Origin of the sequence: Caldinitratiruptor microaerophilus, from assembly GCF_025999835.1 — a bacterium.
Lineage (GTDB): Bacteria > Bacillota > Sulfobacillia > Symbiobacteriales > ZC4RG38 > Caldinitratiruptor > Caldinitratiruptor microaerophilus.
Window position 1 is genome coordinate 2,979,033 of sequence record NZ_AP025628.1, and the last position, 115,343, is coordinate 3,094,375.

Genomic DNA, 115,343 nt, shown 5'->3' on the forward strand with positions numbered 1-115,343 from the left:
CTCGTGCGGGCCGGGCAGCAGGTCGAGCAGGGGCAGCCCATCCTCAAGGTCGGGTCGACGGGGTTTTCCACCGGCCCGCACCTGCACTTCGAGATCATCGTGGGCGGCCGGCAGGTGGACCCGCGCAAGTACCTGCCCTGACCAGGTCGGAGACGGAACGGCAGGAAAAACCCGGCAGAACGTCGAACTTGTAGGCGAAAGCTCCACCGGGGAGGCGTTGGCGCGCATGAACGCCGGATCGGCCCGGGCGCTCGCGCTGGCGGTCGTCCTCCTCCTGGCGTGGGCGCTTGTCGCGCCCTTCGTAGCTGGCAAGTCTTACGCATCCGATCTGAACTTCCTCCTGGCAGCCGTGTCGGCAACCGCCACGCTGGCAGGCATCGGCTTCGCCCTGTACGGCTGGTTCACCGCGCGGGAGCTGCCGAGGCTCGTCGACGAGAAACTCGACGAGCGAGCCCGCCGGATCGAGGAGGCGCTGAGCAGCAAGCTGTACAGGCAGCAGGAAGCCCTGCAGAAGCTCATCGCCGCCTACGGGGTCCGAGACGTGGATCAACGAATCGCCCTCGTGAAACAGGCGCTGGACGTGGACCCGACGGTCTACAACGGTTGGGTGACACTGGGTCACGCCTTCCTGGAGAAGGGCGACCCCGCCGCTGCCGAGGAGTGCTTCCGAAGGGACCTCCAGTTCCATCCGTCAAACTACCAGGCGATGTGTGACCTCGCCGCGCTGCACGCCGGCCAGTCCGAGTGGCTCGCGGCCCTGAGCTGGCTGAAGGAGGCGATCCGGGTCAATCCGGGGACGTGGGAGCAAATCGAGAGGGATCCGCGCCTGGAACCCCTGAGAACACACCGGCGAGAAGACTACGACCGCGTGATCGCCGAGGCCCTCCGAACGGCGGGCGCCGGCAAACACTGAGGCCCCGGGTGAGCGCCCGGGGCCTTCTCGCGGTCACGGCTGGGTCTCGTCCAGGCGGTACAGGTCGTACCGGTTCATGATGTCGATGAGCTTCTGCGCGTAGCGGGAGTCGGTGGCGTATCCGGAACGGCGCAGCGCCCAGGCGCCCAGGATCGGGTCGGCCGCGACCGCCCGGAAGGGGGCGTAGCGATCGCGTTCCATGAGGAAGCGCCAGTGGTCGTCCCAGCTCTCCTCCAGGGTGTTGTAGGCACGGAAGCGGTCGTCGACCCGGTACGCCACCCCGTTGTATTCCTCCCAGGTGTTGCTCACCACCGAGCCGGCCGGACCCTCGCCCTTGATGCCGAAGAGGTTGTACGAAAACCGCCCCGTGTACTTGTCGACGGGGACGTACTGCCCGTAGCCCGTCTCCAGGGCGGCCTGGGCCACCTGCAGGGCGGCGGACATCCCGGTCCGCTCGCGGACCCGGAGCGCCCACTCGCTGACCATGTCGAGGAACCGGTCCCTGGGCGCGGCGGGCCGGGGCCCGTACAGGGTGCCGGTGTAGACCCGGACGGGGATCGCCTCGCTCGCCAGGGTCCCGCCCTGCGGGGTGGTGGCGACGGCTTCCAGGAGCCACTCTCCGTCCTGGCCGGGGGCGGGGCTCCAGCGGTAGGTGGCCGCCAGGTCCGTCCCGCGGGCCAGGTTGACCGCCCCCCCTCCCTGCGGGCGGCGGAGGCGGAACTCCACGGCGGTGACGGCGACGTTCGCTTCGGCCCGCAGCTCCACCGTCCCGGCGAGGACCTGCCGCGGGCCCACCCCCAGGAGCCGCAGGGTGGGCGCGACCTGCACGGTGACGGCCACCGGCCCGGCCTCCCGGGCCTGCCCCTGCGCGTCCCAGACGGTCAGGTGGATGGTCTGGGCGCCATTCCGCTCAGGGGGCGGGAACCACCGGACACTGGTGTTGCCGCCGGTGGCCTCCCCGAGGACGGTGCCGTCGCCCAGACGGAACTGCGCCCGGGTCACCCCGAAGTTGGCCCGGGCCCGCAGGGTCACCGGTCCGGCGATGGTCTGGCCGGCCTTCACCCCGTCGATGCCCACCCAGGGCTCCATCCGGACCTCGATCGGGATCCCCTGCGAGGGGTAGGCCTTTCCCGTGCGGTCGTAGGCGACGGCGCGCAGGAGCCAGCGGCCGTTGCTCCACACGCCCGGCCACCAGGTGAACGGCGCGTAGGGATCGGCCTCGGCGATCAGGGAGGCGCTGCCCGAGCCCGGGTCGACGAGCTCCCACCGCACGTGCGTGGCCACGAAGCCGAGGTCGGCCGTCAGGGTGACGCTGCCGCCCGTCCCCCGCAGCACCCGCCCCGGCTCGACGCCGCGCACGACCACGGTCGGGTCGGGCGCCACCTCGACCGGCAGCACCTGGCCGGCGACCAGGCGACCGCCGGCGTCGTAGGCTGCGGCCGCCAGGAGGCGCCGCCCGGCGTAGGCGGGGTCGGGCCGCCACGTGTAGGTCGCGTCGAGGTCCGTCCCGCCGGCCAGGAGCGGCCCTCGTCCCGTCTCGGGGTCGAGGAGGAAGAAGCGGAGGGCCGCGGCCGGCACGCCGACCCGGGCCTTCAGGGAGGTCACGCCGGTGATGCGCTGGCCGGGCTGCACGGTGAGGACGGTGAGGGCCGGGGGCGCCGGCGCTGGAGCTTCCGGCCCCGTGCGGATGACGACGGTGCGGCGGCTCCCGTCCCAGTCGACGCTCGCCCCCAGCGCAGTGGCCACGAAGCGGGTGGGCACGAACGTCCGGTCGCCGATGATCCGGGCGGGCACGTCCATGAGGTCGGCGCGGTCACAGGACGGGCTCAGGCAGGCCAGCTTGTTGCCGACCCGGAAACGCACGTACCGGCCGGGTGCCCCGCTCGAGTCCGGTACCATGCCGGACACGGTCCGCGTCGCCCCGTCCCACTCCACCGACGCGCCCAGCGCCTCGAAGATCGCCCGGAACGGGACCAGGGTGCGGCCCTCGACGATCACGGGGGCAGGGTCGAGGGGCAGCTCCCGGCCGTCGACCTCGACCCGGATGGGACCGGCGCCGGAGGCCGGCGACGGGGGGGCGAGGGGTACCCCCGACCCGGCCGGGGCAGACGGCGGTGCCTGGGCGAGGGGTGCCGGCCCCTGTGCGGGCCCGGCCGGCGCCTCAGCCGGGGCGGCGACCGCCACCGGCGGACCGGCGGCGGCGACGGGTGAGGAGGCCGGGAGGAGGACGGTCGAGAGAAAGGCGGTGACGAGAAAGGCGGTCCGGCGACGGGATGCGGCCAACGGGCAGGTCTCCCTCCGGTCGCGTGATCGTGACCTACTTCAATAGACGCAAGGCGATCAGGCGGGGTTTCGGCGCGCCCGGGGGAGCGGGCGGGCCACCGCCCGGACGGGCGCGCCGTCGCCGCCGGCGACCCGCAGGGGAAGCAGCCACGCCTCGACGTCGAGGCCGGCGAGCGGCGCCAGGTCCCGGAGGTTCTCGGCGATCCGCACGCCCCGGGCTGCCGGCGCATGCGGTTGACAGCCTCCGCGTCTTCCGCCCGCACCGGGCGGATGGTGAGTTCGGCCATGGCCAGCCCCCCTGTAGCCGGGACGAAACGGGCCGGGGCGTCGTCACCCGCCCCGGCCTTCAGACTTCGCCCCGGCGGCCTCCCCTTCCTCGCTTGGCCCGGATGGCGGTGGAGACCCGTGTCGCTCCGCGCGGGTCAGCCTCCCCTGGCCCCCGACGCCCCGCGGTTCCTGGGACAATGTGGCACTGGCCACGCGCGGGTGCAGGACTTGTCCGGCAGGTGTCGTACGCGTTCAGTGGCCACCCTCGCACGGAGTCGCCCGGTGACCATCCCGGGCGGCCCTCGGCCGGCCTGTGGCCCGCCTGCAACGAAATGGGGGTCAACTCGTGAAACGCAACCGCATGCGCCTGGTGGGGCCCGCGCTGGCCCTGCTGCTGGCCCTGACGGTCCCGGCCTGTAGCAGCAAGCCGGCCGCTCCGCCTCAGCCACCCGCCACGGCGACCCCGCCCGCCGCCGAGCGCGCCGAGGACCAGCCCAGGGACGGCGGCACCCTGACGTTCGCGTCCCTCGGCGACATCGTGACGCTGAATCCCCTGTTCGCCCAGGACACGGCCTCCGGTGACCTCCAGCAGCTCCTGCTCGCCAGGCTCTACGACCTGAGCCCCGAGGGCAAGCTGGCGGTCACGGAGAACTCGCTCGCCGCCGAGCTTCCCCGGGTCGAGGACGGCGGCCTGAGGTACACCATCAAGCTCAAGGAGACCCCGAGGTGGAGCGACGGGAAACCGGTCACGGCGGACGACGTCGTCTTCACCTTCCAGATGATGGCCAACCCCGAGGTGGGCTCGCCGCTCCTCCCGTACGTTGACAAGGTCAAGGAGATCAAGGCCGTCGATCCCCACACCGTCGAGATCACGATGAAGGAAATCTACGCGCCCTTCGAGCTCACCGCCCTGAACGTGCCGGTCGCGCCCAGGCACGTCCTGGAAGGCGTTGCGCCCAGGGAACTGCAGAACCACCCGTACGGGAAAGATCTGACCCGAACGGTCACCAACGGCCCGTACCGCTGGGCGGAGTGGCAGCAGAACCAGTACCACGTCCTCACCCGGGATCCGAACTTCTGGGGGAAGAAGCCGCACATCGAGAAGGTCGTCTACAAGGTCTACGCCGACGCGCAGACCATGGTCCAGGGGCTTCTCAGCGGGGATGTGGACATGGCCACCGGGATCCCCGTGTCGCTTTTGGGCGCGGTCAAGGCGAAAGAAGGCCTGACGGTCATCGAGCAGCCGGGGCCGTACTACGACTACCTGGGCTTCAACTTCAACGGCGAGAACTTCCCCGGGGGCAAGAGCCCCTTCGCGGGCGTCAAGACCCGGCAGGCGATCGCCTACGCCATCAACCGGAAGGGCATGGTGGACAGCATCCTCCAGGGCCACGGCTCCATCATCAACGGCCCGTTCCTGTCCAGCAGCTGGGCGTACACGCCCGGGTCGGACGTCGACTACCCCTACGATCCGGAAAAGGCGAAGCAGCTCCTGGCCGAAGACGGCTGGAAGCCCGGCCCCGACGGCATTCTCCGGAAGGACGGCCAGCGGTTCGCCTTCACCCTCCAGTACAACGCCGGCAACACCCGCCGCGAGCAGATCGCCGCGGTCGTCCAGCAGAACCTCAAGGACGTGGGGATCGAAGTCAAGATCGAGCCGGTCGAGTGGTCGGCCTGGGTGGAGAAGAACATCAGCCCCGGCAAGTTCCAGGCTGTCCTCCTCGGCTGGCAGCTCACCCCGGACCCGGACGCCGAGCCCATCTTCAGCTCCCGGTACTTCCCGCCCTCCGGCCAGAACATCGGCTGGTACAGGAACGAGAGGGCGGACCGCCTCTGGGTCGAGGGGTACCGGACCACGGACCCGGCGAAGCGGAAGCAGGTCTACGCCGATCTCGCCCGGGAACTCTCCACCGACCTGCCCTACGTCTTCCTCATGCAGCGCAACGAGATCCTGGGCGTCAGCCAGCGGGTGCGCTGGAAGAAGGAGCACGCCCCCGTGCTGTCCCTGCCCTACGGCTACTTCCTGCGCTTCGTCGAGTACTGGGTCACCGACTAGGGCCGCTCCGCCGCCATGCGAACCGTCCGGGGAAGGGGCCAGGCCCCTTCCCCGACTCTCGTGGTAGAACCGGCCACGAAAGGGCGCGATGCCGTGATACCGTTCCTCGTGCGCCGCATCCTCCAGTCGCTCCTGGTCCTCCTCCTCGTCTCGATGGTGACCTTCTCCCTCATCCACGCCGCGCCGGGAGGGCCCGTGCAGATCTTCCTCAGGCCCGGCCTGTCCCCCGAACTCGTCCAGGCACAGATACACAACCTGGGCCTGGACCGGCCGCTGCCCGTCCAGTATCTCGAGTGGCTCGGACGGCTCCTCAGGGGCGACTTCGGCACGACCTTCAAGACGGGCACGCCCGTGGGCCAGATCCTGTGGCCGACCCTCAAGAACACGGTCATCCTGATGACCACGGCCTGGGTCCTCACGCTCCTCATCGCCATCCCGTGGGGCATCTACAACAGCACGCGCCCGTACGGGCTCTGGGACACCGTGGCGGCCGTCCTGGGGTACGCGGGCTTCGCCCTGCCGGCCTTCTGGTTCGGCATCATCCTCCAGCAGATCTTCGCCCTCAGACTGGGCGTGCTCCCGCTCTCGGACATGCACACGATCGGCCGGCAGGGCGACCTCCTCGACCTGATCCGTCACATGGTCCTGCCGGTCACCACGCTCGTGGTGATCAACCTGGCCGGATACCTGAAGTACGCCCGCGCCAGCATGCTGGAGGTGCTCGGGCAGGACTACATCCGTACCGCGCGCGCCAAGGGCGCCTCCGAACGGCGCGTGATCTTCCGGCACGCGCTCCGCAACGCCCTCATCCCGATCGTGACGGTCCTCGGCCTGGACCTGCCCGGGATCGTCGCCGGCGCCACCCTGACCGAGACGGTGTTCAACTGGCCGGGCATGGGCCGGCTCTTCGTCCAGATGGCCTTCGCCCGGGAGTACCCGGTCCTGATGGCGATCACCGTGGTGACCACTGCCGTCGTGGTCCTCGGCAACCTCCTCGCCGACGTCCTGTACGCCGTCGTCGACCCGAGGGTCCGCCTCGGGGTCCGGGGGACGGAGCCGGCGTGAGCACTCCGGTCGCGGGCTTGCCGCATCCCGACGGCGCGTTCGGCCTCCCGGCGGGGGCCTGGCGGCGGTTCGCCCGCAACCCGCTCGCGGTGGCGGGGGCCGCCGTGCTGCTGATCTTCATCGTGCTCGCGCTGGTCGCCCCGTACATCAGCCCGCACGACCCCGCGGCGGTCGACCTGCTGAACGTGAACGCCCCGCCGAGCCGCGCTCACCCCCTGGGCACCGACCCGATCGGCCGCGACATCCTGTCACGGCTCCTGTACGGCGCGCGCATCTCGCTCCTGGTGGGCTTCACGGTCGCCGCCGGCGCCGTGACCGTCGGGTCGCTGGTAGGGGCCGTGGCCGGGTACTTCGGCGGCTGGGCCGACACGGTGCTCATGCGGCTCGTCGACGTGATGCTCTCCTACCCCTCCCTGTTCCTCAACATCCTGGTGCTGGTCCTCTTCGGCGGCGACTTCAAGTACCTCGTGCTCATCCTCATCCTCAACAGCTGGATGGGCGTGGCGCGCCTGGTGCGCGCCTCGTTCCTGCAACTGCGCGAGATGCCTTACGTCGAAGCGGCCCGGGCCATCGGCGTTCCGACGTGGAGGATCATGTTGCGGCACCTGCTGCCCGGCGCCAGCGCCCCCATCATCGTCTACGGCACGCTCATGGTCGGCACCGCCATCCTCGTGGAGTCCGCCCTGTCCTTCCTCGGCCTCGGGGTCCAGCCGCCCCAGACCAGCTGGGGGCAGATGCTCTTCAAGGCCCAGGAGTACATGCTCACGAACCCGTGGCTGGCGGTGTATCCCGGCCTGTGCATCTTCCTGACCGTGCTGGCGGTGAACTTCGTGGGCGACGGGATCCGCGACGCCCTCGACCCCCGCCAGCCGGCGCGGATCCCGCGCAGGAGGATGGCCCTTTGGCGCGCCCGCCTCTCAAGGTGAGGCCAGCGGCGGGCCGGGCGTCGATCGAGTAGGCGCCCGGGTCACTCCGGAGCCTCTCACAAGGCCTAGACTTCGGTCGAACTGCTGGTTGGCAGCTTATGGGTAGCGGGCGAGGAAGCATGTAACCGCCACCAGGGCTGGTGTGTCGTGCTGCACGCGGCCGCCAGCGTGGTTCCGCTGCCGGCGGGGATGATCCTTCGGGCGCCCTCGTGAGGGGAGGACCGTAATATTCGCTGCCGCCGATCCCCGTCCCAAGTCCTGCGGGCCTTCGCCAAGGCATCGGGATGGGAAGTCCATTGCGAGTATGTGGACCAGGCGCCGGCCAACGACCTGCTGCACCGCTCAGAGTGGCGGCGGCGGCTGCAAGACGCGGCCCCGCGGCGCTTCAGTCCGGTCCCGGTGTTCAAGCCGGACCGGGCCTTCCGGTTGGTCAACCACATGCACGACACCCTGGCGGCGTGCGAGCCCCTGGGGAGCGGGTTCCGGTCGGTGCACGAGGGGATCGACACCCAGTCGGCCCTGGGCAGGCTGCTGATGAACCTGCTGGCCTCCCTGGGCCGGTTCGAAGTTGAGCTGATCAGCTAACGAGTAGGCGCGGGCATGCAGCGAGCGCGCCGGCAGGGCGAACGCATCGGGCGGCCCCGATCCCTGGACCGGTCACAGGCCGCAGCCCGGTGGCCCGCCCTACGGGATGAGCTGCTGGTGGGGCGGCTGAGCGCACGCCACGCCGCCTGCCGACTGGACGTGGGGGCGGCCACGGTATACCGCAGCTGGCCGCCGACCGTGAGGGTCAGACGGAGCATAAGGCGTTCCGAAACGGGAGTGCCGTGGAGGGGCCTGAGATGGTGCTTCCCACTGACCCCTGATGATCCGTTGCGTGGAGTCACCTCTGAACGGGGTGAATAGGGCCGTGGCAAAGGGACTGAGGCCGATTTTTTCCATACGCTGCCAGCCCGGACGAGTTCATCGAAAGCGGGTTCGGAATCGAAGGGTCCACCGACGCGGACGTCCGCGTTGCAGGAGTTCCCAAGCCGGTGCCGTAAGCTACTCCGGTACCCACACGGCCCCAGGGGGCAAGCAGTGCTTCTTGGCGGGGCCGATTTACAAGAACACCTCAAGGCCCTGAGCTGCCCGGAGTACTCGGGAGGCAAGTGGGACTGGCACGACTCATTCCTAGGTTTCCGGATGGGGTGGCCTTCGTGAATCGCACCGCGGAGATCGCCGATACCATGGACCGCCATTCGGACGTCTACCTGCGTTACGGTTCCGTGACCTTCACGTCACTCACCCGCAGCGGAGAGCGCGAATCGGAGAAGGATTTCGAGGTGGCGGTCCGGTGTGAAGTCGTCGCCGTGCAACAATGCCCCTCGCCGGACCAAAGGAGGCCTACCATGTTCAGGTGTCGAGTGCTTCGGACCGCCGTCGCCTCCCTGCTCGGTTTCGTGGTGGTGGCGGCGGGCGCTCCGGCCCGAGGTGCGGCCGAGCCCGTCCACGACGTTTCCGCCGTGGCCGAGGCCGCCCGCGCCTCGGTCGTGGGCATCCTGGTAACTGTTCCGAGTGGCGACCCCGGCGAGCCCCGGAGAGACCATGCGGCCGCCACGGGCTTCGTGTACCGGCCAGGTTACGTGATCACGAACGCCCATGTTGTCAAGGACGCGGTCGAGGTTCAGATCCTCTTTCCGGATCGCTCCGTGACGGTGGTATCGGATGTTTCCCGAAGCGTCTTGCGGGACGAGGTGGCCGACATCGCCGTCATCCGGGTCGACACCCGGGGACTCCACCCGCTGCCCTTCGCTAATTCAGACGCCGTGCGGGTGGGAGAACCGGTGATCGCCATCGGCAACCCCCTGGGCTTCCGCCTAGGGAACACTGTGACGGCTGGGATCCTGAGTGGCGTGGGGCGCGCGGTCGGGACGGGCCTACCGTTTCTCCAACTTGACGCTGCGATCAACCCCGGCAATAGCGGCGGACCCCTGCTCAACCGGGAGGGCAGGGTGATCGGAATCAACTCGGCCAAGATCGCTGACGTGGGCATCGAAGGGCTGGCACTTGCCATCCCGGCCAACCTGGCACGCGAAGTGGCGGACGAACTGATCGCCCGTGGCAAGGTCGAGCGGGTCTGGCTTGGCCTGAGGTTCGTAGAGGGCTGGAAGGCCTACTTCGGCGTGCCCAACGAGGACGGGGTCGAGATCGAGTCCGTGGTTCCCGACGGGCCAGCGGGGCAGGTTGGACTCCGGTCGGGAGACCGGCTCGTGCGGATCGACGGCCGGCCAGTGGGCACCGAGGACGAAATCAACGCCTACCTGCTGCATAGGCGGCCGGGAGAGGCCGTGAGCATCATGGTTCGACGAAAGGGGCAGGTGCTTGAGACCCGGGTGGTCCTGGAAGCCCGGGCCCGCCTTCAGGAGGAAGTACTGCCGCCGCCGGGGCCGGGACGGGGCATCCTCGTCCATCTGACGCCTGCGCAGATCCGGGACGCCGCGGAGTACGGGGAGACACTCATCTGGCAGGGGTTGGACGCCCTTGTAGCCGACTACACGGCGCAGAGCGGGGATGCCGAAGCGGTCCTGTACACTGAGTTCACATACGTGGCACGGCGCGTGCTGTCAGCCCTGTGGGCCACGGGTCAGCATCCCAGCGAAGCGTTCCAGCGGGCCGCGGCTGACGCCATTCGGGGACAGCTCGAGGTCGTGGTCGAGATGACCGGACCTGGCCCCGGCTTCCTGGACGGCGCCTCAGCCGTGCTCCGCCAGGGGGCGCTGGCGGTGCCTGGCCGGGTCGTGCGTGGCCCGGGATACGCCGTGTCGCCGGAGGGGAACAGTGCCACCGGCCAGGTTAGCTTCCGGTTTGACTCGACTGGGCTCGATCCGGCGGGTGAGGTTGACGTCGTGGTGACCCCCCCGCACGGGCGCTCGTACGTCTTCCACTATGCACTCGCCGACCTTCGCTGACAAACCGCGAGCTCCAAAGATGTGAAGCCCCCGGCTGGTGTCAAGGGTCAGCTGATTCCCACGCCTGTGTCATGCAATTCCCCAGGGTCTGTGGATTCCCCCCCCCCGTGTCACGTAATTCCCCACCCAGGGCATCGACGGCGCTGACCCCAAGTGAGCGAACCGGCAGCGGGCCGTTGGCGGAGCGAGGTGCTCAGCCGCCCGGCTCCTGCAGGGGGCGGTTAGGGCCGCTGCCCTTCTGTTTGCCGCCCAGGGAGCCCCGGTGCCGGCGTCAGCCGGCATGCAGGAGTCGGGCAGAAGGCGCCTGCCAGCGCACGTAGCAGGGTCCACGTGCCCGAGTCTGTCTTGGCCCGCCACACCCGTCGTGCTTGCAGGTCCAGCGGCTGGGCCCGGGGGCGGCGATCGGGCAGCTGGCGAGCTCCAAGCCCACCGCATGGGTTAGTCCTCTCCTCGCGCGTGAATGGCCACGCGTTGTGCTTCGGCCGCATACGGGCGGGCCGGCCGGTGCAGGGGGCGGTAGCTCTCCCCGCTCATGAGCACGTGGAGCGAACTGTTGACGAGGCGATCCACCGCCCCTTCGGCCAGAACGGGGGTGGGGAAGAGGGCATACCCCAGTCCTGCGGCGCACGGTTGGAGACGATGATCTGGGAGCGCCGGCGGTAACGCTCGCAGATGAGCTCGTACAGGTCCCTGGGTTTGCGACACGGTGAACTCCCGGAGGCCGAAGTCGTCCAGGCTGAGCAGGTCGGGCTGCAGGTAATGCCGCAGGCGGGCTTCCCAGGTGCCGTCGGCATGGGTGCCCGCGAGGTCGGCCAGGAGCCGGCCGGTTTTCGTGTAGAGCACGTCAAAGCCTTTCAGGCAGGCGGCATGGCCCAGGGCCTGGGCGATGTGGGAGTTGCCGACCCTCCGGGACCGCGACGTCCAGGTCGACGTTGCCCGCTGCGCGCTCGCTATGGTCATCGGCCGCCTCCTCGACCCCCAGAGCAAGCGAGCGACCCACGAGTGGCTCCCCGAGATCTACCTGCCGAACTTGAGACCGGCGTGCCGTCCCTGCAGCACCTCTACCGCACCCTGGACTACCTGGTGGAGGCGAAGGAGCAGCTGGAGGACCACATGTACGGCCAGCTCCGGGACCTCCTGAACCTGCGCCTGAACCTCGTGTTCTACGATGTCACCAGCACCTACTTCGAAGGCGACCACTGCCCGCTGGCCGAGTACGGTTACTCCCGGGACCACCGGCCGGACCGCAAGCAGATCACGATCGGGCTCCTAGTCCTAGTCAGTCCCGAAGGCCTGCCCATCGCCCATGAGGTCTTCCGCGGCGGCACCGTCGACTACACCACGGTCCCCGGTGTGCTCGAGCGGCTGCAGAAGCGCTTCGGCGTCCAAAGCTGCGCCTTCGTGAGCCACCGGGGTACGGTCACCGCCGAGAACCTCCGGCGCCTGCACGAGGCGGGTTCCCCGTACGTCCTCGGCTACCACAAGCGGGGCCGGGCCCTCAGCGACCAGCTCCTGGCCGAACACACCGACCTGGCGGCTTACACCGAAGGGCCCGACGGCCTCCTATACAAGGAGACCCCCCTGGCGACGGACCCCGAAGACGGCTCGCCGCTGCCGGGTACCACCCGCACGCTCCTGTGCTACAACGAGGCCAAAGCCCAGGAAGACCGGGCGCTCCGTGAAGTGGCCCTGGCGGAGGCGGAGGCCGCACTCCGAGACCTGCAGCAGCGCCTGGCCACCCAGGACCGGCGCCGGGGCCGCAAGTTCACCGCCAAGGGCGTGATGCTGCGGGTGGCGGAGATCCTTGGCCACAAGGGTGTGGCGAAGTTCTTCCAGGTGGCGTACGACGGGCGTGAGCTGCGGTTCGAGCGAGACGAAGCGGCCATCGCCAAGGAGACCCTGCGGGACGGCAAGTTCCTGGTGCAGACCAGCGCCGACCTGTCGCCCTGGGACGTGATCCGGGCCTACAAGAACCTGCAGCGGGTGGAGACGGCCTTTCGGGAGCTGAAGGACTTCCTCCGCATCCGCCCTGTCTACCACTGGAACGAACAGCGGGTGCGGGGTCACGTGTTCACCTGCGTGCTGGCATACCTGTTCGAGCAGTGGATGGAGGTGGTCTACACCCGGCACGTGGAGGCCCGACTGGCCGAGGCCGCCCGGACGGCCGATCCGGCCGCCCGGGAGGAGGAGGTTCGCCGGCTGCAGAGCTCCCGGCTGACGGGGCGGCGGATCCTGGACCTTCTGAGCCGGCTGCACGCGACGGCGCAGACCTTCGTGGGGAAGCCGTTCTACGCCGTGACGACCCCAACCCCCCAGGTGGGCCACGTGCTAAAGGTTCTGGACGTCCCACCGCCGTCGGCTCCTTCCGCGTCGAGCCAGCTGCCCCTCACACCACCCCCAGGTTCCCGGGCGCCCCGGGGGCCTAGTACTACTACGTTAGGTCATTCCAAATTCGAATGATAGTCTTGCAGGATTTCCAGAAAATATCGAGCATCCATGAACTACCAGCAAGGCGTTGCCCTTCGCGAGCTCCTGGAACAGTTCCTGGCCCAAATCCTCTTTGCTGTCTGCTCCCGCAACCAGCAACACCAGCGGGGGAGTGTATACGTTCGAGGTCTGCTGCTAGATGGCGAACGCAAGTCCGTGGGAGCCATGGCCGAGAGGATACCCGATGGGAACGAACAGGCCATGTAGCAGTTCGTCAGCCAAAGCACCAGGCCATGTGAGCCCGTCCGAAACGGTTGGCCCAGTACATGGAGCCTCTCTTGCCCAGAGAAGGCGTCTGGGTCGTCGACGAAACGGTTTCCCCAAGAAGGGGAAGCACTCCGTGGGCGTGGCCCGCCAGTACTGTGGCACCCTCGGCAAGGTCGGCAACTGCCAGGTGGCGGTAAGCCTGCACTATGCGACACCGGCCGGGCCTGTTTTCGCCCACGCTATTTGTCGCCGCGTTGACCGGAGTGGTTGGCGCTGGAAGGGGACGAGGAGATGGGTGTGGAAGAGCCTGGGGAGGTCGAGCCTCCCCCTTTTCGCGCGGGGGGTGGAAATAAAGACACCTGCCCCGGGTCGAGTTTCGCAGCCAAGCCCCGGGGCAGGCTTCAGAGGAGTTACCTCTGCGTGTCCATCATACTGCCCCTTGCGGTCTCAGTCAAAGCGTACTTACGCCGGTACGGCCGTGACGGACCCGCACTGGCGCTTCGTTGTGCAGGCTGCGGCCGGCAGATGCGGGAGCATGGCGCCCACCATCGGTCAGTGGTTACCCGCCGGCGCATCTACCGCATCCCCATCTACCGCTGGTTCTGTCCCCGGTGCAAGCACACGTGCTCAGTCCTGCCGGACTTTCTGTGTCCGTACGCCCGCTTTGTCACGCTGCTGCGGGAAGTGGTCGTGCGCCGGCGCCTTCAGCAAGGGAGGTCGTGGAGGGATCTCGCCTGGGAAATCAGTTCACCGGCGGTCAGTGTGGTGTCGGAGCGAACGTTGCGCCGGTGGGTGCGTACGGTTCGCGGTATCGCGGGGACTTGGGGACAGTTCCTGACCGCCTGGCTGCTGGAACAGCGACCCGCCGTCGACGTCTTCACGCTGGTCCCCCGCCACGAGGGTCCCGACGCCGCCCTCCACTTTTTGCTCGCGCTGGGTGACTGGCTCCGGCGGCAGATGCCTGTGGACCCTGTCCGCCACCGTGGGCTGTTTGCGTTCCTGAACAGTTTTTGCGAGGCGCCGGCACCCCTGTGAGGTACGGCTATACCCCCCACCACAAACTTTGTCCCTCCCGGCTGGCTCGGCGTGCCGGCCATAATGGCGGCAACGACGCCAGCAGGGGAGGGATTCCATGGACGAGCAGCAGCGGGAAGAGATCGCCACCTTCCGCTGGAGCCTCATCGCCCCCGTACTGACCCAGAACCTGAGCCCGTCCGAGCGCCAGCGCCTGTTGCGGGAGATCGCCGGGCACCCGCACGAGATCCCTTCCAGTGACAAGACCCGAGTCGGGCTCAGGACGCTGCAGCGCTGGGTCCAGGCCTACCGGCAGCACGGGTTCGAGGGGCTCAAACCGCACACCCGGGCGGATGCGGACCAGGGACGGGCCGTTCCCCCGGAGGTCCTGGAAGCGGCGATCGCCTTGCGGCGGGCGGTGCCCGACCGCAGTGTGCAACAGATCATCGCCTTGCTCGAGCTGGACGGAAAGGTCGCACCCGGGCGTCTCAAACGCACCACCCTGGGCCGCTACCTGGCCCGGGCAGGCTGCACCCGCCAGGAGTTGCGCAGCAAAGCCGCCCGGAGTTTGCTCCGCCGGTTTGAGGCCCAACACCGCAACGACCTGTGGCAAGGAGACGTCCTGCACGCCCTGTCGCTGCCGGTGCCGGGACAACCCGGGAAGCGGCGCCAAGTCTACCTCATGGCTTTCCTCGACGACCATAGCCGAGTCGTTTACGGCCAGATGTATTTCGAGGAGAAGCTCCCCCGCCTGGAGGACTGCCTCAAACGCACCATCCTCCGCTACGGCCTGCCCCGCCAGATCTACGTGGACAACGGGGCGATCTACTCCACCCGCCACCTGGCCCGGATCTGCGCCAAGCTCGGGATCCGCCTCAGCCACTCCCGCCCCTACCGACCCCAGGGGCGGGGAAAGGTTGAAAAGTTTTTCCAGTACGTCCGCCGCAGCTTTGTACCCGAAGCGCACGCGCTGGTCGAAGCCGGCCAGCTCCGCACCCTGGACGAACTCAACGAGTTCTTCTGGGCCTGGCTCGAGGTGGCCTACCTCAGTCGCCCCCACGGCAGCACCCACCAGACCCCCCGCCAGCGGTTCGAGGCGGACACCGAGCCCTTGCGCCGCATCGACCCTACGGCCCTGCGGGAGGTGTTCCTCTGGGAGGAGCAGCGGGTCGTCGACAAGACCGGATGCTTCTCCCTGCATGGGAACCGCTACGAGGTCGACGCCGCCCTCAGCGGCCACCGGGTGCTCCTGCGCTACGACCCCTACGACCTCAGCCAGATCCAGGTCTGGCACGAGGGAAAGCGTTTCCCGGACGCTGCCCCCCTCCAGCTCCGCCGCACTCACCACCACGCCGTCCCTGCCCCGGCCCAACCCCCGTCCAGCGACGGGATGAACTTCCTCACCCTGGCCCGCAAGCACCACGAGGCCGAGAAGCAGCGCCGCCTGGGTCAGACCTCTTACGCTCGCCTGGTCGGCCACAAGGACGGTGAGCCGTCACGCTGACCGAGTACTTCGGCCTCAAAGCGGTGCCCTTCGCCAGGGAGATTCCCACCGACCGGCTGTTCCCCGCTCCCCAGCACCAGGAACTGCTTGCTCGCCTCCAGTACGCCATCCGCCACCGCGCGTTCGCGGTCGTCACGGGTGAGGTCGGCGCCGGGAAGTCCACCGCCATCCGGGCCCTGTACGATCAGCTCGACCGGACCCGCCACCTGTTCGTGTACATCGCCGACTCCCGTCTCACCCCCAGCGCGTTCTACCGAGACGTGCTCACCCAGCTTGGGGTGGCCCCGCCTTCTCTGTTCCACGGGCGGGAGGTGAAACGGCTTTTCGAGCGCACCATCCTGGACGGTTACACCACCAACGGCCGTCAGCCAGTGATCGTCATCGACGAGGCCCACCTCCTCAGCGGCGCCATGCTCCAGGAGGTCCGCTTCCTCCTGAACTTCCACATGGACTCCATCTCGCCGCTGACGTTCATCCTCGCCGGCCAGAGCGAACTCCGGGGGCTGCTCCGGCTTCGCACCTTCGAGGCCATCGCCCAGCGGGTTCAGGTGCGCTTCCACCTCACCGGCCTCGGGGAGGCCGAGACTCTGGCCTACATCCAGCACCATCTCCACCTGGCCGGCGCCGACCGGCCCCTCTTCTCCGAGCAGGCCCTGCGCAAGATCGTCACGGAGTCCCGGGGCATCCCGCGGGTCATCAACACGATCTGCACGAGCTGCCTCCTGGACGCTTGCGCCCATGACCAGCGCCTAGTGGAGGAGGCCCACGTCGAGCGGGTGCTGCTGGAGCTGCAGGATACCCAGGCCCCCAGAGGAGGTAGCCCGTGGTGACAGACTTTCGCCTGCAACACGCCGGGGTTTCACTCCGGCTTTACGGGTACGAGATCACCGACCTGCTCGACCTGCTGGAGGCCGCCATCCGGCAGGCCACGACCGGAGATGGGGTCCGGCGCGGCCAGGCGGTCACGGCGTTCATCCTGGGCTACCGTCTGCTCCACCGGTTACGGGACCTGAAGAGCCGGCCCACGTGCCGGCTCGACCTTCCCGTCTTCCGGTATATCGAGGACTACGAGCATTGGTGGTGGCGCCTCTACCGGGAGTTCGTTCACAGCCCCGGGGTCAACCACCCGTACGGCCCTGGTGGATTCTAGTGGCTGCCGGCCCTGCATTTCGGACTCTGGGGCGCATCCTTACCACGGGCTGCGCCCCTTCAGCGCCAGCGGACCGGTCACATCTCATGAACGGCCATGACATCGTCGCTGGTCACCGGAGCGACAAATAGCGCGGGCAGCAACACCGGGCCGGTAGCCTGCCCCTCAACTTCCGGCTGTACCTGCCTGAGGAGTGGGTGAACGATCCCGAGCGGTGCCGGAAAGCAGGCGTTCCGGAAGATGCGATTCAGTACATGCCCATATGGCAGATCGCCCTGGACCTGATCGATGAAGCCGGGCGCTGGCAACTGGTGGACCAGATCGTGAATGCCGATGCAGCGTACGGGCGGGTCACCGAGTTTCGAGAGGGCCTGGGCGAACGCGGTCTGGAGTACGTGGTGGCGGTTGACAGTGACCACATCGGGTGCTGGCTGGGCGAGGTGCCGGCCACCCCTCGGCCCTATCGGGGCCGCGGCCGGCCTTCTACCCGGCCCCACTACGGCGATCACCGACCCCTTTCCACCCTGCAGGTGGCGCAGAGCCTCCCGAAGGAAGCCTGGCAGCAGGTCACCTGGGACCAGGGCTGCAAGGGCCACTTGCGCTCCCGTTTCGCCGCTGTTCGTGTCCATAGGGCCCACAGCTACCAGGCAGGTGCGCCGCCGCGGACGGAAGAGTGGCTGCTCATCGAATGGCCGGAGGGGGAACTGAAGCCGACGGACTACTGGCTCTCGAACCTACGGGCCGATACCCCGCTCGAACGCTTGGTTCGTTTGGCCAAGATGCGCCGGCACACTGAACAGGACTACCAGCAGCTCAAAGAAGAGCTTGGGCTGGACCACTTCGAGGGCCGAAGTTGGCTGGGATGGAACCGGCACGTGACCCTGGTGATGATCGCTTTTCCCTTCCTCCTCCAGGAGCGGTTGCGAGGGCAAAAGGGGGGCACTCTCGTGAGCTTCCCGTAACCCTAGCCCAGGTCCGGTGTATGTTGCAGTATCTCCTCGCAACGTGGACCGGCGTCTGTATGACGGGCGGCCGCCCGCTCCCTCGCAAATTCCAATTCCATCCCCGCCGTAAACGGAGTAGTACTAGGCATCCTGGCACACTGCCCCAGCGGATTCAACGCCGGCCTCGGAGCCCGGCTTCGGGACCAGACGCACCCGCCTGTTCGTCTGGGAATGGCAGAAAGAACATCAAGGCATGGCAGCAGATGTTCATCAGCGCCGTCAACGCCTGCCGCACCCGCGCGCCGTCTGGCAACCCAGGTTCGATCGCGGTACACAAAGAGAAAAGCCCCCGGGTTAACCTCCAGGGGCCTTGTACTTTTTGCACGAGTCTCTGCCACAGGACCGGATTTTCAGCCTGCGTACCCTAGGCCCTAGCACGGGATCATCCAGGAGAGCGGCTATGTGCGGGCAGTAGTCGTACAGGCCGGACCCCCAGCACTTCCAGCAGACTCTGCCACCGTTTGGCAGGTCCCTGAACCGCTGCGACCGCACGCCGCACCTAGGACACCGCTCACCCTCCCAATCGTCCAGAGTCCCTTCTGCGGTCACGGGTCCGGCCCCCTTTGCGCCTAGCGGCGCATGCCTGCGGGGTTTTTGGGCCGCCTGGGGGCGGCCCTAAGGCGAGAGTGGACGTGAAAGGACGCCAGGGGGGCCGCTTTCCCCGACTCACCCCCGACCGCTCGGCGGTGGTTTTGCCCTTCTCCGACATCCCGTGAGATGCATCCCGTGGAACCGGGCGGCCCCCGGGCTGTGTACCCCAGGGGCCGTGGTGCTCATCCGCGGGCCGTTCCCGGGATTCGGGCTGGTTTCATGGGATTCTCATGGTATAACTCAGCCAACCGCCCGCGTACCGAACCCCGCAACCCGCTTATAGACTGGAGCCGACGGTGGGACTCGAACCCACGACCTGCCGATTACGAATCGGCTGCTCTACCGGCTGAGCTACGTCGGCGGGAAGCCGACCGGAAGTATATCACAGGCCCCATGTCCGCGCAACGCCCCCCGGCAGACCGGGGGGCTCCGCGTGGAGCGGGTGATGGGAGTCGAACCCACGTCGCCAGCTTGGGAAGCTGGAGTTCTACCGTTGAACTACACCCGCACGTCCCGGCGACCTTCCTTGTCCGGCACCGGCACGGCCTATTATACACGGGCCGGGCCCGCCGCGCAACCGGAACGAACCGGTGGCCGCGCCAGCCGGTAGGGCCCGGCTCCCCCGGCGCACGGGCCGGGGGGCCGGGCCCCAGCGCGCTCAGGCCCGGGTGCGGGCGACGAACAGGTCGCGGCGGTGGATCGCCTGGTGCCGCTCGTACCCGATCCCGAGCACGGCGACCGGCACGCCCGTCTCCGCCTCGATCAGCTCCACGTACCGCCGGGCGGCGGCGGGGAGCTCCTCGTACCGCGTCGCCCGGGCGATCTCCTCGCCCCACCCCTCGAGCTCCTCGTACACGGGCTCCATCCGGGCGAGGGCCCGGAGGCCGACCGGGAACTCCCGGACGACCTCCCCGGTCTCCCGGTCCCGGTAGGCGACGGCCACCCGCAGCTTCTGGAGACCGGCCAGGGTGTCGAGGCGGGTGACGGCGAGGTCGGTCAGGCCGCTCACCCGGGCGGAGTAGCGGACCATGACCAGGTCGAGCCAGCCGACCCGGCGCGGCCGCCCGGTGACGGTGCCGTACTCGTGACCGGCCTCCCGGATCCAGTCGCCGGTGGCGCCCTTCAGCTCGGTCGGGAACGGGCCCTCGCCGACCCGCGACGTGTAGGCCTTGACCACGCCGATCACCCGGTCGATCCGGGTGGGTCCGACCCCGGCGCCGATGCAGGCGCCCCCGGCGATGGGGTGGGACGCGGTCACGTACGGGTAGGTGCCGAAGTCGATGTCGAGGAGCGTGCCCTGCGCGCCCTCGAAGAGGACGTTCTTGCCCTTCTCCACCGCCTCGCCGATGATCTCCACGGTGTTGGCCACGTACGGCCGGATGCGCTCGGCGAGGGCGAGGTACTCGTCCGCGATCTCCCGCAGCGTGAACCCGGGCAGCCCGTAGACCCGCTCCAGGAGCGCGTTCTTCTCGGCCAGGACGGCTTCGAGGCGGCGCTCGAACTCGTCCTTTTCCAGGAGGTCGACCACCCGGAGCCCGACCCGGGCGAACTTGTCCATGTACGCCGGTCCGATGCCCCGGCGGGTGGTGCCGATCTTGTTGGCGCCCTTGCGGTCCTCGTCGGCCTCGTCGATGCGGATGTGGTACGGCATGATGAGGTGTGCCGCCGGGCTGATCCGGAGCCCGGCCAGGTCGACGCCCTGGCCGGCCAGGTAGTCCATCTCCTCCACCAGGACCCGGGGGTCGATGACCACGCCGTGCCCGATGACGCAGACGGTGCCGGGGTAGAGGATGCCCGACGGGATCAGGCGCAACTTGAACTGCCGGCCGTCCACCCACACGGTGTGCCCTGCGTTGTTCCCGCCCTGGTACCGCACCACCACGTCGGCCTGGGCGGAGAGGTAGTCGATGATCTTGCCCTTTCCTTCGTCGCCCCACTGGGTGCCCACGAGGACCACTGCCGGCAAGGCTGCCACCCCCCGAAGGCTGCGAAGGCGGCCCTCGCCGGGGCCGCCGGACCGGTTTCAATGTAGCACCCGAACCAGATCGTGTCAACGGAAGTGCCGAACGTTATCCGCGAAACTCCGGGTAAAGTTCGCCCTCAGAGCCGAACGGGGTCGGCTCGCTATCCGGAGGAGGATCGGCGTTCCAGCATCATGAACTTGCCGATCTCCTTCATGAAGTAGAGTTCCACCGAATCGACGGGGCCGTTGCGCTGCTTGGCGATGATGACCTCACAGAGGTTCGGCTTCTCCGATTCCTGGTTGTAGTAGTCGTCCCGGTACAGGAAGATCACCACGTCGGCGTCCTGCTCGAGCGAGCCGGACTCGCGCAGGTCGGAGAGAAGCGGCCGCTTGTCGTTGCGGGACTCCACCGCCCGGCTGAGCTGCGACAGGGCGATCACCGGCACGCGGAGCTCGCGGGCCAGCGCCTTGAGCGACCGGGAGATCTCGGCCACCTCCTGGACCCGGTTCTCGCTCGCCCGCCGGCCGCCCGCCCCGGACAGCGTCATGAGCTGGAGGTAGTCGACGATCACCATGTCGAGCCCGTGCTCGGCCTGGATGCGGCGGGCACGGGAACGGAGGTCGGCCAGTGGGATGTTCGGTGTGTCGTCGATGAAGATGTTCGCCTCGGCCAGCCGGCTGAGCCCCGCCGAGAGGCGGTGCCAGTCGTCGTCCAGGAGCTGGCCGGTGCGGAGGCGGTGGGCGTCGACCGCCGCCTCCATCGACAGGAGCCGCATGGCGACCTGCTCGCGGGACATCTCCAGGCTGAACAGCGCCACGGTCCGGCCGGCCATCGCCGCGTTCCGGGCGAGGTTCAGCACGAAGGCCGTCTTGCCCATGGAGGGGCGCGCGGCGATGATGATGAGGTCCGACGGCTGCCAGCCCGACGTGAGGCGGTCGAGCTCCCTGTAGCCGCTCGGGACCCCCGTGGTGCCGCCCTTGTGGCTGTAGAGGAACTCGATGTGGTCGAAGGCGGCGTACAGCGCCTCCCGGATGTGTTCGTAGCCCCGGGCCGGCCGCCGCTGGGTGACGCCGAGGATGAGCGACTCGGCCTGGCTCAGCATCGCGTCGGCGTCCTCCGCGTCGTACGCCTCTTCGATGATCTGCCGCGCCGCCTGCTGAAGCCGCCGCAACATGGCCTTCTGCTCGACGATGAGGGCGTACGCCTCGGCGTTCGCCGCCGTGGGCACGAGCCCCTGCAGGTACGTGAGGTAGGTCAGCCCGCCCGCTTCCTCGAGCTGGCCGGCGCGCCGGAGTTCCTCCGAGACGGTGATGAGGTCGACCGGCTCGCCCCGGGCCGCCAGCGCCTGCATGGCCTGGAAGATCACGCGGTGGCGGTCTGCGTAGAAGTCCTCGGGGGACAGGATGCCGGCGACCTGGAGCGCGGCGTCGCGCTCGAGGAGCATCGCCCCGAGGACGGACTGCTCCGCCTCGAGGTTCTGCGGCGGGACCCGCTCGGAGAAGGTGCTCACGCGCGCTACCCCCGCTTCACGCCTCCACCACGTGCACCTTGACCTCGGCCACCACGTCCGGCGCCAGGCGGACCTGCACCGGAAAGACGCCCAGCGAGCGGATGGGCTCCTTCAGCTCCACCTTGCGCCGGTCGAACTCCGAGCCGGTCAGGCGGCCGATCGCCTCGGCGACGTCCCTCGCGGTGACCGAACCGAACAGCCGCCCACCCTCGCCGACACGTGCCGGCACCCGAACCGTCTGCCCGTGCAGGCGGTCCCGCAGCGCGCGGGCCTCGCGGGCCATCCGCTCCTGGCGGGCCCGCTCCGCCGACCGCTCCACCTCCAGGCTGCGCATGGCCCCCTCGGAGGCCTCGACGGCCAGCCCCCGCGGGAGAAGGTAGTTGCGCCCGTAGCCTTCGGCGACGGTGACCAGGTCGCCCTTGCGGCCCAGCCCCTTCACGTCTTGCTTCAAGATGACCTTCATCGACCTGCCAGTCCCTCCAGGCGGGCGCGGCCCGGTGCCGCTACAGGGAACTCCCTTCCTGTTCGGCCAGGCCGACCCGCGCCTCCCGGCGTGAGTCTCGGAAGTGACGGGAAAGCGCGCTCAGATCCCCGTACCAGCGTTCCACCTCGTGGCCGGCGTCCAGGTGGCGGCGCACCTGGTCTGCGACCTTGAGGTCGAGACGCGTGTAGCTGTATCCGAGGCGGCGCGCCAGCAGATACGCGACGAGCACGATGTGAGCAAGGCTGTCGAGCACGAGGTCGTCCGCGCCCCGCAGCATGCCCCGGAACAGGTCGCCCACTGCCGCCAGGAGTTCGGCCTTGAGCCACTCGATCGTTCGCAGGCCTCGCGCGACCCCTGCATCCCGGGCCAGAGGAGACACCTCCCTGGCGCTGACTGCCCGGCGCCGACTCGCGCCTTCGACCGGTGCGTAGCACGTTCCATTCGGCGGCGCACGGCCCATCCCCTGCCGCGGGGGCGCCATTTTTCCCGTCCCGCCGGGCCGGAACCGGGGCGGTCCGGGGGGCTGCCCCGGGGAACGAAAAGGGCGCCCGGGCCTCGCGCCCGGGCACCCCGCCGGATACCCACCGCATCGCCGGTTCGCGTGGCCTCGCGCCACCCGCCGTCAGTCCACCGTGAAGGGCAGGAGGGCCATGATCCGGGCCCGCTTGATCGCCCGGGTGAGCTGGCGCTGGTGGCGGGCGCAGTTTCCCGAGATCCGCCGGGGCAGGATCTTGCCCCGCTCGGTGATGAACCGCTTCAGCCGGCCCGCATCCTTGTAGTCGACGTTCTCGATCTTGTCGACGCACCAAGAGCAAACCCGCTTCTTGGGGCGCCGGCCGCGCTCGCGCCGCATGCCCCCGACTCCTTTCCGTCAGAACGGGATGTCGTCGTCCTCGCCCGGGCTGAACTCGGTGCCCAGGCCCGCGGGCTCGCCGGCTTCGACCCGCTCGCCGCCGGTCCCGCTCTCCGGGCCGCGGCCCGGACCCTGCGGGAAGAACCGCACGGACGAGGCGACCACCTCGTACGCCGTCCGGCGGCTGCCGTCCTGCGCCTCGTACTGGCGCATCTGGAGCCGCCCCTCGACCAGGACCAGCCGGCCCTTGGTGAGGTACTGGCTCACGGTCTCCGCCTGGCGCTCCCACACGGAGATGTCGATGAAGTCCGCTTGCCGTTCGCCCTGCGGGCCGGGGGCCCCCCGGTCCACGGCGAGCCGGAAGTGGGCCACCGCCTTGCCCTGGGCGGTGTACCGGAGCTCGGGATCACGGGTGAGCCTGCCGACGAGGATGACCCGGTTGTACACTGCCTCACCCCCGCTCCCGCCACGCCTTCCCGGGGCGGGCCGCGCCCGACCTCCGGGCGGCTACCTGTGCCCGGCGGCCCCCGGACCTCACTCCTCCGGGCGAACGATGATGTGGCGGATCACTTCATCCGTGATTCGCAGCACCCGGTCCAGTTCCTTCGGGACCTCGGTCCCGGCGCGGAAGTTCAGGACCGCGTAGTAGCCATCGCGGAAGTTCCGGATCTCGTAGGCGAGCCTGCGCTTGCCCCAGAGATCCTCCTTCTCGACGACGCCACCGCCGGTGGTGATGATCCCCTTGGCCTTCTCGACGACGGCCTTCGTGGCCTCCTCCTCGAGGTCCGGGCGCACCACCATCATGAGCTCGTAGCTCCGCACGGCGCGTCACCTCCTCCCCGTGGACGTGTGGCCCCCCGTCCCGGCGGGGGGCAGGGAGTGACGCCGGGCCCTGCCCGGCGAGCACGGCCCGCATTGTACCATGCGGTTCTGTGACGGGCAATCCACTGCTGTGGGATCTCAACCCTCATCGCTGCCGGCCCTTCCGCTGCCCGGGGCGCGGCGGCAGCACGACCGGCGGTGCCCCCTCTCCATGGGGCCAGCGCTGGCGAACCGCCTTCTCGAACTTCGGGCGCGGGATCATCACGCGGTGGCCGCAACCCCGGCAGCGGAGGCCGAAGTCGAGCCCGGTCCGGTAGATCTCCCACTGGTCGGAACCGCAGGGGTGCGGCTTCTTGAGCCGCACCACGTCGCCGATCTCGTACCGGACGATCTCCACCACGCCCACCTCCGGGCAGTCGGAAAACGGCATGAGCCCGTCTAGACGAACGGGTCGGTGAACGGCGACGTCCGCCCGAAGAGCAGCGACGAGACCAGGCCATAGACCCGGAGGAGGAACCCCGCCACCCGCGAGGTCGCCACCACCCGGCCCAAGGGCTCCAGGAAGGGCAGCGCCGTGAGGGAGGAGAGCACCCCCAGCCCCGCCGCGAGGAAGATGCCGGAGACCACCCCCGCCAGCACGGCCCCCATGATGCGGTTTGCCGGGCCCACGAGCGGCATGGCGTTGGCCAGGCCGCCGAGGCGGTTCGCCAGCATCCCGGCGAGGGACGAGAGCAGGAGGAACAGCCCGAAGAAGACCACGGCCGAAAGGAGGTTCTGGGCCAGCGCGGCGGCCAGCCCCCGGCCGGGCTCGATCCCCTCCGCGCCGAGCCACCCCGCCATGGCCCTCTCCAGCGACGACAGGACACCGAAGCGTGCCTGGAGCCAGGCGGCGACGACCCGGGAGTACCGGCCGGCGATGACGAGCGCGCCGAGGTACCCGGCGTACCCCAGCACGACGGCCACGAACCCGCGCCGCAGCCCTTGAACGGCAGAGAGGCCCAGCACGGCCATGAGGATCAGGTCGAGGCCGCTGAGAGACGTCACCGGCCCCGGCAGCGCGCTCACCCCCCACGGGTCTGGGCCGCCCGGACGAACCAGGCGATGCCGGCCAGGATCACCGCCCCGCCCAGCAGGACGAGGGGCCCCGGGCGGTCGCCGAGGATGAACCAGGCGAGCACCGCCCCCGCCAGCGGCTCGCCCAGAACGCTCACGGACACCAGGCCCGCGCGGACGTAGCCGAGCGCCCAGTTCATGACGGTGTGGCCCAGGAGGGTGGGGAACACCGCGAGGGCCAGGAACACCGCCCAGTCGGCGGCGGCGAAGCCGGCGAGCGGTACCCCGGCCAAGAGGCCCACGCCCAGCAGCACGGCTGCGGCGACCCCGTACACGGTGGCGGCGTAACCCACGACGTCGAGCCGCCGGCGCAGCACCCGGCCGAGGGTCACGTACCCCGCGAACGTGGCGGCCCCTGCCAGCGCCAGGAGGTCGCCGTACAGGACCGCCCGTCCCCCGCCCCAGTCGCCCCAGGCGATCAGCGCCCCGCCGGCCACGGCGAGCGCCACCCCCGCGAGCGCGCGTGCGGGCGTGCGCTCCCCGAGCACGCGAGCCGCGATGGCCGTCACGAGGAACGGATGGGTGGAGACGAGCACCGTCGAACTCGCCACCGACGTGTAGTCCAGGCTGGCGATCCAGGTGGCGAAGTGCGCCGCCAGGAAGGCCCCGGAGGCCACCGCCAGGCCCAGGTCGCGCCCCCGCGGCCACGCCACGGGGCGCCGGCGCAAGAGAACGGGGGCGAGAACCAGGGGGATCGAGAACGCCAGGCGCCAGAACGCCTTGGCCACTGCCGGCGCGCCGCTGAGACGTACCCAGATCGACGAGGAAGCCGCGGCCAGCACGGCCAGGATCAGCGCCAGGTGAGCCAGGGTCTCCGGGGCGACCGCCCCGACCGGCGGGGCCTCCCGCTCCGGCGAACCACCGGGTCGTGCGCCGCCCAGGCCCCCCACCCTATACCGCCGCCTCCCCCGCGGGACCCACGTCACCCAGGTACGCCGCGCGCACACGGGGATCCTGCTGCAGGTCCGCCGCGCGGCCCGAGATCGCGATCCGCCCGGTCTCGAGCACGTAGGCCCGGTGGGCGATGGACAGCGCCATGAAGGCGTTCTGCTCCACCAGCAGGACGGTCGTCCCCTGATTGTTGATCTCCTTGATGATCTCGAAGATCTCCTGAACGAGGATGGGAGAGAGCCCCATCGAGGGCTCGTCCAGGAGGAGGAGCTGGGGCCGGGCCATGAGGGCGCGCCCCATCGCCAGCATCTGCTGCTCGCCGCCGGAGAGCGTGCCGGCCACCTGGTGCTGCCGCTCCCGGAGGCGGGGGAATCGCTCGAAGACGCGCTTCAGCCCCTGCTCGAAGCTGCCGGCGGGGGCCGTGAAGGCGCCCATCTCCAGGTTCTCCAGCACGGTCAGGTTGGCGAAGACCCGCCGGCCTTCCGGGACGTGGCCGATCCCCATGCGGACGATCTCGTGCGCCCGCACCCGGGTGATGTCCCGCCCACGGAACACCACGCGACCGCCGCGGGGCCGGACGAGCCCGGAGATGGCGCGGAGCGTGGTCGACTTCCCCGCGCCGTTCGCCCCGATCAGGGTGACGATCTCGCCCTCCTCGACGGAGAAGGAGATGCCGTGCAGCGCCTCGATGGGTCCGTAGCTGACGACCAGGTCTTCTACCTCGAGAATCACGCCACCGACGCCGCCTTTCCAAGGTATGCCTCGAGCACGCGCGGGTTGCGCTGGATCTCCGCCGGCGTGCCCTCGGCGATGGTCTCGCCGAAGTCGAGCACCACGATCCGCTCGCACAGGTTCATCACCAGGCCCATCTGGTGCTCGATGAGGAGCACCGTGAGCCGGAACCGTTCCCGCACCTCGCGGATGAGCTCCACGAGGCGCCCGACCTCGGCGGGGTTCATCCCTGCCGCCGGCTCGTCCAGGAGCAGCACCCGGGGCCCGGCCGCCAGGGCGCGGGCGATCTCCAGGCGGCGCTGGTCGCCGTACGGGAGGCCGGCCGCCGGCTCGTTCCGGCGGTCGCGGAGGCCGAACAGCTCGAGGAGCTCCAGGGCTTGCGCGGTGAGCTCGGCCTCCCGCCGGGCGAAGCGGGGGGTGCGGAACAAGGCGTCGATCACGCCGTAGCCGGCGTGAGGGTGCATGGCGGTGCGCACGTTGTCCAGGACCGTCATGCCCCGGAACAGGCGGATGTTCTGGAAGGTCCGGGCGATCCCCATCTGGGTGACCCGGTAGGACGGAAGCCCGCTGATGTCCCGCCCGTCGAGCAGGACAGACCCGGACGTCGGCGGGAACACCCCGGTGATCACGTTGAAGACCGTGGTCTTGCCGGCGCCGTTCGGGCCGATCAGGCCGACCAGCTCGCCCGGCTCCAGCGCGAGTGAGAAGTTCTTGACCGCTTGCAGGCCGCCGAAGTGGCGGGACACCCCGCGAAGCTCAAGCAGCGGCATGGGAGCTCCCTCCCTTCGCCGGCTCCCGGCGGGGTACGAGCACGAGCTCCCGCCCGCCCAGGAGGCCCTGGGGCCGGAGGATCATGAGGACGATCAGCACGAGCGCGTAGATGACGCCCCGCCAGTCGAGGAAGTCCTGGGGCAGCACGTTGCGGAGCCACTCGAGGAGGAAGACCCAGCCGATGGCGGTCACGACGGTCCCCGTCAGGCTGCCGAGGCCGCCCAGCACCACGATCAGGAGGACGTCGAGGGACTTGAGGAAGTCGAAGCTCGTCGGGTGCAGGAACGGGTACCGGTGCGCGTAGAGGCCGCCGGCGAGCCCGGCCAGGCCGGCGCCCAGCACGAACATGAGGGTCTTGTACCGGGTCGTGTCGATGCCCATGATGTCCGCCGCGATCTCGTCCTCGCGGACGGCGATGGCCGCCCGCCCCGGGCTCGAGTGCACGAGGTTCCGGGCCAGGACGATGGTCGCCACGGCCGCCCAGTAGATCCAGCCGAAGGTGGTGACCTGCGGGATGCCGAGCATGCCGCGGGGCCCGCCCATCGCCGGCAGGAACTTGTCGGTGTTGTCCATGACCACCTTCACGATGATCCCGAAGCCCAGCGTGGCGATCCCCAGGTAGTCCGAGCGCAGGCGGAGGATCGGCAGGCCGATCAGGAAGGCCACGGCCGCGGCGAACGCGGCGCCGGCGGCGAGCGCCAGCACGTAGAGCGGCAGGCTCCCGCCGAGGGTCTTGGTGACGTAGCCCGCCACGTAGGCCCCGATGCCGTAGAAGGCCGCGTGGCCCAGGGAGAACTGGCCGGTGAACCCGTAGATGAGGCTGAGGCCCACGGCCGAGATCGTGATGATGAGCGAGAGGTCCATGACCTGGCTCCAGTACTCGTCGATGGCGCCTGCCTGCCGCAGGGTCGTCAGCGCCACGTAGATCGCCACGAGAACCACGGCCACGAGGACCGACCGGGTCCGCTCCGACACCGTCCCCACCCCCTATCAGACCTTCTCCGGGCCGGCCTTGCCCAGCAGGCCCGCCGGCCGGACAAGGAGCACCAGGATGAGGATGCTGAACGCGACCGCGTCGCGGTAGTCCGAGGTCACGTAGCCGACCGTGAACACCTCGGCCATGCCCATGATCAGCGCTCCCAGCACGGCCCCGGGGATGTTGCCGATCCCGCCCAGCACGGCCGCGGTGAACGCCTTCAGGCCCGGCATGATGCCCATGAAGGGGTAGATCTGCGGGTAGGCCATGACGTAGAGGATCCCGGCCGCCGCCGCCAGCGCCGACCCGATCGCGAAGGTGAAGCTGATCACCCGGTCCACGTCGATGCCCATGAGCCGGGCCGCGTCCATGTCGAAGGAGACGGCCCGCATCGCCTTGCCGATCTTGGTCCGGTAGACCACGAACTGCAGGAGCAGGAGCAGGGCGATCACCGTGAGGAGGACGATGACCTGGATGTTCGAGATCCCGAGCGGGCCCAGCTGCCAGCGCACGTCCTTGAAGGGGCGGTCCACGACGCGGTAGTTCGGCCCGAACACGAACCGGAGACTGGAGAAGTATTCGAGAAACAACGAAACCCCGATCGCCGTGATCAGGGCCGCGATCCGGGGCGCGTTGCGTACCCGCAGGGGCCGGTAGGCGAGCCGCTCGATGGTCACCCCGAGCACGGCGGCGCCGGCCATGGCGACCACGACGGCGACGGGGAACGGCAATTTCCACACGGTGTAGCCCAGGACGCCGAGGTAGGCGCCCACCATGAAGACGTCACCGTGCGCAAAGTTGATGAGCTTGATGATGCCGTACACCATGGTGTAGCCGAGCGCGATGAGTGCGTAGACCAGCCCGAGCTGGAGACCGTTCAACAGCTGCTCGAGGAACACTCCGGGTCATCCCCCCGATCGGACGTGAACCCGGCAAGGGCCCGCCCGTTCTTCCCGGCGGGCGGGCCCTTGCAAGGTGCTCCGGGCTGCGGTGGCTACGGGTTGACCGTTGCGATGTACTTCTGCGTCTTGTCCGGCTGGACCTGCAGGATGACGGCCGGCTTGATCGGGTTCCCGTTCTGGTCGAACGTGACCTTGCCGCTCACCGTGCCGAAGTCCTTCAGGCCCTGGATGGCCTCGCGGATCTTCTCCGTGTCGTCCGAGTTGGCCCGCCGGATGCCTTCCAGCAGGATGTTCGTGGCGTCATACGCCAGGGCTGCCAGGGCGTCCGGCTTCGAGCCGTACTTCCCCTGGTAGTCCTTCACGAACTTCTGGACCTCTTCCCGCGGATCGTCGGAGGAGTAGTGGTTCGTGAAGTAGCCGCCGGCCAGGGCCTGGTAGTCCAGTTCGGCGGAGTCCCAGCCGTCGCCGCCCATCATCGGCACGTTCAGGCCCTTCTCCTTGGCCTGCTTCCCGATGAGGCTGACCTTCTGGTAGTAGTCCGGCAGGTACAGCATCTCGGGCTTGGCCTGCGCGACCTTGGTCAGGATGGCGGAGAAGTCCGTGTCCTTCTCGGTGTAGGTCTCCTCGGCCACGACCTTGCCGCCGCCCTTCTCGAAGGCCTCCTTGAAGAACTGGGCCAGCCCGACCGTGTAGTCATTGCCCTTGTCGTAGATGATCGCCGCGGTCTTGACCTTCAGGTTGTCGAGCGCGAACCGGGCGCCGACGGTGCCCTGGAACGGGTCGATGAAGCAGGCCCGGAACGCGAAGGGCTTGCGCTTGCCGTCTTCGCCCACCGTGACCTTCGGGTTGGTCGCCGTGCCCGTGACCAGGACGACCTTGTTCTGGTTGGCGATCTCGGAGACGGGGATCGTGACCTTCGACGTGACCGAGCCCACGATCGCCTTGACCTTGTCCTGGGTGATCATCTTCGTGGCGATGTTGACGCCTTCGGTGGCGTCGTTGCGGTCGTCGGCGATGGTGTACTCGATCTTGTAGTCGCCGGCCTTGAAGCCCGCCTGCTCGAGAGCGAGGAGGAAGCCGTTCTTCGTCGACTCGCCGAACGTCTTCACGTCTCCCGTCAGTGGGGCGATGAGGCCGATCTTGATGACCTTCTCGCCGCCGCCCTGGGCCGCCGGCTGCTGCTGCGAGCCAGAGGCCGGCTGCGAGGAGGCCGCCGGCTTCTGCGACTGCCCGCCGCAACCCGCCAGGACCCCCATGGCCACGACGGCCAGGAGCGCGACCCACCGTTTCATGCTCTGAAGTACACCCCCAGCAAATGATTAAGACTCGTGAAGCGCTTGGCCCAGGCCACACGGACACCTGTCGCTGACTCGGAAGGTCACCTCCTCCGGTTCGTTTGACCCCTCCGGACAGTTTAGAAGGGTACATTCGACGGACTGGGTTTGACTCCTGCACGTTTGCCAGAAACATCACGAGGCAGAAGCCATGAGGAACGCAACGGCGGCGAATACGAGGAGCAATCCGGGCAGGCAGCCCGCGGCCGGTCGCCCGCCGCCCCTCCCCGCCGGAACGTCCGCCGCGGCGCGGCGCGCCGCCTCGAGCCGCCGGGCCCGCCGGTACGCCGCCACGGCCTCACCGATGCGGCCGAGGCGCTTGTACGCGGCGTGGAGGTTGTCGTGGTAGATCGGACTGCCGGGGTCCAGGGCGGCAGCCTTCTGGTAACAGGCCAGGGCGCCGGCGTAGTCGCCCCGGGTGTAGAGGACGTTGCCGAGGTTCGAGTGGGCCGGCGCGTGCATGGGGTCGACCGCCAGCGCCCGGCGCAGCGCGCGCTCGGCCCCGTCGAGGTCGCCGGTCTGCGCGAGGATGGCCCCGGTGCGGCTGAGGGCGTGGACATCGTCGGGGTGGTCGGCCAGGACCCGCCGGTACAAGTCCGCCGCCCGGTCGAGGTCGCCCGCGGCGTAGGCCGCGTCCGCCCGTGCCCGCAGTTCGTCGGCCGGACCCGCACTCACCGGTGATCTCCCTCCCCTCGGGCCGGTGCCCGGCCCCGACCCAGCCCCCCTCTGCTGGTCGTATAGCCGGCCGGCGCCGGCCGTATACTGCCGTGTGGGGGTGGGCCCGATGGCGCGGGTGGAGCGGCGGCCTGACGGTGGGCCCGGCGAGGTCCGGGTGCACGTCGACGACCCGAAGGCAGCCGCGACGATCGCCACCGCGCTGCGTCACTACGGACCCGAGGCGGTGCACGGCGCCGATGCGCTCCTGCTCCTGTGCATCGGCACGGACCGCTCGATCGGCGACGCCCTGGGCCCCCTGGTGGGCACCTTCCTGGAGGAGAGCGGCCCCCACCCCTTCCGGGTGCTGGGTACCCTGGACCGCCCCGTGCACGCCGGCAACCTGGCGGAGACGGTGAGCGAGATCGGGCGCACGTACAGGCGCCCGGCCGTCGTCGCCGTGGATGCCTGTCTCGGACGTGCCGAGTCCGTCGGCCACATCACGGTGGCGCCCGGCCCTCTCCGCCCGGGAGCCGGCGTGAACAAGGAACTTCCGGGGGTAGGTGACGTCCACATCACCGGGATCGTCAACGTGGGCGGGTTCATGGAGTACTTCGTCCTGCAGAACACCCGCCTCAGCCTGGTGATGCGCATGGCGCGCCGGGTGGCCGACGGCGTGCTTGTCGGCATGCGTTCGCTCAGCCGCTACCTCGCCGCGGGAACCCGGGCGCTCCCCGCTCCCGGCGCCACCCCTTCCTCCCTGACCAGCAAGAGCCGTGACGGGTGAATCCGGAAGCGTGCGGGGAGTTCGCCCACGACCTCCCCCTCGGCATGGATCGCCAGCGGGCGGGTGCTCTCCAGGGCGATCTCGCGGCAACGGAAGAACTCGACCCGGGGGTCGCTCCGGTGGCGGCCCCGGTAGATGCCCGGCAGGAGCCTGACGACCCCCATCGGGCCGATGTCCCCGGCCACGCAGAGGTCGAAGACGCCGTCGTCCAGCACGGCGTCGGGGGTGATCATCATCCCGCCGGCGTAATACCGGCCGAGCCCCACCGCGGCCAGCAGGACCCGCCGCTCCAGGGTCCGCCCGTCGACGTGGAGCGCCATCGGCACGGGCCGGTACCAGGCCAGGGTCCTCAGGGCGCCGAGCACGTACGGCACCGTGCTGCCGAAACGCTTCGGCATCCGGTTCACGGCCCGCGCCACCTCGGCATCGAAGCCGATGCCGGCCACGTTGAGGAAGAAGCGGGGCCGCCCGCTCCGGGGGATCATCTCGCCGATGTCGACCGGCACGGCGGTGCCGGACAGCGCCAGGCGGCCCGCCGCCATCGGGTCGAGGGGGATTCCGGCGCTGCGGCAGTAATCGTTTCCGGTGCCGGCCGGGACAGCGGCGATCTCGGCGCCGCTGCCCGCCATGCCGTTGAGCACCTCGGACAGGGTGCCGTCGCCGCCGACCCCGACGATCCGGTCATAGCCCCGCTCGGCCGCACGGGCCGCAAGACGCGTGGCGGCGCCGGGCCCGTCGGTCAGCGCCGCCTCCCATTCCACGTCATTCTCACGGTGCGACTGAAGAAGAGCCACGATCCGCTTCCAGACGGCGTTCGCGCGCCCCCGGCCGGCGGTCGGGTTGACGACGAAATAGACCCGCAACGCGGGATGCCTCCCGTGGGAAAGCGAACCTCGGGTGGGGAGCGTCAGAGCCGCGGGCCCGGTCCTCCCGGCGCCGCGGGACCCGGATGGGGTTCGGGCACCTCCGGCGCCGCCGACCCATGGGGCGTCCTGGAGGCCTGCGCGTTGGGCTCGCTTCGCCCCTCGAACACCGCGCCCTCGTGGACGACGAGCTGCGCAGCGGAGATGTTCCCGTGCAGCCGGGCGGTCGCGAGGAGTTCCAGCTTGCCCTCGACCTGAACGTCGCCCCGGATCTCCCCCGCCAGCGCCAGGGACTTCGCGCGGACCTTGGCCACGAGCCTTCCCTGGGGTCCGACGACAAGCTCGCCGGCGTGTTCGAGCGTTCCCTCCAGGAAGCCGTCGATCCGCATGACCCCGGTGGAGCGGATGGTCCCGCGGATCTCCGTCCCCTCGCCGATGACCGTCTGCACCCGGCCACTGCCAGCAGTGTCCCCCTGCCGCCTGCCAAACATCCGGTCTCCCACCTCAACCGGCGTATTCGAGCGGGTTGACCGGGCGCCCCCAGAGATGGACCTCGTAGTGGACGTGAGGTCCCGTGCTGCGCCCGCTGCTGCCCATGTAGGCGATGACCTGGCCCCGTCTCACGTTCTGACCCGTACGGACGGCCAGCCGGGAGTTGTGCCCGTACAGGGTCCGGAACCCGTAGCCGTGGTCGATGATCACGGTCCGCCCCAGCCCCGGCTTCCAGTCGGCGTACACGACGGTTCCGTCCGCGGTGGCCGTCACGGGGACGCCCCACGCCCCGCCGATGTCGATGCCGGCGTGGAACTCGCGGCTCCAGCCGAAGGGCGAGCGCCGCCACCCGAAGCCGCTCGTCAGGGGTCCCGGCACGGGCCAGCCCTGGGGCCGGTGGCGCAGGTAGTCGAGCCGGTCCTCCAGCGCCTGCGCCGCGGCGGCGAGGGCGTCGAGCCGCGCGGCGCTCTCCTGTTCCAGGAGGCCGAGCCGGGCCACGATCTCGGCCCCGTCGGCGCCGGGGGCGAGGCGCGGACCGCCGCGGGACGGTGCGGGGAAACGCTCCCGCCCGGTGGTCGCCAGGGCGAGGTGATCGCCCGCCGCCGGTCCGGTGCCCGCCCCGTCAGACGGAGCCACCGCGCCCTGGCCGGGCGGACGGGGAGCGTTCCCGAGAAGGCCGTGAACATCGCTTTCCAGCTCTCGCAGGCGTCCGAGGTACGTCTCGATCGCCTGCATCCGGGCAGCCATCGCCTCGATCTGCGCCTGCTTGAGCGCCAGATCCGCCTGGAGGCGGCTGCGCTCCGCCGCCAGCTCCGCGGCCCGCATGCGAGCCACCCGCGAGGTGACCGTCTGCACGGCGGTGAAGAGGGCGGCGGCCACCACCAGGACGGCCGCCACCTGCATGGACCGGACGGGGATCCGGAGGTTCCAGGTGCGCGCGCCCGCGTGGGGCACGATGATGAGCGTCAGGAAGCGGCCACGGGGCCCGTGCACCGGGTAACCACCCCCGCCCCGAGGGAATGGCGCCTGTCCCCCTCCGGACAGGCGCCCGGGGCCCCGGTTCGCCGGCGGGCCACTTGGGGCATGGGGGTAACCCGGAGGTGACAGCCGACCGCCCAGGAGACTTCTCCCAAACGGGGCGATTTCCTCCTGGTTGCTACTTGTCGAGACGTGGACAGGTTGGCACTTGAATTGCCCGGGGCGTCAACGGCTTGCGCGGCGTGGAGTGAGCGGCTGCGCCGGCGACGGCGATCCCGCTTCCGCGAGGGCCTGCGCGAGGGCCTCCTGCTCCTCCGCGCTGAGCGGCTGGGGCGACGTCCCCCGGACGACCGGCTTGGCGTACAGGCGGCACTCGGACCGCGTCCACAGGCTGGTGACGACCGCGCCGGTGGCGGTCCCGTCGAGGAGCGCGAGGGAGAAGCTGAGGTTGCCTCCGACGTCCGGGAAGGCCTGGTAGCGGACCAGGCCCACGTGGCGGACGTGGGCCAGGCCCTCCCGGACCGTGCGCTCGAGGGCCTGCTCCAGATCCCGGACCCGGTCCTCCAGCCGCTGGAGCGTCCGCGCCTGCTCGAGCAGCAGGTCCTCCAGCTCCTGGCCGCGCGGTCCGCCGAGCAGCTGGCGGTACCGGTGGAGGAGCGCCCGCTGCCGCAGGGCCAGAAGAAGGACGGCAGCCAGGAGCACGGCGACGAGGGCGAGCAGGGCCCCCAGCAGGAGAGGTGCGTGTCGCTCCAGGAGCGATGCCAGTTCAGTCACGGCGATGCCTCTCTCCGTTCGGTTCCGGTTCAGAAGTCGAGCGCCAGGCGGCGCACCGCCAGGAGCACCGGTACCACGAACATGGCCGGCAGGATGTTCGCCACCCGCAGGCGCGCCGCCCCGGTCATGTTCAGTCCGAGGCCGAGGACCAGGAGCCCCCCGACGGCGCCGATCTCGCGGATCATGTCCGGCGTCAGCACCCGGCTGAGCAGGCCGGCGCCGAGGGTGATCGCCCCCTGGTAGAGCAGGACCGGGATGGCGGACAGCACGACCCCGGGGCCCATGGTCGAGGCGAACACGACCGCGCTGGTGCCGTCGAGCACCGCCTTGGCGTAGAGGGTGTCGGGGTTCCCGCCCAGTCCGTCCTGCAGCGCTCCCGTGATGGCCATGGCGCCGACGCAAAAGAGGAGGGTCGTGTTCACGAAGGCCTCGGCGAAGCCGCTCCGCCCGTGACCTGCGAAGCGCGCGAGGCGGGCGGCGACGGCCTGGAGCCGGTCGTCCAGCCGCCCCACCTCGCCGGCAGCGGCCCCGATCGCCAGGCTCAGGAGGACGAGGAGCAGCTCCTGCGTCCCCTGGGCCATCTGTAGGCCGATGAGGATCACACCGAGGCCGAGGGCCTGCATGATCGACTCGCGCACGTGATCGGGCACCCTCGGTACGACGAGGCTCCCCAGGAGTCCGCCCGCAACGATGGCCGCGGCGTTCACGATCGTCCCCATGCCCACCATCTACGGCTGGTCCCTCCGGCACGATCTAGACGGGGAAGGGATCGCGGGACGTGCCCGGGCCGGGCGCCCCGCCGGTTTCGGGGGCGCCGAGGAGGGCATCCACCAGGCGAGTGAGATCCTCGTTCCCAAAGTAGTGGATCTCGATGCGACCCCGGGGCTGACCCGGGTGGATGCGGACCGGGGTACCGAAGCGCTCCCGCAGGCGAGCCTCGAGGGCCACGATCTCGGGGTCCCGCCGCCCGCCCCCTTCCCGGCGGGGGCGGCCGCCACGCCCGCGAGCCGGACGTTCGCGGAGGCGTTCGATCTCCTGCTCCAGCGCGCGCACGGAGAGGCCGTCGCGGGTCGCGCGCGTGGCAAGCTCCGCCTGGCGCTGCGGATCCTCCACGCCGAGAAGGACCTTCGCGTGTCCCATGCTGAGGACGCCGGAGGCCACGAGCGCCTGGACGGGCTGGGGCAGCTGGAGGAGCCGGAGGGTGTTGGAGATCTGGGGCCGGCTCTTGCCCAGCCGGCGTGCAAGCTCCTCGTGGGAAAGGCCGTGCTCCTCGAGGAGGACCCGGTAGGCCTCGGCCTCCTCAAGGGGGTTGAGGTCCTCCCGCTGCAGGTTCTCGATGAGGGCGATCTCCATGGCCTTGGCCGGAGTGATCTCCCGGACCACCGCGGGAATCCGCTCGAGGCCGGCCGCCCGGGCGGCGCGCCAGCGGCGCTCGCCGGCGACCAGCTCGTAGCCGCCGTCGACCGGACGAACGAGCACGGGCTGGACCACGCCGTGTTCCCGGATCGAGGCGGCAAGCTCCTCGAGGGCCTCGGGCGCGAACGCCTTGCGGGGCTGCCTTGGGTTCGGCCGGATCCGGTCCAGCGGGAGTTCCTGCACCTGTTCCCTGTCCACCGGCCCGATCTCGGGAATCAGCGCACCCAGGCCCCTACCTAACCCTCTCCGCGACATTCTCCAGCACCTCCCGGGCGAGCTCCTGGTAGCCTTCGGCCCCCCGGGACCTGGGGTCGTAGAGGGAGATGGGCAGGCCGTGGCTCGGCGCTTCGCTGAGCCGGACGTTGCGGGTGATGATGCTCCGGTACACCTTGCCCCGGAAGACCGGGTGCTGCTTGACGGACTCGACCACCTGGATGCTGAGGTTCGTCCGGCCGTCGAACATCGTGAGCAGCACGCCTTCGATCTCCAGCTCCGGGTTGAGCGATTCGCGCACGCGGTTGATCGTCCCGAGGAGCTGGGTGACACCCTCGAGGGCGTAGTACTCGCACTGGATGGGGATGAGCACGGAGTCCGCGGCGGTCAGGGCGTTCACCGTCAGCAGCCCGAGGGACGGCGGGCAGTCGATGAAGACAAAGTCGTAACGCGCCCGGATGGGCGCGAGGGCCTTCTTCAGCTTTTGCTCGCGTGCGAGGGTGGGCACCAGTTCGATCTCCGCCCCTGCCAGGTCGATGGTCGAGGGCAGGAGGTCGAGGCCGGGGACGCGGGTAGGTATCACCGTCGTGGCCGCCGGGCGGCCCTCGATGAAGACGTCGTAGATGGTGTGGTCGAGGGTTGAGGGGTCGATGCCAAGCCCGCTCGTGGCGTTCGCCTGGGGGTCGGCGTCCACGAGGAGGACGCGTTTCCCCAGTTCGGCCAGGTAGGCGCTGAGGTTCACCGCCGTCGTGGTCTTGCCGACGCCGCCTTTCTGATTGGCGATGGCGATCACGCGCCCCACCCGCTCACCCCCCGGAGCTCGGCGCACCGTCGCGCCTGGAGTCGATATTCGGTTACACGGCGAGTTTATCCTGTCAGGAAGCTCCAGGACAACCCCGGCACGGGCGCGGGAGGTGAGGCCAGCGCAGGCGGGCGGGCAGGGGCGGCCCGGGGCTTTGTGGGAGCCCGGCTTTCGCGGCGGGACGGGCAGGGGCGCGCGGCGGGGCACGTCACTTCGCGTGGTTCCACGTGGAACGGGCGGCGGAGGGCGCGGGCCTCGGTCCGAGTTCAGGCTGATCGGTTCTGCACCCACGGCGGATGCCGCCCCTTCAGGCGGCTCGCGGCGCTGCCCGAAGGGCCGGCCCCAGATCGATACGGCGCCCACGGCGGCCGGTAGGATCATGCCGGCCTCCCGCGGGGTTCCACGTGGAACCGGAGTCACCCCCTTCTCGACGACAGGACCACGGCTTGCCCGTTGCCGCCGCCTCGCGCGGCCGATCCCGAGGCAGCCCCGCTGGGGACCCCGCTCCACGCAACGGCACGTCTCGCGCGCGGGAGCCCGCCGTCCGCGCGGGACCGGGGCACTCTCGTCCCACACGGGCGCCGTCCTCCACTGCCACCGTGCACCGCGCGTGCCCGAGCACGGCGGCCGACTGATCAGCCCCGAGCCTGCCTGGGCCAGGTCGCCGCCCTCCGCCGGCCACGCGCAGTCGATCGCCGTCATCATCACGCATTCTCTGCCGTTCCACGTGGAACGCCACGGCGACTCCTGCGGTCGAACCTGCCCTCCTCCGCCGGGACGACGTCACCCCCCTATCCCTGCACGTTCCACGTGGCACACCGCGCACGGGCCGCGTTCCAACGCCTCACCCTTCCCAACCCCGAGGTGCTGAACTCGGCCGCCCTCCCTTCAACACGCACCCGGGCAGGCGGTGAGCCGCCTCCGCCACAACGCATCCCCCACGAGCCCCGTGCTCCGCACACCCCGTGGAACCACCCCGCACCCACACCGCAAGCTCCCACCCGCCGAACCGCCGCCCGCGCTCGGCCATCGCCACCGGATCTGCCACATCCCTCGCGGCTCCCTCGCTCCCGACGCCAGCCGGGGCCCTCCGTCCCAAACCAGCACCCACAGATGCACGGGACCCGGTCCCCTCACCGGTCCCCGCCCGCAGAACACGCCCACGCATGCCCCCATGGGCGGACCGCAGGCTGCGCCGCTCGCCCTGCCTGCCGTCCCCCCGCACGCGCCCTCCACCACTGACGCTCCACCCGGAAGCGCCCACGCCGCACGCTACCCCTGGCCCGTCCCTCCGTCCGCCCCCCGCACCCATCCCTCCGCGCGCCTCCAAGACGGTCCCGCCACGCGCCCCACCTTCTGGCGGCGAACGCCCCAGGGGCGCCTCCTCCATCCGCACCGGGCCCACGTGGAGCGCGCCCCGCACCCCGTCCCGGTGCCGCAGGCCCGCCCGCCGTGGCCTCACAGCGGCCGGCGTGCAGGAACGCCGGGTCGGCGCGGGTACTCCCCTGGCGTTGCCATCACCTTTCGAACAACGATGAGGACTCTCTCCCCTGCACCCTCCGGCAGCACGATCCGGTGGACCCTCTCCACCTCGCCCCCCAGCACCCGGAGCGCGTTCCCCGCCTGGCCGACCTCCTCTTGCCCGCCCGGCCCCTTCATCGCCACGACCCGCCCGCCGAGCCGAGAGAATGGCAGCGTGTACTCCAGCAGCACGCGCAGTTCCGCCACCGCCCGCGCGACCACCAGGTCGAAGCGCTCCCGCATCCCCGCCAGGCGCGCCTCGTCCTCGGCCCGCCCCCACCGCACCTCCAGCTGCCCTGCCCCACGCACCCCCCGCGCCACCAGGTCCGCGGCCAACCGTTCAAGGAAGGCGCACCGCTTCCGGTTGCTGTCCAGCAGCACCACCTGGGCATCGGGGACCAGGAGTTGCAACACCACCCCCGGGAACCCCGCCCCCGACCCCACGTCCAGCGCCCGCTCCCCGGCAGCCAGGGTCACCGCCCCGAGCACCGCCGCGCTGTCGAGCGTGTGCTTGACCACCATCTCCCGTGGGTCCGTGATGGCGGTGAGATTCTGCACCCGGTTCTCCTGCGCCACCTTCTCCAGGTGCCACTCCAGCGCTTCCAGGACCGCTTCGTCCCCGCACGCCGCCACCCCCGCCGCCCCGCCCAGCTCGGCCAGCCCGAGCCGCAAGAGCTCCCGCTCCGCCCCGGAAAGAAACCCCGCCCCGCGCCCCTTCCCCCCGAAGCCGCACACCGTCACGACCCCCCGGCTCCTCACGCTTTCGCGCCGTCCCTCGCCCCTCAGCCGCCCTCTGACCGTCCAGCCGCCTGGAAACCTCCAACACCATCCCGAAGGGGACTCCTCACGGGCGCAGGCCAGACGGCGGCCCCACTGCCCGGCGATCGCCGGCCCGACGCCCCCTGCCCCGGCCCCCTTTTCCCGCCGAACCGCTCGCCTCACCCCGCAGCCTCTCGAACCGCTCCCGCACCCGGACCCGTCCCCGCGTCACGGCCGAGGCCCTCTCCCGAGAACAACGAAAGCCCGGCCGCACCGGGCTCCACGCTCCCCCACTCCCACCGAGTCTACCGCCTCGGCATCACCACGACACGCCGGTACGGCTCCTCCCCTTCCGAACTCGTGGTCACGTGCGGGTTCCCCGCCAGCGCCATGTGCACCAGCCGGCGCTCGTGGGCCGCCATCGGCTCCAGCAGTACCTTCCGGCCGCTCCGCCGCACCTGCTCGGCGGCGCGCAGCGCCATCCGCCGCACGGCTTCTTCCCGACGCTTGCGGTAGCCCTCGGCGTCCACGATCACCCGCGGACCCTCCCCGGCCCGCAGCGCCACCAGGTTCGCCAGGAGCTGCAGGGCGTCCAGCGTCTGCCCGTGCCGGCCGATGAGGATACCCGCGTCCGCCCCCGACAGCTCCACGCGCAGGACCTCCGGTTCCTCGATGATCCGCACGGTGCTCTCCACGCCCATCGCCCTCGACACTTCCGTGAGGAACCGCTCCACCCGTTCCGCCCGGCTCTCCCGCACAGTGACGCGCACGACCGCGTTCCGGCCGCCGATCAGCCCGAACAGCGGCGAGCGGCCCTCATCGAGCACCTCGACCTCCGCACGGTCCCGGCCCACGCCCAGTTCGGCGAGGGCGAGGGCCACCGCCTCCTCGACCGTCCGCGCGGACTTCTCCACCGACCTCATCGCGCCGCTGCCTCCCTCTTCGGCCCGCGCGGCTGAAAGCCCGGATAGATCCACTGCTGCCCGATGCTGAGCAGCGTCGTCACCAGCCAGTACAGGGCCAGACCGGCCGGGTACTGCGTGGCGAACCAGGCGATGAGCACCGGCATGATGTACAGCATCGCCCGCTGGTTCGGGTCTGCCGCAGCACCCGACAGCCACGACTGCGCGAACGTCGCAACGCCGGACAACAGCGGGAGCACGTACGTCGGGTCCTTCTCGTTGAGGCGGATCAACCCGAACAACGTCGGCGTCCCCTCATATGGGAAGTTATACAGCACGCGGAATATCGCCCAGAGAAACGGCAGCTGGATCAACAGAGGCAAGCACCCCGAGAGCGGGTTCACGCGGTTCTTCCGGTACAGCTCCACCATCTCGCGGTTGAGCCGCTCCGGGTCCTTCTTGTACTTCTCCTGGAGCCTCCGCATCTCCGGCTGAATTTCCTGCATTTTTTTCATACTCTTCATCTGTACCATGTACAGGGGCGCGATCAGAACCCGGATCGCCACCGTCAGCAAGACGATGGCCGCTGCGTAACTTCCCGTGACCCCGTACAGCCACACCATCGCCTGCGTCATCAGGTCCTCGAGTGGTTTGAGCAACTCCCTTCCCCCTCCGGGCTCCGGGCGCCCCCTTACGGCACGGGATCGTAGCCGCCCGGGTGCAGCGGATGACACTTGGCCACGCGCCGCACCGTCAGATACCCGCCGCGCAACACCCCGTGCCTCTCCACCGCCTCAATCGCATACGCCGAGCAGCTCGGGTAAAACCGGCAGGTCGGTCCGCCCTTGAGCGGAGAAACCGCCACCTGGTAGAACCGGATCAGCGCCGTCACCAGCCGCCGCATCCTGACACCCTCTTCCCGGCTACTCCCGCCTCTCGTCCGGCCGGCTCCCTCCACGCCCGGCCGCCGCACCTTTCAGAACCCCGGCGCGCCGGAACAGCTCTCGCACCGCGCTGCACAGTTCGGAAAACGGCATGTCCCGGGCACCCGCACGCCCGATCAGCACCAGCACGTACCCCGGCCGGACCTCGGGCCACAGCCGCCGGGCAGCCTCCCGCAACCGCCGCTTCACCCGGTTGCGCACGACCGCCGACCCCAGCTTGCGACCTGCCGCGACCCCCAGCCTCGCGGCCCCCTCGCCCAGGCGGACGCTGTACACCACCGCCGCCTGGTTGGCCCACGAGCGCCCCCGCCGGTAGACCTCCTCGAACTCCCGCCGCGTCCTCAGCCGGAAGCACCGCTTCACGGCGACGGCCCCCTGCCTGACGCGTAGCAACGTGGAAAAAAAGCCACAGCTTGTGTGCCGCGGCCTAAACGGTAAGTCGCTTTCTTCCCTTCAGCCGCCGGGCCTTCAGGACCCTCCGCCCGCCGGACGTCCGCATGCGCTTCCGGAACCCGTGGGTTCGCTTCCGCCGCAGGTTGCTCGGCTGGTAGGTACGCTTCACATCCGGTCACCCCCGAAAAGGCACACCCCACATTATATGGTGCTCGCTGACCGACCGTCAACGCGCCGTCGCAGCAGCGCAGCACCCCGCAGCAGCCACAACCTCTCTCCGGCGCAGCGACCTGCTCGCGCCCTCCGGCCAGCGGCTCATCCCCACTGGAACCTCGCGGACCGACCCGCCTCCCCGTCCACCCGGCGAGTCGGCTCACCCGCCTTTCTCCCCGCGCCCCCCGCACCCTCCACAGGCCCGTCCACACCGCATCCACAGCGCCGGCCGACCGTCCACCGCCTGTTCACAGCCCGCCTGCCTCTGTCGACAGCTCACACCCCCTTTTTCCCCAGACCACCCACCACTTTTTCCACGCTGGCAAGCGCGGCCCCCGTTGATGGGTACCCCTCCCTCTGCTATGATGGACCGTGAAGCCCGACCACTTCCGCCCACTTGCGCGGGAGTTGGCCAGGCTCGAATCGTTTTATGCACAGGTTGTGGATAAAGCTGTGTACATCTTGTTGATTCCCCGCCGCCCGATCCCCCGCGCCCGAGGAGGCTGGTCCCATGACGAACCAGGCAGACCTCGTCTGGTCACAGACGCTGGAGGTGCTGGAGCGCCAGCTCCCCTCCGCCAGCTTCGAAACCTGGCTCAAGAAGACCAGGGCCCTCGCCCTCACCGGGGACACCGTGGTCGTCGGGGTGCCGAACGAATTCGCCAAGGACCGACTCGCGTCACGTTACGCCTCCCTCATCCGGCAGAGCCTCCGCCAGGTCACCCAGCGGAACCTCAACCTCCGCTTCGTCGTCCCCGGCGACTCCCCGAACGCGCAGGTCGCAGCCTCCGCCTTCCCCGCGGGCTACGACGGCGTCGCGGAGGCCCCACCTTCCGCTCCGGGCACGCCTCCTGCCGGCGACTCGCCGTACAAGCCGCTCAACCCGAAGTATACCTTTGATACATTCGTCGTCGGCGCTTCGAACCGCTTCGCCCACGCCGCCGCCCTCGCCGTCGCCGAGCAGCCCGCCCGGACCTACAATCCCCTCTTCATCTATGGCGGCGTCGGGCTCGGCAAGACCCACCTCATGCACGCCATCGGCCACCTGGTCAGCCAGCGCAACCCCTCCGCACGGGTGGCCTACGTCAGCACCGAGACGTTCACGAACGAGTTCATCAACAGCATCCGGGACGACAAGACCGTCCAGTTCCAGAACCGCTACCGGAGCGTCGACATCCTCCTCATCGACGACATCCAGTTCCTCGCTGGCAAGGAGCGGACTCAGGAGGAGTTCTACCATACCTTCAACGCCATCCACGAGGCAAACAAGCAGATCGTCATCTCCTCCGACCGCCCGCCCCGCGAGATCCCGACCCTCGAAGACCGGCTCCGTTCCCGCTTCGAGTGGGGCCTTCTCTGCGACATCCAGCCTCCCGACCTGGAGACCCGGATTGCCATCCTGAGCAAGAAGGCGAACCTCGAACACCTCGACGTGCCGGACGACGTCATCTCCTACATCGCAACGCACATCGAGACGAACATCCGCGAACTGGAGGGCGCCCTGACCCGCGTCGTGGCGTACGCCGGCCTGATGCGGGCACCCATCTCCCTCGACCTCGCCGCCCAGGCGCTGAAGGATATCCTGCCGCCCGTCCGCCCCCGTCACATCACCGTGGACCTGATCATGCAGGTCGTCGCCGACCACTTCGGCCTCGACGTGGAAGAACTGAAGGTGCGCAAGCGCACCCGCACGGTGGCGTTCCCGCGTCAGGTCGCCATGTACCTCACCCGGGAACTCACCGACCTGTCGCTCCCCCGCATCGGCGAGGAGTTCGGCGGCCGCGACCACACCACCGTCATCCACGCGTGCGAGAAGATCGCAGAGGACGCCCGAGCGGATCCCTCGCTCGCCCACACGATCCAGGAACTGGTCTCCCGGATCCAGTCCATGGCTTGATCCGCCGCTGCCCCGGTTCCGTGGATCGTTCTGTGGATCCGCTGTGGAGCCGCTGTGAAGGGACTGGGGACTCCCGTCTCCACCCTGTGGACAAGCGTCCGACCGCCTCCACCGCACCTTCCGTACGACACCCGCCTTACGCGCCGCAAACGTTCGCCTGTCCACACCCCCACGTGTACCCGCAATCCCTTCCGGCAACGATATCCACGGGGTTTTCCACATATCCACAACCCCTCTCACATTGGCGACAACCAATGGTTTCTTACCCCCCCAGGGGAAGAACATCACCGCCCGAGGAGGCCGTCGCCGTGCGCCTCACCATCCCCCAGGACCGGTTCGCCGACGCGCTCGGAACCGTCTCCCGCGCCGTCTCTCCCAAGAACACCATCCCCGCCCTTGCCGGAGTACACGTGCGGGCGACGCCCGGCCGTCTCCTGCTCCGGGCGACGGACCTCGAACTGGCCATCGAGCGCACGGTCGAGGCGGAGGTGCACGAACCGGGAGAGGCCATCCTGCCGGCGCGCTACCTGGCGGACCTCGTCCGCAAGATCCCCTTCGGGGACGTGGACCTCGAGGTCAAGGACGGCCAGCCGGTGGCCGCGGTCCGGTGGGGGAAATCCCACTACACCATCCACGGCTTCCCGGCTGCGGACTTCCCGGACATCCCGGCGGTCTCCGGACCTTCGTTCCGGGTCGACCGCGGCGCGTTCCGGGAACTCATCCGCCAGACCGCGTTCGCCGCCGCGCAGGAAGAGGCAAGGCCCTACCTCAAGGGCGTCTTCCTGACCCTCGCGGGCTCGGAACTGCTCGGGGTGGCGACCGACAGCATCCGCATCGCGACGACCCGGGTACCGGCCGACAACCCCGAGAACCAGTCCCTGCAGGTGATCGTCCCCGGCCGCTCCCTGCAGGAACTGGCGCGTCTCCTCGCCGGGGCGGAGGACGAGGAGCCGCTGCGCGTCTCCGCCGAGCCGAACCAGGTGTCGTTCGACCTGGGAGACATTCGCGTGATTTCCCGCCTCCTGGAGGGGCAATACCCCGACGTCCTGCGCCTGATCCCCACGAGCTACCCGACCCGGGCGCGTCTCGACCGGAGCCAGTTCCTCGAGGCGATCGACCGCGCCCAGGTGCTCTCGCGCGACGGTTCGCTGCGCTTCAGCGTCGGGCCGGAGCAACTCGTCATCACGGGTGCCACCCCGGAGGTCGGACAGGTCTACGAGGAGGTTCCCCTGGTCCTGGAGGGGGACCCCCTCGACATCGGTTTCAACGCCCGTTACCTGACGGAAGGGCTGCGAGCCATGGACGACCGGGAGTTCTGGTTCGAGTTCTCGGGAAGCCGGAACCCGGCCCGCATCCGCCCGGCGGAGGGGGATGGCTACGTCTATGTCGTGCTGCCCCTCGTCACCTTCTGAAGGCAGTGGGGGTCGGAGGGTCGAACCGGTTCCGGTTCGCGGACCGTACATCCTCCTGGGGGAGTTCCTCAAGCGGGTCGGTGCGGTTCCAACCGGCGGCCAGGCAAAGCGGATCATCCAGGCGGGAATGGTCCGGGTGAACGGGGAGGTCGAGACGCGCCGGGGGCGCAAGCTCCGCCCGGGCGACGTCGTGGCGATCGAGGGCGGAGGTTCGTGGCGCGTCGCCGGGCAGGGGGACGCCTAGGTGTACGTGGCACGGCTCACCCTCCGCAACTTCCGGAACTACCGCGATCTGTCGCTGGAGCTCTCGCCCGGGGTCAACGCGTTCGTCGGCGCCAATGGCCAGGGCAAGACGAACCTCCTCGAGGCGCTCCACCTCCTGGCGACCGGGCGCTCGCAGCGCGGGGCCAGGGACCCGGAGCTCATCCTCGCCGGCGAGGACGAGATGCGGGTCTGGGCCCGGGTTGAGCGGGCACAGGGACCGGTCGAGATCGACCTGCAGGTGGGGACCGTCCTCGGCCGCCGGCTCCAGCTGAACGGGCTGCCGCAGCGGCGTATGGCGGACCTCGTCGGGCGCCTGGCCGTCGTCTTCTTCGGACCCGACGACCTCCAGGTCCTGAAGGGGCCGCCCGCCGGGCGCCGCCGCTTCCTCGACATCCTGCTCTCCCAGGTGTCGCCGGCGTACCTGCACCACCTGCAGCGGTACTCCCGGGCTCTGGCCCAGCGGAACCGGCTGCTTCGCCAGATCCAGGGAGGTCACGCGGCCCGGGACGAACTCGAGGCGTGGGACATCCCGTTGATCGAGTCGGGGGCGGAGATCACGGTGCGCCGCTTCCGGGCGCTGGCGAACCTCGCACCCGTCGCGGCGGAGCAGCACCGGCGGATCAGCGGCCGGGTGGAGGACCTCGAGGTCAGCTACGCCCCTGCCCTCCCCGGGATCGAGTCCGCCGCGCAGGCAGGCCCCGCGGAGGTGGCGCAACTGCTGCAGCAGGAACTCCAGCGCCGGCGTGGCGAGGAGGTGGCCCGGGCCGTCACGCTCGTGGGGCCACACCGGGACGACCTGGCCCTGCGGATCGGCGGGAAGGACGCCCGCGCCTTCGCCTCCCAGGGACAGCAGCGAACGGCCGTGCTCGCGCTCAAGCTGGCGGAGCTGAGCTACATGCGGGCGGTCCTCGACGAGCCCCCGGTGCTCCTGCTCGACGACGTCGTCTCCGAGCTGGACCCGGACCGCCGCCGGCACCTCCTGCGTGCCGTCGACAGCGGAGTGCAGACCCTGCTCACCTCCACCGACCCACAGGATCTGGCCATCCGGGCGTGGGAGCCCGGCCACCGCCTCTTCGAGGTCCGGGCCGGGCAGGTGCGGGAGCGGAAGGAGTGAGAGCCGTGTTTCTCCACGTGGGCGACGACGTCGTGGTGAGCCTGAAGGACCTGATCCTCATCCTGGACCTCCGTTCTGCGGCGCACGCCGAGGCCACCCGGACCTTCCTGCGCCGCTGCGCCGCGGAGGGGCGGGTGCTCAGCGGCTCGGAAGCGAACGCCAAGTCCGTGGTCGTCACACGGGACGGCGTCCACTACTCGCCGATCTCCTCGCTCACCCTCATGCGGCGGGCGAACCTGCTGCGCCAGGCCTTGCCGGGCCAGCTTGTATGGTAGAATAGGTCTGTTGGAGATTGCGATTCGCCGGCCCGCTCGCCCGCTCCGGGCGTGCCCCCGGTGCGGTGCATGAGCGGGTCAGGGGATCGCCGCGGCTGCAAGGAGGGGCAAGGGTGCGCGAGGAGCAGGAGTTCACGGCGAGCAGCCCGGCCGACAGCGCCAACGGGAACGGAAGGTACACGGCTCACGAGATCCAGGTCCTGGAGGGGCTCGAGGCCGTCCGCCGGCGGCCCGGCATGTACATCGGGTCCACCGGCACGAAGGGCCTGCACCACCTGGTCTGGGAGGTCGTGGACAACGCCGTCGACGAGCACCTCGCGGGCTTCTGCCGTCACATCCGTGTGACCCTGCACCGCGACGGCTCCTGCTCCGTGCGGGATGACGGCCGCGGCTTTCCCGTCGACGTCCACCCCGTCACCGGCCGGCCCGCCGTGGAAACCGTGCTGACCCGGCTGCACGCCGGCGGCAAGTTCGGGGGCGGCGGCTACAAGGTCGCGGGCGGCCTGCACGGCGTGGGCGTCTCCGTGGTGAACGCGCTGTCCGAGTACCTCACCGTCGAGGTCTGGCGGGAGGAGGGCCACTACCGGCAGGAGTTCCGCCGGGGCGACCCGGTCGCCGACCTGGTGCGGCTCGGCGACGCCCGGCCGGAGGACCGGGGCTCGCTCGTGCGCTTCAAGCCGGATGCGGAGGTCTTCGAGACCGTCGAGTTCCAGTTCGAGGTGATTGCCAGCCGGCTGCGGGAGATGGCGTTCCTCAACCCGGGCCTGTCGATCGAGTTCCTCGACGAGCGCACCGGGGAGGAGATCCGCTTCCGCTACACCGGCGGCCTGTCCTCGTTCGTCCGCTACCTCAACCGCACCCGCACGCCCCTGCACCGCGATCCCGTCACGATCCACGCCGAGCGCGACGGCAGCGTGATCGACCTCGCCATCCAGTACAACGACGGCTACACCGAGAACCTGTACTCCTTCGCCAACAACATCCGGACCCACGAGGGCGGCACCCACGAGACCGGTTTCAAGACGGCCCTCACTCGCGTCCTGAACGACTACGGCCGGCGCACGAAGATCCTGAAGGACGACGAGAGCCTGTCCGGCGACGACGTGCGCGAAGGCCTGACCGCCATCCTCTCCGTGAAGCTGCCCGAGCCCCAGTTCGAGGGTCAGACGAAGACGAAGCTCGGCAACAGCGAGATGGCCGGCCTGGTCAACTCGGTCGTGGGCGAGGAACTCGCCACCTTCCTCGAGGAGAACCCGCAGGTGGGTCGCCGGATCGTGGAGAAGGCGGTCCTGGCGTCCAGGGCCCGCGAGGCCGCGCGCCGGGCGCGGGAACTCACCCGGCGCAAGGGCGCCCTCGAAGTGACTTCGCTCCCCGGAAAGCTCACCGACTGCACCTCACGGGACCCGGGCGAGTCGGAGCTCTTCCTGGTCGAGGGCGACTCGGCCGGCGGCTCGGCGAAGCAGGCCCGGGACCGCCGGACCCAGGCCGTGCTGCCGCTCAGGGGCAAGATCCTCAACGTCGAGAAGGCCCGCCTTGACAAGGCGTTGAGCCACGAGGAGATCCGGGCGATCATCACCGCCCTCGGCACCGGGATCAAGGAGGAGTGCGACCCCGCCAAGGCCCGGTACAACAAGATCATCATCATGACCGACGCGGACGTGGACGGGAGCCACATCCGCACCCTCCTTCTCACGTTCTTCTACCGTTACATGCGCCCCCTCGTCGAAGCCGGTTACATCTACGCGGCCCGCCCGCCCCTCTACCTCATCCGCAAGGGCAAGCAGCACTACTACGCCTATTCGGAGGAGGAGAAGGACCGCATCGTGGCGCGGCTCGGGGGCGTCACGGACAAGCCCCAGCGGTACAAGGGCCTGGGCGAGATGAACCCGGAGCAGCTGTGGGAGACCACCATGAACCCGGCCACCCGGACCCTCATCCAGGTCTCCCTCGAGGACGCCATGGCGGCCGACCAGATCTTCGACATCCTCATGGGCGAGCGGGTTGAACCGCGGCGGGAGTTCATCGAGCAGCACGCGCACGAGGTGGAGGAACTCGACACCATCGGCTAGCCGGGACGGCGCGGCGGAACGGAGGACCCGAACTTGAGCATCGAGCAGCCCCAGAACATCCTCAGGACCGACATCGAGCAGGAGGTCAAGAAGTCGTTCATCACCTACGCGATGTCGGTCATCGTGAGCCGCGCCCTGCCCGACGTGCGGGACGGCCTGAAGCCCGTGCAGCGCCGGATCCTCTACGCCATGAACGAGGCCGGCAACACGGCCGACCGGCCGTACCGCAAGTCGGCGAAGACCGTGGGCGACGTGATGGGCAACTACCACCCGCACGGCGACATGGCCATCTACGACGCCCTGGTCCGCATGGCGCAGGACTGGAACCTGCGGGTCCCGCTCATCGACGGGCAGGGCAATTTCGGCAGCATCGACGGCGACCCGCCCGCGGCGATGCGGTACTGCGTGACCGGTGACACCCTGGTGGTCACCGACCAGGGCCTGGTGCGCATCGACCGCCTGTCGCCGGACGGGCGCGAAGACGTCTCCATCCGCGTGCTGTCGGCGCGCGGCGTCGTCAACACGGCGAGCAAGTGGTTCGACTCGGGCCGCTGGCCCACACGACGGGTCGTCACGCGGTACGGATACGAGGTCACGGGTACGACGAATCACCCCCTCCTGTGCTGGGTGCAGGGGGAGGATGGGACGCCCGACCTCGTCTGGAAGACCATCGCCCAGATCCGGCCCGGGGACTGGCTCGTGCTGGACCGCAGCGAGGCGCTCTGGCCGCAGGACCCCGTCGACATCACGGGCTTGCACCCCGAACTGCCGCCGGGCTCCCGGGTAGAGCGCCACGAACTGCCCGCGCGCCTGGACAAGGACCTGGCGTTCCTGCTGGGCGCCCTCGTGGCGGAGGGCACCGTGCGTGATCAGGTCATCGAGTTCACCAACGTGCCGGGGCCCTTTGCCGAGGCCTTCCAGGAGGCGTGGCTCCGGGTCTTCCCGACCTGCCGGCTGCACGTGTTCCTGCGCGAGGCGGTCGGCTACGGCCGCAAGCCGTTCTACCAGATGCAGGTGGTGAGCCGGCAGGTCGTCACCTTCCTCCGCGGTCTGGGCCTCGGCGGGCGGTCCGCCCAGCGCGAGATCCCGCCGGCGGTGCTCCAGTCGCCCCAGCCGGTGGCCGCTGCCTTCCTGCGCGGTCTCTTCGAGGGCGACGGGGCGGTGGAGCGCTCGGGCCGCGCGATGCTACGCGCCTCCCTCGTCTCGGCAAGCCGCACGCTCCTCCGGCAGGTCCAGACCCTCCTGCTCCGGTTCGGCATCGTATCCATGCTGCGGCGGGACGAGAGCCGGGGCACGTACCGCCTCCTGCTCGTTGGCCGGCGTAACCTGCAGGCCTTCGCGGAAAAGATCGGCTTCGTGTCGCCCGCCAAGCAGGAAGCCCTGGCGCAAGCTCTGAGGACGTACTCAGGCCGTGCGCTCTCGCGGACGGACTTCATCCCTTTCCTGTCCGACTTCGTTCGGACGCGGGCGGGCCGCGGCGAGCGTGAGTGGCTGTCCAGGCACAACTTCGACCGGCCGGACCGGCTCGCTGAAGCCCTGCCGCGCCTCAGCCGGGTCATGGCCGCCGCCGACCTGGACTGGATCCGGGAGTTGGCGCAGGGCACTTACTTCTTCGACCAGGTGATCGCGGTCGAGGACGCGGGCGAGCACACCGTGTACTCGATCCGCGTCGACAGCGCCTGCCACTCCTTCGTCGCGAACGGGTTCGTCAACCACAACACCGAGGCCCGCCTCTCCCGGATCGCCGGCGAGATGCTGCGGGACATCGACAAGGACACCGTCGACTTCGTCGACAACTACGACAACAGCCTCCGGGAGCCGGTGGTGCTGCCGTCCCGGTTCCCGAACCTCCTGGTCAACGGCTCCTCCGGCATCGCCGTCGGCATGGCGACCAACATCCCGCCGCACAACCTCGGCGAGGTGATCGACGCGCTCTTTGCCATGATCGACCGCCCCCAGATCACGTCCGAGGAGCTCATGGCCTACGTGAAGGGGCCCGACTTCCCGACCGGCGCCCTCATCCTGGGCCGGGACGAGATCCGCAAGGCGTACACGACCGGCCGCGGCTCGATCACGCTGCGCGCCAGGGCGCACATCGAGGTCGACCGCCGCGACCGCAGCCGGATCCTCATCACCGAGCTTCCCTACATGGTGAACAAGGCGAAGCTCATCGCCCGCATCGCCGAGCTCGTGCGGGAGCACAAGATCGAGGGCATCACCGACCTGCGGGACGAGTCGGACCGGACGGGGCTGCGGATCGCCATCGAGGTGCGCCGGGACGCGAGCGCCCGGGTGATCCTGAACCTCCTCTACAAGCACACGCCGCTCCAGACGACCTTCCCCGTCCACATGCTGGCGCTGGTCGACGGCCGGCCCCGCACCCTGAACCTGCGCGACGCGCTCTGGCACTACCTGCAGCACCAGAAGGACGTCATCGTCCGCCGGTCCCGGTTCGACCTCAAGAAGGCCGAGGACCGGGCCCACATCGTCGAGGGGCTCCTCAAGGCGCTGGACGTGATCGACGAGGTGATCCGGACGATCCGGGAGAGCCCGGACACGGACACCGCCCGGACCCGCCTGATGCAGCGGTTCGGGTTCACCGAGGTGCAGGCGCAGCACATCCTCGACATGCAGCTGCGCCGGCTGACCGCGCTCGAGCGGAACAAGCTGGAGGAGGAGTACCAGGAGCTGCAGGACCGGATCGCCTACCTGCGGGCGGTGCTGGCCAGCGAGTCGCTGCAGTACAAGATCATCCGCCAGGAGCTGGCGGAGATCAAGGAGAAGTACGCCGACGAGCGGCGAACCCGCATCGTCGACGAGTCCGGGGAACTCGACGTCGAGGACCTGGTGGCCCAGGAGGACATCGTTGTCACCCTCACCCACCTGGGGTACGTCAAGCGGATGCCGGTGACGACCTACCGGAGCCAGCGCCGGGGCGGGCGGGGGATCACCGGGGCGACGACCCGGGAGGAGGACTTCGTCGAGCACCTCTTCATCACGACCACCCACCACAGCCTCATGTTCTTCACCGACCGCGGCCGCTGCTTCCGCCTGAAGGCCCACGAGATCCCGGAGGCGAGCCGAACGGCCCGCGGCACGGCGCTCATCAACCTCATCAACCTCGAGCCGGGCGAGAAGATCCAGGCCGTGATCCCGATCCGCGACGCGGAGGGGGAGGGGTTCCTCTTCTTCGCCACCCGTCAGGGCTACGTGAAGAAGACCCCGCTGGCGGAGTACGCCAACGTCCGCTCCTCGGGGCTCATCGCCATCCGCCTCGAGGAGGGCGACGGGGTGGTGGGGGTCCGGCGCACGACGGGCCAGCAGGAGATCATCCTCGTCTCCTCCGCCGGCTACGCGCTCCGCTTCCACGAGGACGACGTCCGGCCGATGGGCCGCGACGCCCGGGGCGTGAAGGGCATCGAGCTGGATGAGGGGGCTGCGGTGATCGGCATGGACGTGGTCCAGCCGGACGCCGACCTCCTGGTGGCCACCCGCATGGCCATGGGCAAGCGGACCCCGCTGGCCGAGTACCCGACCTACCGCCGGGGCGCGCGGGGCGTCAAGACGTTCAACCTCACCGCCCGCACCGGCGACCTGGTGGCCATCAAGACCGTGCGTGAGCAGAGCGAGCTCTTCCTCATCACCGAGCGCGGCATCCTCATCCGGATGCCGGCCGCCCAGGTCCGGCAGACGGGGCGCATCGCCCAGGGCGTGATCCTCATGAACCTCGAGCCCGGGGACAGCCTGGTGGCGGTGGCCGAGGCCCTCACCCGGGACGACGAGGACGGCGAGTAGCCCCGCCCGCGGTGCGCCCGCGGGACGTTGACAGGTCCGGCAGAGACTTGTATGAATGTGACGGGAAGGCTCCCCCACAGGCGAGCGCGCCTGCGGGGGCTCGCTGCCTTAATCGAGGGAGGCGCGTATGGCCATGGCGGTCGACAAGAGCACGTGGCGCAACAAGGTGGGCCTGGCGGAGATGCTCAAGGGCGGCGTCATCATGGACGTCGTCACCCCCGAGCAGGCCATCATCGCGGAGAAGGCAGGCGCGGTAGCGGTCATGGCCCTGGAACGCGTCCCGGCGGACATCCGCGCCCAGGGCGGCGTGGCCCGCATGTCCGATCCCAAGCTCATCAAGCAGATCATGGAGGCCGTGACCATTCCGGTCATGGCGAAGGCCCGCATCGGCCACTTCGTCGAGGCGCAGATCCTCGAGGCGCTCGGGGTCGACTTCGTCGACGAGTCGGAGGTGCTGACCCCCGCCGACGAGGAGAACCACATCTGGAAGCACGACTTCAAGGTGCCCTTCGTCTGCGGCGCCACGAACCTGGGCGAGGCCCTGCGGCGCATCGCCGAGGGGGCGGCGATGATCCGCTCCAAGGGCGAGGCCGGCACGGGCAACGTCGTCGAGGCGGTCCGGCACCTGCGCTCGATCCTCCGGGACATCCGCCGCATCAAGGAGGCGCCGGACGACGAGCTGCAGCACATCGCCAAGGAACTGGGCGCCTCCCTCGAGCTCGTGCGGGAGGTCAAGGAGCGCGGCCGGCTGCCGGTCCCGCTCTTCTGCGCCGGCGGCGTGGCGACCCCCGCCGACGCTGCCCTGGTGATGCAGCTCGGCGCCGAGGCGGTGTTCGTGGGCTCGGGCATCTTCAAGTCCGGCAACCCGGAGAAGCGGGCCCGGGCGATCGTCCTGGCCGTCCAGCACTACAACGATCCGAAGATCCTCGCGGAGGTGTCGGAGGACCTGGGCGAGCCGATGGTCGGCATCAACGTCTCCACCCTGCGCGAGGAAGAGAAGCTCGCGACGAGGGGCTGGTGAGGATGGGCCGGCCGCGAGTCGGGGTCGTCGCCTACCAGGGCGCCGTCCCCGAGCACCTGCGGGCGCTCGAGGCCGTGGGCGCCGAGGCCGTGCCGGTGCGCTGGCCCCGGGAGCTGGAGGGCCTGGCGGGCCTCATCATCCCGGGCGGCGAGAGCACGACGATCGGCGACGCCATGAAGACCTGGGGCCTCCTGGACGCGGTCCGCGAGTGGGCGCAGGCGGGCGGCGCCATCTACGGCACCTGCGCCGGGGCGATCCTGCTGGCCACCGAGATCCGCGGTGGGAAGCCGGACCAGCCCCGGCTCGGCCTCATCCCCATGGCCGTACAGCGCAACGGGTTCGGGCGTCAGATCGAGTCGTGCGAGGCGGACCTCGAGTTCAAGGGGATCGGCCCCGAGCCCTTCCACACCGTCTTCATCCGGGCTCCGTACTTCGAGGACCTGGGCCCGGGCGTCGAGCCCCTGGCCGAGCTGGACGGCAAGGTGGTCGCCGTGCGGTACGGCCGCTTCCTGGCGACGGCCTTCCACCCGGAGCTCACGGACGACCGCCGGATCCACCGGTTCTTCCTGGACCTGGCCACGGGCGGGACGCCCGACCCGGCGCAGGAGGTGCCGGCGCCACATGCGTGAGGTCGAGCCGAAAGCCGGGGCGCGGAACACGCGCCGCTGCCCGCACTGCCGCGGAACGCTGGAGCCGCACGAGACGGTCTGCCGCTGGTGTGGCGCGCCGGTTCCCGAGGAGGTGCCGGATCTCCAGCCCGGCGACGTCCTCCGGGTCCGCAATCCGTTCAAGGGCGGTCACGAGGAGGAGGTGACCGTCGTCCGGGTCGACCGGGGCGGCCACGGCATCGAGGTGCGGGACGCGCGCGGGCAGGTCTGGGGGTACCTGAAGCCCGCCGACGTCCTGGGCATGGTGCGGCGGGCCCGGCGGGAGCAGCCCTGATCCGGCCGTTGACGTCTTGTCTCCGTGACCGGCCCGTGCTATACTGCTGCCCAAACGACGGAGCCCGAGGAAGGGGAGCGTAGGCGTCACCCCCGACCGCAGAGAGCCGGCGGTGGCCGCCCGGAGGTGGCCGTGGTGCAAGCCGGTGTCGGGAGCGCCGGTCCGCCCCGGAGGGTCCCGGGGAAACCCGGGCGGGTCCGGCCCGATAGAGCCGGGACGAGTGGGTTGCCGTCGGCAACCAGGCAGGGTGGCACCGCGGGAACGAGCTCCCGCCCCTGAAGAGGGGGCGGGAGTCGCCGTTCTCAGGCGAGCCGGTGGCCTGGAGGCGCACGGCAGCCAACCAGGGTGGCACCGCGAGGCCCGTCAGGACCCCGCCCCTGGACCGCCGGCCAGGCGCGCCGCCGGCGGTCCGGGGGCGCTCGTTTTGCGGGCTCCGCTGCCCGATCCCACGCGAGGAGGCATCGCCCGTGCTGGAAGAAAAGTACCTGCTCATGCTGCCCGGACCCACCCCCGTGCCCCCGCCGGTGGCACTCGCCCAGGCCATGCCCATGATGAACCACCGCGGGGAGGCGTTCACCGCTCTGTTCCGCGAGATCACGGCCGGCCTGCAGCGGGTCTTCCGCACCCGGCAGCCCGTGCTCGTGCTTCCCGGCTCCGGCACCGGCGGCTTCGAGACGGCCCTGCAGAACTTCGTTGCCCCCGGCGAGAAGGTGCTGGCCGTGGTCACCGGCGCCTTCGGCGACCGCTGGGCGAAGGGAGCCAGGGCCCTCGGGTACGAGGTGGAAAGGCTGGACGTGGAATGGGGCAGGGCGGCGGACCCCGGCGAACTGCGGGAGCGCCTCGCCGCGGGCCGGGACCGGCCGATCCGGGCCGTTCTCCTGACCCACAACGAGACGTCCACCGGCGTGACGAACCCCATCCGGGAACTGGCGCAGGTGGCGCGCGAGCACGGGGCGCTGGTGATGGTCGACTCCGTGAGCGGCCTGGGCGCCCTGCCCATCGAGATGGACGAGTGGGGCCTCGACGTGGTGCTGACGGGCGCGCAGAAGGCGCTCATGTGCCCGCCGGGCCTGACCCTCCTGGCGGCGAGCCCGCGGGCCTGGGAGGCTTCGGATCGCAACCCCGGCCCCCGCTTCTACTTCGACCTCCGACCGTACCGGGACGGCTACGAGAAGGCGTCCCTGCCCTACACCCCCGCCCTGGCGCTCCTGTACGCGCTCCGGGAGTCCCTGCGGCTCATCGAGCGGGAGGGCCTGGAGGCGGCCTGGGCCAGGCACCGGCTGCTGGGCCGCATGACCCGGGCCGGCGTCCGGGCGATGGGCCTGGAACTCCTCGTCCGGGACGACCGCTTCGCCTCCGACTCGGTCACCGCCGTGAAGGCCCCGCCGGGACTGAGTCCGAGCGCCATCCGCCGCACGGCCCGGGAGCGTTTCGGCGTGATCCTGGCCGGCGGCCAGGGGCCGCTGTCGGAGACGGTGTTCCGCATCGGCCACCTGGGCTACGTGGTCCCCGGCGACGTCGTGCAGGCACTGGCGGCCGTGGAGGGCGCGCTCGCGCTGCACGGGCTGCCGGTCGAGCTGGGGCGGGCCGCGGCCGCCGCAGAGGCCGTGTGGCTGGACGCCCTCCGGGAGCAGGCGCCAGCCCCTGCCCGTACTTGACTCTCCGCCGCCGGGGGCCGGCATCCCCCGGACGAGCCGTACTGGAGGTTTGAAGCAAGATGCGCATCCTCGTCGCCGATCCCATCGCCGAGGCGGGCATCCGCATCCTGCAGGAGCAGGCGGACGTCGACGTCCGCCGCGTCACCCCCGCCGAGCTGCTCGAGATCGCCTCCGAGTACGACGCCATCATCACCCGCTCCGAGACGAAGATCACCGCCGACGTGCTGGCCCGGGCAACCCGGCTCAAGGTGGTGGGCCGGGCCGGGGTGGGGGTGGACAACATCGACGTCGCCGCCGCCACCGAACGGGGCGTGGTGGTGGTGAACGTCCCCGGCGCCAACACCTTCTCCACCGCCGAGCACACCTGGGCGCTCATCCTGGCCCTCGTCCGCAACGTGCCGCAGGCGATGGCCAGCCTCAAGGCCGGCGAGTGGGACCGCCGCCGGTTCACCGGCGTGGAGCTGCACGGCAAGACCCTCGGGGTGATCGGGTTCGGGCGGATCGGGTACGAGGTCGCGGCCCGCGGCCGGGCCTTCGGGATGCGCGTGCTGGCCTACGACCCCTACGCCAACCCGGCCCGGGCGGAGCACCTCGGCGTCCTCCTGGTCGACCTGCCCGTCCTCCTGGCCGAGTCGGACATCGTCACCATCCACGCGGCGAAGACCCCGGAGACCGCCCGGCTCATCCAGGCGCGGGAACTGGCCATGATGAAGAAGGGCGCCCGGATCGTCAACTGCGCCCGGGGCGGGATGGTCGACGAGATGGCCCTCTACGAGGCCCTGCGCTCGGGCCACCTGGCCGGGGCGGCGCTCGACGTGTTCAGCACCGAGCCCCTCACCGAGCACCCGCTCTTCACCCTGCCCAACGTGGTGGTGACGCCCCACCTGGCGGCCTCGACCGTCGAGGCTCAGGAGGCCAACGGCGTGCAGATCGCCCGGCAGGTGCTCCGGGTCCTGGCCGGCGAACTCGTGCCGGAGGCGGTCAACCTCCCCGCCGTGCCGCCCGACGCCGCCCAGGTGGTGGCGCGCCACCTGCCGCTGGCCGAGGTGCTCGGGAGCTTCCTCGGCCAGGCCTTCGCCGGCCCGCTGCGGCTGGTCGAGGTCATCTACGAGGGCGAGCTGGCCAGGGAGCCCGCGACCCTCCTCACCAACACGGTGCTCAAGGGCCTTCTGGGCACCCGGGCGTCGGAGGTCGTCAACTACATCAACGCCCCGGCGCTGGCGAAGCGCTACGACGTCGGCGTCCGGGAGAGCCGCTCCGTGGAGGGGGGCCAGGCGGAGGGCCGGATCACCGTGCGGGCGCAGGTCGGGCCGGCGGAGCGCACCGTGACCGGGACGCTCGGCCGGGACGGCGAGGTCCGGCTCGTGCGGGTGAACGGGATGCCGCTCGACCTGGCGCCGACCCGGTACATGATCGTCACCCGGCACCACGACCGCCCCGGCATCCTGGGGCAGTTCGGGACGATCCTCGGCCGGGCGGGCGTCAACATCGCCGGCCTGTCGCTGGGCCGGCAGGCCCGGGCGGGGGAGGCGGTGGCGATCTTCCTCGTCGACGACGCTCCGGGGCCGGAGGTCGTGGCCGAGCTCGCCGCCGTCGACGGCGTCGCCGAGGCGCGCCCGGTCACCCTGCCGATGCTCCCGAACGGCTTGTCCTGAGAAGGGGGGCAGTAGCCGTGCTCGACCTCAAGTTCATCCGCCAGAACCCCGAGGTGGTCCGGGAGGCCGCCCGCAAGAAGGGGGTGGAGGTGGACGTCGACCGGCTCCTCGCGCTCGATCAGGAGCGCCGCGGCATCCTGACCGAGGTGGAGGCGCTGAAGGCCCGCCGCAACGCCGCCTCGGCCGAGGTGGCCCGCCGCCGCCGCGCCGGGGACGAGGCGGCCGACCTGATTGCCGAGATGCAACAGGTCGGCGACCGCATCGACGCGCTGGACGGGCGCCTGCGTGCCGTCGAGGCCGAGCTGCAGGAACTCCTCTACACCGTCCCGAACATCCCCGACCCCGACGTTCCCGAGGGCCCGGACGAGACCGCCAACGTCGAGGTGCGGCGGGCGGGCGAGCCGCGCCGGTTCGACTTCGAGCCCCGGCCGCACTGGGAGATCGGCGCCCAGCTCCGGGGGCTCGACTTCGAACGGGCGGCCAAGGTCGCCGGGAGCCGGTTCGTGATCCTGCTGGGCGGGGTGGCCCGGCTGCACCGCGCCCTCATCGCCTTCTTCCTGGACCACCACCTGGCGAAGGGCTACCGCGAGGTGCTCCCGCCCGTCGTGGTGAACACGGCCTCGTACTACGGGAGCGGCCAGTTCCCCAAGTTCAAGGAGGACGTGTTCAGCCTGGCCGGCACGGACTACCACCTCGCTTCCACGGCCGAGGTGCCCCTGGTGAACATGCACCGGGACGAGATCCTCGACGGGGCCGCGCTGCCGCTGAAGTACGTGGGCTTCTCGGGCTGCTTCCGGGCCGAGGCCGGCGCCGCGGGCCGGGACACCCGCGGCCTCATCCGCCAGCACTACTTCGAGAAGGTGGAGATGGTCCAGTTCACCCGGCCGGAGGAGTCGCCCGCCGCCCTGGAGGAGATGACCCGGAGCGCCGAGGAGATCCTGGAGAAGCTCGGCCTGCCGCACCGGGTGCTCCTCATGTGCACCGGGGACATGGGCTTCGGCCAGGCCAAGAAGTACGACGTCGAGGTGTGGATGCCGAGCTACGGCCGCTACGTCGAGATCTCCAGCGTCAGCAACATGCGGGACTTCCAGGCCCGGCGCGCGAACATCCGCTACCGGCCGTCGGAGAAGGCCCGGCCGGAGTTCGTCCACACCCTGAACGGTTCGGGGCTCGCCGTCGGCCGCACCCTCGCCGCCGTGCTGGAGAACTACCAGGAGGCCGACGGCACCGTGACGGTCCCTCCCGTCCTCCGCCCGTACATGGGGGGGATCGACCGGCTCACGCCGGACACGCCGTGAGGGTCTGGGGCGAAGGTCGGCCATGACGCCGCGCCCGCCGGCCGGCCGCCCCCGGCCCCGTCCGGCCCGACGTCCGCCCCCGGGCCTGACAGGCCCGTTGCCCGCGCCGCCGGCCGCCCCGAGCCCGCCAGGACAAGCGTTGTGCCGAATACCCCTTGGGGTATATGGCGCAGAAGTTGTGCGTGTTCGGCACTTGGGCCTCCTCATCGGGGTCCGTGTCGACGCGTAAGTCAAGTGATGTAACCAACGCACGGCAGGCTCACCGGGCCGCAGATGGTCGAATGCGCCTTCGCGGGCACGCCGGGATCGTTCTTGTGCCAGCGCTCGGCCCTCCGCCGGGTCAAGAGTTGTATCATCCCCCGTCGACGTCGGTCAACGCGGTCCGTCCACCACCGCCGCCTGCCCGACGCCGGCAGCCCACCCCGCGGCGCTCCCCAAGACGTCCGATGGTCCCGGGCCGCACGCCGTTCCTCTTGTCGCCGTCCGTCATCGTGCCGTATCATGATGAGGCGACTCGGAGAGGTGCCGGAGCGGTTTATCGGGGCGGTCTTGAAAACCGCAGTGGGCCCCGGGCCCACCGTGGGTTCGAATCCCACCCTCTCCGCCATGCGAACGAACCTCCCGCCGCAGCGGGGGGTTCCCTGCCATCGGCGCCGCACCCGTCCCGGGCGCCGGGACGGGTGCGCTACTATGGCGCGACCCGGCAGCGCCGGGCGCAAGGGGCGGGGGTTCTCCGACGGCCTGCGCCACGCGTGTTACGAGGGCCGGCTGGCCTACCCCGGCCACGAGGTCGCCTGCCGCGTCCGAGTGACGAACCCCCGGCGGCCCCTGGCCATCTCCGCCAACCTGCCCACCTGGAAGTCCCGCGTGCTGGACGTCGGGATGCCCGCCTTCATCCTGGCGCTGGTCGACCCCGCCGGCGGGGTGATCGCCAGGAGCCGCGGCGGGAGCGGCGATGAGGTCCCGATCTCCTCGACGTCAGTTACCGCTGCGAACACCCGCCGGCCACCGACCCCCCGACCCGCCGGCTCAGCCACATGGCCAGGAACGGGCCGGCCAGGGCGATCACCAGGAACCGGGTCAGGTGCATGGCCGCGACGACCGCGGTGTCGGCGCCCAGGTCGTGCGCCGCCGCCGTGATCGCATCCATCGCCCCCGGCAGGGCGCCGAGGAGGGCGGTCGCCACGTCCACCCCGGCCGCGAGGTGGAAGGCGTAACCCGTGACCGTCGATAGCGCGAGGAGGCCGGCGATGATCCCCAGGTCGACGGCGGCCGCTCGCCCGAGCAAGGCCAGGGTGCCCCGGTCGAACCGTGCCCCCACCGACACGCCGATGAGCGCGAGGGCGAGTGACTGGAGGACGGGGGGGACGGTGCCGGTCTCGACCCCCGCCCACCGCAGCGCAAGCCCCAGCGTGAAGGGGCCCAGGAAGTTCGGCGCCGGGAGGCGGAGCCGCCCGGCGAGTAGAGCGGCAAGGCAGGCTGCGGCGGCCAGGGCGGGGTAGTGGCTCGGCGGGATCCAGAGCGGCGCTCCCGCAACGCCCCCAGCCTGGGCGAGTGCCGCCCGGGCCGCCGCACCGCCCGCTCCGGCTGGAGGCCCCGGTGCGGGCAAGCGCCCGCTGCCGATCCACCCCTCGAGCGCCGCCGTGAGGAGCGGCCCCGCGGCGGCGACGGCGACCACGCGCAGGTACTGCAGGGTGGCCACGACGCGCGGGTCGGTGCCCAGGTTCGTGCTCATCGCCACGATGCCGGAGGCGGCACCGGGCAGCGAGCCGAGCAGGCCCGAGCTCACGTCGATCCCCGTCCACCGGGCGAGGAGGTAGCCCCCCAGGACGCTGGCAGCCGTGGTCACCACCACGACGAGGAGCAGGGCCCCGGCGCTGTGCCCCACGGTGCGCAGCGCGTCCGGCCGGGAACTCAGTCCGATGCCCAGCCCGAGCACGACCTGGGCCGCCACCAGGAAACCGCCGGGAACCGCCCGGGGGAGCCCCGCGGCGAGGCGCAGCAGCACGGTCACCGCCAGCGGGCCGACGAGCCAGGGGGCGGGGACGTGCAGGCGCTCCGCGGCCCACCCTGCGGCGGTGGCGCCCAGAAGGACCAGGGCGAGGGCGACCGGCCCGTCCGGCTGCCCTCGCCCTCGTCCCGCCTCTGCCAACACGATCGCCTCCGGGGAAACGCCCGCCGGAATGCGGGCGGGAATCAATCCTTACGTGTATCGAGATATTCGTCTGCCCGGAACGCGACTCCTCCGACGGGTGCCGGGATCGCGCACGGCGAGGTGACCCGGCGGAGGCGGCCCGCCGGCAGAAATACCCACGACTGGAAGTCTATTCGCACCGGCCGTTGCGGCCCCGGGGCGGCCTGTGTTATGATTCAGGTTGCGATCGCGCGCCCGTAGCTCAGATGGACAGAGCAGCGGTTTCCTAAACCGCGGGTCGGCGGTTCGAGTCCGTCCGGGCGCACCAGTCAAGAGAGATGCCAACCCGCCAGGCTCAACGCTTGGCGGGTTGGTATTTGTAGGCAGGAGTATGCAGCTCTGTGTTTCGGCCCCGACGTGCAAACGGATTGCAAACGTAGCCATTGCAACTTATTTGGAGCGGCCCGAGGCTGGTCTCGGCCACCCCCAGGGTGGTCTTGGGGAACCACTTCGTGAGCATGATAACGAAACGTTGGCAACATGGACAAGCAGACCTTGTGAACGGACATGGCCTGGTGTACGTCTATTCTATGATCGAGAGGTCAGGAGTTGTCTTGCGCCCACAAGAAGTTCGGCTGTAGAATCTCTCACGAACATACGTTCGATAGACGCGAAGGGGGGGCGCTCCACGGTGCACTTGAATCCGGAGCGGGTGCGCGAGATGGCGGTCGTACTGCTTCGCGAGGGGCACTTTGCTGTGGCAGACGCCTTCACTGATCTAGCGGCTTGGTTAGATGGGGAAGGTCCGGAAGCTCCTTCTGGAGGACCCGGTACAGACGGACCGCCTCCAGGACCTCCTCAGGGGAATAGCCCTGAGAAACCAGCGTGAGAACTGCGGGCTCCCATTCCTCAGGCCAGGGCGGCCGGCGGTTGGGGTCGTCGGTTCCGGTCAGGAGGTAGTGCACTGCCACGTCAAAGTACTTAGCCAGTTTGAGCAGTGTCGCAAGGTCCGGTTCCCGTGTGCCTCGTTCCCAGTTGCCGACGGCTTCTGGGGTAACGCCCAAGTAGTTCGCTATGTCCTGCTGGGTGAGGCCCTTCGCGGTGCGGAGGGCCTTCAGCATTTGGCCGAACAACCAGGCCGCCCCTCCCCCAAACGTACCGTTTCCCCGAGTATTTTAGGCTAACACCGTGTCGGCTAGTAGACTTCTCGTAGCGACATTCCGTTTGACAGGTCTTGACACAAACGAGACGTCATGGTACGGTGGTCCTGACGATCTAACAGATTGTTGGATATGGCGGTGGTACGACGGTGCGGAAGGCCATGCGCGATGCCCGGCTACGTCTGGGTCTGAGCCAGGAGGACCTCGCCCAGATGGTGGGCACCACCCCCGAGGCCATCGGCCTGTACGAATCCGGGGAGCGGCTCCCGCCACCCCGGGAGGCGGCCATCCTGGCCCTGACCCTACGGGTGCCGGTGTACGAACTGTTCCGAGAGTACGCCCCGCTGTTCACGGCGACGGTCGGCCTGCGCGCAAGCCAGGAGGCAGATCCAGGTGAGCGGTGACGTGTGCGTATCGTGCGGGGTCCGCCGGGAGGCCGTGCGGACGGCAACCGCCGAGGCGGTCTCCTGCGGGTGCGGGACGTTCCTGGTGCGGGGTTACTGGGAACGGATCACGGCCCGGGGATGGGTGCGAACCATGCGGGTCCGAAGCGCCCGCCGGGCCCGAAGGGGGGAACGTCGGGATGCTGCCTGAGGAGCCGGACCTTTACGGGTGGGTGGACTTGGACCACTGGCAGCGGTGGCGCGACGCCCTGGCCGAGTACCAGAACGAGCAGGGCCGGCTGCCAGACAGGAACTGGCGGGCGCTATTTCGGCTGGCCACGGTCACGCCGAACCTCTGGCGCCACGTGCGGTCCCACATCTGGTACCGAGATGGCACCGTCCACCCCGGGGTGGAGGATGGCGGGCACCTTTCTCACGGTGAGCGGCTCGTGCTGGCCGTGGCCCTGAACCTGTTCTGGGAGCGCGGTGTGATCAACCTGGCGGATCTGGCCCACACGCTCGGACTGTCGTGGTGGAACGTGGTCATGGTGGCCTTGGATGAGTTCCGGGGGGGCCACTAGGTGGAGCGTCGGATCATCGGGCTCTGCGAGGTGTGCGGTGGTCCGGTGGAGGAGCGGCAGTGGCCGCCGGATGAGTTCGGGCCGGCCGAGACCGTCTGGGCGTGTGACCGGTGCGGTTGGTACTGCGACCTGCAGATGGACGGCTGGGAGCCGCCGGTGCTCCTGTCAGCGCCCTACGGAGATGGGCGGCCCAAGAGGCAGTCTCCTCAGGGCGGGGAGGAGGTGGGAGCCAGGATGGTGCTGATCGAGCAGGTATCGGGCGGCCGGCGCCGGCGGTGTGACGCCCGGTGTTACAACGGCAAGCACGCCCGGTGCCGCTGCGTCTGCGGGGGGACGAACCACGGCAAGGGCCTGCGCCAGGCCCAGCAGAACACGGCCGAGATGGCTGAGGCGATGCTGCGAAACGCCCGCACCATGGGTGCCGAGCTGCACATCCCCACAGAGGTCCTCGATGCTGTCAGCCACCACAGCCAGATGCGGTTCTCTCTGTGACTGGCCGCCCCGAGGCGGCTACCGGGTACCTGCCTGAGAGGTTGTGAACGCAGGTGGAGCCGGGTGGGGAATCCGGCTGGGTAGGTGCTCGATGGCCGCTCCCGGAGCGGCCGAGAGGGCAGGAGCCGAGGTGGACACAGTCCCGGCCGGGCGCATTCTCGGTGCCACCTGCCCCCTCGACCGCCCCGGGGGCAGGGCGGACCCCCATGATGCCACGAGGCAGGCCATGTCGCGACGCCCCGGAGCCGGCAGCCCCACGGAACCAGCACCCGGCCGGCCCGGGGCGGAAGGGAGGTGAACGGCACGTACAGCCGCAAGACCGTCCGATACATCGAGGAGCTCGGCCCGTCCGGTTCCCGGTACTACCGACAGGAACTTATCACCAGTCGGTCGTGGCGAGACCCGTCCAGCCTGTACTGGACCACCCCGAGGCCGATCACCGAGCGGATGTTCAGGCGGGCCGAAGCCCAGGGGTTTCCGGCGGTGCGACGGCGACCCCAGGGCCGATTGGCGGCGGTGTTGCCGATCAGGAGGTAAGTCCGTGCGGTACTCCGAGTTCCCGTATGTCGCCAGGAAAGCATGTGTCGATGCCAACAAAGAGTTGGCTGCTGTTTGTCAGATCTGCCCGTTTGCCCGGCTGTGCGAGGGATGCCCGGTTGCTGAGGCCCGCCGAATCTTGAACGACCTTCAGGTGCAGGCCACATGGGCCGAAACGGGCGTCAGCAACGCACTTGCCAAGCGACAGATCGGGGAAGGACGCAGGCAGTTCGCCGTGATCGAGGGAGGGAAGCAGCGTGCCACCGAGTACCAGCGAGCTGGTTCTGAGCCGCATTCGGGCGAGGCATGAGGACTCCGGGTTCGACCCTTCGGAGATTCGGCTGTCGGAGGCCGGGGGCTGCCCGAGAAAGCAGACCCTACGCATCCTGGGGTACCCCGCAGAGGAGGTAACGGACAGGCAGCTCGGGATCTTTGAAGCCGGGGACTACTGGGAGGACTACCTGTTCCACACGTGGTCGGAACTGTACCCCCGGCGGGTCCGCCGGCAGGTACCTGTGCGGACTCCGTACGGAGTGGGCCACATCGACCTGTGGGTGGCGCCGGAACGGCACATCGTGGAGTGCAAGACCACCCAGGCGAAAAGCCGGGACTACCTGCCCATGGACCAGCACCTGGCCCAGGTGCAGATGTACCTGCACTTCTGGGGCCGCCATCGCTCGGCGACCGCCGAGGTGGCCTACGTGATCAAGGAGACCGCCGAGGTCGTGAGCTTCCCGGTCCAGTACAACCGCTACTGGGCTGAGGAACTGGAGGAGGGCCTGCGCCGGATCGCTCAGCACGTCACGGAGGGCAGGCCGGCGCCGGTGCCGGAGGGATACAGCCCGGACAGCTTCCCCTGCGGCTGGGGTGACGGCCGCTGCCCGTACTGGTCCCACTGCTGGGGCGACGACGACATCCGGGTGGCGCCGCCGACGCCGGAGGAGCTGGCCCCCGTCCTGGAGCCCCTGTTCGCGCAGTACGCGGCGGCCAAGGCCCGGCTGAAGGCTGCCGAAGACCAGGCGGAGGCGATCAAGTCCGAGGTGAAGAGCCTCGAGGCACGCATGGATGAACTGTTCCAGCGGGCCGGGGTGAACGTCCTGCGGGCCGGAGCCTGGGAGGTTCAGCGCACGCCGGTGGCCGGCCGGCCGAAGCTGGACCTCGACGCGGCGATCAAGGCCGGCGTGATTGACCCGCAGGCGGTGGCCCCCTACATGGGTACCACCGCCAGCTACACCCGCTGGACGATTCGGCAGCCGAAGGAGAAGGCGAAGGAGGCGAAGCGGTGATGCCCAGGGACGTGGACCTCGTTCCGGCAGAGCAGGAGGCCCGGATGCCGGGCATCCTCCTGCCCGACATGGTGATGGACTTCGCGCACATCAAGCGCCGTATGGAGGAGCTTCAGGCGTTCGTCCGCGACTACATGGTCCCCGGCGAGGACTACGGGGTGATCCCGGGGACCGACAAGCCGACCCTGAAGAAGCCGGGTGCTGAGAAGCTCTGCGACGTGTACGGCTTGCAGCGGCTGTTTGAGATCGTGGAGCGCGTCGAGGACTGGGACCGGCCGCTGTTCCACTACGTGGTCCGGGCGGACCTGATTCACGCGGCCAGTGGAAAGCTCATCGCCCAGGGGCTCGGGGCGGCCAACAGCATGGAGGACCGGTACCGCTGGCGGTGGGTGTGGCCGTCGGAGGTCCCGCCGCACCTTTCCAAGGACGGGCTGGTATCGAAGACCGTTCAGACCAGGAACGGTCCGGCCAAGAAGTACCGCATCCCGAACGACGATCCTTACACCCTGGTCAACACGCTGATCAAGATGGCCAAGAAGCGGGCCTTGGTCGACGCCGTGCTGTCGGCCACCCGGTCCAGCGGTATCTTCACCCAGGACCTCGAGGACCTGGCAGATGCCGGGATGGATGAGGACGAAGAGGAGCGGCCCACCCGTCACCAGCCGGCGCCGCGCCAGCCGCAGGCGCGATATGGGAACGGCAACCGCCGGGCCTCGGCTCAGGGCGCCCCGGCCCAGGAGAACGGCACCGGCAACGGCCAGCCGCCCGCACAAGCAGCCGACCCGCTGGCCCAGCTCCGTCGGGAGATCATCGCCTTCGCACGCCAGGTGTTGGGCTACAGCGATGAACAGATCCGGTTCGTTGCCCGGTCGGCGGCTGGACGGGAGATCACCAGCCTGAAGGACCTAACGGAGGACGAACTACGGACCCTGGATGGCATGCTGCGGGACGCGGCGTCGCCCCAGGAGTAAGTCGAGGTGCCCGCCCGTGGATCGCGTGGAGTTGATACCCATCGAGGTTGGGAACGTGTGCTCGTGCGGCGAAGAGCAGGCGCTGTACGCGCTGGCCGGCATCCGCGTGGGGCGGCGGTGCCTGGCAGATCTCGTGGAACGGGCGATACAGGATCCGGACGTGTGGCGGGATCTCGAGCTGCGTGGCATCAGCCTCGGAGGTGGGGGACATGCGGGTACGCGTTGAGACCCGGGCGCTCCGGGAGGCCCTGGCCACAGCCGGACGGGCTGTGGCGTCACGGGCCAGCATACCCGTACTCTCCAGCGTGCTCCTCGGGGCGCACGCTGACGGCCTGAGCATCACGGGGTACGACCTTGCTCTTGGGATTACGGCCAGGGTACGGGCCGCTGAAGTGGAGCGCGAGGGGGTGGGGTGCCTCCCGGCCCGCCCCCTGCTGGCGATGGTCGACCGGCTGGACGCTGCGGAGGTGGCCATCGACTGGGACGAGGAGCGATGCGTCGCGGAGATCACCTGGGCTGGCGGACGATACCGCTTGTCGGGGTTTTCCGCTGCGGACTACCCCTCCCTTCCTCCGCCTCGGGGCGGGCCGGCCCTGCGCCTGGCTGTGGAGACGATCCGGCACATGATCGGCCAGACGATTGTCGCCGTGGCCTCTGGCAGCGACAAGGCGCACCTTCAGGGCGTGCATCTCCGAGGTGGGAGCGACGAGCTGCTGGCCATGAGTTCAGACCAGGTTCGGGTGGCGCTCAAGCTGGTGAGGGGCCAGAAGCCGGCCGTGCCGTTTGAGGTCACGGTGCCGGCCGCTGCTTGCCGGGCGCTCCTCGCCGTTCTGCCCGACGAGGGGGAAGTGGCCGTCTATGTGGTCGAACAGGCGCTGGTCTGGGATACGCCTGAGGTCACGGTCGTAGCCCGCGGGATGGATGGCCGGTACCCGGACCTGGCTCGGGTGGTCCCGACTCGTTATGGGCCGGCATTCGAGGCAGACCGGCGGGCGTTTGCAGAGGCGCTGGAGCGGGCGGCCGCTGCCGCTGATGCGGTCGATCTGCGGCTGGTCCACGGCGAGGTCCAGATGACGGCCCAAAATGACCTGGGCACCTACGAGGAATCCATGCAGGCTGACGTGCGTCTGGAGGAGGGCGACGCGTTCACGATCCGGTTCAACCCCAGGTATCTGGTCGACGGCCTCAAGGCCTTGCACGGTGAGCGTGTACGGCAGGAATTCATCGACGCGCGGCAGCCCTCTCGGCTCATCGACCCGGACGACGACAGTTACCAGTATGTGGTTCTTCCGATCGTGGTCTTTTGAGGGGGGAGCAGTTCGTAGCCTCGATGGCAGATGAACGGTACGTAACGTTGAATGAGGAGCGGTGGGACGATCTCGGCAAGGCAATTGACGCGGCATTCCTGCTGGTCATGTTGAAGGGGAAAGATGTAGAGGTTGACGCTGTATCCGCGGAGATAAGAGAGCTTCTTGTAAAGTGGGCCGAACAGAAGAAGGAGCAAGGGCAACTGGTGCCACCCTATCTGATGATGCTGGCCTTGCTGATGATCATCGAGAGCCTGCGACTCGTGGTGTTCAAGACGGTGCAGGTCAAGAAGCTCGACGGTGGGGAGGTGAATTAGGGGGGTGAGTGATAGCAAGACGACGACCACGCAAGCGCAGCGTGAAGCCCTGAAGGCAGCAGGTTGGAAGATGGATTACGAGTACCCTGGAGTCTTTGAAACCTGGAAACACACGAAGCGTCCCTCAACGTTTCGATGCTATCGGGGTTGCATCCTGAACTTCCACGGACCTCTCAACGAGGCAAAGCGTGTCATCGCGATCTTGGAAGGGGGCCAGTCCTGTGTCCATCCGTGAGATTCATGCTGGGTCAGACCAAACAAAACGTTTGGTCGCAGAGGTTGCTGCCGGGAAGAAGGACCGGGAGGCCGCGATTGATGAGTTGGCCGAGCGGTACCGGCCCAAGGGATTCATCCCGCGCCGGCGGGGCGGGCGCTGAAGCTGCGACGCCGGAGCCGGGATGGCTCCGGTCGAGGGTGTGGGTGGACTTCGAGGTGGCGGCCAGGGCACGGGAAGTGGCCCGGCGCACCTGGCCGCCCTTCGGGCCAGCCGATGAGAGGGAAGTCTGGCGAGAGCACGTCGTAGTCCGGGGCGGCGAGGGACCCAAGCCAGTGCGGCTCCTGTCGGGAGAGTGGATCATCCCCGGGTGGCCCCCGGATGGCCAGGCCCTGCCGCCGCCCCTCACCCGGGAGGAGTGGGAGTCGTCTCGGGAGTGGATCGCGTGGTGCATGGGGGCGCCCATCGTGACGCCCGGTTCGAGCGCCAAGAGGGCGAAGCTGACAGAGGCAGACCGCCGGCGCATCGCAGAGCGCCAGAAAGCGAGGACCCGGAAGAAGGCTAAGGGGGCATGACCGTGATGGATCTGGAGCGACTTCGTAGGGCTGGCGAGTTGTACGTGTGGCTCCTCGTCGTGCGTGAGGCCATGGCAATCCTGGCTGCACTGATCGGTTTCGGTGCCCTGCTGTGGACGCTGGCCAAGTTCTGGGAGGCGGCCAGAGTTTTGGTTGGCATGTAGGGGGGAGGGGGCGTGATCGGCAACCGGCGTACGGGGTACCCCGTTCAACTCGTGGATGGCCACCCGGCGGTGGCGGAACTGCCCCTGAGAGATGGCGAAGAGATGGAGGTCCGCCTGGACGGAAAGTGGCTGACCGGGATCGTGCGCTTCAGTCCGTCTGACGGATGGGGGATCGTTCTAGCAACCAACCCGGACGGTACCGGGACCCTTGTGAACGTTGCCCTGCGTGACGGCATGTTGCTCCGGTGGCCGCTCCGGCGCCGTGCCTTGCGGGCCGGGTGACCAGTGGGGGCGGTACGCGTGCAGGCGTTTGAGTCGCTGCGGTGGGTGTTCCAGAACTCCACGCTCACGACAACCGAGAAAGTCGTGCTGACATGCCTGATCCTGCACGCGGATGAGACGGGGCGCTGCTGGCCTGGGAGCGATACGCTGGCGACGGAAACGGGGCTTAGCCGTCGGGCCGTGCAATACTGCTTGAAGCAATTGGAAGCCAAAGGGTTGATCGCCAGAGAGGCGATGCCTCCGAAACGCACCATCTACACGGTGCACCTGTTGCAGGGTGCATCGGATGCACAGTGCACCGGATGCACGGTGCAACAGCTGCACGGTGCACCAGATGCACAGTGCAACTCGTGCACGGTGCAAGAGGTGCGCCGAACGGTGCACCAGGTGCGCCGTACCGTGCACCACGTGCGCCGTAACGGTGCACCTGGTGCGTCGATTGCAGTAACAAATGAGCCCGGAAACCAGCCTCCAGAGCGGGATTCCGGAACTGGAAGCGACGCCGAACTCCCCATTGAACTCCCCAATGAACTCCTCAATGAACTCCCCAGAGAGAGTACACACGACGCGCGGCGTCGTGCCTCCTCCCCTAAAGCCAACACGAAGCACAACCGGACGGTCAGCGAAGCGGAGCGTGCGTTGGTCGATCAACTGTGGCAGCACCTCAAAGTGAGTGACGCGTTACCGGCCGACACCGACCGGTTCTACTGGCGCCTCGTCAAACAGGCACGTGACCTCTTGTCCGCCCGGTCGCTGGCCGAGTGGGCGGCCTGCATCGAGTGGGCCCTGCAGGACTCGTACTGGAGGGAGCGGCTGACGGACCTTCGTCAACTGGGCGAAAAGGTGTGGCCTCAGTTTGCCCGGCGGCGGAACCGTGAGACCACTCCTGGACGGCCCAAGTTGCTAGAGCCGGAGGAGGTTTCCGATGACGACATCCGTTGACCGGCGACCTCTTCCGCAGAATCTCGAAGCCGAGCAAAGCGTCCTCGGCGCGATCCTGCTCGACTCTGAGGTCGCCGGGTGGGTCCTCAACGAATTGCCGGCGGACGACTTCTACGCCGATCGCCACAGGATCATCTATCGGGCCATGCAGGCGCTCGCGGCCGAAGGGCGACCCATCGACCTCGTGACCGTTGGAGAGCGGCTACGTGGCGAGGACACGGAGAAGTGGGGTGGGTTGTCGTATCTGGCGCACCTTCAGGGCTTCGTGCCGACGGCGGCGAATGTCGGGGCGTACGCGGAGATCGTGATGGAGCAAGCTCGCCGACGCCGGTCGATCCAGCGGATTCGGCGGGTTCTCGACGGCCTGTACGACCCGGCGGAGGACCTGACGGACCTGGCCTTGCTGGCCGCGTGGGCGGTAGAGGACTCGCCCGGCCAGCACGCCGACGTGGAATCCATCGGGGAGGTGGCGGCCCGGCGCGTGACCGAGCTGCGGTCACGTCCTCCTGGCCAGATCCCCGGGCGAACCACGGGTTTCCAGGTGCTGGACCGCCTGACCGGAGGGCTTGAGCCCGGCGCCCTGTATCTGCTGGCCGCCAGGCCGGGGATGGGAAAGACGGGACTCGGTCTGGCCATCGTGCTGCGGAGCGCGGCGGCCACGGGGCTCCCCTGGCTGGTGGTGTCCCGGGAGATGACGGCGGAATCCCTGAGCGACCGAGCCGTTGCAAGCCTCGCCCAGATTCCCCTCGGCCTGCTCCGGCGCAACAGTTTGGCTGAGATGGGATGGACCAAGGTGGCCGACGTGCTGGAGCGGCTACACGGGCTGCCGGTCTATGTGACCACTAGGGCCCGGCGGGTCTCAGAGATTCGCGACCGAGCCCGTGCCTTGCAGAAGTCGGCGAACGGGAGGCTCGGCGGCATCATGGTGGACTACCTGCAACTGTTGCAGGCCCGAACGAAGGGCGGCAACCGCCAGGAGCAGGTAGCGGAGATCAGCCGGGACTTGAAGAACTTGGCGGTCGACCTTGACACCCCCGTGCTGGCCCTGGCCCAGGTATCCAGGGCAGTCGAGGGGCGGGAGAACAAGCGCCCGACGCTGGCCGACCTCCGGGAGAGTGGCCAGCTCGAAGCCGATGCTGAGGCGGTACTGTTTCTGTACCGGCCGGCCTATTACGACCGCTTGGAGGGCAAGGAGACACCGCCCGCGGACAAGGTGGAGGTGATCCTGGCGAAGCACCGGAACGACGAGGTGCGAACGGGCGAGTTGCTGTTCCACCCGGAGTGGGTGCTGTTCGATGACCCGGTGGGAGGGAACGGGACGTGACGGAACTGGAGCGGGTGGCTTATGAGCGGGCGGCGGGACACGTGCAGGACGCCATCTTCGCCCTGAATGCGGCGGTCCATGTGAGGGAAGCCGCTCGCTGCCAGGCGGAAGGGATCGTGATCGAAGCCGCCTCGCACCTGGCCATGGCCAGGGTGCTCATCGGCAAGCTCTTGGGACGGAGGATGGTGTATAGTGAAAACAACAGCGTTTAAGACGGGCATGCTCATGTTCCTCATCGGTGCCAGTGCCTTGGATTCTCCTGGAGCGGCAGGATGGTATGCATTCGGACTTGGGCTCGCCGGCGTCATCCTGATGGTGTGGGCCTACCGCCGGGAGACGAGGTGTTTTCGTGCCCATGTGGAAACGAAACGTATGATACGCGCTGTGTCACACGAAACGTTATATGGTGATGCGCGTGAGGGTGGCGGAACGGGTTGACGAGCGGACTCGGCGGGAACTGGAGCGGATCATGACGGAGCGGCCGAAGCCGGGCCGTGGTGGTCTGCTGCCCGGGGAACGGATGCCTCCACCTCAGGTACCGAAAGACGGAGGCGGACCCACTGTGGAGTCCGTGGCCGGAATGGTCGGGGAGGTCCTGGCCCTGCTTCGGTTGGTCTGGGCAGAACAGCAGAACCTGCGGCGGTACGTGCAAGCTGTGGCGGCTCAGCAAGGGCGGAAGAGGCGCGCTGCGACGGAAGGCCAGTTGAGGCTGCCCATATAGGGGGAGGGCGGTCCCGGAATGACACCGCAGGAGCGGTTTGATACCAACAGACCGTTAGCATTCTGGGTGGCCAACCGGTATCGCGGCATGATACCGGCATCCGACCAGCTCGACCTGGAAAACGCCGCCCTGGTCGGACTTTGGAGAGCGTGCCTGAGGTACGACGAGGGTCGTGGGGTTCGGTTCTCCGGTTTCGCCGTGGCGTGCATCACGAACGAAATCCGGCAGCACATTCGCAGCACCTACCGGAAGGTCCCCTTCACCGTGATCTCTCTGGACGAACCGGTACCCGACACGGAGGGCCTCACGGTCGCTGACATGATCGGCTATGAGCCGGACCTCGGGGAGCGAGTGGTTTACCAGGAGCTGGCACAGATAGTGCGGGACGTGGGTGGGTGTGAACTGGCCGCCATGCTCATCGGTGGCCAGCCGGCTGCGGTGGTGGCGCGGAAAGCTGGCGTGAGCCCCAGCCAGATCTCAAGGCGACGCTCGAAGGCCATTCGTCGGGTACGCCAGGCACTTGCTGCTTGTGTGTAAGGGTCGGCCGTACGCCTGCGGACGAGGGAGCGTGTGGGGTGTTCGTATGTCAGCGCTTGAGAAGCGGTGGACGCGGGAGCGCGTAACGGCGGTGCTCGGACCTCCGGGGTCGCGCCGGATCACTCTCGGGCTGGCGTCGAAGGAACTCGGGCTGAGCATGCGTCAGACCCGTCACCTGCTGCGGCTGTACGGGTACGACCGGGCAGATGGAGGTGAGCGAGACGGCGCACCGTATGCCGCCGGCCGTACGGGTCGGCAGGGACATCGAGGCGATGTTCGACTGGGGCACCACCGGCACCACGTACTGGCTGGAGATCCGAGTGGCTCTGGTGACCGGCCACCCGAGCTACGGGGTACCCCTCCGACCCCACGAAGAAGGGCTGATCCTGGCCCGGCAAATCATGCGCCTGCTGCCGCCGGCGCAGGCACGGGAGGCCGAGCGGGCGGTCAGCGCCGCGCTCGGGTCCTGTGGGGGTGGGCCGCATGGCGGTAGACGACGTGCTCGACCGCCTCGAGGCCGAGGGGAGGAAGCGTCGGGTGGAGCGACGAGCGGCCCGCCACACCCCCGAGGCCAAGGAGAAGCGGAACCGGGGCCGGACCCAGGCACGGCGGGGGTACAGAGCCGAGAAAGAGATCGAGGCCCGGCTTGAGCGGTTTGGGTTCCGCCGGGTGCCCCTGTCCGGTCGGCTCGGCGGCCGGTACAGCGGCGACCTGCGCCGGGAGGGTTCCGGGGTCCTCACGGTCCTCGAGGTCAAGCGTCGGCAGGGAGGCCAGAAGCAGCTCAGGGCCTGGCTGGCCCAGGGTGGGGCTCAGGGGCTGGTCTTGGTACCGGGCGGTGGAGATGAGCCGGTGGCTGCCATGACGCTCAGTACGCTTGAGCGGCTTCTGGAGGAGGCGGGGTACCTGGGGGGCGCGGGGCGATGAAGCGTCACCTGATCGGTTCCATTCACACCAGGGAGCGGGCGGACCCGCCCATCCTCAGGGTGCTCAGCCTCGGGGCCGGGGTGCAGTCGACCACCCTCGCGCTCATGGCGGCGGAAGGGGTGATCGAGCGACCCGACTGCGCCATCTTTGCAGACACCGGCTGGGAACCCCGCATCGTGTACCGCCACCTGGATTGGCTCATCCCCCTGCTGCCCTTCCCTGTCCACGTGGTGACCGCCGGCAACATCCGTCGCGACACGCTTGATGCCGTGATGGGGATCCGCTCTCGGGTGGCCCAGCCGCCTGTCTACGTACGAAGTCCAGATGGATCTCAGGGTATGTTGCGGCGGGCCTGCACGGGGGACTACAAGGTTGCCCCCATCCGACAGAAGATCCGAGAACTCGCGGAAACGCACCCTGATTGGAGACGCCCGTCCGGCCTGGCCTGGGTGGAGCAGTGGTTCGGCATCTCACTCGATGAGGTCCACCGCATGAAGATGCCCGATGTTGGGTGGATCGAGCACCGTTACCCCCTCATCGAACTTGGGTTGACACGTCTGGCTTGTCTGGAGTGGCTGCGGACCAGAGGCTACCCCGAACCGCCTAAGAGCAGCTGCGTGGGGTGCCCCTACCACAACGACGCCTACTGGCGCTGGTTGCGCGACCACAGCCCTGACGAGTGGGCCCAGGCTGTCGAGTTCGACCATGCGATCCGCCGTGGGCTGCCTCACGTACGCGGAGAGGCCTACCTGCACCGGTCGATGGTGCCCCTGGATCAGGTCGACCTCAGCACGCCCGAGGAACGAGGGCAGATCACCTTCGACTTCGAGGACGGCTTCGGGAACGAGTGTGATGGCATGTGCGGTGTGTGAGGGGGTTGAGGGGCGATGACGCTGGAGGAACACCTGCAACACCTTGCCGATCTCGTGACGGCCAACCGGGCCGTGAACTGGGAACTGGATGACCAGGCGGCCGAGATGGTGCGGGAGTTCGGCCGTGAGGTCATCGGGAAGATCGCCGAGGTGTGCCAGTGCAGTCGGCAGCGGGTTCGGGACCTCATCGCGGTTAGCGTCACGTTTCCGGAGGACCAGCGGCACCCCGACGTTCCCTGGTCGGTGTACCTCGCCGCCGTCCGGGCCGCCAAGCGCTTGGAGATGCCGCCGCAGGAGGTGCTGGAACTGGCGATGCGTGAGGAGTTGTCTGCGGCCCGGGTGCGCCGGCTCGGGACGAAGGAGCCGTATGTGCTACGGTCCACCTGCGGCCGGTGCGCCGCTCGGGTGGTGGTGGAGACAGACGCGAGTCGGGGCCACATGCCCGTGATCTGCCCGTTGTGTGCCGATGACGGGGAGCGGGTGGTCCTGGGCTATGTCGGTCCCGAACCGGTACCCGAGGAGGTGCGGCCATGCTGAAGCCTGGGGAGACCGTCACGTGGACCTCGCAGGCCCACGGATCGGTCAAAACGAAGACGGGCACCGTCGTTGCCTATGTCGGCCCCGCTCAGGATGCGTACCGGTTCATCCCGCCCGGACTCGGGCGAGGCCGGGTTCATTTCCAGCAGTACAGCCAGGTACCGCGTTACGTCGTGGCGGTGCCGCGGCGGTCGGGGCTCCTGGACTACTACGCGCCGCCAGCACGCCTGCTTGAGCGGCTGGCACCGGAGGGATAGTCCCATGCGGACCGCCGAGGTTGTCGTGCGACTGGCGGAGCGTTGGGGGCCGGTGGCAGCAGTGGCCCTGCGATGCCCACGCTGCCGGGCGGACGACGGGCTGGTCGTGCGGCTCCACTCGGCGGCCATCGGGCGTTGCGTCTATTGCGGGTGGCGGGCCTCTCTCCGGTGGCTCCTGGCGCCCGAACGAGAGCAGAGGGATCGGGAGATCAAGTGGTTGATGAAACCGGAGGCCGAGGTGATTTACTGATGGAGGCCGGCAGGTTGAAAGTGGCACCTGAGCTGGCGGACCCTCGGCGCCCCCGGTGCCCTCGGTGCGGGCAGGAGATGCAGCGACGTGGCCCCGGTTGGTGGGCATGCCCGGACGGCCACGGCGAGTGGCTGGATGCCGACGAACAGAACGATACTGAGCCGCCCGCCCAGGAGGGACGATACCCGAGAATGCCGTGGGAGGCGAAGCAGTACCGGACCTGGCTTGGGTTGCCCTTGCTCGGGTGCCATATCCCTCGGCACCCCTCTGAGGACGTGCCGCGAGGTCATTCGGGGAAGGGGAGGAGTTCGAGCCGAGGCCGCGGAGCTTCGCCCCAGCGGCAGAAGTACGAAGCCTGGCTCCGACGCACACTCCCCGGCAGACACGCCCGATCTGTTGTAGTCAGTTGCAAGCCAACGAAATGTGTGTTATAATCCAGCCGGACAAATGCGTGGGTTCCGTCCCCCGCAGTGGCCGCCCGGGTTTTTCCCGGGCGGTTTTCTATGCGCCAAAACGGTTTTGCGAGGTGGTTCGCATGGCTGGAGGCAAGGTGGCACCGTCGAAGCCTGATGTTCCGTTCACCGTTCGCAAGCTGCCACGCGGTCTGAAGCTGCAGAAGGCCCCCAAGGAGGCGAAGAAGCAGTGACGCTGCATCCGTGCCAGATCGCCGCGGTTAGTCCGGTCCGGATGCTGAACAGTGGTCTCACGGCCAGGGGAACAGGTGTGAAGGTGCTGTACTCGAACTCGCCAGAAAGCCTCAAGTACCGTCAGAACGACTTGCCGTCAAACCCTGAGATCATCGCCACCCTGGACGCGGGGTACTATCTCGCCGGAGGAATCCCCATCTCTGGAACGCCGATCAGGGTATACATGTACCACCTCAACAACGTGGGCTCGGATCTTGAGTTCCTGGTGATGGTAGGCAATTCGGGAACCCAGACCATCGACGTGGTAGCAAACGGGTACGGGGCCGATCACAGCGGAAATCACTTCGACAACGCTCAGGAGGCTGCCTCGAACGCCTGGGAGTGGTATCTGTACCGGCGTGGGACCGAACAGGTACTCTTCTCCGTTGGCCCAGGGGAAATTGCTGCCGCGGCACTCACTGTTCCGGCCGGCAAGGTTGGAGTTTTGATCATGGAACTCCGGGCCGTCAACCAGGCAGATGGTTCGCCGGCCTCGGACGCCGATCTCTTCTTGGCGGCTATGCAAGCGACGATTGCCGGCACGACCATCGTTCCAGCGCCCCACCAGTACACCCAGCAGCAGGTCAACTTCGGCGGTTGTTCCGGCACGGTGCCTTACGGTGACATCCGGTTCGGGCAGGTCGTGCGCGGGGTGTGGGAGGTAGGGGACATCCACATCCCCATCGACCACGTGCTGGGGCAGAACGAGTATGTGGAGATCGGAGCGCGGGCTGCGTGCGATCCGTTCGGCGTCCCAATGGTGCCCGGTGAACTGCTGTGGGGCTACGACTGGACCTTCGGCAGCGGTACGCAGGTCTGGTGCTACGGCTCGTATCCGTTCCTGTACCGGTTCGACATCACCTGGCGGAACACGGTGTCCTTCGAGCGGGAGGGGAGGACGTATCTCCAGTTGAACCCGGAGTTGTCCCCTGAAAGTAATTACATGTTCCTCACCGAGCTGAGCGGTGCCAGCCGGGCATTCTCGCCCATCTGCCGGGTGCCGGCGTCGGCCTCTGAGGGGTGGCCAGTGCACTCGGTACTGGTCCCGGCCAACTCGTCGGTGGTCACGCGGCTTGAAACCGCGATCCCGGGCGGAGGGTCCGGGCACGTGCGCCTAATCCTGGTGTAGTCGCAAAGACGCCTGCAAGAACGCAAAGCGTGCCCCGGTGGCGAACCGCCGGGGCACGTGCAGCGATCAGTCGGCCTGTGGCAGTAGACGAATCGTGATCTCGACTGGCTGGCCCATGACTTCCTCCCCATCTAGCTTGATAACAGGCGCCAACACCAATCGCGCCGGAAGAGCGGGTGCTTGCCGCATCCCGTCTCGGACAGGTCCCCACGAGATCCGAGCACGGGCAAGCCCTCCGAGAATCCAGTAGTAATTGCGGCCGAATGTGGCGGGTTCGCCCTGGATGGGTACCATCTCCACAACCGCGTCACCCTCTAGCACACGGATGGAAACGGGCGGCGGCAGTACCTTGGGGTCCGTGGGGTACGTAGGCATTCCGCCGGGCGGCCATACGAGCCGTCGTGGATCAGGAGGGACATCTTCAGGGAGACGAACCTCGAGGTCGAGGGACAGGGATGGCGGTGAAACCAGCTCTCCAGCGCTTGCCCCGTCTCGAGTTGAGCGAACGAACCCGGCGGTAGTGCCCGGAGGAAGGGGCGGAGGCTCGGGAAGCTTGGGAGGGCCGCTGTCTTGTGTCTGGAAGGAGACACCCGACTTCTCGACCTTGATGATCTTCAGCGGGACGTCCGGATGCGGCGGTTGGCTGAAGGACGCTTGAACGGATCTGGTCGGCGCGTCCTTGCACCCGCAAGCAGTGGCCCCGCTGAAGAGGGCTGTGAAGAGCCCCATACCGACGACGGCCACGGCATGAACTCGCCGCATGTGCGTCACCTCCGTGTGCTTAGACGTGCAGAATGCTCCTCATGTTGCCGCAAAACTGTTTGACAGTGTGGAGGGCACATTGCTGTGGAGATCCGCCGGGTGCCCATCGCTCGGATTGAGATGGCCCCGTACAATCCCCGGAAGGACCTCAAGCCGGGGGACCCGGAGTACGAGGCCCTGCGGCGGTCGATTGGGCACTGGGGCCTTGTCGAGCCACTGGTCTGGAACGAACGTACGGGGCGGCTCGTCGGCGGCCACCAGCGACTGAAGGTCCTGATCGAGCAGGGCGTCCAAGAGGTCGAGGTAAGCGTCGTCAACCTGGATGAGCACGAGGAGAAGGCCTTGAACCTCGCCCTGAACAAGATCCAGGGTGACTGGGACGAGGAGAAGTTGCGGGCCGTCCTGCTCGAACTGGACGACCACGGGGTGGACCTGGCACTCACGGGCTTCTCCGAGGCTGAGTTTGAGGATCTGGTGGGCGAGGGGGCCGGCGGCGGCAGCGTGGCCGATCAGGACGAGGACGAACTGCCCGAGCTTCCGCTGGAGCCGGTCACACGGCCCGGCGATCTGATTCTCATGGGCGAGCATCGTCTCCTGTGTGGCGATGCGCGGGATCCGGAATCCGTACGGCGTCTCCTTGCCGGTCGGACCGTGGACCTCCTGGTCACGAGCCCGCCGTACAACGTCGGGGTCCGCTACCAGAGCTATGACGACCGCGAGGTGGACCGGGACGATTACCTGACCTTCTTGCGCCAGGTGTTGCGAATCTGGGTCCCGGCCCTGGCCCCGGGCCGGTTCGTGGCGTGGAACGTTTGGGTCTCGCCCAAGACGTATCACTACCACCAGGCCGTCCTGCTCGAGGAGGTCGGCCTTCAGTTCTGGCGTCAGCTCGTCTGGGTCAAGAAGGGCATCCCGGTCCCGCATTTCTACAGCCAGACGAAGCGCCACCCGGAAGCCCGCAGGTATCACCCGAGCTACCGGCACGAGGTGATCTACCTGGCGACTGCCGGCGAACCGCGCGGCCTGGTATACGACCCCTCGTGGGACCACGAACTCGTGTACCTGTTCTCTACGGGCCCGCCGGAGTACGGCAGCCCGATCATGCTGCCTGGAGCGGGCGAATCCGATGTCTGGGACTTCATCAACCAGTCCACGACGAGCCGAGACATCCCCAACGCTCCCCCGGGAGCAGAGCATCATTCCAACCTGGATCGCCGCAGCGTGAAGCTGCACCCGGCCACGTTCCCCGTCGCGCTGCCGCAGACGCTGATGGGCTACCTGACGGCGCCGGGGGAAACGGTGCTTGACCCGTTCTGCGGCGCCGGCACGACGATCCTGGCGGCCGAGAAGATGAAGCGTGTTGCCCTCGGGGTCGAGATCGACCCCGTTTACTGTGACCTGGCGGTGATGCGTTGGGAGCGGATGACGGGTCGGAAGGCCGAGAGACGCCCGAAGGAGGAATGGTAGGCGATGGACGCGCCGGCACCGTGGGAGCGGCAGCCCGGGGAGCCGGCGAGGGCGTATACCAACTTTTGTCTGTACCGTGACCTTCTCCCTGCCGAGCGCTCTCTGAGGAAAGTTGCGGAACGTGTCGCCGAGAGTTCGTCAAAACCTCGTCGGGTATCGGCCGTCGTACGTCAGTTGCAAAGGTGGTCATCTCGCTGGCGCTGGGTCGAGCGGGCAGCCGCCTGGGACGCCGAGTTGGACCGCCGGCGCCGGGAGGCCATGCTGAAGGAGGCTCGGGAGACCCAGGAGCGCCACCTCCGCATGGCACGGGCGATGCTGACCATCGTTGCCCGGCGCTTGCAGCAGATCGATCCTGCCGAGCTGACCCCAAAGGACGCTGCCCGGTGGGTGCAGGTGGCGGCAGAGTTGGAACGCCTGGCGCTGGAGCAGCCAACGGCGGTGTTGGAGCACCGTGGAACGCCGGCGGAGCAGTGGATCAACGCGATTCTGGAGGTCTGGCGCCGGCGGCAGGCCGGAGGAGAAGGTGGCAGCGGTGCCGACCGCAGCGCATGAGCATGGTCGCTCGCTGAATGTAGTCCCGGAACTCCGCAAGGCCCAGGAGGATTGGCTGGCCGACCCTGCCCGATGGGTTCGCGAGGTCTTCGGAGCCGAACTGGATCCGTGGCAGGTGGCCGTCCTCCGTGACCTCGACGCCGGCCGTAACGTCGCCGTGCGGTCTGGCCACGGCGTAGGGAAAACGGCCGTGGCCGCCCTGGCGGTGCTCCGGCAGCTCGTCCTGTACCCCTTCTCCGTGATCCCGTGCACCGCCCCGACGCAGCACCAGCTCCTCGATGTCCTGTGGCCCGAGATCGTGCGCTGGATCGAACGCAGCCGCGGCCTTGGGGAGATCCTTTACTGGACCGCGACGAAGGTTGCCGTCAAGGGCCACGAGGCCACGTGGTTCGCCGTTGCGCGCACGTCGAACCAGCCCGAGGGGTTGGCCGGCTTCCACGCGCCGCGCCTTCTATACGTCGCCGATGAGGCCTCGGGCCTGTCGGAGGCTGTCTGGCAGGTCATGGACGGCGCCCGAACCACCGTGGGGGCCAAGATCCTCGCCATCGGCAACCCAACCCGCCGCTCAGGCGGGTTCTTCGATGCCTTCCACCGCCACCGTGCCTCGTGGAGCTGCTACCACGTGTCCAGTGAGACATCGCCCCGGGTCGATCCTGGCTGGGTCGAGGACATGGCCCGCAAGTGGGGTCGTGACTCGGATGTGTTCCGGGTCCGCGTCCGGGGAGAGTTTCCGTTGGGCGAAGACGATGCGTTCATCCGGCTCGACCTGGTGGAGGCTGCGGTCCATCGGGATGTGCCGAAGGGCGGGGATGTCCAACTGGGCGTTGACGTGGCCCGGTACGGCGACAGCGAGACGGCCATCGTGGCCCGGCGAGGAAGCCAGGTTCTGTGGCTGGAAGCGTACCGCAAGCGGAGTGTCACGGAGGTTGTTGGTCTGGTCCTGGCCGCTGGCCGGAAGGTGATGGCGGCCACCGGGGCCGAGCGAGTGACGGTGAAGGTGGACGATGCAGGCGTCGGCGGCGGCGTCACCGATGGCCTGAGCGACCATGCACGGGAGGCGCCGTGGCTCGAAGTCGTTCCGGTGAACTTCGGCGGCCCGGGTGACGGCCAGCACTACGCCAACGCGGCTGCCGCCATGTGGGGCCATCTTCGCGAGCTATTCCAGGCAGCCGAGATCAGCATTCCCGCCGACGATGACCTGATCGGTCAGCTGACCACGAGGCGCTACCGAGTCAACTCCAGGGGGCTCATCGAGATCGAGAGCAAGGAGGACCTGCGGCGGCGGGGCCTGCCCTCGCCCGACCGGGCCGATGCCCTTGCGCTCGCGTTCTGGACGCCGGAGCCTGTCCTACCCGAGCCGGACATCTTCTGACGAGGGAGGGAGCGGCAGATGAGGCTGCGCGACCGCCTGCGCGTGCTCTTCACAGGCCGGCTCCCCGACTCGGAAGAAGGCAAACAGGTTGGCGGCATGGTGATCAGCCCAGGAGTGGCGAGGTGGCCGGAGGACGGGTACACCAACTGGGCCCGGGACGCCTACGGCAAGAACGAGCTGGTCTACGCCTGCATCCAGGAGATCGCCACGAGCGTGCCCGAAGCGCCGCTCCGAGTCTACCGTGACACGGACGCCGGCTGGGAGGAGATGCCCGACCATCCGCTGCGTCAGCTCGTCCGCCGGCCCAACCCGATCCTCAGCGAGTACGAGCTCTGGGAGCTGACCATCGTTCACCTGTACCTGGCCGGCAACGCCTACTGGGAAGTTGTGACCAGTCGGGACGGCCGGCCGCGGGAGCTGTGGCCCCTGCGGCCGGACCGGGTGCGGATCATCCCCCAGCCGGACCCGCAGGTCCACCACACCTACGCCTACGCGGTGGATGGGCGGCTGTATGACCTGGGCACGAACGTGGTCCACTTCCGGCTCCCGAACCCGCTGGACGAGTACTTTGGGCAGCCGCCGCTGCGGGCGGCCGTGCGGGCGGTGGCGGTGGACAACGAGGCCACCGAGTACGTCAAGGTGCTCCTGCAGAACGATGCCATGCCCCGGGTCATCGTGACCACCCAGCAGCGGCTGGACGAAGATACGGTGGAGCGGCTGAGGAGCCGGTGGCGGGAGCGGTACGGGCGCGAGAACCGCGGCATGCCCGCGTTCCTCCAGCAGGGCATGGACGTGAAGGTCTTGGGTCTCAACCTGCGGGACCTCGAGTTCCCGGACCTGCGGTCCATCAGCGAAACCCGGATCTGCGCCGTGTTCGGGGTGCCCCCGGTCTTGGTGGGGGCAAAAGTCGGGCTAGACCGCAGCACCTTCGCCAACTACGAGGAGGCCCGGCGGTCCTTCTGGGAGGAGACGGTCTCGCCCCTGCTTCGGCGGCTGGCCGACCGGATCAACCACAAGCTGCTGCCGATGTTCGGCAATCCAACCGGCCTGGAGGCGCGGTTCGACACCAGCGAGGTGTCGGCTCTCCAGGAATCGGTCACTCAGAAGTGGCGCCGGATCACCGACGCCGTGAAGGCGGGGTGGCTGGTAGTCGATGAGGCGCGTACCGAAGCGGGCTACGATCCGGTTCCTGGGGGGCGCGTCTTGCTGCGTCCCTCTAACGTGGTGGCTATCCCGGTTGACGAGGCGGGCGGGGGCGGCGAGGGCACGCCGGCAGCCGAACAGCCGGCGCCGGAGGATACTCCCGCGGCGGAACCGAACGGCGGCCCGCCGCCACAGGGGGAATCAGCCAAGCAACGGGACCGGCCGGTACGGTTGCTCAAGAGTCATGAGGCCATCGCCGAGTCCCGAAACCGTCTGGCCGACCGCTACGAGCGGCGCTGGCGGGAGTGGGCCCGGGAAGAGTTCCAGCAGGAGGCGCGCGACACGCTGCGCGCCTTTTCGCTTGCCGCCAAGGGCCGACGGCTCAAGGCGCTCAGCGACGAGGAGCTGGCGGCGTTCCTCACCCTGCTGGCCCAGGCCGCCATCGCATGGCGGGCCCGCATCCGGGAGACGGTCTTGGACCTGGCCTACCAGCAGCTCGCCGCAGCCGCTGACGAGGCTGCGGCCGAACTGGACGTGGCCTTCGAGCTGGACAACGAGTTCGCTCAGCGGTTCGTGGAGCAATACACGTTCCCGTTCGCCGGTGCGCTCTCGCAGGCCAGCCAGGACCGCATCCGCGAGATCATCCTGGCGGGGAAGCGGGATGGCCTCACCGTTGCAGAGATGCGGGACCGGCTGCTGGAGGAATTTGACGACTGGACCCTGAGGCGGGCGGAGATGGTGGCCAGGACCGAGACGATCCGTGCGACGAACGCCGGGGCGGTCATGGCTTACCAGCAGCTCGGCGTGGAGATGGTCGAGTGGCTGCCGGCTACCGACGCCTGCCCCTACTGCGCGCCGTTGCGCGGGCGACGATGGGCCACCGGTGGCGAGTTGTTCCGGCAGGGCGACGAGTGGCTGCCGGAGGGGATGGACCGACCGATGCGCCTGACGTACGAGCCTGTGCGCCACCCGCCGCTCCATCCGAACTGTCGGTGCACCATCGTGCCAGTGGTGTGAAGGGGGGACGAGCGTTGCCGACCCGGGGCTATCCCACGGAGTTCAAGACGGTAGCCTTCACGCTGGAGCGGTTCGACGAGTCTGCGGGCACGGTCGAGGGCTACGCCTCCACGTGGGACCGTGACGAGGACGGGGATGCGATTGTCAAGGGCGCCTTCGCCAAGACGATCAGGGAGCGGGTCCCGGCGGGCAAGGTCAAGCTGCTGGACTCGCACAAGTGGGACTCGCAGCACGTCATCGGCACCGTGACCGAGGCCCGCGAGGAGGACCGGGGCCTGTGGATCAAGGCGGCCTTCTCCGGGACGGCGGAGGCACAGGCCATCCGGCAGAAGGTGCTGGAGGGCCACCTGAACAGCTTCAGCATCGGTTTTGAGGTCATCCGGGACGAGATCAAGCGCGACCCCAACGGCCAGACCACGCGGTACATCTACGAAGTCAAGCTGTACGAGGTCAGTGTGGTCCCGTTCCCGGCCAACGAGAACGCGGTCATCTTGGCCGCGAAGTCCGTGGTCCCGTTCCAGGACCTCCCGCTGGCGGACCGCGACCGGCCCTGGGATTCGGATGCCGCCGTTCAGCGGGTTCGCCGGTGGGCCTCGAGCGACGGGTCCGGGGAGAAGGACACCATCGACTGGGGCCGGTACCGCCGGGCGTTCGTCTGGTACGATTCGGCCGATGCCGAGAACTTCGGCGCCTACAAGCTCCCCATCGCCGATGTGATTGACGGGCGTCTGTACGCGGTGCCCAGAGCCGTCTTTGCCGCGGCGGCCGCGGTCCAGGGCGCCCGGGGCGGTGTGGACGTACCGGCCGAAGATGTGCCCGCCATCCGGCGGCACCTGGCCAGGTACTACGCCAAGATGGGTGAGACGCCGCCCTGGGAGCAGGACAGCATCGACGCGCTGCTGGCCGAGCTGAAGTACGGGCGGCGCAACAGCTCTGCCGACTTTGAACGGATCGCCAACGCCATCGCGCTGCTGTTCGAGGTTCTGAACGACGACGAGAAGGCGCAGGTGCTCGAACGCCTGGCCCCGTCCGCCGGGCCGGAGGACGAGCCTCCACCCACCGACGAGGGCGAGAAGGGCGCGGCCACCGAGCCGCCGGCGTCCGTACCGGCACTCATGGCCGAGCTGGGAGTGCTCGAAGCCGAACTGGACCTGCTGGAGACGGAGGTGGCCTGACGTGGACCTGAAGGAGCTGGTCGGCCGGGCCCGGCAGCTTGTCGAGGAGGCCCGGCGGATTGTCGAGGAGTACGAAGGCAAGGACATGCCGGCAGACAAGGCGGCCGAGGTGAAGAAGCGCCTGGAGGAGGCCCGCAAGCTGAAGGAGCATGCGGACCAGCTTGCCGAGATGAAGCGGCTACAGGACTGGCTGGACGAGCCGCAGTACAAACGGCCCATGGGCGACGCGGACACCAAGGCCAGGACGCCCGAGGGCGCGGAGGACAGCAAGGGCGAGCTGACCCCGGAGCAGAAGCGCAAGCAGACCAAGGCGTTCTTCAAGGCCCTGCGCGGCGGGCTGGCCGTGCTCACCCCCGAGGAACGGGACCTGTTGAACCCGGCCCACAAGGGCTTCGAGGCCAAGGCACTGGTCGAGGACGCCACGGGCGAGATCCTGGTGCCGGAAGAGCTGGAGTCGGAGATCTACCGCAGCCTGCCCAAGATCACCGTCATCCGACCCCTGGCGACCGTCCGGCCGGTGCGGACCAACCGCGTGCGGCGCCGCTCGATGACCGAGCTGACGGTCGGCTGGGGCAAGCTCGAGACCGGCCGCCCGCTGAACGAGTCCACGCCGAACCCGAGCCAGGAGTTCCAGTACGTCGAGGACCTGTATGGGCTGGCTCGGATCGGCGAGGATGAACTGGACGACACGGACGTGAACCTCCAGGCGTTCGTGGCCGACAGCTTCGCGCGGGCCATCGCCGAGGCGGAGGATACGGCGTTCGTCGTCGGCACGGGCCACGCGAACCAGCAGCCCGAAGGTATCCTCAACGGTGCTGTGGTCCAGCGGGTATCCGCGGGCCAGACGGGCGCCATCACCACGGACGACGTGCTCAAGCTGATCTTCTCCGTCCCCACCCAGTACCGCCGCAACGGCGTGCTGATCATGCACCAGGAGACCGAACTGGCACTGCGGCTCCTCAAGGACAACAACGGCCAGTACCTCTGGCAACAGTCGCTCCAGGCCGGTCTGCCGAACACCTTTGCGGGGTACCCGGTTTACAACCAGGCCGACGTGGGGCGGATTCCGACCCAGGCGGGGCAGACCGCAGACGTGATGATCTTCGGCGACGTCCGGGCCGGATACCGCATCCTGGACCGCCAGGGCATGACCGTGAAGGTGCTGGACCAGCTGTACGCCGAGCAGGGCATGATCGGCTACCGCGTCCGGTACCGCGTCGGTGGCGGCGTCGTGCGGCCGGATGCCCTGCGAATTCTCCGGGTGACCGCGTGATGCGGGTGCGGATGTTGCGTAGCGTGGCGACGGGCCCGAGGGCGTACACCCTCGGGTCCGTTGCTGACGTGGAGGACTGGCTGGCCGTCCGGTGGCTGGAGGAAGGTGTCGCTGAACCGGTCGAGAAGGCGGCGGACGGACCGCCGGGAGTGAAAGCCAGGCTGGCCCCGCCGGAGGACAAGGGGGCCGGGGTGAGGGACGATGCCGGATCTCGTCACCTTGGAGGAGGCGAAGGAATACCTGCAAAGCCCCGTCGAGGACGACCCCCTCGTCAGCCGGCTGATTAGTCGGGCGTCCGCAGCGGTGGAGCGGTACACCGGGCGGGTCTTCATCCACACCGACCTGGCGGAGCGGCACGACGGGGGCTCGCACCTGCTGTTCCTCCGGCAACGGCCAGTCGTGGCCGTCACTCGCGTCACGGATCTGTCGACCGGCATCACCCTAGCGGCCGATGAGTACACGCTTGATGGTCTGGCTGGCCTCCTGATTCGCAACGTCGGAGAGTGGGACCGTGGCCTGCGGCGCTGGGAGGTGCAGTACACGGCGGGCTTTGGACCGACGGAAGCGGATGTGCCCGGCGACGTGAAGCAGGCGGTGCTCCACCTGGTGGCCGCTTGGTATCACCGGCGCGACCCGGGCGTGACCGCTGAGCGGATCGGCGACTACAGCCGCGACGCGGAGCCCGGTCTGCCGTCGCAGGTCCGCGAGCTCCTGGCGCCCTACGTCGAGGTGGTGGTCTGAGGTGCTGGCGGGCCTGCTGAACGAGACGGTAACCGTGGAGCGGGTAGGCCGCACCTCGGACGGCCAGGGAGGCTGGCTGGAGAGCTGGCAGGAGGTCGGGATACAGCGGGCCAGGGTTCGTCCGGCGTCGGCGCGAGAGCGGGAGGCCGGGAGGGTCACCGAGGCCCTGATCACGCACGTGGTCTACCTTCCGCCCGGCGCCGACGTTCGGCGCGGCGACCGGATCCGGCGGGCCAACGGTGAGGAGCTTACCGTCGTGGCCGTCCGCCGGCCCTCGGCTGGCCATCACCTCGAGGTGGACGCGGAGGCGACGCAACATGGCGGCTAAGGTCATCACGAGGTGGCGCCTGCCGCAATTCATGAGCCTCACGAAAGAGCACGTGCGCCGGGGCATGACGAAGGCGGTCCTGTTTGGCGAGGCGGAGGCCAAGAAGCTCGTGAGCCGCGGCAACAGGACGGGCGCGAACCCGTCGAAGCCCGGAGAGCCGCCTAAGGTTGTGACCGGCACCCTGCGGGCGAACATCGGCCACGACGTGACCGAAACGCCTCGGGAGGTCATCGGCATGGTCGGTGTCCGGAAGGGCCCGGCGGACAAGTATGCCCGGCGGCTGGAGCTGGGGTTCGTCGGTACGGTAACGGTACCGGCGCACACCCGGAAGCAAACGCACGTCTTCGGCCGGCGGTTGGCAAGCCCGATCACGGTGAAGGTCCGCTCGTATTCCTTCACGGTCTCGCAGGCGCCGAGACCCTATCTCCGGCCGACGGTGTGGAACAACAGGGCGAAGATCCTGGAGTTGATCGCGCGCGGGTGAGGGGGGTGGTGACGAGCCGTGGGCGCCGTGACGCAGGCGATCTACGATCGGCTGGCGTCCGATTCGGTGCTGGCGGCCATGCTGGCCGTGTACCGGGGGCGCCCGGCGATCTTCACTGCTCCGCCGCCCGGCGACGCCCCGTACCCGATGATCGTGACCATCGGCAACGTTACGGACGACCCCGACGACACGAAAAACAGCCGCGGGCGAGAGGTCCGGCGGGACATCGGGTGTTACACGAAGGCGACCGGCAGCATGGCGGACCTGGAGGCGGTGGCCGAACGGGTCCGCCAGCTCTTTCACCGGGCCACGTTGGCCGTGGACGGGTACCGGGTCTGGCTCTGCGAGGCCAGCGGCCCGGTGCTGGGGGAGACGGACCAGACCGTCTACGGCCTCGTGGTCACGGTGCGGCTCAGAATGCAGGAGGTGTGACGGGCGATGGCCATGAACGGTGCCCAGGTGCTCGTGCTCGTCCAGACCGGCACGGACCCGACTTCGGGGAATCCGATCTTCACCCCTGTAGGCGAACAGACCGGCCTGTCCGACGAGGCAAGCCGCGAGCTGATTGAGGCTGCGGCGAAGGGTGATGACCACCTGAAGCACCTGTACGGACGGATGTCGACCACCGTGGAGCTGGAGGCGCTGTACGTCCCGAACGACCAGGCGTTCAGAGCAATCGAGGATGCGCTGCGTAACAAGACGGAGGTCATACTGCGCCGGTCTGAGAACGGAACGGTGGTGGAGGAGGCCGCCGCCAAGGTGGAGTCCATCTCGAGGGAGTGGCCGGATGAAGACACGGCCACGATCTCCGTCACCTTTCAGCTTCAGGAGCCCTGGACGGTGGTGACGCCCTAATGCCGGCCAACCGTGAGCGTGGCGAGGTGGAACTGGCGCCTGGCTACGTCCTCCGGTACACCACGAACGCCCTCGTGAAGCTGGAGGACGCCCTGGGCAGGAGCATCACGCAGATGGGCGACGGCATGCGGGAGGCACGGGCCCTTGTGTGGGCCGGCCTGTTGCACGCTCACCCAGACCTCACCCTTGAGCAGGCCGGGGAAATCATGGATCAGGTCGGTGTCGTGGAGGCCGTGGCGAAGGCCGGGCAGGCGCTGCGCCTCGCCTTCCCGCACATCACCAGCGGCCTGGGAAAAGGGGCGGCGGAGACCGCATCGACTGGCGAGAGTTCCGCCTGAACGCCCTGCGTGCGGGGCTTCGGCCGGACGAGTTCTGGTCACTGACGCCTGCCGAAGTGGTCGAGGTGATCGAGGCCGATGCCTGGCGGTACGACCGCTGGGGGCGCACGTTGGCGGCGTTCGTGGCCAGCTTGATCAACACGCGGCCGGGCTGGCGGCGCAGGGTACGTCCCCGCGATCTGTGGCGGTCCCGGTTTCAGGCCGGGGCCGCTTCCGTGTCTCGCGAAGAGCGGCAGCGGCGGTTCGAGGAGGCGGTCCGTCTCATGGGACCGCAGGCCATCCCGGTGCGCCCGCGGCGAAAGGGGGTAGAGTGACGTGGCGCTGAGTGCGGTGCTCGGGGAGGCGCTGGTGCCGATCCGGGCCAACCTGGATACCCTGCGCGCCGACCTGCAGGAGGCCCAGCGCATGACTGAACAGGCGCTGGGCAAGTCGATGCAGGATGTGGGCAAGCGGATGCAGGACATCGGGCGGTCGCTCAGCGCCTACGTCACCCTCCCCATCGCCGGCGCCGGTGCGGCGGCCGTGAAGCTCGCCGGGGACTTCGAGTACTCGATGAACGTCCTGCGGTCGGTGTCCGGGGCCACGGCGGAGCAGATGGAGCGGCTGCGCCAGCTCGCTGTCGAGTTGGGCGCCGACGTCCGCCTGCCCGGTACCTCGGCGATTGATGCGGCCCAGGCCATGACGGAACTGGTCAAGGCCGGCCTGAGCGTGGAGCAGACCATGCGGGCTGCCCGTGGCGTGCTGGTGCTATCGGCCGCGGCGGAGATCGAGAACGCCGAGGCGGCTGAGATCGTAGCCAACGCGCTCAACGCCTTCCGCCTGAGCGGCGACAGGGCCACCCAGGTGGCCGACCTGCTGGCGAACGCGGCCAACGCCGCGTCGGGCGAGATCATCGACATGGCCTATGGCCTGCGCCAGTCGGCGGCCGTGGCCCACATGGCCGGGCAGTCCATCGAGGACACGGTGACGGCCCTTTCGCTCATGGCGAACGCCGGGATTCAGGGTGCCGACGCTGGCACTTCACTCAAGCAGATGTTCCTGAGCCTCGTCAACCCAACGAAGAAGGCCGCCGAGCTGATGAAGGAGTACGGCATCCGCGTTGTGGACGCCCGGGGCCAGCTAAAGCCGCTCCCGGCGCTGATCGAAGAGTTCTGGACGAAGCTTGGCCAGTTGCCGCCGGCCCAGCGAAACGCTGCCCTGGCGACCATCTTCGGCTCGGACGCGATCCGGGCCGCGAACATCGTCCTGATGGCCGGCCAGAAGGAATGGGAGAACATGCGGGCGGCCGTCACGCGCGCGGGCGGCGCCCAGGAAGTGGCCGCTTCCAAGATGCAGGGCTTCAAGGGCGCGATGGAGGCGTTCAAGAGCACGCTGGAGACCCTGGGCATCACACTGGGCGAACGGCTCCTGCCGCCCCTGACGGAACTGCTCAAGAGGGTGACGGAGGCCGTTGACCGGTTCGGTCAGCTCCCGGCCCCGATCCAGAACGTGGCCCTGGTGGCGGCCGGCCTGGCCGCCGCGCTGGGGCCGGCCCTCGTGGTCCTGGGAACGCTCGTGGGGGCGGTGGGCAACCTGCTGACCACCGGGCCGATGCTGGCGGCGTCGTTCGGTACGGTCGGGGCGGCTGCTCTGCCTGTGCTTGGAGTGCTGGCCGCGATCGCCGGCGCGGCGTACCTGATCTGGCAGAACTGGGGCACGGTCGGCCCTCGGCTGGCCGCGCTGTGGGAAGAAGTCCGTGCCCGTCTGCAGCCGGCCCTGGACGGCATGCGGCAGGCCATCGGCCAGGTGGTTGCCTACGTCCAGCAGCACTGGCCGCAGATTCAGGCGACCCTCCAGACCTTCCTGAACTGGGTGGGGCCCATCTTCAAGGTGGTCTGGGGCTTCGTGAAGGACACAGTGCTCTTCTACGTGGGCGCCGTGGTGAGCATCATCCAGGGCGCCGTGAACGTGATCACGGGCATCATCAAGCTCTTCGCCGCCGTCCTCAGCGGGGACTGGCGGGGGGCCTGGGAAGCGGTCAAGCAGATCGTCTACGGCGCGCTGCAAGCCCTGTGGGGCCTGTTCCAGATCTGGATCGTGGGCCGCATCGCGGGGCTGTTCAGCCGGGTGCTCAGCGGCATCCTGGGGACGGTCGGCGGGTGGGTGTCCGGCCTGTTGGGCCGGATCGGTTCGGGCATGGGCCAGGTGGTCAGCCGGATCACGGGAGCCCTGGCCCAGGCCACCAGTGGATTCAGCAGCTTCATCAGCCGGACGCTCGGGGCGCTGGGGTCGATGCTGGGGCGGGTCGCGTCCTGGGCGGCCAGCCTGGTGGGCCAGGTCGCCGGCGCCATGGGCCGCTTCGGCTCAGCCATCTCGTCGGGCGTCACGCGGGCCATCGGGTTCTTCGCCCAGTTCGTGCGCGAGTCGGTCGGCCAGATCGCCCGGATGGGCAGCACCTTGTGGTCGCTTGGGCAGAACCTGGTCCGCAGCCTGTGGCAGGGGATCAGCAGCCTGGGTTCGTGGCTCAAGAGCCAGTTGTTGAGCTGGGCCCGCCGCATCATCCCCGGACCCATCGCGAAGGCCCTGGGTATCTCCTCCCCGTCCAAGGTCATGATGGCGTACGGCCAGGAAGTGGCGCAGGGGCTGGCGCTCGGAATGGAGCGCTCCATGGCGGTGGTGGCACGCGCTGCAGCCGGTCTGGCGGCGGCAGCGGTGGCGATGCCCGCCGCCACGGCTGCCCCTGTGGCTCTGGCGCCGCAGCAGGCCGCGGGGGCCACGTCGTATACGCAGGCCGGACCGCTCATGCATATCGAGAACCTCCACGTCCGTAGTGACAGCGACATCTTTCGGCTCTCCCAGGAACTCGCGAACCTTAACCGGCACACCCTGCGGGCCCTGGGGGTGGTCCGGTGAACGGGTTCCGGTGGGGTACGGTCCACTCGTCCGACCTCGGCGTCGTGCTGCGCGACAGGAGCATCGGGCTCATCCCCGACACCCGTGACCTCGAGGTGACCATCCCGGGACGGGCGGGTGTCTACGACTACCGCACGGAGCACGACAAGCGCCGGCTCACCCTCGAGCTGCTGATCCTGGCGCCCGACAGCGGCGCCCTGGCCGAGCGCCTCCGTGCCCTCGCGGATCTCACGGACCCGACGAAGGGCTACCAGGCGCTCGTTTTCGATGACGAGCCCGAGCGAGAGTACCGGGTGAAGGTGACGGGCCAGGCGGAGGTGGAGTACGGCCACGGGTGGGCGACCGTGCAACTGTCCCTCAAGATGGCCGACCCGTTCATCTACGCGGTCACGGATACCGTGGTCCAGGCTGACCTGTTCTCTGGTTCATCCACCCAAGTGCAAAACGACGGCACCGCCCCAACGCCTGTCGTGGTGACCGTGGAAGTCGCAGGTGTCGTGGGACAACCGCTCAGCCCGGCGTCAGGCGTCGGTACCGTGTACACCGAGTCGGTGGCCCTGCTGAACCCACGGGTGAGCATCGGCGGCGTGGAGTTTGCCTGGGCGGGCCAGGTACAGGCGGGTCAGCAGCTCGTCGTGGACACCGGCGCCATGACGGTGTTGCTCGACGGGGCCAACGCCTTGGGGGGATGGTCGGGCGACTTCCCCCTGCTGCCACCCGGGCCAAACGAGGTAGGCTACCGCGACGACGTGGGAGGGCTGGCCCGCCTGACCCTGCGTTTCCGCAGGAGGTGGACGTGAGGTGGCGATGAGGACCCGGCGCGACCGGAGCGCCCAAAACGTGCCGGTGGTGGGCTGGCAGGAGGGCGCCGATATCCAGGACGTGTTGCTCTTCGGGGCCGTCCAGGTGACCGACGTGGCCACCACGGACGGCTTCGGCGTGTTCACCACCACGAAGAAGCCGCTTCTGGACGTGAGCCACGACTGGACGACCGACCAGGACGGAACGCCCCGGGAGCGCAAGATCGACGGCGCCGACATCACGGCCCGGCGCACCAGTGATAACGCGGTCCTCTACGTCGGCGAGGTGGACCCGGTTGCGGGTACCGTAACGTTGTACACCGACGAGGCGATGACTACCCGGGCGGCCAACACCACAGCGCAGGTGACATACTGGACTCCGGTTCCTGTCCGGTTCGACCAGAACGGCCAGCTTCAGGCCGTTGTCGCGGGGCCGCTCAGCGGGGCCGGCAACGTCAAGGTTGCTGTGGCCGAGTCCCTCCCGGCCGGGTCAAACAAGATTGGCAGCGTGGACATCGCCACCGCCCTGCCCGCCGGGAACAACATCGTTGGGAAGGTGATCATCCGCAACACCGCGGACGGCGGCGGTGAGGACAACTCGGTTCGTATCCGCGACTCGGCCGCCGGGAACCCCCTGACCGTCATCGCCTACAACGCAGACAGCAAGGCCATCCCCACGAACGGGTTCCCGCTGGCCGTATCGGAGCTGCCGTGGCTCTACAACGGGGACGGGACGGCCTCGAGGGTTCGGAATGCGCGCTACTTCCGGGCGGCCACGGCAACCGCGCAGGGTGTCACCACCGTCTGGACGCCGGCCGCCGGGAAGATCGTCGCCGTGCGGGGCTTCTTCCTCGCGGCCGACAGCGCTGTCACCGTGCAGTTCACTGTGGGCGGCACGCCCGTTGACCCCAAGATCCCGCTGGCCGCTGGTATCCCGGTCTCGGTGGTATTCCCCAACGTGTGGATGCCAGGCGCGGCGGGCCAGGCCATCGGCGTCAGCCTCTCGGCGGCGGCCACTGTTGGCGTACTGCTGTTTGGCACGGAGGAGTAGGCGATGCTCTACCCCGTGCTGCTCGACCCGCATGGCAAGCCAGAAGCCGTTCTGGAGAAGGCGTACGACTTCCAGGTCCGCGACCAGCTTCTCTCGGAGGACGCCGGGTTCGAGGTGCTCCAGTTCCGGCTGCCTGGGGACGACCCCAAGCAGGCGGGCCTTCAGACGGAGAAAGTCCTGCAAGTGACCGGTCGGCAGTTCGTCGTCCGCGTGGTCGAACGCGGCCGGGACGACCAGGGGCTCCTGAGCGTGTACGTGGAGGCCGAAGCCACCTGGTATGACCTCGGCTCCATGGACCCGGTGGGGCCGGGGACCTGGACTGGCGTGACGGCGCTCGCGGTGATGGCTGATGTGCTGGCCGGGACCGGATGGACGGTCGGGGACGTGGACCTCAAGCAGCCGGCCGACTTCGTGCTCGATCAGGCGGTGAGCCCCCTGGCAGCCCTCCGGCTGGTGCCGTCCACGTACGGCGGGGAGTTGTTCTTCGACACGGCGGCCCGTACGGTGCACCTGCGGGAGCGGGTCGGCGCCGACCGCGACGTGCTCTTCGCCTTGGGGAAAAACCTTCGGACCCTGGAGCGCCGGGAGGACACCCGGGATCTGGTCACACGGTTGTACCCGTACGGGGCGAACAACCTCACCATCGCCGCGGTGAACGGTGGGGTGCCGTACCTCGAGGATTACAGCTACTTCGACCAGTTCGGCCTGCCTCGCCTTACGAAGGTGGACGTGTTCCGGGACGAGCGGATCACGAACCCGTACTACCTCAAGACGAGGGGGCTTCAGGTTCTGGCGCTGCGGTCGCGGCCCCGGCTCACCCTCCGGGTGGGTGTCCTGGCCGACGTGCCCGACCTGAACCTCGGGGACCGCGTGTGGGTCTACGACCCCGAACTCGGCGTGCGTTCCCGGTTCCGTGTGTCCCAACGGACCTGGTACCCGTTGGAGCCGTGGCGGACCGAGCTGCAACTGGAGCAGCCCCTGCCGACCCTGGCCGAGGCCCTGGCCCGCCCGCCGCAGCCGGCCTCGGCCTTCTCCCTGGCTGGCGCCGTGACCGAACAAGAGATGCAGGACCTCGGGGTATTCAACTACCTGCTGAACAGCCGGGCGGAACAGGGGCTCGCCTACTGGCAGAGCATGGGGTTCACGGTTGAGGCGGGCCGGGGGGTGACCGGCTCGGCTGCTTTCCGGTGCGATGGGGCGCCCGGACAGCGGAAGGAGCTGCGGCAGGTGGTCTACCCGGCCAACCGGGACCGGTACATGCTGTCGCTTCAGGCCGACCTCTCGGGGTTGCAGCTCGGGCCCGCCGGGCGGGTGGGGGTCGAGGTCACCTTCCGGTACCGGGACGGGACGCAGGAGACGAAGTTCTACCCCATCACCTGAGGGGGGAAGCAGGCGTGAACGCCTTCACGCTGGCGCCGCAGGGCGAGGTGGAGGCCATCGAGGTGGCCATCGTGGTGGAGGACGCCACGGGCACCGCGTACTTCACCGACCTCATGCTCCAGCCGGGGGGCATCGCCACGCTGTGGCAGGGGCACCCGTCCGAGATCCCCTGGAGTTCGGAGGCGTGACGGGTGCCGTACCTTCGGTTCCTGGCAGAGCTGAGGCCCGCCCGGCCCGTGGAAAGCCTGGACGTGGCCCTGGTGGTCGAGGACGCCACCGGGGCCGCTTTCTTCACGGATGTCATGCTCCAGGACGGCGGGTTCCTGACGGGATGGCAGCCGCACACGCAGGAGGTGCTGCGCCGTGCCCGGGACGCTTCGGGCAACCCCTTGCCCGTGCGCCATTACTGCGCTGTGGGCCGGGGACCCATGATCCTCGTCCTGCCGAACCGCGGCGAGGTCACGAGCGGCCTTGATGTGACGATTCGCGCGAGCGACCCGATGCCCAGGCTGAGCTTGGCCCACGAGTTCGGCGCTCACCGCAGCACGGCCCCGGCGCCGGCGTCCGAGGCCGTGCTGGCTGCCACCACCCGCGCTGCAACGCTTGACGGACAGCAAGTCCCCGGCTGGGGCAGCCGGTTCCTCTTCGCCCCGGCGGTGGACGCGAAGTTCGAGGTGGATCCGGAGTACCGTGCCGACCTCTCGGACCCGCCGCAGACTCCACCGGCCCGGCCGCACATGCGCGTCTTCGCCAGCCTGAAGGAGTGGGTATCGGGGCCCGAGCGGTTCTGAGGAGGCGTGAGGCGTGCGCCCGCACCGGGGGCTGTTCACGTGGACGTTCATCGGCACGTACGACATGTACGACCGCCTGAACCGGTTCGCCCGCAAGCTGAGCCACGTGGGCCTGTTCAACTTCCGGGTACAGGCGGACGGCACGATCACGGGGCAGGTCCTGCCCCTGGACGAGCAGGCCCGGCTGTCCCACCCCGAGATCGAGTGGTACCTGACCGTCCGCAACGACGGGTACCGGTCAGTTTTCACCGCGCTGGTCACCGACCCGTCTGCCCGGAGCACCTTCCTGGCCGAGATCGCGCGACTGCTGGACACGTACCCCTGGGTGGCCGGGATCGACCTGGACCTCGAGCGGGGACCGAACGAGTACCGCTCCCAGACGACGGACCTTTTCCGGGCCGTGGCCGATGTGGTGCACGCCCGGGGAAAGAAGCTTCACGCCGACCTGCCACCGAAGCAGGGCGACCATTCCCCCTGGTGGGAGGAGTGGTGCGACTACGGCGCCCTGGCCAGCATCCTCGACACGTGCCTCATCATGACGTACGGCTTCGCCTGGGCCGGCTCGGCGGTGGGGCCGATCACCCCGAGGAGCTGGTTGGAGGCCACGTACGACTACGCCGTGACCCGGTTCCGGCCGGAGCAGATCTTCATGGGGCTGCCGGCGTACGGGTTCCGCTGGCGCCTGGACAAGACGCCGCAGGAACTGGGCCGCACGTACCGGGGGGTGGGGGGACCGTACCTGCCCTTCCTCGACTGGATGCAGGGCACGAACACGCACACGGACGGGCTGCACGACGGGCAGCCGGCCACCGAGACCCAGCCCCACATCGCGTGGGCGGGCATCTGGGACGAGGAGAACTGGCAGACCCGAGGCCTGTTCCACGTCTACGACGTGCTGGACGCCCGGGACTTCAGCCTGACCTCGCCGGCGGTCTCAGACGCCTGGGGCAACCGGCGTTACTTTGCCTCCTGGCGAAAGGACCGGCTGACGACGTTCGAGGGGGTGGCGGTGGACCGCGCCGGGGACAGCTACGACGACCACGAGGGCGCCGTCATCGTGGAGCCCTACGAGGAGCACTGGGCGGCCGTGGTCCACCCGCGGGTATGGCACCGGGAGGACGAGTACATCGCCACCGGCAACGGCCGCTGGGAGACTCTCTATGATCCGGTGACTGGGGAGCCGATGGGGGACGAGTGGGTCGGCCTGACCACCTTCATGCTCGACTTCGCCCCCGTGGTCCCCGGCAGCGAGACCATCTACCTCAACGGCCGGCCCACCAACGAGTACCGCCTGGACTACGACACGGGTCTTCTGACGTTCGACGAGGCCCCAGCGGAAGGCGTGGACATCACGGCCACCTACGACTACACCGAGGTGGAGGGCCGGGCGCTTTACAACCTGAACGTCGCCCAGGGCGGAACGTACGACCTGGCCCTGCTGGTCAGCTTCCCGTGGTTCGACAAGCGGCAGCTGGCGGTGGAGCTGGACGGGGAACGGTTCATCGTCGGCGGCCCCGGGGTGGTCGAGCAGTGGTACCCGCTCTTCCAGACTCCCCACTGGATCGTGGTAGCCCGCCGGGCCCTCTCGGCGGGCTATCACACGTTCCGGCTCCTGGGCACCGACCTGGGGAGTGACCCCGGGGTCCGCCTGTACCGGATCGTGCTGGCCTCGTCGGTCACGCAGGAGGTTGTGGCCGGCAGCGGTTCGGCAACGGTGCACGCGCAGCCGCTGGTGGACCGGGACGGGAACCCGGCTTACCCCTACCAGAACCGCTTCCGGGTGGCACTGGAGTGGCTCAGGCGGGCCCCGGACCCGGCCCCGATCTGGGGCACCCGCTGGACCGAGTACCCGCTTGGCGCGCTGTCGAACCCGGCCTACCGGGTGTCCGGGAACTGGCGGATCGAGGAGTACGTTCCCACAGACGTCGGCTCCGGAACAGGCAACCAGGACCCGGGGGCCGGGACCGGCGAGGGGGGCGTTGGGACCAGCGGGGGCCGGGCCCTACGGGGCCTCGGGACCCTGGACTTGGACTACGACGGCTTCACGGATCTCGTGGTCACGGCCAACGTGGTGCCGGGGGGCGGCACGGCACGCTGCGGGGTCTCGCACGCGGGCTACCGGGCGGCGCTGGAGAGCACAGGACGAGTGGTCCTCTGCGACGGCACCCGAGAGCTCGCGTCGGCGCCGGCGGCGTATGCGCCTGGAGTGCTCCGCACCCTGCGCCTGCGGCTGCGGAACGGCCTGGCCGACGTGTGGGTGGACGGGGAGCACGTCCTCGGTCCGGTGGCGGTCGCCTCTCGAACCGGCTCGACCGGGCTATTCGCGGAGGGCGGAGAGGCCCGCTTCACCGCGTTCCTGGTCGGTGACGCCCACTGGTACATGCCGATGGAGGCCATCCGGCTCCGGCGGCCGGACGGCGTGGAGGAGGTGGTGGGGCGTGTAGCGCGTACCGGGGTGGAGTGGAACGAGTGGGGTTACTTCCGGCTCCTGGACGAATCCCAGGAGGAGCTAGACACGAGGACGGAGCGGTTCTCGCTGGACTGGGATTACGCGGCCTCGCAGATCTTTGCCCTGGCTCCCGGCGCCTATCCCCTGACCGTCCGCTTCGAGGACCCTGGCGTGTGGGTGGCCCGGGTGTACCTGGGGGATGCAGACGGGTTCTCGGAGGCGCACTGGGCGGACTGGGAGACGCACCGGCGGTATGCCGACCTGGCGCACTACCGGTGGGGCCTGGCCGGGACAGGGTTTTGGGCTCTCGGGATGGAGGACCCGAAGCTCCTGCCGCACTTGCCGGACCAGACGTAGGGGGTGGCACTGGTGGAATCCTTGAACGCCCAGGTGGCCCGCCTCGACCAGCGGGTTGAGGACCTCGAGCGGTGGCAGAACCAGCAGAACGGAGCGCTGTACCGCCTCGAGGAGCGGGTCATCACCGTGGAGCGGCGGATCAACCAGCTTGGGTGGGGGATCGCCGCCACCTTGGGTGGCGTGATCCTTGACCTGCTTCTGCGCGTGAAGGGGGTGAAGTGACGTGGACGTGACCTGGTGGGGTGTGCCGGCGTCGCTCCTGGTCATGGCGGTGGTGCAGCTTGCCAAGGAGGTCGGCTTCCCACCCAGGTACGCCGGCCTCCTGTCCGCCGGGCTCGGGGTCCTGGGTGGGGTCGCGGCCTACTTCTGGGGCAACTCGCCGGCGGCGTCGGCGGCCGTCAACGGCCTCGTGGCGGGTTTGGGCGCGGCCGGTTTGTGGTCAGCGGTCAAGAACGCCGCGGAAAGGAGGCAGGAGTGACTGTGCCACTCGTCTGCATCGACCCCGGCCACGGGGGTTTGGACCCGGGAGCTTCGGGAAACGGGCTGGTGGAGAAGGAGGTGGTCCTGGACCTGGCCCTCAGGATTCGGGACCACCTCCTGGCGCAGTATGACGTGCAGGTGATGATGACGCGAGAAACCGACATTTACGTGAGTCTGGCGGACCGGTGCCGGCTGGCAAACGAGGCCGGCGCCGATTACTTTCACTCGGTTCACTGCAACGCCTTCGATGACCCGGCCGCGGAGGGCTACGAGGATTACATCCACACAAGCCTGAGCGACACGTCCCGGACGGCCCAGATCCGGGATGCGGTGCACGCCGAGATCATGGGGTTCCTGGCCCCGTACGGGGTGCAGGACCGGGGGAAGAAGAAGGCCGACTTCTACGTGCTCCGCAGGACGGTCATGTCGGCTGTCCTGACCGAGAACCTGTTCCTCACGAACGCCCAAGATGCCGCCCTGCCGCGCCAGAGTGAGTTTCGGGATCAGCTTGCGGCTGCTCACGCCCGGGGGATCGCCCGGGCGCTTGGTTTGCAGCCGAAGTCGGGCGGTACCGGGACGCCGATCCTTGGGCCGGCCCAGGTAAGCACTGAGCAGGCCCGGACGTGGGCCCGCAAACGCGGGGCCACGGCGGAGTTCGTGGGCCTGGCCGACCTGTACTGGCGGCTGGCGCCCGAGAGAGGGGGGGTGAGACCGGAAGTCGCCTTCTCGCAGGCCGCCAAAGAGACGGGGTTCGGGCACTTCGGAGGCACCGTGAAGCCCGGCTGGCACAATCCAGCCGGGCTCAAAACGTTCCGGGGCGGTGCAGACGACGACCCGGCGGCCTACCAGAAGTTCCCGTCCTGGGAGGCCGGGGTTACAGCACACCTCGACCACTTGGCGCTTTACGCCGGGGCGCCCGGGTATCCCCGAAAGGACACGCCGGATGAACGGCACTTGCCAAGCCGCTTCGGGGTGACCCGGACGGTGGAGGGCCTCGGCGGCCGGGACCGATGGGCTCCCACGCCGGATTACGGCGTGTCCATCGTCCGTGACTACCTGGCCTCACTCATGGTGACTCAGGCAGAGCCCGAGGACGAGGTGGTCCGGCTGCGCGAGCAGGTGGAGGAGCTGAAGGCGGCGCTGGCCCGGTCAGAGGTGGCGCGGATGGCGGCCGAGGAGGCGGCGAGGCTGTGCCGGGAGCGACTGCGGCAGATTGTTGATCTCGCGCGTGAAAGCGTCTGAGGAGGGTCCATCATGGGGTTCTTCACGGTTAATCGGTGCGACAAGTTTGGAGTATCTTCCGCAACGGTTCGTGACTGCACAGGCACGCAAATAGGCTATCTACGGGCGAAGGAGTTCTTCAACTTTGTCTCCGAAGGGAATATCTGCGGTAACTGGCTCGATCCAGCTAAACTGGTCTACTTTCTGAGCCAGTCGGGGTTCCGTGACGGTGTGGTCTCCGAAGGGTTGCCATACTATGCGCCGGAAACCGTGTTGCTGTATTATCTTTCCACGGTCTCCCTCGGCGGCAAAACACTCTATGTCTACGAGATTCAGAACCGCACCGAGGAAGTTTGGTTGCCAAACGGTAATTTTGCGCTGAATCTGCCCGTCGGCAGTCAAGTGGCCACGGATACTGATACGATGGGGGCCACGAAGACGTACGCATGGTTGATCAGGTACTACCGTCTTCCGGGTGGCAACTGGTCGAACCACTTCGAGGATGGCTACGGGAACGTTGCCAGTTACGGATTTGTGGACACTGGGCTGCGAACCGGTAGCGCGCCAACGACGACCAGCATAAAGACACGACTGTAACGCAAGAAAGAGGCCCGGAACGTTCCGGGCCTTTTCTTGTCTCACGGGACCCGAATCCGCGTGAGCACAGGAACAGGGTGTGGTACACCCTCTTTGGAGAAAACATTCAACCTGTAGATATATTCCTTGCCGGACTCTACACTTGTGTCGTTCCAGGCTGTCTCAGAAGCTAGAAGTTCAGTCAACAACTTGAAAGATATATCCGCCACAGCGCATGAGGCGGGGCGCTCGGGGCATGTCGCCCGGGTGATCGCGACCCGCGCGGGCATCTGCCAACCGGGCTCACATTCGCCGGCTGGTGTGCAAGGTCCGTAGTCCCAGGTAAGCCGGACGGTCTGCTGTTCAGTAAGCGTGGCCTGCAGATCCCAAATTCCAGGCATGGGTGCAGGCTCTCCAGGTGGCACTAACGGCGGGGGACTGTACCGGCGGCTGGCGTTCGATGTGGTCGAGGCTGGACTGGGAGTTGCATCACTGGTTGCAGGTGGTGGCGAAGGGGTGCTTTCGGAACTAGAGGGACCCCCGTCAGGCGCCGTGGACTTGGTATTCGGCTGCGACGGTGACAACAAGCCCGCACCGACTGCCACACCAGCAGCGAAGCTGCCCACCAGCATGGCTCCGATGATCATGGCCCTCTTGAGCGACTGGCCCACAGGGTTCGCCTCCCCGTCGCATCTGATCAGTCTCTATCGACGCTCGATGAGGGGTGAGATGTTCCAACCGAGGGGGAGGAGGTCTGTCGTGCTCATACCGCTTCTGCAGCGCGCCCGGGCGTCCATCACCGAGCTGACGGAGTGGGCTTGGCGCCTGGACTGGCATGTGTCCCGCGGCTCCCAGGCCAGCTTGCAGTCCGGCCGGTACCCGACCGTCACGTACCCTCGCCAGCGGCCGTCTGGGAGCTTGTAAACACTGCCTTCGCCTTTGGAGCGGGCCATCATCATGCCTCCAGTGCATGCTGGGTTGTCAGCATGTACAACTGGTTGGATCTGACCGGGTAATGGTGGCGTGTTGGGAGATGCTAGAAGCAGCTCTTATTGACTGGTCATTGCGCGGTCTCTACACTGAAACCAGAGGTGATGGGCCATGGCGGACAGGTACGATACCGAGTCTGCCATGTACCCCGTCCTATTCGAGTACCTGCGAGACCAGGGCCGGTTCGTCTGTATGCAGGTGCCGGTCCGGTCATACCGGGCAGACTTCGTATCGTTCCAGGTAAACTGGGATGCAGCTAGGCTGCGACTCCAGTATGGCCTCCTGGAGCCAATACACCGAGCGCCTGTGTGGAGACTTCTGCTCACGCTCCGACAGTATCCCGGAGCCGGCCTCGCGGATTTGCCAGGGCTCCTACGTCTTACTCCCGGATATGTCCGCTCGCTGCTGAATGAATTGGAGCGGTTGGAGGTATTGAGCGTAAACAGGTCCCGGGTTGACCTTCTGTACTGGCCGGATCTCCTGTTCCGAGATGCGCAGGTGGTGGAAGCCAAACTTTCGGATTGGAAGCGAGCTGTAAGGCAAGCCATGCGTTACGCATGCAGCGCTTCGCAACTATACATCGCTTTGCCACAACGGCTGGCGGACCAACTGGCAAACGATCCGCCACCTGGCCTCGCTCGATCCGGTGTAGGCATCCTGGCGGTCAATTCCGGCGTCCGAATTGCCTTGCCCTCTAGGGAATTTGGGTCCGGGAGGTACACCATCGAGCTTCACCAACTTAGCGAGTACCTGTGGTCCGAGATCCTTCATGCCCTCCGGAGGCTGAATCGGGAGGCCAAGCGCAATTCGTGGCTCCCCGTTAAGCCAGAAGACGTGCCCAGCGATCTACCGGCGGATGTCCGATGATGTCGATGTTGAGTGCGTTGGCTTGCATAAGAAGATCGCCCGTGTCTTTCACCCACTCCCTGAGCAGTAACCTGGGGTTACTGCTTCCAGCAACTTCGGTTGCCTCTCGGCCACGTGCAAAGAGGTAGTGCCGTCGGATTCCGTTAACGTCGAATGGGACTCCATGCGCGCAGACAGGACAATCGCATGGCCCCATGAGTTCTTCCGCATAGATTTGCTCAACCATTCGCGGCTCGGCTCGTACAAACCGCCGGGGCAGGTAATAGTTGTGCTGGATGCCCGAGATTTCCTCATCCCGGGTGAAGTATTCACGCCGGAGACTGGCCATATAGTTGATGCCCGATACGTAGCCAGACAGACCGAACGGGAATAGCAGGGTCGCCCAAGCAGGCCCTCGACCGAATAAGATCTCCCTAATTCCGATTTCCTGTAGCGACCGGAAGAAATTTACGACCGTCTCGTCGAGAGTGAGGTCCTGCCCCAGCTCGAAATCGGCTAGAAGCAGGTAGACGCGTTCTGGGTGATGGGGTTGCAGCAATTCCAGGGCGCCATGGAAGCCCTCGGGAGTTGCGATGGCTTGTGCCGTGATGCATAGGCTTGCATAGACCGGAGTTGTTTTCGTAATCCGGAAGAAATGAGCATACCAAGCTCGCTGAACATCAAGCTGTGCGGATGACGGGAAGTGACTCTCCTCGAGGAGGAAATAGGGAGACAGCAGCACAGAAGCGCCAAGGTTTATCTGAAGGTCTGTAAACACCTGGACTATATCCTCTGCGTTATGTATCAGGTCCAGCAAAGCCGGGATGTTACCACTGAAGTACGGCAACCGCTTATAGGTCGGTTTGTTGCGGAAGTACGGAGTACGGATCTTTGCCGTATTGGGATCAATGGCTAACTCCAATCGCTCGGTTATGCTCTGGATTCGCTTGAGAACGTTTGGATAAGCTGCGGCGATATTGGCGTCCAACATGACGCCATGGGGTCGAAAGCCTTCTGTCATGGCATCTTCTAAGAGGCCTGCGTCTGGATTATAGGGACGAACCCAAAACTGCATACAATTCGCCTCCTAAAAGATCACCTGTTAATATCGTGATTATACACTCGACCCAACCTGATAGTGCTAGCCACACTTCTCCATACGGCGCCCAACGCCGCCAGCACCATCACCGCCACCACGGCAGCACACCCGGGGCGGGCCGCCTCCGACCTTGCTGCAGCCGCGGCAGTGGTCCGTGCGGACGGCTCCCCCGCGGTCCGACTCGGCTGCCGCACCGGGATAGGCAACTCCCTGCCACTCGTGAAGCATCAGCCATTCAGGGCGGCGCAGAAAGGATCGTTAGTGCCAGCCTTGAGTTTTCCGATTGTGAGCGGCCCAGCGATGCCATCCTTCTTAAGTTCGTTTGCTTCCTGAAAAGCGATCACTGCTCGCTCGGTCTTTGGTCCGAAAACACCGTCCGGTGATCCTGGATCAAAACCATGGCTCAATAGGCACATCTGCAGGGCGATCACATCGAATCCTTCGTTCCCGCGTCGGAAAATCCGCCGACCCGCTGCGCTCTGAGCCGAAGAGGAAATCTGCTGCGACGGTGACTGGCCTCCGGGGCAGAAAGTGAAGTATCCCAGGTCGCCGCATATGTATGACCCGGTATCCGATGGGCAGCTGTGCCATCGATGGCAGCCGCTCCTGTGGGCTTCGGCGGTTCGTGGAGCGAGTACAAGGAGCAAGGTGGTGAAGATCGAGAAAGCGGTCAGAAGGACAGAACCGACCACGGCCTTTCTACTCACCATGCAAACTCTCCCCCTATCTTTCGCACCCGACTCCATCATGATCACCGTCAAACCGATGCGGATCAGCTCCCACCACGCTAAACCGCCGATAGGGCACATCCTTGCAGTCCAGGTCGGGCGGCGGAGGCGGGATGCATACCGTGGGGTAGGACGGGTCGCAGTTTCCCCGTGGCGGCGCGGTCGCCTGCGGCCTTGCGGGAGCAGGTTCCGGAGGTGCTGGTTTTGGCGGCGGAGCCCATAGCCCGATTCCGGCCTGTCGGGCCTCAGCTGCGAACTCGCGGAATAGGTCGGCATACTTCACGTCCGGCGGGTAGGTGGCCTGCTGGGCAAACCCACGGACGAGCAGGATGGCGTTGAACATACCGCTCCGGAGATCCTGCGGTGTCGGCTCGGCCGGAGGCTCTCGCAGCCACACGTACCGCAGGGCCCGGCCGTACTTGTCGGTCTCGGAGACATCTTTCTCCAGCCAGACCGTCTTGCTCTCGAGCTCGCGTTTCGTGAAGGCAGCCGCCTCCTTGCCATAGGGCTCCACCTGGGTTGTGCTCTCCGGCGTATCCACGCCGATGAGGCGGACGCGGGTGGAGGGCAGTTTGGGTCCCGAGACGTGCTCGACCTCGATGGTGTCGCCGTCGATCGCGCGGACGACCTTGGCCTGCGTATGCGATACCGCGGGCTCATGCTCAGCTGGCTCTACCTGTGATTGGACCTGTGAGGCGTCATGAGTGGGAGGGCTGGACTCCTGCGTGACGGGAGGGGTCGGTGGTAGTTGAGTCGCGCTAGGCTTGTCCACGGACGTCTCGGCCTGCACTTGCGACTGTGTTGGAACGCCAGTTACTGACGGCCCGGGGGAAAGCGAAGGCCCCAGGAAGAACATCAGGACGGAACCCGCGAGGACCCACGCCGCCTTCTTGCGGTCCGCGATCAGGTCTGGCACCTCACCTTTCACAAGGCCGACAAGACCGACGATGAATCCGATGATGCCCAGCAACGCCAGGCAGATGCCGATCGCTGGCCACAACGATCCGTCGATGAGCGCACCGCCGGCAGACAGGACTACGACGGACCCGACGAGAAAACGCGCTGCGCCCTTTCGGTCGGCGAGAAGCCCCTTGATGCCACCTACGGCCAAGCCGACCAAGCCTGTGAGGGCTCCGATCAGCCCCAGGAGAACCAAGGCTGCACCCAGCGTACCCACGTGACGTCTCCCCCCGCTCCGTTGCTCCGGCCCTGACGAGGATCAGGTCGGATCCAAGCCAAGACGTTCCGCGGCATCAGGGAACGTCGGGTCGTAGGCATAAAGCTTCTCCCAGGTTCGTCGGGCTTTCTCTTGCTCGCCGGCCTGTTCGTAACTGCGGGCCAGAACGTGATGCACGACAGCCAGTTCCTGGTCGAGCCTGAGCTTCCGGCCGATAGCTGCCCGGCAGACCTCAATAGCGGCTGTGGGGCGGTCCAGTTTCAGCAGGGCCTCCGCCCGGACGGCGGCCACGACGGGCTCGGCTGGTAGGTCGGCCAGGAGGGTCAGGGCCCACTCCGCATCGCCAGCCTCCACCGCAGCCGTTGCCGCGTGGAGGCGATCCTGTGCTCCCAAGACGCCACCCCGCTCGGCGTACGCTTTGTAGGCCGCCGCCGCGTCCGTCCAGTTCTGGAGACGGACCTCGCACCTGGCCAAGCCGAGTCGAATCTCGGGGGCGTCGATTCCAAGTTCGAGAACCTTCCCGAGATGCTGCTTGCATGCCTCCCACTTTCCAAGGCTCCAGGCCCCACGGGCGGCATGGTAAGCGGCGTAGGCCAAGCGGCCGGGACGGCGCCACACCACCATGGTGATCGCGAGCAGGACGACCCCGACAGTTGTGCCTACGGGAGGGGACCAAACGGCGATGAGGCCGATGAAGAACGCCCAGGATAGCCAGCGCCATCTGGCCAGGAGTGCGGGCATGGGAACGAAGTGGTCTTGGACCTGTGGCCGCTGACTCGGGGCGTTAGCCGGCGCCTTGGTGGGTGTCGCCCCGGTTCTGTGGCTCTTTACTGGTCGCCACCATCGGGTCGTTTGGGACCAGTACAGGCCGGTTCCGGGGATGCCAACGGACTTGGTAATTCCCCGGGTGCTGACACCAAGCCGGAAGCCCTTCACACCACCGGAGATGCCGATGGAACGCTTCCCCAGGTTCAGCCGTACACCTTTCCCGAGGCTAAGACTCTTCCGAAATCGAAAGCCCATGACGGTCCGCTCCCATTAGTACTCAGGTGAATCTTCCGGTACTACGGTCTTGGCAAATCGTGGATACGCGGTTCCCTCGCTCCATATGGGTACGAGGTCGTCACCCCGATACCCTGGCGAAGAAAACTGGCCGATAACCTCGGTAGATCATCGCCAGGCTCGCCCATTACCATATCCCTTGCTGCTGGCCGCACGGCAGGCCTGCCTCAACACAGTTAAACCGACCGCTTTAGAACGGTGAATCCGGGGGCAACGCGAGTCCCCCTCTGATTGTACCTGACTGTTGACTCCACACGGAATACTCGCTGAGGTGAGACAGGTAGAGGACGGTGGTATCTCTCGACCGACAGCTTATCCGCGTCCTTGCCGAGCTGTGTCGCGGCTTCCCCCCCGGGAGATACCCTGAGGGTAGCGCTTTTCATCTGCCTCGAGTTGGATTCGGTGGGAACCCACCAGCGCGGTATCGAATATCCGGGCAGGTGCACGCAAACCGCGCCTGCCACATGGCGAGCGTACAGTGACGACGTACCCTTCGCCGTCGTACCGCCCTTGGTATCCGCCACATCCGCGCCGCTAGACCCCACCCGGGGCGAAGTGCCATTGCAGCCACCTCCTACCTGGGAATACGTGGGGGCCGAGCCGGGGTTCGCGGCGCGCGGTTTCAAGCCCGGTTTCAGGCGGCGACCCTCGCGGCGTCTTGACAATAGTCAAGTCCGAATGTGGCACCCCGTCGGACCGGCGGTCCCTCGCCAACACGATTGCGGACATGTGGCGGTACGGCTTTCAGTGGCCGCCAAGGAGGTAGCGGTATGTACCACACCATCTCCCTGACCGCAAAAGTCGGTTCTCTCGCGGCCGACCCGGACCTGGGGGTGCGTTTACTTGAGGAGCTAGAGCGGCTCGAGGCAGCAGGAGTGATCGCTGCGCCGGTGACGGCTCAGGGGATGCGGGACGGAACAGTGAGCGCCACGGTGTGCGTGGACGGGGCCGCGTCCGCGATGGATGCGTTGAGACAGGCGCAGGACGCATTTGCATCGGCTCTTCTGGCCGCCACAGGAGGCACGGTGAGACAGCCGGTGTATTCGGAGATCCGGGTTGTGGAAGAGCGGGAGGAGGCGGCGACAATCGCATGACCGAGGAGATCGTGTCGGGTGCGGAGATCGCGCGCCGGCTCGGGGTCTCCCGGGAGCGAGTGCGTCAGTGGGCATCGGAACCGAGGTATCACTTCCCGGCCGCCCGTGGCCGGATCGGGCCGGCGAAGACGTGGGTATGGGACGAGGTGCGCCGGTGGGCAACCGAACACGGGTACCTGAAACCGAGAGAGCTGGCTGAAGCGTAACGATCCACCGGGGTGACGCCCCGGGGTTCGCCCTTTCACTCCGGCCGCTCGTAATGCTTGCCCCTAGGATTGGGCCGCCACGTCGAGTCGGCGGGAATCCACCAGCGCGGTTTCGGGTATCCGGGCAGGTGCACACGGACCGCGCCTGGCACATTACCGGCTGCGGCAGCCTGGGTCCCTGACTTGAGACTGATGCCGTGCGCCCGGCAGTACTCGCTCAACGGAATGTAGCCCTCGGGAATTCGGTGCAGTACCGGCTGGTCAGTCACGTGCATCGTCCTCCAGACCGATTATAGCGGATAACGGCGATGACCGGGGCACGATGCCCTCCGGGATTCTTGAGGCCCCCTATTGACATCATAGCGGATAACGGCTATCATGCGCTCAGAACGAAGCCGGACCATGACAACCGAATAGCGAGGGCCCCGAGTACCCAGGGCTGGGTCGAGCGACGATCCCAGACGAGGCCCGGAGCGGCCCGAGTAACACCCGGCGGTGGCCGGGAACAGGCGGGCTAAAGAGCGATGGAGCCAGCGGGGGAGCCGGCGGAGCGGCAGGAAAAAGGGGCCGAACGAAGCACGCAGGCGTGCCAACAGAACGGCGGATCACGAGGATGAATAACGGGAGGAACGTCGACGCGAAGGAGGAGATCCTGATGGCGCATGAGGTTGAGACCATGTTCTACGTGCGTGAGGTGCCCTGGCACGGGCTGGGCACCCGGGTGGAGGAGGCGCCGGACAGCGAACAGGCTCTCGTCCTGGCGGGTCTCGCCTGGGCGGTGGAGCAGCGCCCCGTGTTCGTGGACGGCAACGAGGTGGAGGAGTACGTGGCGAACGTCCGCAGCACGGATGGCCGGGTGCTCGGGATCGTCGGTCGGCGCTACCGCGTTCTGCAGAACCGCGAGGCCTTCGCTTTTACGGACGCCCTGCTGGGTGAGGGGGTCCGGTACGAGACGGCAGGCGCTCTGAACGGCGGCCGGCGGGTATGGCTGCTGGCCCGCCTCGATCCGACCCAGATCCTCGGAGACGAGGTGGTTCCCTACCTGGTGTTCACCAACAACCACGACGGAACGGCCGCCGTGAAGGCAGCCCTTACTCCGGTCAGGGTGGTCTGCCAGAACACGCTGAATCTGGCACTTCAGGGTGCCAACCGGATCTGGTCCGTGCGTCATACCCTCTCGATCCATGACCGTCTCGACGAGGCCGCCCGCACGCTCGGCCTCGCCCGGCGGTACATGGAGCGGCTGGACGAATTCGCGCGGCACATGGTGGCCCAGCCATTCGAGGACTCCGACTGGCAGGGGCTTGTCGAGAAGCTAATCCCGATGCCCGAAAACCCGAAGAAGCCGGACGGCGTCGCTGTCGAGCACGTCTTCCAGCGCCGGCAGGCGCTGCATGAGGCGCTCCAGGCGGTGGACCTGGAGCCGTTCCGCAAGACGAAGTGGGGCGCCCTCCAGGCGGTGGTGGACTTCGCCCAGCACTTCCCTCCGATCCGCAAGACCGAGACATGGCGGGAGCGCCGTTTCGAACGCACCATCGACGGTGATCCTCTGATCGACAAGGCGCTAGCCCTGCTTACCTGATTACTACTATGGTGACAGGAGCCCACGGCACAGAAAGAGATAGCCCCGCCCTCTGATTGGGCGGGGCTTCTTCGTTTCGTATATCTTACTTGCCGCGGTTCACCCAGAACCTGAATCCCGCGGCCGTTTTGGTATATGACCAGACCGTTGGGATATCCTCACTAGAGCTGGTACCATTGTTCTCCTGGCCCGTTTATGGCGTGGAAACGATAGCGATATCGGCCAGCGACGGTCGCGAACGCACATGAACAAAGGATGAGATGTCTAATTAAATATCATAGTCCTCATAGTCATTGTGCATGTCCAGCTCCAGCTCCCACTTTATGTTGAGGTACTCCGATAGGTAATCGTTGAGCGCATCTAGAAAGTTCGAAACGCGGCCCATGACATCTGTAAAGTTACGGATGTCCACATACACTCCTGTATTGGGTTTGCTCGGCTCTCCTCTCCTGTCAAATGGATAACGAAAAGCAAAGGAAGACGGGTCTGCAGAATCCAACTCATAGATGACAGATTCTACTGCGTCTAGATCACTTTTGTCAATCGATGGAAAGCGCGGTTGCTCAATTAGCAAACGCAGTTTGTACCAATAGTCCTTTAGTCCATGCGTTAGATGCATCTCGGACTCATCGTCAGAAAGTTGCTTTGCCGTCCGGAGGAGACCCTTTAAGCGAAGTTCAACATAGTGGCGCCAGAGAAACACGATGGGGTAAACTAGAAGATCATGATCACCGCGAGTCTGCAATACGTGACTGGACAAAAGTTCGGCAGCCTCTCGATAGCCTGTCGCGTATACTTCCAGAGCCTGCCATCCTTGAACCCAGTGCAGTGTGGCCTTCTCCCACCAGTTACCTTCGGATATAAATAACCTATCACCTTGTCTTGGCCAACGGTCCTCTGAACTCATTCGGACACACCTCCCGCTCGTGTTTCATGGTGGGGCATTGCGCTAGCATCAGTGCACCGCGGCCCGCCGCGGCGACCGTGAATCTGGTAATGCCCCAGCGGGGCTCCTGATACTTGGGCATGTTACGTGGCGAGTTGGATGCATCTCGCTTGAAACAGGATGCTTGCGCTGGTGACCTATCTTCCTTCCGCGCTGGCGTATTTACATCAGTCATCTATCCTACCTGATCCCACTTCCTGGCGCCGGTGTTACCGGCTTGAAACGGAAGAAGAGGTTGGCGAGAGCGGTGAACTAGAGACGTGACTTGAGGTGAGGGGACTACTGGGCTGTGTGCCGGCAGTACACAGTGGCCCTCGGCCCATAACCGACCTGCCCAGTTGACTGGAAGTGATGCGCTGGTGTCAAGGAGCGGTTTGGGCAGGAACCGATCTACATCGAGATGGCCGGGCTTCCGGAAACCCTGGAATGAGAGGCGGCGGCACCGCTCTTAAAATCCCAAAGCGGCAAGTATATCATAAGGCAGCAAGAGGGGGTGAGTCGCGTGCTGACGTACAGGACCTGCGACGGCCGTGTGCTCGACCTCAGCTGCCTCACAGAGGAAGAGCGGCAGCACTTTGAGCGGGCTTACCAGGCCTATCGTAATGGCATGGCCGCTCCCAGTTTCAGCAACGAAATGGTCCACGGAATGGCGAACCCGCTCGTTGGCCGAGCTGGCGGCTGGGTGACGCGGGAGGTCTATCGGCACCCCCTGTTCCAGGCTCTGCGCGACCTTGAGGACAGGCTCGGACTCGCCCAGGGTTACCTCGAGCCTGCCGGCGAGGATCTGAGCGACCCTCTGGAGGACGAGTGGATTCCGGCGCCTGAGGCCGCGCGCCGGAAGGGCGTGACCCTCATGGGCCTGCACAACGCCATCCGGCGTGGGGACGTGATCGCCCGCCCTGCCAAGCCGGGTGGGCGGCGCCTGCTCGTGAGCTGTAACAGCCTGGGCGCCTGGAAGATCGATGAGGTGCGCCAGGCAAACGCGAAGGCGAGGGCCCCGACATAACGGCCACGGGAGTAGCACCGAATGCGGGAGTTCTCGGTGACCCCCCCCGGGGAGACGGCCAAGGCCTGGTGAGGTATGCTACATGCATGAGCAGGTTTAGGCATCCTGTTTTGCGCCTGCAGAGGGCCTTACGTTTCACTCGCCACGCGAAAAGCGGAGCCGACTGAGCTTGCCCAGGGTTACGGTCCGAGCTGGTTCCACTACTGTTCCCAGAACTCAAGTCAATGCTTTTGCGATGTACCGGTCATTCGCCTCATGGATTCCATGCCGAGTACCAGCATTACGATACCCAGAAACACTAGTGTTGCAGCTACACCATAATAGTACGCTCCCGCCTCGTGCACAAAGCCAGATTGCACAGGTAGGCGTGCCATTTTCTGTTGTGCGAACAGGCCTCGCAAACTCACCAGAGTCCCGGAAAGGCTCAAGCCAAAGAAAAGACCAAACCACCGAAAGATCTCATGTTTCTTCCAAAGGCGGATAGCCATCACGAATCCAGTTGTAAGCAGAACTGCACCCAAGGTGTGAATTACTAAGAAGCCTGGTGGCTCCAAGTACATCTGTCCCACTTATAGGTCACCTCGTTCGTCCTCTGTCCCTCGATACATGTTCCTGTGAAATCGCTGCGGGCCCTATGGTAACCTCCTTGGGTACCGGAGGCAATCCTTGCGCCAGCCGACGCAGGGCCTCGACGGGTACGAGATAGCGGCGCCCTGCCCGGATCACGGGCGCCGGGAACCGACCTCGGCGAGCGAGGTCGTAAGCCATCGTCCGACCGATGCCAAGATACCTGGCAGCTGTTTCGACGGTTACGAACGCCCGATCTGTCGGCAAGTCCATGGAACCCCACCCCGATGACGGTTGTCGGTACGGAGTTACGGCTGGTATCATTCTATGCAGAAGCCAACGGTACGTTCCCAACATGCGCATCCGAACAGGAGGGCCGGATCGTGCGGGGGCACATCCGACCCCGGGGCAAGGACACCTGGGTCATCGTGGTCGACGTAGGCAAGGACCCCGCGACGGGGAAGCGGAAGCAGAAGTGGGTTACCGTCAAGGGCACGAAGCGCGACGCCGACCGTAAGCTCGCTGAGCTTCTGAACGATTTGAACAAAGGTAGCTACGTTGAACCACCGAAGATAACCGTTGGAGAGTACCTGGACCGCTGGCTGGAGGATTACGCCCGTGCGAACACGAGCCAGAGAACGTTCGAGCGTTATGCGGAGATCGTGCGCCTGCACCTCAAGCCGGCCCTTGGGGGGCTCCAGCTATCGCAGCTCAGGCCGCTGCACTTGCAGCAGTACTACACGACGGCCCTGCGTGAAGGGCGTAAGGACGGCAAGCCCGGGGGCCTGAGCCCCCGGACCGTGCTCCACCATCACCGGGTGCTGCACGAGGCCTTGGATCAGGCGGTGCGGTGGCAGCTCCTGGCGCGGAACCCGGCGGATGCGGTGGAGCCCCCGCGTCCAGAACGGCACGAGATGCAGGTCCTCACGGCAGAGCAGGTCCGGCTTCTCCTGGAAGCAGCACAGGATACCCCCTGGTACGTCCCGGTCCTCCTCGCAGTCACGACCGGGATGCGACGGGGAGAGATTCTCGGGCTGCGTTGGTCCGACGTAGACCTCGAGACGGGTATCCTGTCCGTACGCCAGACCATCCAGACCAGCCGCGAGCTAGGGTTGGTGTTCAAGGAGCCCAAGACGGACAAGAGCCGGCGGTCTCTTCCTGTGCCGGCCTATGTGGTGGAGGTCCTACGGGAGCACAGGAAGCGCCAGGCGGAGGTGCGGCTGGCAGCGGGACCCCGGTACCAGGACCACGGGCTCGTAGTGAGCGCGCCCGACGGCACGCCCATTCACCCCGACTCGTTTTCAAAGGCGTTTGCCCGGATCGCCCGGAAGGCGGGCGTTCCGGCCACCCGGCTCCACGACAGCCGTCATACCCATGCGAGTCTGCTTCTGGCTCAGGGGGTACACCCGAAGATCGTGTCGGAACGACTCGGGCATTCCGGGGTCGGGATCACGCTCGATACGTACTCGCATCTTCTCCCCGGGCTGCAGGAGGAGGCGGTTCGGCGCCTTGGGGACACACTGTTTGGCGAACGGCAGACCGTCGGCCGGCAGCGAAAGGGAGGGCGGTAGAGCGGCGGCTGGTTGCAAACGGATTTGCAAACGCACGGTGTGATATGGTATCATCCTGACCCGAACCGCGTGACACGAACGAAGTCTGAGATCCCGGATCGGAGGCCGGACGCGCGGACCTGGCCGGAGGAAACGGCATATGCCGGAGCGAATTCCTAAACCGCGGGTCGGCGGTTCGAGTCCGTCCGGGCGCACCAGCAGCCGGAAGGGGGCGGGACCCATCCCGCCCCTTGATTGACTCGGGGAGCAGACTCTCGGAGGCCGCGTGCGTGGACGAGCACGAGCGGTTCATGGCGGAGGCCCTGAAGGAGGCCCGGGTAGCGGCCCGCCTGGGTGAGGTGCCGGTCGGCGCGGTGGTCGTCCGGGACGGGGAGATCGTGGCCCGGGCGCACAACCTGCGTGAGACGCGGAACGACGCCACCGCCCACGCGGAGATCCTGGCCATCCGGCAGGCGGGGGAGCGCCTCGGCTCGTGGCGCCTCGTGGGCTGCACGCTGTACGT

General features: G+C 68.2%; 121 protein-coding genes, 4 tRNA genes and 4 pseudogenes (2 of these 129 cut by a window edge). 85 read left to right on the plus strand and 44 right to left on the minus strand.

Going from position 1 to position 115,343, the window contains the following annotated elements:
- Positions 1-141, plus strand: the end of a protein-coding gene (locus caldi_RS14405; protein ID WP_264842449.1) for a peptidoglycan DD-metalloendopeptidase family protein. Its footprint begins 879 nt before the window's first position; the window shows 141 of its 1,020 coding nt (coding positions 880-1,020); its start codon lies beyond the left edge, outside the window; its stop codon occupies positions 139-141.
- Positions 142-226: 85 nt separating this feature from the next.
- Positions 227-913 carry a tetratricopeptide repeat protein gene (locus tag caldi_RS14410; protein WP_264842450.1) on the plus strand — a complete coding sequence of 229 codons (687 nt, stop codon included), beginning with the start codon at positions 227-229 and terminating at the stop codon, positions 911-913.
- A gap of 33 nt (positions 914-946) precedes the next feature.
- Here caldi_RS14410 and caldi_RS14415 read toward each other — a convergent pair whose 3' ends face one another.
- Together caldi_RS14415 and caldi_RS14420 are read right to left on the minus strand one after the other, a co-directional pair.
- Positions 947-3,196, minus strand: a complete 2,250-nt coding sequence (locus tag caldi_RS14415) for a stalk domain-containing protein (protein WP_264842451.1) — start codon at positions 3,194-3,196, stop codon at positions 947-949.
- A gap of 57 nt (positions 3,197-3,253) precedes the next feature.
- Positions 3,254-3,406: a hypothetical protein gene (locus tag caldi_RS14420; RefSeq protein WP_264842452.1), complete on the minus strand. Its 153-nt coding sequence runs from the start codon at positions 3,404-3,406 to the stop codon at positions 3,254-3,256.
- A gap of 403 nt (positions 3,407-3,809) precedes the next feature.
- On the opposite strand from caldi_RS14420, the gene caldi_RS14425 reads away from it, so the two are divergent.
- The 6 genes and pseudogenes from caldi_RS14425 (at position 3,810) to caldi_RS14445 (ending at position 10,461) form a co-directional block, all read left to right on the plus strand.
- A complete protein-coding gene (locus caldi_RS14425; protein WP_264842453.1) occupies positions 3,810-5,519 on the plus strand; it encodes a peptide-binding protein in 1,710 nt (569 codons plus the stop codon).
- 93 nt (positions 5,520-5,612) lie between these two features.
- Entirely contained in the window at positions 5,613-6,584 is a 972-nt protein-coding gene (locus caldi_RS14430; RefSeq protein WP_264842454.1) for an ABC transporter permease, read from the plus strand.
- Complete coding sequence (opp4C, locus tag caldi_RS14435) at positions 6,581-7,510, plus strand: oligopeptide ABC transporter permease (protein WP_264842455.1); 930 nt, start codon at positions 6,581-6,583, stop codon at positions 7,508-7,510. Before caldi_RS14430 ends, opp4C begins: the two co-directional genes overlap by 4 nt.
- Positions 7,511-7,768: 258 nt before the next feature.
- On the plus strand, positions 7,769-8,095 hold the full coding sequence (locus tag caldi_RS14440; RefSeq protein WP_264844819.1) for a recombinase family protein: 327 nt from the start codon (positions 7,769-7,771) through the stop codon (positions 8,093-8,095).
- 566 nt (positions 8,096-8,661) lie between these two features.
- A pseudogene (locus caldi_RS17820) lies at positions 8,662-8,841 on the plus strand (4a-hydroxytetrahydrobiopterin dehydratase); the annotation flags it as partial.
- A 60-nt stretch (positions 8,842-8,901) separates the two neighbouring features.
- On the plus strand, positions 8,902-10,461 hold the full coding sequence (locus caldi_RS14445; RefSeq protein WP_264842456.1) for a S1C family serine protease: 1,560 nt from the start codon (positions 8,902-8,904) through the stop codon (positions 10,459-10,461).
- 438 nt (positions 10,462-10,899) lie between these two features.
- Here the strand turns inward: caldi_RS14445 and caldi_RS14450 are convergent, their stop codons facing one another.
- Positions 10,900-11,421: an ATP-binding protein gene (locus tag caldi_RS14450; RefSeq protein ID WP_264842457.1), complete on the minus strand. Its 522-nt coding sequence runs from the start codon at positions 11,419-11,421 to the stop codon at positions 10,900-10,902.
- Positions 11,422-11,463: 42 nt separating this feature from the next.
- On the opposite strand from caldi_RS14450, the gene caldi_RS14455 reads away from it, so the two are divergent.
- From caldi_RS14455 to caldi_RS14485, 8 genes and pseudogenes are all read left to right on the plus strand, one after another.
- Positions 11,464-12,921, plus strand: coding sequence for an IS1634 family transposase (locus tag caldi_RS14455; RefSeq protein ID WP_264842458.1), 1,458 nt, complete (start codon positions 11,464-11,466; stop codon positions 12,919-12,921).
- A 36-nt stretch (positions 12,922-12,957) separates the two neighbouring features.
- Positions 12,958-13,155, plus strand: a complete 198-nt coding sequence (locus tag caldi_RS17825) for a transposase (RefSeq protein ID WP_406568091.1) — start codon at positions 12,958-12,960, stop codon at positions 13,153-13,155.
- Between the two features lie 98 nt (positions 13,156-13,253).
- Positions 13,254-13,369, plus strand: a pseudogene (locus caldi_RS14460) (transposase); the annotation flags it as partial.
- Between the two features lie 206 nt (positions 13,370-13,575).
- Complete coding sequence (locus tag caldi_RS14465; RefSeq protein WP_264842460.1) at positions 13,576-14,190, plus strand: DUF6431 domain-containing protein; 615 nt, start codon at positions 13,576-13,578, stop codon at positions 14,188-14,190.
- Between the two features lie 97 nt (positions 14,191-14,287).
- On the plus strand, positions 14,288-15,673 hold the full coding sequence (locus caldi_RS14470) for a DDE-type integrase/transposase/recombinase (protein ID WP_264841556.1): 1,386 nt from the start codon (positions 14,288-14,290) through the stop codon (positions 15,671-15,673).
- A 23-nt stretch (positions 15,674-15,696) separates the two neighbouring features.
- Complete coding sequence (locus caldi_RS14475; protein WP_264841555.1) at positions 15,697-16,503, plus strand: ExeA family protein; 807 nt, start codon at positions 15,697-15,699, stop codon at positions 16,501-16,503.
- Positions 16,500-16,823, plus strand: coding sequence for a hypothetical protein (locus tag caldi_RS14480; protein ID WP_264841554.1), 324 nt, complete (start codon positions 16,500-16,502; stop codon positions 16,821-16,823). The genes caldi_RS14475 and caldi_RS14480 overlap by 4 nt, the downstream gene beginning before the upstream one ends.
- A 158-nt stretch (positions 16,824-16,981) precedes the next feature.
- The gene (locus caldi_RS14485; protein ID WP_264844820.1) at positions 16,982-17,785 is read left to right on the plus strand and encodes an IS701 family transposase; all 804 of its coding nucleotides are present in this window, start codon (positions 16,982-16,984) and stop codon (positions 17,783-17,785) included.
- 918 nt (positions 17,786-18,703) lie between these two features.
- Here the strand turns inward: caldi_RS14485 and caldi_RS14490 are convergent.
- The 18 genes from caldi_RS14490 to caldi_RS14575 form a co-directional block, all read right to left on the minus strand.
- Positions 18,704-18,779: transfer RNA gene (locus caldi_RS14490), tRNA-Thr, on the minus strand.
- A gap of 73 nt (positions 18,780-18,852) precedes the next feature.
- Positions 18,853-18,926: transfer RNA gene (locus caldi_RS14495), tRNA-Gly, on the minus strand.
- A 150-nt stretch (positions 18,927-19,076) separates the two neighbouring features.
- Positions 19,077-20,384 carry an adenylosuccinate synthase gene (locus caldi_RS14500; RefSeq protein WP_264842461.1) on the minus strand — a complete coding sequence of 436 codons (1,308 nt, stop codon included), beginning with the start codon at positions 20,382-20,384 and terminating at the stop codon, positions 19,077-19,079.
- Positions 20,385-20,542: 158 nt separating this feature from the next.
- Positions 20,543-21,892: a replicative DNA helicase gene (dnaB, locus tag caldi_RS14505; protein ID WP_264842462.1), complete on the minus strand. Its 1,350-nt coding sequence runs from the start codon at positions 21,890-21,892 to the stop codon at positions 20,543-20,545.
- A gap of 16 nt (positions 21,893-21,908) precedes the next feature.
- The gene (gene rplI, locus caldi_RS14510) at positions 21,909-22,355 is read right to left on the minus strand and encodes a 50S ribosomal protein L9 (protein WP_264842464.1); all 447 of its coding nucleotides are present in this window, start codon (positions 22,353-22,355) and stop codon (positions 21,909-21,911) included.
- Between the two features lie 40 nt (positions 22,356-22,395).
- Entirely contained in the window at positions 22,396-22,755 is a 360-nt protein-coding gene (locus tag caldi_RS14515; RefSeq protein WP_264842466.1) for a MazG-like family protein, read from the minus strand.
- Between the two features lie 243 nt (positions 22,756-22,998).
- Positions 22,999-23,229 carry a 30S ribosomal protein S18 gene (rpsR, locus tag caldi_RS14520; protein WP_264842468.1) on the minus strand — a complete coding sequence of 77 codons (231 nt, stop codon included), beginning with the start codon at positions 23,227-23,229 and terminating at the stop codon, positions 22,999-23,001.
- Positions 23,230-23,247: 18 nt separating this feature from the next.
- The gene (locus caldi_RS14525) at positions 23,248-23,676 is read right to left on the minus strand and encodes a single-stranded DNA-binding protein (RefSeq protein WP_264842469.1); all 429 of its coding nucleotides are present in this window, start codon (positions 23,674-23,676) and stop codon (positions 23,248-23,250) included.
- Positions 23,677-23,763: 87 nt separating this feature from the next.
- Positions 23,764-24,051 carry a 30S ribosomal protein S6 gene (rpsF, locus tag caldi_RS14530; RefSeq protein ID WP_264842471.1) on the minus strand — a complete coding sequence of 96 codons (288 nt, stop codon included), beginning with the start codon at positions 24,049-24,051 and terminating at the stop codon, positions 23,764-23,766.
- Between the two features lie 145 nt (positions 24,052-24,196).
- Positions 24,197-24,481, minus strand: a complete 285-nt coding sequence (locus caldi_RS14535; RefSeq protein WP_264842472.1) for a DUF951 domain-containing protein — start codon at positions 24,479-24,481, stop codon at positions 24,197-24,199.
- Positions 24,482-24,489: 8 nt separating this feature from the next.
- A complete protein-coding gene (locus caldi_RS14540; RefSeq protein WP_264842473.1) occupies positions 24,490-25,116 on the minus strand; it encodes a CvpA family protein in 627 nt (208 codons plus the stop codon).
- Complete coding sequence (locus caldi_RS14545) at positions 25,113-26,054, minus strand: DMT family transporter (RefSeq protein WP_264842474.1); 942 nt, start codon at positions 26,052-26,054, stop codon at positions 25,113-25,115. The genes caldi_RS14540 and caldi_RS14545 overlap by 4 nt, the downstream gene beginning before the upstream one ends.
- Position 26,055: 1 nt before the next feature.
- Entirely contained in the window at positions 26,056-26,787 is a 732-nt protein-coding gene (locus tag caldi_RS14550) for an ABC transporter ATP-binding protein (protein WP_264842475.1), read from the minus strand.
- A complete protein-coding gene (locus caldi_RS14555; RefSeq protein ID WP_264842476.1) occupies positions 26,784-27,557 on the minus strand; it encodes an ABC transporter ATP-binding protein in 774 nt (257 codons plus the stop codon). The genes caldi_RS14550 and caldi_RS14555 overlap by 4 nt, the downstream gene beginning before the upstream one ends.
- Positions 27,544-28,533 (minus strand): branched-chain amino acid ABC transporter permease, encoded by a 990-nt coding sequence (locus caldi_RS14560; protein WP_264842477.1) that lies wholly within the window; start codon positions 28,531-28,533, stop codon positions 27,544-27,546. Before caldi_RS14560 ends, caldi_RS14555 begins: the two co-directional genes overlap by 14 nt.
- A gap of 15 nt (positions 28,534-28,548) precedes the next feature.
- Positions 28,549-29,433 (minus strand): branched-chain amino acid ABC transporter permease, encoded by an 885-nt coding sequence (locus caldi_RS14565; RefSeq protein WP_264842478.1) that lies wholly within the window; start codon positions 29,431-29,433, stop codon positions 28,549-28,551.
- A gap of 95 nt (positions 29,434-29,528) precedes the next feature.
- On the minus strand, positions 29,529-30,728 hold the full coding sequence (locus caldi_RS14570; protein WP_264842479.1) for an ABC transporter substrate-binding protein: 1,200 nt from the start codon (positions 30,726-30,728) through the stop codon (positions 29,529-29,531).
- Positions 30,729-30,905: 177 nt separating this feature from the next.
- Positions 30,906-31,445: a tetratricopeptide repeat protein gene (locus tag caldi_RS14575; RefSeq protein ID WP_264842480.1), complete on the minus strand. Its 540-nt coding sequence runs from the start codon at positions 31,443-31,445 to the stop codon at positions 30,906-30,908.
- Between the two features lie 109 nt (positions 31,446-31,554).
- On the opposite strand from caldi_RS14575, the gene yyaC reads away from it, so the two are divergent.
- Positions 31,555-32,211, plus strand: coding sequence for a spore protease YyaC (gene yyaC, locus caldi_RS14580; protein ID WP_264842481.1), 657 nt, complete (start codon positions 31,555-31,557; stop codon positions 32,209-32,211).
- Here yyaC and caldi_RS14585 read toward each other — a convergent pair.
- The 13 genes from caldi_RS14585 to rpmH all read right to left on the minus strand — a co-directional run bounded on the left by caldi_RS14585 (position 32,130) and on the right by rpmH (position 42,437).
- A complete protein-coding gene (locus caldi_RS14585; RefSeq protein ID WP_264842482.1) occupies positions 32,130-33,074 on the minus strand; it encodes a diacylglycerol/lipid kinase family protein in 945 nt (314 codons plus the stop codon). The two genes, yyaC and caldi_RS14585, sit on opposite strands and share 82 nt — an antisense overlap.
- Positions 33,075-33,118: 44 nt before the next feature.
- Positions 33,119-33,565, minus strand: a complete 447-nt coding sequence (locus caldi_RS14590; protein WP_264842483.1) for a bactofilin family protein — start codon at positions 33,563-33,565, stop codon at positions 33,119-33,121.
- A 13-nt stretch (positions 33,566-33,578) separates the two neighbouring features.
- A complete protein-coding gene (locus caldi_RS14595; protein WP_264842484.1) occupies positions 33,579-34,559 on the minus strand; it encodes a M23 family metallopeptidase in 981 nt (326 codons plus the stop codon).
- A gap of 210 nt (positions 34,560-34,769) precedes the next feature.
- On the minus strand, positions 34,770-35,318 hold the full coding sequence (locus caldi_RS14600; protein WP_264842485.1) for a DUF4446 family protein: 549 nt from the start codon (positions 35,316-35,318) through the stop codon (positions 34,770-34,772).
- A 29-nt stretch (positions 35,319-35,347) separates the two neighbouring features.
- Positions 35,348-36,046: a DUF554 domain-containing protein gene (locus tag caldi_RS14605; protein ID WP_264842486.1), complete on the minus strand. Its 699-nt coding sequence runs from the start codon at positions 36,044-36,046 to the stop codon at positions 35,348-35,350.
- 25 nt (positions 36,047-36,071) lie between these two features.
- Complete coding sequence (locus tag caldi_RS14610) at positions 36,072-36,989, minus strand: ParB/RepB/Spo0J family partition protein (protein ID WP_264842487.1); 918 nt, start codon at positions 36,987-36,989, stop codon at positions 36,072-36,074.
- Positions 36,967-37,749, minus strand: a complete 783-nt coding sequence (locus caldi_RS14615; RefSeq protein WP_264842488.1) for a ParA family protein — start codon at positions 37,747-37,749, stop codon at positions 36,967-36,969. The genes caldi_RS14610 and caldi_RS14615 overlap by 23 nt, the downstream gene beginning before the upstream one ends.
- 1,458 nt (positions 37,750-39,207) lie before the next feature.
- The gene (gene rsmG / locus caldi_RS14620; RefSeq protein ID WP_264842490.1) at positions 39,208-40,029 is read right to left on the minus strand and encodes a 16S rRNA (guanine(527)-N(7))-methyltransferase RsmG; all 822 of its coding nucleotides are present in this window, start codon (positions 40,027-40,029) and stop codon (positions 39,208-39,210) included.
- Between the two features lie 305 nt (positions 40,030-40,334).
- Positions 40,335-40,952 carry an RNA-binding cell elongation regulator Jag/EloR gene (gene jag, locus caldi_RS14625; protein ID WP_264842492.1) on the minus strand — a complete coding sequence of 206 codons (618 nt, stop codon included), beginning with the start codon at positions 40,950-40,952 and terminating at the stop codon, positions 40,335-40,337.
- A complete protein-coding gene (locus caldi_RS14630) occupies positions 40,949-41,590 on the minus strand; it encodes a YidC/Oxa1 family membrane protein insertase (RefSeq protein WP_264842493.1) in 642 nt (213 codons plus the stop codon). Before caldi_RS14630 ends, jag begins: the two co-directional genes overlap by 4 nt.
- A gap of 32 nt (positions 41,591-41,622) precedes the next feature.
- Positions 41,623-41,835, minus strand: a complete 213-nt coding sequence (yidD, locus tag caldi_RS14635) for a membrane protein insertion efficiency factor YidD (RefSeq protein WP_264842494.1) — start codon at positions 41,833-41,835, stop codon at positions 41,623-41,625.
- A gap of 19 nt (positions 41,836-41,854) precedes the next feature.
- Positions 41,855-42,238, minus strand: coding sequence for a ribonuclease P protein component (gene rnpA, locus caldi_RS14640; RefSeq protein WP_264842495.1), 384 nt, complete (start codon positions 42,236-42,238; stop codon positions 41,855-41,857).
- A gap of 64 nt (positions 42,239-42,302) precedes the next feature.
- Entirely contained in the window at positions 42,303-42,437 is a 135-nt protein-coding gene (gene rpmH / locus caldi_RS14645; protein ID WP_264842496.1) for a 50S ribosomal protein L34, read from the minus strand.
- Between the two features lie 555 nt (positions 42,438-42,992).
- On the opposite strand from rpmH, the gene dnaA reads away from it, so the two are divergent.
- The 15 genes and pseudogenes from dnaA (at position 42,993) to caldi_RS14720 (ending at position 60,488) form a co-directional block, all read left to right on the plus strand.
- Complete coding sequence (dnaA, locus tag caldi_RS14650) at positions 42,993-44,378, plus strand: chromosomal replication initiator protein DnaA (RefSeq protein ID WP_264842497.1); 1,386 nt, start codon at positions 42,993-42,995, stop codon at positions 44,376-44,378.
- A 308-nt stretch (positions 44,379-44,686) separates the two neighbouring features.
- On the plus strand, positions 44,687-45,790 hold the full coding sequence (gene dnaN, locus caldi_RS14655) for a DNA polymerase III subunit beta (RefSeq protein ID WP_264842498.1): 1,104 nt from the start codon (positions 44,687-44,689) through the stop codon (positions 45,788-45,790).
- Positions 45,762-46,034, plus strand: coding sequence for an RNA-binding S4 domain-containing protein (locus caldi_RS14660; protein WP_264842500.1), 273 nt, complete (start codon positions 45,762-45,764; stop codon positions 46,032-46,034). Before dnaN (caldi_RS14655) ends, caldi_RS14660 begins: the two co-directional genes overlap by 29 nt.
- Entirely contained in the window at positions 46,035-47,168 is a 1,134-nt protein-coding gene (recF, locus tag caldi_RS14665) for a DNA replication/repair protein RecF (protein WP_264842502.1), read from the plus strand.
- Between the two features lie 5 nt (positions 47,169-47,173).
- The gene (gene remB, locus caldi_RS14670; protein ID WP_264842503.1) at positions 47,174-47,443 is read left to right on the plus strand and encodes an extracellular matrix regulator RemB; all 270 of its coding nucleotides are present in this window, start codon (positions 47,174-47,176) and stop codon (positions 47,441-47,443) included.
- A gap of 113 nt (positions 47,444-47,556) precedes the next feature.
- The gene (gene gyrB, locus caldi_RS14675; RefSeq protein WP_264842504.1) at positions 47,557-49,512 is read left to right on the plus strand and encodes a DNA topoisomerase (ATP-hydrolyzing) subunit B; all 1,956 of its coding nucleotides are present in this window, start codon (positions 47,557-47,559) and stop codon (positions 49,510-49,512) included.
- A 39-nt stretch (positions 49,513-49,551) separates the two neighbouring features.
- Positions 49,552-50,073 (plus strand): annotated as a pseudogene (locus caldi_RS17830) (DNA gyrase subunit A); the annotation flags it as partial.
- A gap of 447 nt (positions 50,074-50,520) precedes the next feature.
- Positions 50,521-53,307, plus strand: coding sequence for a DNA gyrase subunit A (gene gyrA, locus caldi_RS14685; RefSeq protein WP_264844821.1), 2,787 nt, complete (start codon positions 50,521-50,523; stop codon positions 53,305-53,307).
- A 133-nt stretch (positions 53,308-53,440) separates the two neighbouring features.
- Entirely contained in the window at positions 53,441-54,328 is an 888-nt protein-coding gene (pdxS, locus tag caldi_RS14690; RefSeq protein WP_264842505.1) for a pyridoxal 5'-phosphate synthase lyase subunit PdxS, read from the plus strand.
- A gap of 2 nt (positions 54,329-54,330) precedes the next feature.
- The gene (pdxT, locus tag caldi_RS14695; RefSeq protein WP_264842506.1) at positions 54,331-54,957 is read left to right on the plus strand and encodes a pyridoxal 5'-phosphate synthase glutaminase subunit PdxT; all 627 of its coding nucleotides are present in this window, start codon (positions 54,331-54,333) and stop codon (positions 54,955-54,957) included.
- On the plus strand, positions 54,950-55,270 hold the full coding sequence (locus caldi_RS14700; protein ID WP_264842508.1) for a hypothetical protein: 321 nt from the start codon (positions 54,950-54,952) through the stop codon (positions 55,268-55,270). Before pdxT ends, caldi_RS14700 begins: the two co-directional genes overlap by 8 nt.
- Positions 55,271-55,737: 467 nt before the next feature.
- The gene (locus caldi_RS14705; RefSeq protein ID WP_264842509.1) at positions 55,738-56,928 is read left to right on the plus strand and encodes a pyridoxal-phosphate-dependent aminotransferase family protein; all 1,191 of its coding nucleotides are present in this window, start codon (positions 55,738-55,740) and stop codon (positions 56,926-56,928) included.
- A 59-nt stretch (positions 56,929-56,987) separates the two neighbouring features.
- Positions 56,988-58,583, plus strand: a complete 1,596-nt coding sequence (gene serA / locus caldi_RS14710; RefSeq protein WP_264842510.1) for a phosphoglycerate dehydrogenase — start codon at positions 56,988-56,990, stop codon at positions 58,581-58,583.
- Between the two features lie 17 nt (positions 58,584-58,600).
- On the plus strand, positions 58,601-59,881 hold the full coding sequence (gene serS / locus caldi_RS14715; protein ID WP_264842512.1) for a serine--tRNA ligase: 1,281 nt from the start codon (positions 58,601-58,603) through the stop codon (positions 59,879-59,881).
- 516 nt (positions 59,882-60,397) lie between these two features.
- A tRNA-Ser gene (locus caldi_RS14720) sits at positions 60,398-60,488 on the plus strand.
- A 166-nt stretch (positions 60,489-60,654) separates the two neighbouring features.
- Here caldi_RS14720 and caldi_RS14725 read toward each other — a convergent pair.
- Positions 60,655-60,879 (minus strand): hypothetical protein, encoded by a 225-nt coding sequence (locus tag caldi_RS14725; RefSeq protein ID WP_264842513.1) that lies wholly within the window; start codon positions 60,877-60,879, stop codon positions 60,655-60,657.
- Entirely contained in the window at positions 60,864-62,033 is a 1,170-nt protein-coding gene (locus caldi_RS14730; RefSeq protein ID WP_264842514.1) for an AbrB family transcriptional regulator, read from the minus strand. Before caldi_RS14730 ends, caldi_RS14725 begins: the two co-directional genes overlap by 16 nt.
- Positions 62,034-62,266: 233 nt before the next feature.
- Between caldi_RS14730 and caldi_RS14735 the strand changes: the two genes are divergently transcribed.
- A tRNA-Arg gene (locus caldi_RS14735) sits at positions 62,267-62,343 on the plus strand.
- 442 nt (positions 62,344-62,785) lie between these two features.
- Here the strand turns inward: caldi_RS14735 and caldi_RS14740 are convergent.
- Positions 62,786-63,136, minus strand: a complete 351-nt coding sequence (locus caldi_RS14740; RefSeq protein ID WP_264842516.1) for a helix-turn-helix domain-containing protein — start codon at positions 63,134-63,136, stop codon at positions 62,786-62,788.
- A 188-nt stretch (positions 63,137-63,324) separates the two neighbouring features.
- Between caldi_RS14740 and caldi_RS14745 the strand changes: the two genes are divergently transcribed.
- The 46 genes from caldi_RS14745 (at position 63,325) to caldi_RS14970 (ending at position 101,988) form a co-directional block, all read left to right on the plus strand.
- On the plus strand, positions 63,325-63,579 hold the full coding sequence (locus caldi_RS14745; RefSeq protein ID WP_264842518.1) for a helix-turn-helix transcriptional regulator: 255 nt from the start codon (positions 63,325-63,327) through the stop codon (positions 63,577-63,579).
- A 179-nt stretch (positions 63,580-63,758) separates the two neighbouring features.
- Positions 63,759-64,139, plus strand: coding sequence for a hypothetical protein (locus caldi_RS14750; RefSeq protein ID WP_264842520.1), 381 nt, complete (start codon positions 63,759-63,761; stop codon positions 64,137-64,139).
- The gene (locus tag caldi_RS14755; protein WP_264842521.1) at positions 64,140-64,631 is read left to right on the plus strand and encodes a hypothetical protein; all 492 of its coding nucleotides are present in this window, start codon (positions 64,140-64,142) and stop codon (positions 64,629-64,631) included.
- 541 nt (positions 64,632-65,172) lie between these two features.
- Positions 65,173-65,478: a hypothetical protein gene (locus caldi_RS14760; RefSeq protein WP_264842522.1), complete on the plus strand. Its 306-nt coding sequence runs from the start codon at positions 65,173-65,175 to the stop codon at positions 65,476-65,478.
- Entirely contained in the window at positions 65,426-66,454 is a 1,029-nt protein-coding gene (locus caldi_RS14765; protein WP_264842523.1) for a PD-(D/E)XK nuclease family protein, read from the plus strand. The genes caldi_RS14760 and caldi_RS14765 overlap by 53 nt, the downstream gene beginning before the upstream one ends.
- A complete protein-coding gene (locus tag caldi_RS14770) occupies positions 66,454-67,425 on the plus strand; it encodes a hypothetical protein (protein WP_264842525.1) in 972 nt (323 codons plus the stop codon). The genes caldi_RS14765 and caldi_RS14770 overlap by 1 nt, the downstream gene beginning before the upstream one ends.
- A 16-nt stretch (positions 67,426-67,441) precedes the next feature.
- Positions 67,442-67,651 (plus strand): hypothetical protein, encoded by a 210-nt coding sequence (locus caldi_RS14775; RefSeq protein WP_264842527.1) that lies wholly within the window; start codon positions 67,442-67,444, stop codon positions 67,649-67,651.
- Positions 67,635-68,732 carry a DNA polymerase III subunit beta gene (gene dnaN, locus caldi_RS14780; protein WP_264842529.1) on the plus strand — a complete coding sequence of 366 codons (1,098 nt, stop codon included), beginning with the start codon at positions 67,635-67,637 and terminating at the stop codon, positions 68,730-68,732. The genes caldi_RS14775 and dnaN (caldi_RS14780) overlap by 17 nt, the downstream gene beginning before the upstream one ends.
- 23 nt (positions 68,733-68,755) lie before the next feature.
- Complete coding sequence (locus tag caldi_RS14785; RefSeq protein WP_264842530.1) at positions 68,756-69,049, plus strand: hypothetical protein; 294 nt, start codon at positions 68,756-68,758, stop codon at positions 69,047-69,049.
- Positions 69,050-69,469: 420 nt separating this feature from the next.
- Positions 69,470-69,838, plus strand: a complete 369-nt coding sequence (locus tag caldi_RS14790) for a hypothetical protein (protein ID WP_264842531.1) — start codon at positions 69,470-69,472, stop codon at positions 69,836-69,838.
- Between the two features lie 2 nt (positions 69,839-69,840).
- Positions 69,841-70,002, plus strand: coding sequence for a hypothetical protein (locus caldi_RS14795; protein WP_264842532.1), 162 nt, complete (start codon positions 69,841-69,843; stop codon positions 70,000-70,002).
- A 12-nt stretch (positions 70,003-70,014) separates the two neighbouring features.
- Entirely contained in the window at positions 70,015-70,284 is a 270-nt protein-coding gene (locus tag caldi_RS14800; RefSeq protein ID WP_264842533.1) for a hypothetical protein, read from the plus strand.
- Positions 70,285-70,302: 18 nt separating this feature from the next.
- Positions 70,303-71,226 carry a helix-turn-helix domain-containing protein gene (locus caldi_RS14805; protein WP_264842534.1) on the plus strand — a complete coding sequence of 308 codons (924 nt, stop codon included), beginning with the start codon at positions 70,303-70,305 and terminating at the stop codon, positions 71,224-71,226.
- Positions 71,210-72,550, plus strand: a complete 1,341-nt coding sequence (locus caldi_RS14810) for a replicative DNA helicase (protein ID WP_264842536.1) — start codon at positions 71,210-71,212, stop codon at positions 72,548-72,550. Before caldi_RS14805 ends, caldi_RS14810 begins: the two co-directional genes overlap by 17 nt.
- Entirely contained in the window at positions 72,547-72,762 is a 216-nt protein-coding gene (locus tag caldi_RS14815; RefSeq protein WP_264842538.1) for a hypothetical protein, read from the plus strand. Before caldi_RS14810 ends, caldi_RS14815 begins: the two co-directional genes overlap by 4 nt.
- 527 nt (positions 72,763-73,289) lie before the next feature.
- Positions 73,290-73,808 carry a sigma-70 family RNA polymerase sigma factor gene (locus caldi_RS14820; RefSeq protein ID WP_264842539.1) on the plus strand — a complete coding sequence of 173 codons (519 nt, stop codon included), beginning with the start codon at positions 73,290-73,292 and terminating at the stop codon, positions 73,806-73,808.
- A 483-nt stretch (positions 73,809-74,291) separates the two neighbouring features.
- On the plus strand, positions 74,292-74,732 hold the full coding sequence (locus caldi_RS14825) for a hypothetical protein (protein ID WP_264842540.1): 441 nt from the start codon (positions 74,292-74,294) through the stop codon (positions 74,730-74,732).
- Positions 74,729-75,604 carry an adenine nucleotide alpha hydrolase family protein gene (locus caldi_RS14830; protein ID WP_264842541.1) on the plus strand — a complete coding sequence of 292 codons (876 nt, stop codon included), beginning with the start codon at positions 74,729-74,731 and terminating at the stop codon, positions 75,602-75,604. The genes caldi_RS14825 and caldi_RS14830 overlap by 4 nt, the downstream gene beginning before the upstream one ends.
- A gap of 15 nt (positions 75,605-75,619) precedes the next feature.
- Complete coding sequence (locus caldi_RS14835; RefSeq protein WP_264842542.1) at positions 75,620-76,141, plus strand: hypothetical protein; 522 nt, start codon at positions 75,620-75,622, stop codon at positions 76,139-76,141.
- A complete protein-coding gene (locus tag caldi_RS14840; protein ID WP_264842543.1) occupies positions 76,135-76,398 on the plus strand; it encodes a hypothetical protein in 264 nt (87 codons plus the stop codon). Before caldi_RS14835 ends, caldi_RS14840 begins: the two co-directional genes overlap by 7 nt.
- Before the next feature lie 4 nt (positions 76,399-76,402).
- Positions 76,403-76,648, plus strand: a complete 246-nt coding sequence (locus caldi_RS14845; protein WP_264842544.1) for a hypothetical protein — start codon at positions 76,403-76,405, stop codon at positions 76,646-76,648.
- Positions 76,649-77,290: 642 nt separating this feature from the next.
- The gene (locus caldi_RS14850) at positions 77,291-78,463 is read left to right on the plus strand and encodes a hypothetical protein (RefSeq protein ID WP_264842545.1); all 1,173 of its coding nucleotides are present in this window, start codon (positions 77,291-77,293) and stop codon (positions 78,461-78,463) included.
- An 861-nt stretch (positions 78,464-79,324) separates the two neighbouring features.
- Positions 79,325-80,692 (plus strand): site-specific DNA-methyltransferase, encoded by a 1,368-nt coding sequence (locus caldi_RS14855; protein WP_264842546.1) that lies wholly within the window; start codon positions 79,325-79,327, stop codon positions 80,690-80,692.
- 258 nt (positions 80,693-80,950) lie between these two features.
- The gene (locus caldi_RS14860) at positions 80,951-81,244 is read left to right on the plus strand and encodes a hypothetical protein (protein ID WP_264842547.1); all 294 of its coding nucleotides are present in this window, start codon (positions 80,951-80,953) and stop codon (positions 81,242-81,244) included.
- Complete coding sequence (locus caldi_RS14865) at positions 81,225-82,616, plus strand: terminase B (RefSeq protein ID WP_264842548.1); 1,392 nt, start codon at positions 81,225-81,227, stop codon at positions 82,614-82,616. Before caldi_RS14860 ends, caldi_RS14865 begins: the two co-directional genes overlap by 20 nt.
- A gap of 18 nt (positions 82,617-82,634) precedes the next feature.
- Positions 82,635-84,776, plus strand: coding sequence for a phage portal protein (locus caldi_RS14870; protein WP_264842549.1), 2,142 nt, complete (start codon positions 82,635-82,637; stop codon positions 84,774-84,776).
- 14 nt (positions 84,777-84,790) lie between these two features.
- Positions 84,791-85,951 (plus strand): HK97 family phage prohead protease, encoded by a 1,161-nt coding sequence (locus caldi_RS14875; RefSeq protein ID WP_264842550.1) that lies wholly within the window; start codon positions 84,791-84,793, stop codon positions 85,949-85,951.
- Between the two features lies 1 nt (position 85,952).
- On the plus strand, positions 85,953-87,224 hold the full coding sequence (locus tag caldi_RS14880; RefSeq protein ID WP_264842551.1) for a phage major capsid protein: 1,272 nt from the start codon (positions 85,953-85,955) through the stop codon (positions 87,222-87,224).
- A 201-nt stretch (positions 87,225-87,425) separates the two neighbouring features.
- Positions 87,426-87,965 carry a head-tail connector protein gene (locus tag caldi_RS14885; protein WP_264842552.1) on the plus strand — a complete coding sequence of 180 codons (540 nt, stop codon included), beginning with the start codon at positions 87,426-87,428 and terminating at the stop codon, positions 87,963-87,965.
- A 1-nt stretch (position 87,966) separates the two neighbouring features.
- Positions 87,967-88,293, plus strand: coding sequence for a head-tail adaptor protein (locus tag caldi_RS14890; protein ID WP_264842553.1), 327 nt, complete (start codon positions 87,967-87,969; stop codon positions 88,291-88,293).
- The gene (locus tag caldi_RS14895) at positions 88,283-88,777 is read left to right on the plus strand and encodes a hypothetical protein (protein WP_264842554.1); all 495 of its coding nucleotides are present in this window, start codon (positions 88,283-88,285) and stop codon (positions 88,775-88,777) included. Before caldi_RS14890 ends, caldi_RS14895 begins: the two co-directional genes overlap by 11 nt.
- 18 nt (positions 88,778-88,795) lie before the next feature.
- Positions 88,796-89,209 carry a DUF3168 domain-containing protein gene (locus caldi_RS14900; RefSeq protein ID WP_264842555.1) on the plus strand — a complete coding sequence of 138 codons (414 nt, stop codon included), beginning with the start codon at positions 88,796-88,798 and terminating at the stop codon, positions 89,207-89,209.
- Between the two features lie 6 nt (positions 89,210-89,215).
- A complete protein-coding gene (locus caldi_RS14905) occupies positions 89,216-89,632 on the plus strand; it encodes a phage tail protein (protein ID WP_264842556.1) in 417 nt (138 codons plus the stop codon).
- Complete coding sequence (locus caldi_RS14910; RefSeq protein ID WP_264842557.1) at positions 89,632-89,970, plus strand: hypothetical protein; 339 nt, start codon at positions 89,632-89,634, stop codon at positions 89,968-89,970. Before caldi_RS14905 ends, caldi_RS14910 begins: the two co-directional genes overlap by 1 nt.
- A 65-nt stretch (positions 89,971-90,035) precedes the next feature.
- Positions 90,036-90,284, plus strand: coding sequence for a hypothetical protein (locus caldi_RS14915; RefSeq protein WP_264842558.1), 249 nt, complete (start codon positions 90,036-90,038; stop codon positions 90,282-90,284).
- Position 90,285: 1 nt separating this feature from the next.
- The gene (locus caldi_RS14920; protein ID WP_264842559.1) at positions 90,286-92,862 is read left to right on the plus strand and encodes a phage tail tape measure protein; all 2,577 of its coding nucleotides are present in this window, start codon (positions 90,286-90,288) and stop codon (positions 92,860-92,862) included.
- A complete protein-coding gene (locus caldi_RS14925) occupies positions 92,859-93,662 on the plus strand; it encodes a distal tail protein Dit (protein ID WP_264842560.1) in 804 nt (267 codons plus the stop codon). The genes caldi_RS14920 and caldi_RS14925 overlap by 4 nt, the downstream gene beginning before the upstream one ends.
- Position 93,663: 1 nt before the next feature.
- Positions 93,664-94,713 carry a hypothetical protein gene (locus caldi_RS14930; RefSeq protein ID WP_264842561.1) on the plus strand — a complete coding sequence of 350 codons (1,050 nt, stop codon included), beginning with the start codon at positions 93,664-93,666 and terminating at the stop codon, positions 94,711-94,713.
- A gap of 3 nt (positions 94,714-94,716) precedes the next feature.
- Positions 94,717-96,093, plus strand: a complete 1,377-nt coding sequence (locus tag caldi_RS14935) for a phage tail protein (RefSeq protein WP_264842562.1) — start codon at positions 94,717-94,719, stop codon at positions 96,091-96,093.
- A 14-nt stretch (positions 96,094-96,107) separates the two neighbouring features.
- Positions 96,108-96,281, plus strand: coding sequence for a hypothetical protein (locus caldi_RS14940; RefSeq protein WP_264842563.1), 174 nt, complete (start codon positions 96,108-96,110; stop codon positions 96,279-96,281).
- A gap of 3 nt (positions 96,282-96,284) precedes the next feature.
- Complete coding sequence (locus caldi_RS14945; RefSeq protein ID WP_264842564.1) at positions 96,285-96,884, plus strand: hypothetical protein; 600 nt, start codon at positions 96,285-96,287, stop codon at positions 96,882-96,884.
- A gap of 13 nt (positions 96,885-96,897) precedes the next feature.
- A complete protein-coding gene (locus caldi_RS14950) occupies positions 96,898-99,690 on the plus strand; it encodes a glycosyl hydrolase family 18 protein (RefSeq protein ID WP_264842565.1) in 2,793 nt (930 codons plus the stop codon).
- 12 nt (positions 99,691-99,702) lie between these two features.
- Positions 99,703-99,912 (plus strand): hypothetical protein, encoded by a 210-nt coding sequence (locus caldi_RS14955; protein WP_264842566.1) that lies wholly within the window; start codon positions 99,703-99,705, stop codon positions 99,910-99,912.
- A gap of 1 nt (position 99,913) precedes the next feature.
- A complete protein-coding gene (locus tag caldi_RS14960; RefSeq protein ID WP_264842567.1) occupies positions 99,914-100,168 on the plus strand; it encodes a hypothetical protein in 255 nt (84 codons plus the stop codon).
- A 2-nt stretch (positions 100,169-100,170) separates the two neighbouring features.
- Positions 100,171-101,412, plus strand: a complete 1,242-nt coding sequence (locus tag caldi_RS14965; protein WP_264842568.1) for an N-acetylmuramoyl-L-alanine amidase — start codon at positions 100,171-100,173, stop codon at positions 101,410-101,412.
- Between the two features lie 12 nt (positions 101,413-101,424).
- Positions 101,425-101,988 carry a hypothetical protein gene (locus caldi_RS14970; RefSeq protein WP_264842569.1) on the plus strand — a complete coding sequence of 188 codons (564 nt, stop codon included), beginning with the start codon at positions 101,425-101,427 and terminating at the stop codon, positions 101,986-101,988.
- A gap of 1,789 nt (positions 101,989-103,777) precedes the next feature.
- Here caldi_RS14970 and caldi_RS14975 read toward each other — a convergent pair.
- The 5 genes and pseudogenes from caldi_RS14975 to caldi_RS14995 all read right to left on the minus strand — a co-directional run.
- Positions 103,778-104,878, minus strand: a complete 1,101-nt coding sequence (locus caldi_RS14975; protein ID WP_264842570.1) for a hypothetical protein — start codon at positions 104,876-104,878, stop codon at positions 103,778-103,780.
- A 251-nt stretch (positions 104,879-105,129) separates the two neighbouring features.
- Complete coding sequence (locus caldi_RS14980) at positions 105,130-105,333, minus strand: peptidoglycan-binding domain-containing protein (protein ID WP_264842571.1); 204 nt, start codon at positions 105,331-105,333, stop codon at positions 105,130-105,132.
- 292 nt (positions 105,334-105,625) lie between these two features.
- A complete protein-coding gene (locus caldi_RS14985) occupies positions 105,626-106,807 on the minus strand; it encodes a thermonuclease family protein (RefSeq protein ID WP_264842572.1) in 1,182 nt (393 codons plus the stop codon).
- Positions 106,808-106,849: 42 nt separating this feature from the next.
- A complete protein-coding gene (locus caldi_RS14990) occupies positions 106,850-107,548 on the minus strand; it encodes a tetratricopeptide repeat protein (RefSeq protein WP_264844845.1) in 699 nt (232 codons plus the stop codon).
- 129 nt (positions 107,549-107,677) lie between these two features.
- Positions 107,678-107,830: pseudogene (locus caldi_RS14995) on the minus strand (DUF4236 domain-containing protein); the annotation flags it as partial.
- Between the two features lie 809 nt (positions 107,831-108,639).
- Here caldi_RS14995 and caldi_RS15000 point away from each other — a divergent pair.
- The 3 genes from caldi_RS15000 to caldi_RS15010 all read left to right on the plus strand — a co-directional run bounded on the left by caldi_RS15000 (position 108,640) and on the right by caldi_RS15010 (position 110,751).
- Positions 108,640-108,963 carry a hypothetical protein gene (locus caldi_RS15000; protein ID WP_264842573.1) on the plus strand — a complete coding sequence of 108 codons (324 nt, stop codon included), beginning with the start codon at positions 108,640-108,642 and terminating at the stop codon, positions 108,961-108,963.
- The gene (locus tag caldi_RS15005; RefSeq protein ID WP_264842574.1) at positions 108,960-109,169 is read left to right on the plus strand and encodes a hypothetical protein; all 210 of its coding nucleotides are present in this window, start codon (positions 108,960-108,962) and stop codon (positions 109,167-109,169) included. The genes caldi_RS15000 and caldi_RS15005 overlap by 4 nt, the downstream gene beginning before the upstream one ends.
- A gap of 655 nt (positions 109,170-109,824) precedes the next feature.
- Positions 109,825-110,751 (plus strand): DUF932 domain-containing protein, encoded by a 927-nt coding sequence (locus caldi_RS15010; protein ID WP_264842575.1) that lies wholly within the window; start codon positions 109,825-109,827, stop codon positions 110,749-110,751.
- Positions 110,752-111,019: 268 nt separating this feature from the next.
- Here caldi_RS15010 and caldi_RS15015 read toward each other — a convergent pair whose 3' ends face one another.
- A complete protein-coding gene (locus caldi_RS15015) occupies positions 111,020-111,658 on the minus strand; it encodes a hypothetical protein (RefSeq protein WP_264842576.1) in 639 nt (212 codons plus the stop codon).
- A 541-nt stretch (positions 111,659-112,199) separates the two neighbouring features.
- On the opposite strand from caldi_RS15015, the gene caldi_RS15020 reads away from it, so the two are divergent.
- Positions 112,200-112,703, plus strand: coding sequence for a hypothetical protein (locus tag caldi_RS15020; RefSeq protein ID WP_264842577.1), 504 nt, complete (start codon positions 112,200-112,202; stop codon positions 112,701-112,703).
- Positions 112,704-113,279: 576 nt separating this feature from the next.
- Here the strand turns inward: caldi_RS15020 and caldi_RS17835 are convergent.
- Entirely contained in the window at positions 113,280-113,633 is a 354-nt protein-coding gene (locus caldi_RS17835; RefSeq protein WP_406568092.1) for a helix-turn-helix domain-containing protein, read from the minus strand.
- Positions 113,634-113,653: 20 nt separating this feature from the next.
- On the opposite strand from caldi_RS17835, the gene caldi_RS15025 reads away from it, so the two are divergent.
- Positions 113,654-114,841 (plus strand): site-specific integrase, encoded by a 1,188-nt coding sequence (locus caldi_RS15025; RefSeq protein ID WP_264842578.1) that lies wholly within the window; start codon positions 113,654-113,656, stop codon positions 114,839-114,841.
- A gap of 269 nt (positions 114,842-115,110) precedes the next feature.
- Positions 115,111-115,343, plus strand: partial view of a tRNA adenosine(34) deaminase TadA gene (gene tadA, locus caldi_RS15030; RefSeq protein WP_264842579.1) — the 5' end (the start) only. The gene runs 244 nt beyond the window's last position; the window shows 233 of its 477 coding nt (coding positions 1-233); its start codon is at positions 115,111-115,113; the stop codon falls past the right edge of the window.

Bases quoted from the DNA above. Each gene is read 5' to 3' on its own strand.
- caldi_RS14410 (WP_264842450.1), top strand. From the start codon at position 227: ATGAACGCCGGATCGGCCCGGGCGCTCGCGCTGGCGGTCGTCCTCCTC.
- caldi_RS14445 (WP_264842456.1), top strand. From the start codon at position 8,902: ATGTTCAGGTGTCGAGTGCTTCGGACCGCCGTCGCCTCCCTGCTCGGT.
- caldi_RS14450 (WP_264842457.1), bottom strand. From the start codon at position 11,421: ATGACCATAGCGAGCGCGCAGCGGGCAACGTCGACCTGGACGTCGCGG.
- caldi_RS17825 (WP_406568091.1), top strand. From the start codon at position 12,958: ATGAACTACCAGCAAGGCGTTGCCCTTCGCGAGCTCCTGGAACAGTTC.
- caldi_RS14470 (WP_264841556.1), top strand. From the start codon at position 14,288: ATGGACGAGCAGCAGCGGGAAGAGATCGCCACCTTCCGCTGGAGCCTC.
- rplI (WP_264842464.1), bottom strand. From the start codon at position 22,355: ATGAAGGTCATCTTGAAGCAAGACGTGAAGGGGCTGGGCCGCAAGGGC.
- rpsR (WP_264842468.1), bottom strand. From the start codon at position 23,229: ATGCGGCGCGAGCGCGGCCGGCGCCCCAAGAAGCGGGTTTGCTCTTGG.
- caldi_RS14535 (WP_264842472.1), bottom strand. From the start codon at position 24,481: ATGCCGTTTTCCGACTGCCCGGAGGTGGGCGTGGTGGAGATCGTCCGG.
- caldi_RS14555 (WP_264842476.1), bottom strand. From the start codon at position 27,557: ATGCCGCTGCTTGAGCTTCGCGGGGTGTCCCGCCACTTCGGCGGCCTG.
- caldi_RS14570 (WP_264842479.1), bottom strand. From the start codon at position 30,728: ATGAAACGGTGGGTCGCGCTCCTGGCCGTCGTGGCCATGGGGGTCCTG.
- yyaC (WP_264842481.1), top strand. From the start codon at position 31,555: ATGGCGCGGGTGGAGCGGCGGCCTGACGGTGGGCCCGGCGAGGTCCGG.
- caldi_RS14590 (WP_264842483.1), bottom strand. From the start codon at position 33,565: ATGTTTGGCAGGCGGCAGGGGGACACTGCTGGCAGTGGCCGGGTGCAG.
- caldi_RS14605 (WP_264842486.1), bottom strand. From the start codon at position 36,046: ATGGTGGGCATGGGGACGATCGTGAACGCCGCGGCCATCGTTGCGGGC.
- caldi_RS14610 (WP_264842487.1), bottom strand. From the start codon at position 36,989: ATGTCGCGGAGAGGGTTAGGTAGGGGCCTGGGTGCGCTGATTCCCGAG.
- jag (WP_264842492.1), bottom strand. From the start codon at position 40,952: ATGAGGTCGGTGGAGAAGTCCGCGCGGACGGTCGAGGAGGCGGTGGCC.
- yidD (WP_264842494.1), bottom strand. From the start codon at position 41,835: ATGCGGCGGCTGGTGACGGCGCTGATCCGGTTCTACCAGGTGGCGGTT.
- dnaA (WP_264842497.1), top strand. From the start codon at position 42,993: ATGACGAACCAGGCAGACCTCGTCTGGTCACAGACGCTGGAGGTGCTG.
- caldi_RS14660 (WP_264842500.1), top strand. From the start codon at position 45,762: ATGTCGTGCTGCCCCTCGTCACCTTCTGAAGGCAGTGGGGGTCGGAGG.
- gyrA (WP_264844821.1), top strand. From the start codon at position 50,521: ATGCAGGTGGTGAGCCGGCAGGTCGTCACCTTCCTCCGCGGTCTGGGC.
- pdxS (WP_264842505.1), top strand. From the start codon at position 53,441: ATGGCGGTCGACAAGAGCACGTGGCGCAACAAGGTGGGCCTGGCGGAG.
- pdxT (WP_264842506.1), top strand. From the start codon at position 54,331: ATGGGCCGGCCGCGAGTCGGGGTCGTCGCCTACCAGGGCGCCGTCCCC.
- caldi_RS14700 (WP_264842508.1), top strand. From the start codon at position 54,950: ATGCGTGAGGTCGAGCCGAAAGCCGGGGCGCGGAACACGCGCCGCTGC.
- serA (WP_264842510.1), top strand. From the start codon at position 56,988: ATGCGCATCCTCGTCGCCGATCCCATCGCCGAGGCGGGCATCCGCATC.
- caldi_RS14740 (WP_264842516.1), bottom strand. From the start codon at position 63,136: ATGCTGAAGGCCCTCCGCACCGCGAAGGGCCTCACCCAGCAGGACATA.
- caldi_RS14750 (WP_264842520.1), top strand. From the start codon at position 63,759: ATGCTGCCTGAGGAGCCGGACCTTTACGGGTGGGTGGACTTGGACCAC.
- caldi_RS14770 (WP_264842525.1), top strand. From the start codon at position 66,454: ATGCCCAGGGACGTGGACCTCGTTCCGGCAGAGCAGGAGGCCCGGATG.
- dnaN (WP_264842529.1), top strand. From the start codon at position 67,635: ATGCGGGTACGCGTTGAGACCCGGGCGCTCCGGGAGGCCCTGGCCACA.
- caldi_RS14785 (WP_264842530.1), top strand. From the start codon at position 68,756: ATGGCAGATGAACGGTACGTAACGTTGAATGAGGAGCGGTGGGACGAT.
- caldi_RS14810 (WP_264842536.1), top strand. From the start codon at position 71,210: ATGACGACATCCGTTGACCGGCGACCTCTTCCGCAGAATCTCGAAGCC.
- caldi_RS14820 (WP_264842539.1), top strand. From the start codon at position 73,290: ATGACACCGCAGGAGCGGTTTGATACCAACAGACCGTTAGCATTCTGG.
- caldi_RS14825 (WP_264842540.1), top strand. From the start codon at position 74,292: ATGGCGGTAGACGACGTGCTCGACCGCCTCGAGGCCGAGGGGAGGAAG.
- caldi_RS14830 (WP_264842541.1), top strand. From the start codon at position 74,729: ATGAAGCGTCACCTGATCGGTTCCATTCACACCAGGGAGCGGGCGGAC.
- caldi_RS14835 (WP_264842542.1), top strand. From the start codon at position 75,620: ATGACGCTGGAGGAACACCTGCAACACCTTGCCGATCTCGTGACGGCC.
- caldi_RS14840 (WP_264842543.1), top strand. From the start codon at position 76,135: ATGCTGAAGCCTGGGGAGACCGTCACGTGGACCTCGCAGGCCCACGGA.
- caldi_RS14845 (WP_264842544.1), top strand. From the start codon at position 76,403: ATGCGGACCGCCGAGGTTGTCGTGCGACTGGCGGAGCGTTGGGGGCCG.
- caldi_RS14860 (WP_264842547.1), top strand. From the start codon at position 80,951: ATGCTGAAGGAGGCTCGGGAGACCCAGGAGCGCCACCTCCGCATGGCA.
- caldi_RS14870 (WP_264842549.1), top strand. From the start codon at position 82,635: ATGAGGCTGCGCGACCGCCTGCGCGTGCTCTTCACAGGCCGGCTCCCC.
- caldi_RS14885 (WP_264842552.1), top strand. From the start codon at position 87,426: ATGCCGGATCTCGTCACCTTGGAGGAGGCGAAGGAATACCTGCAAAGC.
- caldi_RS14895 (WP_264842554.1), top strand. From the start codon at position 88,283: ATGGCGGCTAAGGTCATCACGAGGTGGCGCCTGCCGCAATTCATGAGC.
- caldi_RS14905 (WP_264842556.1), top strand. From the start codon at position 89,216: ATGGCCATGAACGGTGCCCAGGTGCTCGTGCTCGTCCAGACCGGCACG.
- caldi_RS14910 (WP_264842557.1), top strand. From the start codon at position 89,632: ATGCCGGCCAACCGTGAGCGTGGCGAGGTGGAACTGGCGCCTGGCTAC.
- caldi_RS14935 (WP_264842562.1), top strand. From the start codon at position 94,717: ATGCTCTACCCCGTGCTGCTCGACCCGCATGGCAAGCCAGAAGCCGTT.
- caldi_RS14970 (WP_264842569.1), top strand. From the start codon at position 101,425: ATGGGGTTCTTCACGGTTAATCGGTGCGACAAGTTTGGAGTATCTTCC.
- caldi_RS14975 (WP_264842570.1), bottom strand. From the start codon at position 104,878: ATGCAGTTTTGGGTTCGTCCCTATAATCCAGACGCAGGCCTCTTAGAA.
- caldi_RS14990 (WP_264844845.1), bottom strand. From the start codon at position 107,548: ATGCCCGCACTCCTGGCCAGATGGCGCTGGCTATCCTGGGCGTTCTTC.
- caldi_RS15000 (WP_264842573.1), top strand. From the start codon at position 108,640: ATGTACCACACCATCTCCCTGACCGCAAAAGTCGGTTCTCTCGCGGCC.
- caldi_RS15005 (WP_264842574.1), top strand. From the start codon at position 108,960: ATGACCGAGGAGATCGTGTCGGGTGCGGAGATCGCGCGCCGGCTCGGG.
- caldi_RS15010 (WP_264842575.1), top strand. From the start codon at position 109,825: ATGGCGCATGAGGTTGAGACCATGTTCTACGTGCGTGAGGTGCCCTGG.
- caldi_RS15015 (WP_264842576.1), bottom strand. From the start codon at position 111,658: ATGAGTTCAGAGGACCGTTGGCCAAGACAAGGTGATAGGTTATTTATA.
- caldi_RS17835 (WP_406568092.1), bottom strand. From the start codon at position 113,633: ATGCGCATGTTGGGAACGTACCGTTGGCTTCTGCATAGAATGATACCA.